Annotated in this window: 90 protein-coding genes, 3 tRNA genes, 2 rRNA genes and 1 other RNA gene (1 of these 96 running past the window's edge); 30 read left to right on the top strand and 66 right to left on the bottom strand. The window is 59.3% G+C overall.

The annotated features are described in order from the left end of the window. Positions 1 to 1,267 carry the 5' end (the start) of a phosphoenolpyruvate--protein phosphotransferase gene (gene ptsP, locus AD666_RS12620; RefSeq protein ID WP_053152166.1) on the bottom strand. It extends 1,598 nt beyond the left edge of the window, so only the first 1,267 of its 2,865 coding nucleotides appear in the window; the start codon lies at positions 1,265 to 1,267; its stop codon lies off the left edge, out of view. A 276-nt stretch (positions 1,268 to 1,543) separates the two neighbouring features. Between ptsP and cra the strand changes: the two genes are divergently transcribed. Beyond that, positions 1,544 to 2,539: a catabolite repressor/activator gene (gene cra / locus AD666_RS12615; RefSeq protein ID WP_053152164.1), complete on the top strand. Its 996-nt coding sequence runs from the start codon at positions 1,544 to 1,546 to the stop codon at positions 2,537 to 2,539. A gap of 2 nt (positions 2,540 to 2,541) precedes the next feature. Then, a complete protein-coding gene (locus tag AD666_RS12610; protein WP_053152161.1) occupies positions 2,542 to 3,318 on the top strand; it encodes a TatD family hydrolase in 777 nt (258 codons plus the stop codon). 504 nt (positions 3,319 to 3,822) lie between these two features. Here AD666_RS12610 and AD666_RS27015 read toward each other — a convergent pair. The 4 genes from AD666_RS27015 to AD666_RS12590 all read right to left on the bottom strand — a co-directional run bounded on the left by AD666_RS27015 (position 3,823) and on the right by AD666_RS12590 (position 9,681). After that, positions 3,823 to 4,527: a methyl-accepting chemotaxis protein gene (locus AD666_RS27015; RefSeq protein WP_371259591.1), complete on the bottom strand. Its 705-nt coding sequence runs from the start codon at positions 4,525 to 4,527 to the stop codon at positions 3,823 to 3,825. A gap of 1,473 nt (positions 4,528 to 6,000) precedes the next feature. Further along, positions 6,001 to 6,837, bottom strand: a complete 837-nt coding sequence (ampE, locus tag AD666_RS12600) for a regulatory signaling modulator protein AmpE (protein WP_053152157.1) — start codon at positions 6,835 to 6,837, stop codon at positions 6,001 to 6,003. Further along, entirely contained in the window at positions 6,834 to 7,406 is a 573-nt protein-coding gene (ampD, locus tag AD666_RS12595; protein WP_053152156.1) for a 1,6-anhydro-N-acetylmuramyl-L-alanine amidase AmpD, read from the bottom strand. Before ampD ends, ampE begins: the two co-directional genes overlap by 4 nt. 64 nt (positions 7,407 to 7,470) lie before the next feature. After that, entirely contained in the window at positions 7,471 to 9,681 is a 2,211-nt protein-coding gene (locus AD666_RS12590) for a DUF1631 domain-containing protein (RefSeq protein ID WP_053152154.1), read from the bottom strand. Positions 9,682 to 9,972: 291 nt separating this feature from the next. On the opposite strand from AD666_RS12590, the gene nadC reads away from it, so the two are divergent. Then, complete coding sequence (nadC, locus tag AD666_RS12585) at positions 9,973 to 10,821, top strand: carboxylating nicotinate-nucleotide diphosphorylase (protein ID WP_053152152.1); 849 nt, start codon at positions 9,973 to 9,975, stop codon at positions 10,819 to 10,821. Between the two features lie 39 nt (positions 10,822 to 10,860). On the opposite strand, the gene AD666_RS12580 is transcribed toward nadC, so the two are convergent. Continuing rightward, a complete protein-coding gene (locus AD666_RS12580) occupies positions 10,861 to 11,166 on the bottom strand; it encodes a DUF6388 family protein (protein WP_053152150.1) in 306 nt (101 codons plus the stop codon). Positions 11,167 to 11,523: 357 nt separating this feature from the next. Here AD666_RS12580 and AD666_RS12575 point away from each other — a divergent pair, with 357 nt between their 5' ends. Next, on the top strand, positions 11,524 to 11,775 hold the full coding sequence (locus AD666_RS12575) for a type II toxin-antitoxin system HicA family toxin (protein ID WP_053152148.1): 252 nt from the start codon (positions 11,524 to 11,526) through the stop codon (positions 11,773 to 11,775). Beyond that, positions 11,772 to 12,113: a type II toxin-antitoxin system HicB family antitoxin gene (locus AD666_RS12570; protein ID WP_053152146.1), complete on the top strand. Its 342-nt coding sequence runs from the start codon at positions 11,772 to 11,774 to the stop codon at positions 12,111 to 12,113. The genes AD666_RS12575 and AD666_RS12570 overlap by 4 nt, the downstream gene beginning before the upstream one ends. A gap of 13 nt (positions 12,114 to 12,126) precedes the next feature. Here the strand turns inward: AD666_RS12570 and AD666_RS12565 are convergent. The 16 genes from AD666_RS12565 to rlmE all read right to left on the bottom strand — a co-directional run bounded on the left by AD666_RS12565 (position 12,127) and on the right by rlmE (position 27,649). Continuing rightward, positions 12,127 to 12,202 (bottom strand) — tRNA-Thr (locus AD666_RS12565). Positions 12,203 to 12,327: 125 nt separating this feature from the next. Beyond that, positions 12,328 to 14,433, bottom strand: coding sequence for a polyribonucleotide nucleotidyltransferase (gene pnp / locus AD666_RS12560; RefSeq protein ID WP_053152145.1), 2,106 nt, complete (start codon positions 14,431 to 14,433; stop codon positions 12,328 to 12,330). A 175-nt stretch (positions 14,434 to 14,608) separates the two neighbouring features. Next, a complete protein-coding gene (gene rpsO / locus AD666_RS12555) occupies positions 14,609 to 14,878 on the bottom strand; it encodes a 30S ribosomal protein S15 (RefSeq protein ID WP_039592311.1) in 270 nt (89 codons plus the stop codon). Positions 14,879 to 15,022: 144 nt separating this feature from the next. Beyond that, a complete protein-coding gene (gene truB / locus AD666_RS12550) occupies positions 15,023 to 15,940 on the bottom strand; it encodes a tRNA pseudouridine(55) synthase TruB (RefSeq protein WP_053152143.1) in 918 nt (305 codons plus the stop codon). 3 nt (positions 15,941 to 15,943) lie between these two features. Continuing rightward, entirely contained in the window at positions 15,944 to 16,339 is a 396-nt protein-coding gene (rbfA, locus tag AD666_RS12545) for a 30S ribosome-binding factor RbfA (RefSeq protein ID WP_053152142.1), read from the bottom strand. Positions 16,340 to 16,499: 160 nt separating this feature from the next. After that, a complete protein-coding gene (infB, locus tag AD666_RS12540; protein WP_053152140.1) occupies positions 16,500 to 19,025 on the bottom strand; it encodes a translation initiation factor IF-2 in 2,526 nt (841 codons plus the stop codon). Between the two features lie 27 nt (positions 19,026 to 19,052). After that, positions 19,053 to 20,534: a transcription termination factor NusA gene (gene nusA, locus AD666_RS12535; RefSeq protein ID WP_053152138.1), complete on the bottom strand. Its 1,482-nt coding sequence runs from the start codon at positions 20,532 to 20,534 to the stop codon at positions 19,053 to 19,055. A 59-nt stretch (positions 20,535 to 20,593) separates the two neighbouring features. Continuing rightward, positions 20,594 to 21,052, bottom strand: coding sequence for a ribosome maturation factor RimP (gene rimP, locus AD666_RS12530; RefSeq protein WP_053153211.1), 459 nt, complete (start codon positions 21,050 to 21,052; stop codon positions 20,594 to 20,596). 137 nt (positions 21,053 to 21,189) lie between these two features. Then, positions 21,190 to 21,266, bottom strand: a tRNA-Met gene (locus tag AD666_RS12525). Between the two features lie 97 nt (positions 21,267 to 21,363). Continuing rightward, a tRNA-Leu gene (locus AD666_RS12520) sits at positions 21,364 to 21,449 on the bottom strand. A 22-nt stretch (positions 21,450 to 21,471) separates the two neighbouring features. Then, positions 21,472 to 21,855: a preprotein translocase subunit SecG gene (gene secG, locus AD666_RS12515; protein ID WP_053152136.1), complete on the bottom strand. Its 384-nt coding sequence runs from the start codon at positions 21,853 to 21,855 to the stop codon at positions 21,472 to 21,474. 4 nt (positions 21,856 to 21,859) lie between these two features. Then, positions 21,860 to 22,615 (bottom strand): triose-phosphate isomerase, encoded by a 756-nt coding sequence (gene tpiA / locus AD666_RS12510; protein ID WP_053152134.1) that lies wholly within the window; start codon positions 22,613 to 22,615, stop codon positions 21,860 to 21,862. 66 nt (positions 22,616 to 22,681) lie between these two features. Further along, the gene (gene glmM, locus AD666_RS12505) at positions 22,682 to 24,019 is read right to left on the bottom strand and encodes a phosphoglucosamine mutase (protein WP_053152132.1); all 1,338 of its coding nucleotides are present in this window, start codon (positions 24,017 to 24,019) and stop codon (positions 22,682 to 22,684) included. A 16-nt stretch (positions 24,020 to 24,035) separates the two neighbouring features. Beyond that, complete coding sequence (gene folP / locus AD666_RS12500) at positions 24,036 to 24,887, bottom strand: dihydropteroate synthase (protein ID WP_053152130.1); 852 nt, start codon at positions 24,885 to 24,887, stop codon at positions 24,036 to 24,038. Positions 24,888 to 24,895: 8 nt separating this feature from the next. After that, complete coding sequence (ftsH, locus tag AD666_RS12495) at positions 24,896 to 26,806, bottom strand: ATP-dependent zinc metalloprotease FtsH (protein WP_053152129.1); 1,911 nt, start codon at positions 26,804 to 26,806, stop codon at positions 24,896 to 24,898. 192 nt (positions 26,807 to 26,998) lie between these two features. Then, the gene (gene rlmE / locus AD666_RS12490; RefSeq protein WP_053152126.1) at positions 26,999 to 27,649 is read right to left on the bottom strand and encodes a 23S rRNA (uridine(2552)-2'-O)-methyltransferase RlmE; all 651 of its coding nucleotides are present in this window, start codon (positions 27,647 to 27,649) and stop codon (positions 26,999 to 27,001) included. A gap of 106 nt (positions 27,650 to 27,755) precedes the next feature. Between rlmE and AD666_RS12485 the strand changes: the two genes are divergently transcribed. Beyond that, entirely contained in the window at positions 27,756 to 28,064 is a 309-nt protein-coding gene (locus tag AD666_RS12485; protein WP_053152124.1) for a YhbY family RNA-binding protein, read from the top strand. A 10-nt stretch (positions 28,065 to 28,074) separates the two neighbouring features. Here the strand turns inward: AD666_RS12485 and AD666_RS12480 are convergent, their stop codons facing one another. The 8 genes from AD666_RS12480 to grpE form a co-directional block, all read right to left on the bottom strand. Next, the gene (locus AD666_RS12480; protein ID WP_053152122.1) at positions 28,075 to 28,479 is read right to left on the bottom strand and encodes a hypothetical protein; all 405 of its coding nucleotides are present in this window, start codon (positions 28,477 to 28,479) and stop codon (positions 28,075 to 28,077) included. Between the two features lie 28 nt (positions 28,480 to 28,507). Then, on the bottom strand, positions 28,508 to 28,984 hold the full coding sequence (greA, locus tag AD666_RS12475; protein WP_053153208.1) for a transcription elongation factor GreA: 477 nt from the start codon (positions 28,982 to 28,984) through the stop codon (positions 28,508 to 28,510). 2 nt (positions 28,985 to 28,986) lie between these two features. Continuing rightward, a complete protein-coding gene (gene carB / locus AD666_RS12470; RefSeq protein WP_053152120.1) occupies positions 28,987 to 32,208 on the bottom strand; it encodes a carbamoyl-phosphate synthase large subunit in 3,222 nt (1,073 codons plus the stop codon). Between the two features lie 103 nt (positions 32,209 to 32,311). Next, positions 32,312 to 33,448, bottom strand: coding sequence for a glutamine-hydrolyzing carbamoyl-phosphate synthase small subunit (gene carA, locus AD666_RS12465; protein WP_053152119.1), 1,137 nt, complete (start codon positions 33,446 to 33,448; stop codon positions 32,312 to 32,314). Positions 33,449 to 33,702: 254 nt separating this feature from the next. Beyond that, positions 33,703 to 34,509, bottom strand: a complete 807-nt coding sequence (dapB, locus tag AD666_RS12460) for a 4-hydroxy-tetrahydrodipicolinate reductase (RefSeq protein ID WP_053152117.1) — start codon at positions 34,507 to 34,509, stop codon at positions 33,703 to 33,705. Between the two features lie 9 nt (positions 34,510 to 34,518). Further along, a complete protein-coding gene (gene dnaJ, locus AD666_RS12455; RefSeq protein WP_053152115.1) occupies positions 34,519 to 35,643 on the bottom strand; it encodes a molecular chaperone DnaJ in 1,125 nt (374 codons plus the stop codon). 320 nt (positions 35,644 to 35,963) lie between these two features. After that, positions 35,964 to 37,880 (bottom strand): molecular chaperone DnaK, encoded by a 1,917-nt coding sequence (dnaK, locus tag AD666_RS12450; RefSeq protein WP_053152113.1) that lies wholly within the window; start codon positions 37,878 to 37,880, stop codon positions 35,964 to 35,966. Positions 37,881 to 37,981: 101 nt separating this feature from the next. Then, positions 37,982 to 38,548: a nucleotide exchange factor GrpE gene (grpE, locus tag AD666_RS12445; protein WP_053152111.1), complete on the bottom strand. Its 567-nt coding sequence runs from the start codon at positions 38,546 to 38,548 to the stop codon at positions 37,982 to 37,984. Between the two features lie 241 nt (positions 38,549 to 38,789). Between grpE and recN the strand changes: the two genes are divergently transcribed. Further along, positions 38,790 to 40,463, top strand: a complete 1,674-nt coding sequence (gene recN, locus AD666_RS12440; protein WP_053152109.1) for a DNA repair protein RecN — start codon at positions 38,790 to 38,792, stop codon at positions 40,461 to 40,463. A 58-nt stretch (positions 40,464 to 40,521) separates the two neighbouring features. Here the strand turns inward: recN and fur are convergent, their stop codons facing one another. Continuing rightward, positions 40,522 to 40,926, bottom strand: coding sequence for a ferric iron uptake transcriptional regulator (fur, locus tag AD666_RS12435; protein WP_042730876.1), 405 nt, complete (start codon positions 40,924 to 40,926; stop codon positions 40,522 to 40,524). Positions 40,927 to 41,023: 97 nt separating this feature from the next. On the opposite strand from fur, the gene AD666_RS12430 reads away from it, so the two are divergent. Continuing rightward, entirely contained in the window at positions 41,024 to 41,560 is a 537-nt protein-coding gene (locus AD666_RS12430; protein ID WP_053152107.1) for an outer membrane protein assembly factor BamE, read from the top strand. Positions 41,561 to 41,623: 63 nt separating this feature from the next. On the opposite strand, the gene AD666_RS12425 is transcribed toward AD666_RS12430, so the two are convergent. The 3 genes from AD666_RS12425 to AD666_RS12415 are packed head-to-tail and all read right to left on the bottom strand — an operon-like array spanning position 41,624 to position 43,774. After that, complete coding sequence (locus AD666_RS12425) at positions 41,624 to 41,923, bottom strand: RnfH family protein (RefSeq protein WP_053152105.1); 300 nt, start codon at positions 41,921 to 41,923, stop codon at positions 41,624 to 41,626. Next, the gene (locus AD666_RS12420; protein WP_041025009.1) at positions 41,920 to 42,363 is read right to left on the bottom strand and encodes a type II toxin-antitoxin system RatA family toxin; all 444 of its coding nucleotides are present in this window, start codon (positions 42,361 to 42,363) and stop codon (positions 41,920 to 41,922) included. Before AD666_RS12420 ends, AD666_RS12425 begins: the two co-directional genes overlap by 4 nt. A gap of 7 nt (positions 42,364 to 42,370) precedes the next feature. Then, a complete protein-coding gene (locus tag AD666_RS12415; protein ID WP_053152103.1) occupies positions 42,371 to 43,774 on the bottom strand; it encodes a sodium-dependent transporter in 1,404 nt (467 codons plus the stop codon). Positions 43,775 to 43,892: 118 nt separating this feature from the next. Here AD666_RS12415 and smpB point away from each other — a divergent pair, with 118 nt between their 5' ends. After that, positions 43,893 to 44,375, top strand: coding sequence for an SsrA-binding protein SmpB (gene smpB / locus AD666_RS12410; RefSeq protein ID WP_053152101.1), 483 nt, complete (start codon positions 43,893 to 43,895; stop codon positions 44,373 to 44,375). Positions 44,376 to 44,490: 115 nt separating this feature from the next. Here the strand turns inward: smpB and AD666_RS12405 are convergent, their stop codons facing one another. Next, the gene (locus AD666_RS12405; protein ID WP_053152099.1) at positions 44,491 to 45,258 is read right to left on the bottom strand and encodes an FCD domain-containing protein; all 768 of its coding nucleotides are present in this window, start codon (positions 45,256 to 45,258) and stop codon (positions 44,491 to 44,493) included. Between the two features lie 263 nt (positions 45,259 to 45,521). On the opposite strand from AD666_RS12405, the gene AD666_RS12400 reads away from it, so the two are divergent. From AD666_RS12400 to ssrA, 7 genes are all read left to right on the top strand, one after another. Continuing rightward, complete coding sequence (locus AD666_RS12400; protein WP_053152097.1) at positions 45,522 to 47,216, top strand: lactate permease LctP family transporter; 1,695 nt, start codon at positions 45,522 to 45,524, stop codon at positions 47,214 to 47,216. Positions 47,217 to 47,380: 164 nt separating this feature from the next. After that, positions 47,381 to 48,205 carry a (Fe-S)-binding protein gene (locus AD666_RS12395; RefSeq protein WP_053152095.1) on the top strand — a complete coding sequence of 275 codons (825 nt, stop codon included), beginning with the start codon at positions 47,381 to 47,383 and terminating at the stop codon, positions 48,203 to 48,205. After that, the gene (locus tag AD666_RS12390) at positions 48,202 to 49,659 is read left to right on the top strand and encodes a LutB/LldF family L-lactate oxidation iron-sulfur protein (protein ID WP_053152093.1); all 1,458 of its coding nucleotides are present in this window, start codon (positions 48,202 to 48,204) and stop codon (positions 49,657 to 49,659) included. Before AD666_RS12395 ends, AD666_RS12390 begins: the two co-directional genes overlap by 4 nt. Then, the gene (locus AD666_RS12385) at positions 49,656 to 50,327 is read left to right on the top strand and encodes a lactate utilization protein (RefSeq protein ID WP_053152091.1); all 672 of its coding nucleotides are present in this window, start codon (positions 49,656 to 49,658) and stop codon (positions 50,325 to 50,327) included. The genes AD666_RS12390 and AD666_RS12385 overlap by 4 nt, the downstream gene beginning before the upstream one ends. Next, complete coding sequence (locus tag AD666_RS12380; RefSeq protein WP_053152089.1) at positions 50,324 to 53,134, top strand: FAD-binding and (Fe-S)-binding domain-containing protein; 2,811 nt, start codon at positions 50,324 to 50,326, stop codon at positions 53,132 to 53,134. Before AD666_RS12385 ends, AD666_RS12380 begins: the two co-directional genes overlap by 4 nt. Positions 53,135 to 53,258: 124 nt before the next feature. Further along, positions 53,259 to 53,546, top strand: a complete 288-nt coding sequence (locus AD666_RS12375) for a hypothetical protein (protein WP_053152087.1) — start codon at positions 53,259 to 53,261, stop codon at positions 53,544 to 53,546. A 94-nt stretch (positions 53,547 to 53,640) separates the two neighbouring features. Next, positions 53,641 to 54,034: a transfer-messenger RNA gene (gene ssrA, locus AD666_RS25995) on the top strand. A gap of 575 nt (positions 54,035 to 54,609) precedes the next feature. Here the strand turns inward: ssrA and AD666_RS12370 are convergent. Together AD666_RS12370 and AD666_RS12365 are read right to left on the bottom strand one after the other, a co-directional pair. Then, on the bottom strand, positions 54,610 to 56,376 hold the full coding sequence (locus tag AD666_RS12370) for an ATP-binding protein (protein WP_053152085.1): 1,767 nt from the start codon (positions 56,374 to 56,376) through the stop codon (positions 54,610 to 54,612). A gap of 242 nt (positions 56,377 to 56,618) precedes the next feature. Further along, on the bottom strand, positions 56,619 to 57,884 hold the full coding sequence (locus tag AD666_RS12365) for a hypothetical protein (protein WP_053152083.1): 1,266 nt from the start codon (positions 57,882 to 57,884) through the stop codon (positions 56,619 to 56,621). 628 nt (positions 57,885 to 58,512) lie between these two features. Between AD666_RS12365 and AD666_RS12360 the strand changes: the two genes are divergently transcribed. The 5 genes from AD666_RS12360 (at position 58,513) to AD666_RS12340 (ending at position 65,128) form a co-directional block, all read left to right on the top strand. Then, positions 58,513 to 61,005, top strand: a complete 2,493-nt coding sequence (locus tag AD666_RS12360; protein ID WP_053152081.1) for a nuclease-related domain-containing DEAD/DEAH box helicase — start codon at positions 58,513 to 58,515, stop codon at positions 61,003 to 61,005. Positions 61,006 to 61,689: 684 nt separating this feature from the next. Next, positions 61,690 to 62,433: an SDR family NAD(P)-dependent oxidoreductase gene (locus AD666_RS12355; RefSeq protein ID WP_053152080.1), complete on the top strand. Its 744-nt coding sequence runs from the start codon at positions 61,690 to 61,692 to the stop codon at positions 62,431 to 62,433. A 237-nt stretch (positions 62,434 to 62,670) separates the two neighbouring features. Then, positions 62,671 to 63,576, top strand: a complete 906-nt coding sequence (locus AD666_RS12350; RefSeq protein ID WP_053152078.1) for a LysR family transcriptional regulator — start codon at positions 62,671 to 62,673, stop codon at positions 63,574 to 63,576. Between the two features lie 138 nt (positions 63,577 to 63,714). Beyond that, on the top strand, positions 63,715 to 64,143 hold the full coding sequence (locus AD666_RS12345; RefSeq protein ID WP_053152076.1) for a DoxX family protein: 429 nt from the start codon (positions 63,715 to 63,717) through the stop codon (positions 64,141 to 64,143). Positions 64,144 to 64,204: 61 nt separating this feature from the next. Beyond that, the gene (locus AD666_RS12340; protein ID WP_053152074.1) at positions 64,205 to 65,128 is read left to right on the top strand and encodes an NADP-dependent oxidoreductase; all 924 of its coding nucleotides are present in this window, start codon (positions 64,205 to 64,207) and stop codon (positions 65,126 to 65,128) included. A 95-nt stretch (positions 65,129 to 65,223) separates the two neighbouring features. Here the strand turns inward: AD666_RS12340 and AD666_RS12335 are convergent, their stop codons facing one another. Then, positions 65,224 to 66,162 carry an AraC family transcriptional regulator gene (locus tag AD666_RS12335; protein WP_053152071.1) on the bottom strand — a complete coding sequence of 313 codons (939 nt, stop codon included), beginning with the start codon at positions 66,160 to 66,162 and terminating at the stop codon, positions 65,224 to 65,226. Between the two features lie 24 nt (positions 66,163 to 66,186). Further along, positions 66,187 to 67,020, bottom strand: a complete 834-nt coding sequence (locus AD666_RS12330) for an oxidoreductase (protein ID WP_053152069.1) — start codon at positions 67,018 to 67,020, stop codon at positions 66,187 to 66,189. A 197-nt stretch (positions 67,021 to 67,217) separates the two neighbouring features. Here AD666_RS12330 and AD666_RS12325 point away from each other — a divergent pair, with 197 nt between their 5' ends. From AD666_RS12325 to AD666_RS12315, 3 genes are all read left to right on the top strand, one after another. Beyond that, positions 67,218 to 67,733: a sigma-70 family RNA polymerase sigma factor gene (locus tag AD666_RS12325; protein WP_053153205.1), complete on the top strand. Its 516-nt coding sequence runs from the start codon at positions 67,218 to 67,220 to the stop codon at positions 67,731 to 67,733. Beyond that, positions 67,720 to 68,703 carry a DUF4880 domain-containing protein gene (locus tag AD666_RS12320; protein WP_053152067.1) on the top strand — a complete coding sequence of 328 codons (984 nt, stop codon included), beginning with the start codon at positions 67,720 to 67,722 and terminating at the stop codon, positions 68,701 to 68,703. Before AD666_RS12325 ends, AD666_RS12320 begins: the two co-directional genes overlap by 14 nt. 120 nt (positions 68,704 to 68,823) lie before the next feature. Beyond that, positions 68,824 to 71,196 carry a TonB-dependent siderophore receptor gene (locus tag AD666_RS12315; RefSeq protein WP_053152065.1) on the top strand — a complete coding sequence of 791 codons (2,373 nt, stop codon included), beginning with the start codon at positions 68,824 to 68,826 and terminating at the stop codon, positions 71,194 to 71,196. A gap of 220 nt (positions 71,197 to 71,416) precedes the next feature. On the opposite strand, the gene AD666_RS12310 is transcribed toward AD666_RS12315, so the two are convergent. From AD666_RS12310 to AD666_RS12285, 7 genes are all read right to left on the bottom strand, one after another. After that, positions 71,417 to 72,901: a hypothetical protein gene (locus AD666_RS12310; protein WP_053153202.1), complete on the bottom strand. Its 1,485-nt coding sequence runs from the start codon at positions 72,899 to 72,901 to the stop codon at positions 71,417 to 71,419. A gap of 91 nt (positions 72,902 to 72,992) precedes the next feature. Further along, positions 72,993 to 73,334, bottom strand: a complete 342-nt coding sequence (locus AD666_RS12305; protein WP_053152063.1) for a DUF6124 family protein — start codon at positions 73,332 to 73,334, stop codon at positions 72,993 to 72,995. A gap of 414 nt (positions 73,335 to 73,748) precedes the next feature. Further along, positions 73,749 to 74,192, bottom strand: a complete 444-nt coding sequence (locus AD666_RS12300; protein WP_053152061.1) for a hypothetical protein — start codon at positions 74,190 to 74,192, stop codon at positions 73,749 to 73,751. A gap of 155 nt (positions 74,193 to 74,347) precedes the next feature. Further along, complete coding sequence (locus AD666_RS12295; RefSeq protein WP_053152059.1) at positions 74,348 to 74,818, bottom strand: hypothetical protein; 471 nt, start codon at positions 74,816 to 74,818, stop codon at positions 74,348 to 74,350. A gap of 191 nt (positions 74,819 to 75,009) precedes the next feature. Next, entirely contained in the window at positions 75,010 to 75,333 is a 324-nt protein-coding gene (locus AD666_RS25985; protein ID WP_082339760.1) for a hypothetical protein, read from the bottom strand. Next, the gene (locus tag AD666_RS12290) at positions 75,326 to 82,741 is read right to left on the bottom strand and encodes a DUF637 domain-containing protein (RefSeq protein ID WP_053152057.1); all 7,416 of its coding nucleotides are present in this window, start codon (positions 82,739 to 82,741) and stop codon (positions 75,326 to 75,328) included. The genes AD666_RS25985 and AD666_RS12290 overlap by 8 nt, the downstream gene beginning before the upstream one ends. A 37-nt stretch (positions 82,742 to 82,778) precedes the next feature. Beyond that, on the bottom strand, positions 82,779 to 84,488 hold the full coding sequence (locus tag AD666_RS12285; protein ID WP_053152055.1) for a ShlB/FhaC/HecB family hemolysin secretion/activation protein: 1,710 nt from the start codon (positions 84,486 to 84,488) through the stop codon (positions 82,779 to 82,781). 469 nt (positions 84,489 to 84,957) lie between these two features. On the opposite strand from AD666_RS12285, the gene AD666_RS12280 reads away from it, so the two are divergent. Further along, the gene (locus tag AD666_RS12280; protein WP_053152053.1) at positions 84,958 to 86,877 is read left to right on the top strand and encodes a methyl-accepting chemotaxis protein; all 1,920 of its coding nucleotides are present in this window, start codon (positions 84,958 to 84,960) and stop codon (positions 86,875 to 86,877) included. A 53-nt stretch (positions 86,878 to 86,930) separates the two neighbouring features. Here AD666_RS12280 and AD666_RS12275 read toward each other — a convergent pair whose 3' ends face one another. The 6 genes from AD666_RS12275 to AD666_RS12250 all read right to left on the bottom strand — a co-directional run bounded on the left by AD666_RS12275 (position 86,931) and on the right by AD666_RS12250 (position 91,867). Next, positions 86,931 to 87,350, bottom strand: a complete 420-nt coding sequence (locus AD666_RS12275) for a type II toxin-antitoxin system VapC family toxin (protein WP_053152051.1) — start codon at positions 87,348 to 87,350, stop codon at positions 86,931 to 86,933. After that, entirely contained in the window at positions 87,347 to 87,592 is a 246-nt protein-coding gene (locus AD666_RS12270) for a plasmid stabilization protein (protein WP_053152049.1), read from the bottom strand. Before AD666_RS12270 ends, AD666_RS12275 begins: the two co-directional genes overlap by 4 nt. A 72-nt stretch (positions 87,593 to 87,664) precedes the next feature. Continuing rightward, positions 87,665 to 88,033: a glyoxalase superfamily protein gene (locus AD666_RS12265; RefSeq protein ID WP_053152047.1), complete on the bottom strand. Its 369-nt coding sequence runs from the start codon at positions 88,031 to 88,033 to the stop codon at positions 87,665 to 87,667. A gap of 116 nt (positions 88,034 to 88,149) precedes the next feature. Beyond that, a complete protein-coding gene (locus tag AD666_RS12260) occupies positions 88,150 to 89,628 on the bottom strand; it encodes an amidohydrolase family protein (protein WP_053152046.1) in 1,479 nt (492 codons plus the stop codon). Between the two features lies 1 nt (position 89,629). After that, positions 89,630 to 90,490 (bottom strand): MurR/RpiR family transcriptional regulator, encoded by an 861-nt coding sequence (locus AD666_RS12255; RefSeq protein WP_053152044.1) that lies wholly within the window; start codon positions 90,488 to 90,490, stop codon positions 89,630 to 89,632. Between the two features lie 27 nt (positions 90,491 to 90,517). Continuing rightward, the gene (locus tag AD666_RS12250; RefSeq protein WP_053152042.1) at positions 90,518 to 91,867 is read right to left on the bottom strand and encodes a gluconate:H+ symporter; all 1,350 of its coding nucleotides are present in this window, start codon (positions 91,865 to 91,867) and stop codon (positions 90,518 to 90,520) included. 349 nt (positions 91,868 to 92,216) lie between these two features. On the opposite strand from AD666_RS12250, the gene AD666_RS12245 reads away from it, so the two are divergent. Then, positions 92,217 to 93,662 carry a SulP family inorganic anion transporter gene (locus tag AD666_RS12245; RefSeq protein WP_053152040.1) on the top strand — a complete coding sequence of 482 codons (1,446 nt, stop codon included), beginning with the start codon at positions 92,217 to 92,219 and terminating at the stop codon, positions 93,660 to 93,662. A 19-nt stretch (positions 93,663 to 93,681) separates the two neighbouring features. Here the strand turns inward: AD666_RS12245 and AD666_RS12240 are convergent, their stop codons facing one another. Together AD666_RS12240 and AD666_RS12235 are read right to left on the bottom strand one after the other, a co-directional pair. Next, positions 93,682 to 94,584, bottom strand: coding sequence for a LysR family transcriptional regulator (locus AD666_RS12240; RefSeq protein ID WP_053153201.1), 903 nt, complete (start codon positions 94,582 to 94,584; stop codon positions 93,682 to 93,684). A gap of 51 nt (positions 94,585 to 94,635) precedes the next feature. Continuing rightward, a complete protein-coding gene (locus tag AD666_RS12235) occupies positions 94,636 to 95,226 on the bottom strand; it encodes an NAD(P)H-dependent oxidoreductase (RefSeq protein WP_053152038.1) in 591 nt (196 codons plus the stop codon). A gap of 194 nt (positions 95,227 to 95,420) precedes the next feature. Here AD666_RS12235 and AD666_RS12230 point away from each other — a divergent pair, with 194 nt between their 5' ends. Then, positions 95,421 to 95,735 (top strand): putative quinol monooxygenase, encoded by a 315-nt coding sequence (locus AD666_RS12230; protein ID WP_053152035.1) that lies wholly within the window; start codon positions 95,421 to 95,423, stop codon positions 95,733 to 95,735. Here the strand turns inward: AD666_RS12230 and AD666_RS12225 are convergent. Then, a complete protein-coding gene (locus AD666_RS12225) occupies positions 95,725 to 96,489 on the bottom strand; it encodes a sulfite exporter TauE/SafE family protein (protein WP_053152034.1) in 765 nt (254 codons plus the stop codon). The genes AD666_RS12230 and AD666_RS12225 overlap by 11 nt on opposite strands. Before the next feature lie 211 nt (positions 96,490 to 96,700). Here AD666_RS12225 and AD666_RS12220 point away from each other — a divergent pair, with 211 nt between their 5' ends. Both AD666_RS12220 and AD666_RS12215 read left to right on the top strand, forming a co-directional pair. Further along, positions 96,701 to 97,585 (top strand): LysR substrate-binding domain-containing protein, encoded by an 885-nt coding sequence (locus AD666_RS12220; RefSeq protein WP_053152032.1) that lies wholly within the window; start codon positions 96,701 to 96,703, stop codon positions 97,583 to 97,585. A 99-nt stretch (positions 97,586 to 97,684) separates the two neighbouring features. Continuing rightward, positions 97,685 to 98,029, top strand: a complete 345-nt coding sequence (locus AD666_RS12215; protein WP_053152030.1) for a cupin domain-containing protein — start codon at positions 97,685 to 97,687, stop codon at positions 98,027 to 98,029. A 75-nt stretch (positions 98,030 to 98,104) separates the two neighbouring features. On the opposite strand, the gene AD666_RS12210 is transcribed toward AD666_RS12215, so the two are convergent. The 3 genes from AD666_RS12210 to AD666_RS12200 all read right to left on the bottom strand — a co-directional run bounded on the left by AD666_RS12210 (position 98,105) and on the right by AD666_RS12200 (position 101,859). Further along, on the bottom strand, positions 98,105 to 99,313 hold the full coding sequence (locus tag AD666_RS12210) for an MFS transporter (protein ID WP_053152028.1): 1,209 nt from the start codon (positions 99,311 to 99,313) through the stop codon (positions 98,105 to 98,107). A 121-nt stretch (positions 99,314 to 99,434) separates the two neighbouring features. Continuing rightward, positions 99,435 to 100,322: a 3-hydroxyisobutyrate dehydrogenase gene (gene mmsB / locus AD666_RS12205; RefSeq protein ID WP_053152027.1), complete on the bottom strand. Its 888-nt coding sequence runs from the start codon at positions 100,320 to 100,322 to the stop codon at positions 99,435 to 99,437. 10 nt (positions 100,323 to 100,332) lie between these two features. Beyond that, positions 100,333 to 101,859, bottom strand: coding sequence for a CoA-acylating methylmalonate-semialdehyde dehydrogenase (locus AD666_RS12200; protein WP_053152024.1), 1,527 nt, complete (start codon positions 101,857 to 101,859; stop codon positions 100,333 to 100,335). A gap of 139 nt (positions 101,860 to 101,998) precedes the next feature. Here AD666_RS12200 and AD666_RS12195 point away from each other — a divergent pair, with 139 nt between their 5' ends. Continuing rightward, positions 101,999 to 102,946 carry a LysR family transcriptional regulator gene (locus AD666_RS12195; protein WP_053152022.1) on the top strand — a complete coding sequence of 316 codons (948 nt, stop codon included), beginning with the start codon at positions 101,999 to 102,001 and terminating at the stop codon, positions 102,944 to 102,946. On the opposite strand, the gene AD666_RS12190 is transcribed toward AD666_RS12195, so the two are convergent. The 8 genes from AD666_RS12190 to AD666_RS12155 form a co-directional block, all read right to left on the bottom strand. Then, positions 102,943 to 103,395: an OmpA family protein gene (locus AD666_RS12190; RefSeq protein ID WP_053153198.1), complete on the bottom strand. Its 453-nt coding sequence runs from the start codon at positions 103,393 to 103,395 to the stop codon at positions 102,943 to 102,945. The genes AD666_RS12195 and AD666_RS12190 overlap by 4 nt on opposite strands. A gap of 72 nt (positions 103,396 to 103,467) precedes the next feature. Then, a complete protein-coding gene (locus AD666_RS12185; RefSeq protein WP_053152020.1) occupies positions 103,468 to 104,718 on the bottom strand; it encodes a diguanylate cyclase domain-containing protein in 1,251 nt (416 codons plus the stop codon). Next, positions 104,715 to 105,290, bottom strand: coding sequence for a YfiR family protein (locus AD666_RS12180; protein ID WP_053152018.1), 576 nt, complete (start codon positions 105,288 to 105,290; stop codon positions 104,715 to 104,717). Before AD666_RS12180 ends, AD666_RS12185 begins: the two co-directional genes overlap by 4 nt. Positions 105,291 to 105,411: 121 nt before the next feature. Further along, positions 105,412 to 107,508 (bottom strand): exodeoxyribonuclease V subunit alpha, encoded by a 2,097-nt coding sequence (recD, locus tag AD666_RS12175; protein WP_053152016.1) that lies wholly within the window; start codon positions 107,506 to 107,508, stop codon positions 105,412 to 105,414. Further along, positions 107,505 to 111,194 (bottom strand): exodeoxyribonuclease V subunit beta, encoded by a 3,690-nt coding sequence (gene recB, locus AD666_RS12170; RefSeq protein WP_053152014.1) that lies wholly within the window; start codon positions 111,192 to 111,194, stop codon positions 107,505 to 107,507. Before recB ends, recD begins: the two co-directional genes overlap by 4 nt. Further along, positions 111,191 to 114,643, bottom strand: coding sequence for an exodeoxyribonuclease V subunit gamma (recC, locus tag AD666_RS12165; RefSeq protein ID WP_053152012.1), 3,453 nt, complete (start codon positions 114,641 to 114,643; stop codon positions 111,191 to 111,193). The genes recB and recC overlap by 4 nt, the downstream gene beginning before the upstream one ends. A gap of 156 nt (positions 114,644 to 114,799) precedes the next feature. Next, a 5S ribosomal RNA gene (rrf, locus tag AD666_RS12160) occupies positions 114,800 to 114,915 on the bottom strand. A gap of 158 nt (positions 114,916 to 115,073) precedes the next feature. Continuing rightward, a 23S ribosomal RNA gene (locus AD666_RS12155) occupies positions 115,074 to 115,343 on the bottom strand; the annotation flags it as partial.

Raw genomic sequence — 115,343 nt, 5'->3', positions numbered from 1 at the left:
GCTGGACCTGGACGTGGGCCGGCCCGATGGCAATGCCGGGAGCGGCAGGCACCGCCTGGATCACGCTGCCGGACTCAGGCGCCAGGACAACGGTCGCCACTTCGGCCAGGGTTGACTCCTGCGGAGCACTGGGCGCAGGCAACGGTTCAACGTCTTCGCCAAGGCCTTCCTCGATGGCGGCCAGCAGGGCCGGCAACGCATCGGCGGCAATGGTCGGTTCAGCGATGAACTCCAGCACCTGACCACGACGGGCCCCCAGGCTCAGCAACTTGCTCAGGCTTTTGGCCGACACCGCGCTGTCCTGGCCGTCGACGATGCGCACACGAATCTCGCCTTCGAAGCTTTTCGCCAGTTGCGCCAGAATCTTCGCCGGACGGGCATGCAGACCATGGGCGTTGGCCAGACCGATGCGGGCGCTGGGCCAGTCGGCGGGCAGTTCACCGCCCAACACTTCCAGCACCTTGCGGCTGCTGGTGGCGCGGCCCAGTTCGTGGCCGCGGCCTTCGATCAGCAAGGCACAGAGCCGTTCCAGCAAGGCCTGGTGAGCCTCGCCAAGGCTGGCGAGACAGAACAGACCGCTCAGGGGCTGGCCCAGATAACGGATGGGCTTGTCCGGCGTCACGAACGCCAGGCCCGGACGCTTGACGGTCTGCTCACTGTGCAGCCACCACAAGCCGTCCCCCAGGGGCAGCGCGTCAACCTGCTGCAAGACGCCGGCGAACCCGTTGCTCACGCAATCGGCCTGACGCAGCAGCCGGGCGCCACGCCAGACCAGCTCTTCGAAATCGTCGGCCGATACGCCCAGACCGATCATCTGCGCGTCCAGGGCCAACTCCTGTGGTGCGCCTTGCAGCAATTTCAACAACGCCTCGGCGGAACTGGCACGCCGCAGGGCCTGGCCCAGATCGGTCTCGCCAAGGGCACGGGTCAACAGTTGCAGAAGACGCAGATGCTCGTCGGATTTGGCCGCGATACCGATCGCCAGGTAAACGATTTGACCATCGCCCCAATCCACGCCGTCGGGGAACTGCAACAAGCGCACGCCAGTCGCATGAACCAGGTCGCGGGTTTCAGGAGTACCGTGGGGAATGGCGATACCTTGGCCAAGAAAGGTCGAGCCCTGCGCTTCGCGGGCCTGCAAGCCGGCGAGATACCCCTCGGCCACCAGGCCATCGGCAACCAGTTTGTCAGCGAGCAATTGCAGCGCGGCGGCTTTATCCACAGCCGTCTGGGCCATGGAAATCTGCTCTGGATTGAGCTCGAGCATGCTTTCTCCTTTTTGGCGTCGGAGGGCGCCAGGTATTGTTTTGAATGACAGCTTAGCGTTACAGGATGGCTTTTGGCGGTATCGCGGCAGAACGGCCAAAAAAGCCTGCTAAGCTAGAAAATACGCTTGCTGAAACGTTTAATCTAGAAAGAATGGCACGTTACTCGATAATCTTTCATCCTTGAAGTGCAACTTGTCGAAAGCGTCTGTCACGCTGAATCGGGTAGGATGGCTGCTCATTGTCGCGGCAACCTCGAAAACACAAGGAAAACCGGGTTGAAACTCAGTGATATCGCCCAGTTGGCCGGTGTGTCCGTCACCACCGCCAGCTACGTCATCAACGGCAAGGCCGAACAGCAACGCATCAGCAACGCGACTGTCGAACGGGTCCGTGCGGTGGTCGAGGAACATGGCTTCACGCCCAACCCCCAGGCCGCCGGGCTGCGCAGTCGGCACACCCGTACGCTGGGCTTCATCCTGCCGGATCTGGAGAACCCCAGTTACGCACGCATCGCCAAGTTGCTGGAACAGGGCGCCCGGGCGCAGGGCTATCAGTTGCTGATCGCCAGCTCCGACGACGCGCCCGACAGCGAGCGGCAGCTCTTGCAACTGTTCCGCGCCCGCCGCTGCGACGCGCTGATCGTTGCCAGTTGCCTGCCGGCAGGCGATGACAGTTATCACCAGTTGCAGGCCAAGGGTATTCCGATTATCGCCATTGACCGGGTGATGGAACCCGCCCGCTTCTGCTCGGTGATCAGCGACGATCGCCAGGCCAGTCTGCAACTGACCCGCAGCCTGCTGGAGACCCAACCCCGGCAAATCGCCCTGATCGGCGCCCGCCCCGAATTGAGCATCAGCCAGGAACGGGCCGCGGGTTTCCGGGAAGCCTTGACGGGGTTCGACGGCCAGGTGTTGATCGAGCAAGGCGAATCGTTCAGCCGCGAATGCGGTCGCCAATTGATGGAAGAGATGCTCGAGCGCCTGGGTCACCTGCCCGATGCGCTGATCACCACCTCTTATGTACTGCTGCAAGGGGTGTTCGACGCCCTGCACGACTTTCCGCTCAAATCCCGCCCCTTACGCCTGGGCACGTTTGGCGACACGCAACTGTTGGACTTCCTGCCGTTGCCGGTCAACGCCATGTCCCAGCAGCACCAACTGATCGCCGACAAAGCGCTGGAGCTGGCCCTGGCGGCTATCGAGAACGATCAGTACCAACCCGGCGTGCAGGCCATCGCGCGGACATTCAAGCAGCGCATCCATCCAGGCTGACCATGGAACTGATCGACACCCACACCCACCTGGACTTTCCCGACTTCGACGCGGACCGCCCGGCACTGCTGGCCGAAAGCCGTGCCCTGGGGGTTCGCCAGATGGTGGTGCTGGGGGTGTATCGAGACAACTGGCAGCGTGTCTGGGACCTGGTGCAGAGCGACCCGGATCTGCATGCCGCGCTGGGCCTGCATCCGGTGTACCTCGATCAGCATCGCGCCGACGATCCCACGCAATTGCGGGACTGGCTGAACCGCCTGGCCGGGCATCGGCAACTGTGTGCGGTGGGGGAAATCGGCCTGGATTACTACATCCAAACCCTGGACCGCGAGCGCCAGCAAACGCTGTTCGAAGCGCAACTGCACCTGGCGGCAGAGTTCGAGCTGCCGGCGCTGATCCACGTACGCCGCAGCCATGCGGCGGTGATCGCGACCCTCAAACGCATCGAACTCAAACGCGCCGGGATCATCCATGCCTTCGCCGGCAGTTTTGAAGAAGCCCGCGAATACATCAAGCTCGGCTTCAAGCTCGGCTTGGGAGGCGCCGCGACCTGGCCCCAGGCCCTGCGCATGCACCGGGTATTGGCGAAGCTGCCCCTCGACGCCGTGGTGCTGGAAACCGACTCACCGGACATGGCTCCGGCGATGTTTGCGGGCCAGCGCAACAGCCCAGCGCATCTGCCGGCCATTTGCGAGGCATTGGCGCGGATTATGTCAGTGGGTCCTGAGCGGCTGGCCGAGGCCAGCACAGCCAACGCCCGCCAATTATTCGGTTGGTAAAAAATCGGTGGGAGCGAGCCTGCTCGCGATTGCGGTCTGTCATTCAACATTTGCATCGACTGACTCACCGCCTTCGCGAGCAAGCCCGCTCCCACAATGGGCCGGTGTATGCCTTCAAGAGCCGTGTCGAGCCATAGGCCGCGCCGCGGCTTTTGATCCACCCGCCCCTTCGGAAGGCTGAGCGCAGGCGTTCATCAGGGGGATGGCGCGCAGCGCCGTTCGACGCCGTCGAACCCATCGAGTGGAGGTCAAGCGCAGCGGACCGGAGCCGATGCCCCCTGATGAATGCCGGAGCGAAGGAACCCCGAGCCTTGGCGAGGGGCCGTACGCTGGGGCGGAGCGTTCTTTGCTTATTTTCTTTCTGGGCCGGCATTCCGGGCGTCTGAAAGAAAGTAAGTCGCCGTAAGGGCGAAACCATAGGTGGCCGTCACCGAAGCAATGGATATACCCCCGGTCAATCATCAGTCCGCTATCGCGAGCCTGCTCGCTCCCACACTGGAACAGCTACACCCGAAACGCATTGATCAACTGCTTGAGCCGCACCACCTGGGCGGACAGTTCCCGGCTGGCGTCTTCCGTCTGGTGCGCGCCTTCGGCGGTGCGTTCGCCGGCGCGGTTGATTTCGACGATGTTCTGGTCGATGTCGTGGGCCACGGCTGTCTGCTGCTCTACGGCGGCAGCGATCTGCTGGTTCTGGTCGACAATCATTCCGACGGCACCGAGGATATTTTCCAGCGCCTGTTGGACCTTTTCCGACTGCCCCACCGTGCCGCTGGCCATTTCATGACTGGTCCCCATCGCCCTGACGGCAGCGCCTACACCGCCGTGTAGCCGACTGATCATCGCTTCGATTTCTTCGGTCGATTGCTGGGTCCGCTTGGCCAGTGTCCGCACCTCATCCGCCACCACGGCAAAGCCACGGCCCTGTTCGCCCGCCCGAGCTGCTTCGATGGCGGCGTTGAGGGCCAACAGGTTGGTCTGTTCGGCGATGCTCTTGATCACGTCCAGCACGCGGCTGATGGACTGACTGTCGGTCGCCAATTGATTGATCACCTGAACCGACTGGTCGATCTCACTGGCCAGCCGGGCGATGCTGCCTTGCTGGGATTCCACCAGCCCACGGCCACTGAGGGTTTCGTCGTTCACGCTGTGGGCGCTGCTGACTGCGGCGGCCGCGCTGCGAGCCACTTCCTGGGCGGTAGCGGACATCTGGTTCATCGCCGTGGCCACCAGCTCAATCTGGCTGCGTTGGCCGGCAACCGCCTGGTTGCTCTGCGCCGATACCGTTTCCACTTGTCCGGCCTGACGCTCAACCTCAGCGACGGTGCGACCAACCTGCTCGATCAAGTCATGAATCTTCGCGACCGTACCGTTGAACACCTCGCCCAACTCACCCAATTCATCCTTGCTGCGGGCCACGAAATTGACCGTCATGTCCCCCGCCGCCACTTTGTCCATCATTTGCCCCAAGTGTTGCAAGGTAGTGCGGGTCGAGGCATAGAAGCCGGCATACAAATAGAAAATCAGCAAAAACACCGCCGCCAGCGCCACGGCTTGCATCACCATGTGGCTGCGGTTCTGTTCCAGGCGGTGTTGCAACTGGACGCCAAGGAACCCCTGAGTCGCCTCGTTCAACCGGTAAGTCTGCTCCATCAATCCGCTGACCTGATCGTAGAAGGCCGGCCAGGGTGCATCGAGGGTATCAGCCATCACCACCTGCTCTTCGATCAGCTCCGCCGCCTTCTTGAGGGTGTTCTTGCTGGCCCCTGCAGGCTCGGCCAGCGCTTGTCCCGCCGCCCGACTCGAGCCCAGGGCGTCCTGTAACTTCAGGTCGTATTCGCCCTGGAGCTTTTCGATCTGCACCAGCAATTCGTCGAACCGGGTGCTGGACGCCGAATTAAGGAACCCAAGCCCCAACGACGAAGCACCCAGCGCGCGACCTTCGCCCAGGACTTGGGTCACGTTAGGGGTCACGGCGGTGATCAACTCGCTGAGCTGGCGGATATCGCCCTGACCGTCACGACTCAGGCCTGCCTGGCTGGCGATGATCTGGCTGAACATCTGCGCGCTGTTGAGCAGCTTGCCGATCAGGGCACTTTTACTCTGCAGGGAGCTTTCGGCCTGCTGGGCTTTGAATGCAGCGATCAGTTCGTCGCGCTTGGCATCGAAGGCCGCCACGTGCTCGGGCTCCACGGCCATGGCAGTCATGCCTTGCAGGCGAGCGAGGACTTGTTGCTCGAGCGTGCCGATCTTTGCTTCCACATCGCCGGCCTTGCCGGACTGGCCCAGGCTGGCATTGATTTGCACCAGGTTATTCAGGGTTTCCAGATCGCGGCGCAGGGCCAGGCTGCTGCCCAGCAGGTCGAGGCTCTGCAATTCCACTTGGGTGCCCTGGAATTCACGGTAGGAGTCACGCACCAGAAAAAAGTTGGTCACCAGCATCGGCAGCAGGAACAGCACACTGATCAGGCTGAACTTCATGCCAAAGCTCAGGCGGTTCATCAGGGCGACGGCGGGCCAGAGCAAACTCTTCACAAGGAAGCCTCCCGGTAGTGTTTTTATTCTTATGGTCGCGCGCACAGAGACAGCAGAAAGCCACTACTCGTGGCGCTGTCCCTGTATAGCCTAAATCGAAGGGGAGATTTGTAACTTAAGGTTAACGAGGCCGACCTGAGCCATCGTTCAGGCCAGCACGGTCCACAACGCGAACCCGGCGTACCAAAGCACTGCCGCACGCAACAGCAGCTCCCAGAGTCGATCCAGGCTGTTGATGCCGTCCGGCCCGGCCACGGGTTGGGAAATCTCTCCTGCGGCGAGACCCACCTTATCGATCAGCTGGGCGGCACTGATGTTCCAGTTCAGCAATTCATGCAGCATGATCCGGCTGACCGCCACAAAGTTGCCCACCAGGGCGAAACTGGCCGCCAACAGCCGCACCGGTACCCAGTCGAATGCATGGCGCAGTTGTGCCGCCCGCTCGGCTACGCCGGGGTTCTGGCTGTGTCCGGCGGCCAGCGCCAGCAGGCGATAGCTCAGGGCCGCCACCGGACCCAGCAGGAAGTACCAGAAAATCACCGCGAAGAAGCTCTGGTAGGCTTGCCACAACAGATGCCCCTGGACGCGATCCAGCAGTTGCTCGCCCGTGTCCGCCTCGATAGCCAGATCACGCTTGGCCACATGGGTCGCTGCTTGCAGGTCTTCACGCCGCCAGGCATCGCGAAACGGCCCCAGGTCGGTCAGCAGATCCCCCCGCCCCAGACTGTAGATCACCACCAGCAAGTGTACCGGTAGGGCCAGCAGACCATAGGCCACCGGTTCCAGCACCCACAACAATAACGCCAGCACTGCGACGGGGAGCACGACCATCACGCCCAACACCAGCCAAGGCCGATTGACCCAACGCGGGCTCGCCTCGAGCCTGTTCAACTCCCGCAGCCACCCGCCGTCGCGCTGGATACGCTGGCGCAAGGCCGAGAACTTCTCGATCCAGATGGCCAGCAGCAATACCAGAAAACTCATTGTCCTTTTCCTTCTGTCAGCACCCCTGTCAGAGCCCCGCGATAGCGCGTCCAGTCGAATGCCGGACCCGGATCGGTCTTGCGCCCCGGAGCGATGTCGCTGTGCCCGCAAATGCGCTCCACGGTGATCGAGCTGAACGCGAACTGCAACTGCCGCGTCAGGTCTACCAGGGCGGCATATTGCGCGTCGGTGTAGGGCAGATCGTCGGTACCTTCCAACTCGATGCCAATGGAAAAATCGTTACAGGTCTTCCGGCCTTCGAAGCATGAAACCCCGGCGTGCCATGCCCGCTCCAGGCAGGAGACAAATTGGGTGACGACGCCGTCCCGCTCGATCAGGAAATGCGCGGACACGCGCAGCTCGGCGATACCTTCAAAGTAGGGGTGTTCCGTGACATCCAGACGGTTCTGGAAGAATTCCTGGACCTTGCCCGTGGCGAACTGGGCCGGTGGAAGGCTGATGTTATGGATCACCAGCAGGGAGATCTCGCCCTCGGGGCGCGCATTGAAGTTGGGCGAGGGGCAATGACGCACGCCTTCGCACCACCCGCTCACGGGGTCCAGCTGCATACAGGTTCCTTCGATGACGACGATGAATACCGTCAGTATGCCGTGATCGGTCCGGACTTTGCGATCACTTGCCGCGATTGAGTTGCCGCAGATTACCCAGCACCGACTCCAGGGCCCGGTCGAACAACAGGGTGTCGTCCAATACCCGCGCCGCGCCACGGCGGAACTCCAGCGCCAGGCTGGTACGGCTGTGCTCCTGTACCTTGAGGCCGGTGCGGTTGACGAACACGTATTTGCCGGTGCTTTCGATAATCGCCGCCAGCTTGCAGCGCAAGCTGTTTTCCTCATCTTCCTGGAACTCGACCCAGCTTCCCAGGCGCAACTGGTCGACCTGAAGCAGGCCCACGTCATCGGCCGGCAAGCGCACCGCCATGTTGTCGGCAGGTGCCTTGTGCGCGGGACGCAGGACAATTTTCTCCGAAACCTCGACCATGACTGGCGAGTCGGACGACCGGGCTTGTTCCGTCGCCTGGCCCATACGCTGCAGGGCCTGCACATGCAGGACTTCCAGCTCACTGAAAAATTCGCTGGTAGCGAACGGGTCGAAAGCCGAACGGCTCAACCCTTCGCGCAACGCCTTGAGCAACTCCGGCACCATGGCCAACAGCCGCAGGCCTGCGTCGGGTTCATCGTGACTCTGAACGCTCCAGATCAACTGTTCCAGGGTCAGAACGTCGGCCCGCCACTCCTGCGAATCCTCGCCATGCTTGAAACCTGTCAGCAACAGCACCTGGCTCCAGGCTTGTTGCACAAACTCCACCACCGCCTGAGGCAGCGTCTTGCCGAGCATCACCTGGTTCAACGCGCCCTCGACCCGTTGACGCGCCAGTTCGGCCTTGGCCCGCCCTTCTTCCGCGTCTCGGATGCGCTGTTCGAGCAGCTCGCAGCGGCGTCGCTCATCGCTGGTGAAGGCCAGAAAATCCGCCAGCACTTCGGAGAAAATCGCCGGATCATCGACGAAATCATTCAACAGACGCTGCACAACCTGTTCGATGCGCAAGTAAAGGCTGTCACGCTGATGATCGTCGCAGGCGCCCCAGCCCATGGCCGCGGCGGCGATTTCATTGAGCAGACGCCGGGCCGGATGGTTGCCTCGGCTGAAGAAACTCTTGTCCTGCACCGCCACCTTGAGCATCGGGATTTGCAGGCGACCGATCAGCGCCTTGAGGGAGTCCGGCAGATTATGGTCATCGAGGATGAATTCGAACATCATCGCGATCAGGTTGATCACGTCTTCATCGGCACCTTCGACGACCCGCGATTTGCCGCTCTTGACACTGACGCGGGTCAGCAGTTGTTCAAGCTGGCTGCGCAGATCGAATTCGTCCTGCTGGGTGGGCGCCGGCACGTACTGCTGCAAATGAGAGAGCAGCCGCAGCAGGTCACGGGTCGAAATCGGCTGGGCGGGCGCGCTGGGCTCCAGGGTCGGCGCGACGCTGCCGCGCACCTGCATCAGCAGTTTCTGCAACGCAGCGAATACTTCCTGCACACTGTCATCGACGTCGGCGGCGGTCGGCCTGGCCGTTCTCTCTGGCACGGCTTGGGGAGTATCGTCGATGCGATCCGAGGCACGTCGAGACGGCGAAATCTTGAGGTCCGGCAAGATGCCTGTGGCAGCCAGCAATTGATTGGCCTCGGCATAGAACCGGTCGCACTCGCTGAGCACATAACGCTCGAACAGCTTGAGCAGGATCAGCTTGACCTTGATCTCCACTCCCAGGTTGCGGCCGGCCTGCAGGAAATTTTCGCACAACAGTGCCGGGCTCAAGGGATTCTGGGCGTTGGTCATCGGCCGAGCCAGCAACGCGCTGAGCCGGGCCGTCAGCTGATCGAGCGACGCCCCATCGCGGCCAAGCACGCGGGTGACCATGGCCTCCACTGCCAGATGGCGCTCCAGGTCGTCGTGGCTCGACTGGATCTGAGGGCCGGCCACAGCGGGAGCCAGCGTTGCCTGGGTCACGTCGTACTGGGCGAGCCTGACGAACGCTTCGAAAAACTGATCAATGAACTCGCGCTCGATGCTCTTGCGTTTGAGCCGCACGTCCCGCATGGCTTCGAAGAACAGGTTCTGCTCGACATCGTTACGCGCCCGGTCGGCCATTTCGAACAGGGTGTCGTCGGCGTTATCGAACAGTTCCTGCAGACCCAGGCGCAACTGCTGGGCAGCCTTGTCGCGAACCTGAAGCAGAATGACAGGCAAACGGGCGAGCGGCGAACGGTTCGCCTGATCGGTAGAAACCTTGTGCAAGGGCACTACATTCCCGTCGTTGTGCATCCTGGCCTCCTGAAACGGTGTTCTTCGGTTGGCAACGTCAAAGCCATGACGTCAATCGAAAGGCGGATTATCTGGTAAAAGAACCCCGTCGCACCAGAGGACTCTGTGACCCAGCTCGAAATACATCGCAATAAGTGACCGGGAAATCGGGAAAATGTTGCGTGGAGCCGACCAAATGCAGGCCAACCGGCTCGGACGACATGACGGGCACATCCGCCGTCGGGAAGGAACAATGCTTGTGGGACAGGGCGCTGGCCCTATAATCGGGCCACTTTGTTTGTGGAGCCCGCTATGCCGAACCTACGTCTCGCCGACCTGACCGCTGAAATCGAAGCCAATGTGCGCCGTGCGTTACTCGAAGACATCGGCGGCGGCGATATCACCGCGCAATTGATCCCCGCCGAACGCCTGGCCAAGGCCACCATCATTACCCGCGAGTCGGCGATCATCAGCGGCACCGCCTGGGTCGATGCAGTCTTCCGGCAACTGGACCCACGCGTCGCGGTACATTGGCAAGTGCGCGACGGCGACCGGGTCAGCCCCGATCAAGCGCTCTTCCATCTCGAAGGCCCGGCCCGCTCATTGCTGACCGGCGAACGCAGTGCGCTGAACTTCCTGCAAATGCTCTCGGGCGTCGCCACCCGTGCTCGCTACCTGGCCGATTTCGTCGCCGATACCCAAGTCAAGCTTCTGGACACCCGCAAGACCCTGCCTGGGTTGCGCCTGGCCCAGAAGTACGCCGTGACCTGCGGTGGCTGCCATAACCACCGCATCGGCCTCTACGACGCCTTCCTGATCAAGGAAAACCACATCGCAGCCTGTGGCGGCATCGCCCAGGCCATTGCCGCCGCCCACAGGATCGCGCCGGGCAAACCGGTGGAAGTCGAAGTGGAGAGCCTGGAAGAGCTGAAAGAAGCACTGGCGGCCGATGCCGACATCATCATGCTCGACGAACTGAGCCTGGACGACATGCGCGAAGCCGTACGCCTGAACGGCGGCAAGGCCAAACTGGAAGCCAGCGGCGGGATCAACGAAAGCACCTTGCGCCCGATTGCCGAAACTGGCGTGGATTACATTTCGATCGGGGCGATGACCAAGGATGTGAAGGCGGTGGATCTATCGATGCGACTGAGCCTTTGATACGAAAAAACGCCAGCCCCGAAGAGGCTGGCGTTTTTCTCAGACCACCAGATTATTCATCTCGCAGTACTCTTCCCACTCCACACCCAGCACCTCGGCCGCCTCCTTGTGCAAGGCCAGGCGCTGCGCCTCGAACTCTTCAGGCGTGCTGGTGTACTTGAGCGTCAGCTCCCAAGGCTGCAACCCCTGGGCCTCGGCCTCGTCTTCGAACGCCCACTGGATCTGGTCTTTCTGGTCCTCGGCGCTCAGGTCCTTGATTTCTTCCAGTAACTGAGGCGTGTCCAGGGCGTACTTGCGCAGGGCTTCTTCGTGTCTGGCTTCTTGCGTCAGTTCTTTAGCCGTCATGTCGTTCTCGCTGATCGGAGGAATGGGGATGGATCTGGATCATTCAAGGATCTCTCTGACACAGGACACCGTGACTTGCCCGGTTTTACCTGGCCTTCAGAACCATTCGGAGGATCATCTGAAAACAGAGCAATGTTTCGTTGAGGCAAGGAATCCTAGCAGAGACGCAAGCCAGTGCAACAACCGGAGTCGAAGAGAAAGGTTAGAAGGGACGCGTCCGGTTACAGTTTCTTGTTACCCATTCATGATGCCTAGCCCTTATAAATTTCGCTGCCCAACACTCCGGCTTCAGTGGCCATGCATGCCCATTGACCAGTCAAATTCATGCAACTATATTCAGTCGCAATCAAGACATGTATGTCCAGAAATGAAAAGCTTTTCGTAAAACTTCTCAATGAACATGGCACTTTCACCTGGCAAGAGCTTGTCACACTACTACGCCGCTTGGGCTACTCCCAACTGGAAGGTTCCGGCAGCAGGGTCAAATTCGATAACGGGAATCCAAGCGCGATGATCAGTCTGCACAGACCCCATCCGGGTAACGAGCTCAAGACGTATATAAGGCGTCAGATTATTGAGCAGCTAAAAACGGGAGGTTTGATTCCATGAGCGCTCAGCTACAGTACAAAGGCTATGTCGGCTCAATTGAAGCAAGCACCGAGGACAAATGTCTGTTCGGGAAGCTATTGTTCATACGGGCGCTGGTGAGCTATGAGGGACAAACCGTGGCCGAACTTGAAACGGCCTTCCGCGAAGCGGTGGACGATTATCTGCAAACCTGCCAACGACTGGGACAGAAGCCAGAACTCCCATGTAAAGGCTCGTTCAATGTGCGCATCGGTCATGACCTGCACCTAGCAGCAGCTCTGGCTGCGACCCGTCAAAACGTATCGCTGAACGACCTGACGCGCCAGGCGCTGAACGAATATCTACAGCACCACGCGTAGACGAAGGAAGCGTTGGTGCCCGAGACAGGAATCGAACCTGCGACCTTCGCGTTACGAGTGCGCTGCTCTACCGACTGAGCTACACGGGCGGTAGCTAAACCTAGCATCGTCACCTGTGGCCAGGCAACCGGCGGCGCAAGGATTTTCGCCACACAGCAAAACGCCCCGAACCAGTCGGGGCGTTTTGTTGTTCAGCGGTCAGGCAAAGGGCTGATTAAACGCCCGATGCCTTGGCTGCTGCGACGTCCTTGATGGACAGCTTGATACGGCCGCGGTTGTCCACGTCCAGTACCAGCACTTCCACTTCCTGGCCTTCCTTCAGGATGTCGGTCACTTTTTCCACACGAGCGTCGCTCAGCATGGAGATGTGAACCAGACCGTCCTTGCCAGGCAGGATGTTGACGAAGGCGCCGAAGTCAACGATACGCTCGACCTTGCCGACGTAGATCTTGCCGATCTCGGCCTCGGCGGTAATACCCAGGACGCGCTGGCGTGCTGCCTCTGCCGCTTCCTTGGTTTCGCCGAAGATCTTGATCGAGCCGTCGTCTTCGATGTCGATCGAAGCCTTGGTTTCTTCACAGATCGCACGGATGGTCGCGCCGCCCTTACCGATGACATCACGGATCTTGTCGGTGTCGATCTTCATCGAGATCATGGTCGGAGCGTTTTCCGACAGCTCGGTACGGGACTGACCGATGACCTGGTTCATCTGGCCGAGGATATTCAGGCGCGCTTCCAGGGCCTGGCCCAGGGCGATTTCCATGATCTCTTCGGTGATGCCCTTGATCTTGATGTCCATCTGCAGTGCGGTCACGCCCTTGGCGGTACCGGCCACTTTGAAGTCCATGTCGCCCAGGTGGTCTTCGTCGCCCAGGATGTCGGTCAGGACGGCGAACTTCTCACCTTCCTTCACCAGGCCCATGGCGATACCGGCAACCGGTGCCTTCATCGGCACGCCCGCATCCATCAGCGCCAGGGAAGCGCCGCAGACCGAAGCCATGGAGCTCGAACCGTTGGACTCGGTGATTTCCGAAACCACGCGGATGGTGTACGGGAACGAATCGGTTTCCGGCAGCATGGCCTGGACCGAACGACGGGCCAGGCGGCCGTGACCGATTTCGCGGCGACCGGCACCACCCATGCGGCCACACTCGCCCACCGAGAACGGAGGGAAGTTGTAGTGCAGCATGAACGGGTCTTTCTTCTCGCCTTCCAGGGTGTCCAGCAGTTGCGCGTCACGGGCGGTGCCCAGCGTTGCAACGACCAGAGCCTGGGTTTCGCCACGGGTGAACAGCGCCGAACCGTGGGTCTTCGGCAGAACGCCGACTTCGATGTTCAGCGGACGTACAGTGCGGGTATCGCGACCGTCGATACGTGGCTTGCCGTTAACGATGTTCTCGCGAACGGTGCGGTATTCGATCTCGCCGAAAGCGGCTTTGACGTCGCTGGCCGAAGGCTGGCCTTCTTCGCCGGAGAACTTGGCAACCACCTGGTCACGCAGCTCGCCCAGACGCGCGTAACGGTCGGCCTTGATGGTGATGGTGTAGGCCTGGGAGATCGCTTCGCCGAACTCGGCACGGATCGCGCCCAGCAGTTCGGTGGCTTCTGGCTGGGGAGCCCAGGTCCAGGTTGGCTTGGCGGCTTCGGCGGCCAGCTCCTTGACGGCGTTGATCACGACCTGGAACTCGTCGTGGGCGAACAGTACGGCGCCCAGCATCTGGTCTTCGGTCAGTTCCTTGGCTTCGGACTCAACCATCAGCACGGCTTCGGAAGTACCGGCCACGACCATGTCCAGGCTCGACGCCTTCAGTTGCTCGTAGGTCGGGTTCAGCAGGTAGCCGGTGCTTTCGTGGAACGCAACGCGGGCAGCGCCGATAGGACCGTCGAAAGGGATGCCGGAGATGGCCAGCGCAGCCGAGGTACCGATCATTGCAGCGATGTCCGGATCGGTCTTCTTGCTGGTGGACACGACGGTGCAGACAACCTGCACTTCGTTCATGAAACCTTCAGGGAACAGCGGACGGATCGGACGGTCGATCAGTCGGGAAGTCAGGGTTTCCTTCTCGGAAGGACGACCTTCGCGCTTGAAGAAACCGCCAGGGATCTTACCGGCAGCGTAAGTCTTTTCCTGGTAGTGGACAGACAGAGGGAAAAAGCCCTTGCCTGGATCAGCCTGCTTGGCACCGACGACGGTCACCAACACGCTGACGTCATCGTCAACGGTGACCAGCACTGCGCCGGAGGCCTGACGGGCGATACGGCCAGTCTCGAGGGTGACGGTCGACTGACCGAACTGGAATTTCTTGATTACCGGGTTCACGGTGTCCTACCTTCTTTGTGGCTCTTGGGGAAACTTGTCTTCTTGCGAAATTCTTGGGCAGTGCGGGGAATCGGCCCAACGACTGTCCAGATAAAACTTGAGGCTGGGAGCCTGCCGGCCACCGACGCGAACGCGGGCAACTGGCAGACCACCAACCTCATAGCGCAATCGCTGATTAGCGACGCAGGCCCAGGCGGCCGATCAAGGTGCTGTAACGATTAACGTCCTTGCCCTTGAGGTAGTCCAGCAGCTTGCGACGCTGGTTTACCATGCGGATCAGACCACGACGGGAGTGGTGATCCTTACCGTTGGCCTTGAAGTGACCTTGCAGTTTGTTGATGTTGGCGGTCAGCAGTGCAACTTGCACTTCTGGCGAACCAGTGTCACCAACAGCTTGCTGGTAGTCGGTCACGATCTGAGCTTTTTCTTCAACGCTGAGTGCCATGTGGCTTTCCTCTTGTTCAAGGTACCGTTTCCGAGGAAACCGTACCAACAGGCCAGGGACAGATCCCTGTATCTATAAAAGAGTGATGACCGTGCCTGTTGACAGCCACACTCGCCCGCCTGCTGTTACACAGTCGGGTTCCGGTCATTCCGACCGAATCAGTCGACGCGGCGCAATACGCCCGTCCTCGCTCACTTCGCCAATACCGATGAAGCGACCGGTGTGATCCTGTACCCGGACCATGCCGAACTTCGGCGCATCCGGGGCACGTACCGGCTGGCCGTTGAGCCAGTAGAACGCGCTGTGTTCCGAGAACTGCAGCAGCGGCCAGTCCAGCAGCCCGCTGTCCGACGGCATCAGGAAACGATCCACCGCTTCGTTGCCGCCTTCGGCATGTGCCGCTTCCAGTTCTTCCAGCGTGACCGTCTGGGCCAACGTGAAAGGTCCCGCCTGGGTCCGTCGTAATTGCGCCACGTACGCACCACAGCCGAGCTGTTCACCAATATCTTCCACCAGGGTCCGGATATAGGTGCCTTTGCTGCAATCCACGGCAAGCCGGACAGTATTACCGTCAAAGGCCAGCAATTCCAAGCGCGCAATAGTAACAGAACGCGGTTCACGCTCCACTACTTCGCCTGCACGGGCCAGCTTGTACAGCGGCTGCCCGTCACGCTTGAGCGCGGAGTACATCGGCGGTATCTGGTTGATTTGCCCGCGAAATCCCGGCAACACAGCTTCGATATCAGCCTGACCAACGGTCACCGGACGCTCGCGCAAAACCTCACCTTCGGCATCCGCCGTGGTGGTGGTCTTGCCCAGTTGTGCCACGGTCTCGTAACCCTTGTCGGAATCGAGCAGGTACTGGGAAAACTTTGTCGCCTCGCCAAAGCACAACGGCAGCACACCGGTGGCCAGCGGATCGAGGCTGCCGGTATGCCCTGCCTTCTCGGCGTTGAGCAACCAGCGAACCTTTTGCAAGGCCGCGTTGGAGGTGAACCCCAACGGCTTGTCGAGCAGGATGATACCGCTCACGTTACGACGTATACGCTTGACCTGAGCCACCGGTTACTCCTTGGTGTCTTCGGGTTCGGCGGCGTGCTGGCTGTCTTCAGCCACGGCGCGCTCGATCAGCGCCGACAAATGGGCACCCCGTGCGACGCTTTCGTCGTAGTGGAAATGCAGCTGTGGAACACTGCGCAGCTTCATTTCCCGGGCCAACTGCATGCGCAGGAAGCCGGCGGCCGAGTTGAGCACCTTGATGCTCTGGCCGATGTCATCGGCGCTGTCCTGGCCCATCACGGTGATGAAAATCTTCGCATGACCGACGTCACGACTGACTTCCACCGCAGTGATGGTGACCAGGCCTACACGTGGATCCTTGACTTCGCGGCGGATCAACTGGGCCAGCTCGCGCTGCATCTGATCGCCGATGCGTTGGGTACGGCTATATTCTTTTGCCATGTCTTGTTACCTGTTACTGCCCCGCGGTGAAACCCGCAAGGTCTGAAAGCGGCAAACGCCCGGCCTGGCGAAAAGCCGGACCGGGCGTTGCGTTTAGAGTCCGCCGGCGAGACCGCGCATGTTCATGCGACGACCCACCGTGGCTCTTGAAGTACGCGAGTCAGAGGCTGCGAGCAACCTGGACCTTCTCGAAGACTTCGATTTTGTCGCCGACCTTGACGTCGTTGTAGCTCTTGACGCCAATACCGCATTCCATGCCGGCACGCACTTCGGAAGCGTCATCCTTGAAGCGACGCAGGGACTCCAGCTCGCCTTCGAAGATCACGATGTCTTCACGCAGTACACGGATCGGACGGTTACGGTGAACGACACCCTCGACCACCATGCAACCGGCGATGGCGCCGAACTTCGGCGAACGGAACACGTCGCGTACTTCGGCCACGCCCAGGATGTTCTCCCGGACATCGCTGCCCAACATACCGGTCAGCGCTTTCTTGACGTCTTCGATGATGTCGTAGATCACGTTGTAGTAACGCATATCCAGACCTTCCTGCTCGACGATCTTGCGAGCACCGGCATCGGCACGCACGTTGAAGCCGAACAGTACAGCGTTGGAAGCCAGCGCCAGGTTGGCGTCGCTTTCGGTGATACCACCGACACCACCGCCGACTACGCGCACTTGCACTTCGTCGTTGCCCAGGCCGTTCAGAGCGCCCTGCAAGGCTTCCAGCGAACCACGGACGTCGGATTTGAGGACGATGTTGAGCGTCTTCTTCTCTTCCTGGCCCATGCTTTCGAAGATGTTTTCCAGCTTGCCGGCGTGAGCGCGAGCCAGTTTGACTTCGCGGAACTTGCCTTGACGGAACAGAGCCACTTCACGGGCTTTCTTCTCGTCAGCCACAACGCTCATCTCGTCGCCAGCATCTGGCGTGCCGTCCAGGCCGAGGATCTCGACCGGAATGGCCGGACCGGCTTCCTTGATAGGCTTGCCGTTCTCGTCGAGCATGGCGCGAACGCGGCCATAGTTCGAACCGACCAGCACCATGTCGCCCTGACGCAGCGTACCGTCCTGAACCAGGACAGTGGCCACCGGACCGCGGCCCTTGTCCAGGCGCGATTCAACCACGACACCACGACCTGGGGCCGATGGGGTGGCGGTCAGCTCGAGCACTTCTGCCTGCAGCAATACCGCCTCGAGCAATTCGTCGACGCCGGTACCCATCTTCGCGGAAACCGGAACGAACGGAGTATCGCCACCCCAATCTTCGGAAGTCACGCCATGAACCGAGAGCTCGCTGCGGATGCGATCGAGGTCGGCACCCGGCTTGTCGATCTTGTTCACGGCAACCACCAGCGGCACGCCAGCAGCCTGGGCATGCTGGACGGCTTCGACGGTCTGAGGCATCACGCCGTCGTCCGCCGCAACCACCAGGATCACGATGTCGGTCGCCTTGGCACCACGGGCACGCATGGCGGTAAACGCGGCGTGACCCGGGGTATCGAGGAAGGTGACCATGCCGCGTTCGGTTTCAACGTGGTACGCACCGATGTGCTGGGTGATACCGCCGGCTTCGCCAGCCGCAACCTTGGCACGACGAATGTAGTCGAGCAGCGAGGTCTTACCGTGGTCGACGTGGCCCATGACGGTCACGACCGGCGCACGAGGCACCGCTTCACCTTCGAACTTCAGGGACTCGGCCAGGGAATCTTCCAGGGCGGTGTCGCTGATCAGGGTCACTTTGTGGCCCAGCTCTTCGGCAACCAGCTGGGCAGTTTCCTGGTCCAGCACCTGGTTGATGGTGGCCGGCGTACCCAGCTTGAACATGAACTTGATGATTTCAGCAGCCTTGACCGACATCTGCTGGGCCAGGTCGCCCACGGTGATGGTCTCGCCGATCTTCACTTCGCGCACGACAGGGCCGGTAGGGCTCTGGAAACCGTGGGCGTTGCGCTTCTTCAGTTTGGCCTTGCCGCGACCGCCACGACGGAAGCCATCGCTTTCTTCGTCGGTAGTGCGCGGAGCAACACGCGGCGCCGGAGCCTTTTCCTTGACGGAAGCACGATGCGGAGCGTTCTTGCGCTCGCCATCGCCACCGCCACGACGGTTTTCGTCGGAACGCGACTTGTCAGGACGACGCTGCTGGTCGTCACGCTTGCGGGTATCAGCCGCAGGCGCTGGAGCAGGCTCCAGGACCGGCACGCTTTCGCGCACAGGTTCAGCGACCGGCGCAGGTGCCGCAACAGCTTCCACCGGAGCGGATTGCACAACGGGAGGCTGGCGACGCGCTTCTTCTTCGGCGCGACGCTTGGCTTCTTCTTCAGCCTTCTGACGCGCAGCATTTTCCGCCGCGCGACGTTCTTCCAGCTCACGCTTGCGCTCGGCTTCGATTTCTTCCGGGCTGCGCTGCACGAAAACTTTCTTCTTGCGCACTTCTACGCTGATGCTCTTGCTACCGGCAACACGCAGTGTGCTGGTGGTTTTACGCTGCAGCGTGATCTTGCGCGGTTCTTCCGCTTTTGCCTTGTGACTGCTCTTTAAGTGGGTCAGCAGGGATTGCTTCTCACTGTCGGTCACATGTTCCTCGGCGGCGGTGTGCGGCAGACCTGCCTCACGCATCTGCTGCAACAGGCGCTCTACCGGTGTTTTGACCTCATCGGCCAGTTGTTTCACCGTGACTTGCGTCATGCACTTCTCTCCTCAGGCCGCGCCTAATTACTCGAACCAGTGGGCTCGGGCGGCCATGATCAACTTGCCGGCACGATCATCGTCAATGCCGTCGATGTCGAGCAGATCGTCAATAGACTGCTCGGCCAGGTCTTCGCGGGTAATTACGCCGCGCACCGCCAGTTCCATCGCCAAATCCTTGTCCATGCCCTCAAGCGAGAGCAGGTCTTCGGCCGGATGGGCGTCTGCCAGCTTTTCCTCAGTAGCGATGGCTTTGGTCAACAAACGATCCTTGGCCCGAGCGCGAAGCTCGTTGACGATATCTTCGTCAAAGCCGTCGATGTTGAGCATTTCCTCCACCGGCACGTAGGCAATCTCTTCCAGGCTGGTAAAGCCTTCATCCACCAGCACCTGGGCCAGCTCTTCATCGACTTCGAGTTCTTCGATGAAGTTGCGCAGGATGTCGCCGGTTTCAGCTTGCTGTTTGGCCTGGATGTCCGATTCGGTCATCACGTTCAAGGTCCAGCCAGTCAGTTGGCTGGCCAGACGTACGTTCTGACCACCGCGACCGATAGCCTGGGCCAGATTGTCTGCGCCAACGGCGATGTCCATGGCATGGGCATCTTCGTCGACGATAATGGCCGCCACTTCGGCAGGCGACATGGCATTAATGACGAACTGAGCCGGGTTATCATCCCACAGGACGATGTCCACGCGCTCGCCGCCCAACTCGCCGGATACGGCCTGGACACGCGAGCCCCGCATGCCGATACAGGCACCTTGCGGATCGATGCGTTTGTCCTTGGAACGGACGGCAATCTTGGCACGCGAGCCTGGGTCACGGGAGGCACCCATGACTTCAATCAGGCCCTCGGCAATTTCCGGCACTTCGATGCGGAACAGCTCGATCAGCATTTCAGGCGCGGTACGCGACAGGATCAGCTGCGGGCCGCGGTTTTCGGTGCGGATTTCCTTGAGCAGCGCACGCAGCCGCACACCCACCCGGAAAGTTTCGCGGGAAATGATGTCTTCACGAGCCAACAGCGCTTCGGCGTTGTTGCCCAGGTCGACGATCACGTTGTCGCGGGTCACTTTCTTCACGGTACCGGAAATGATCTCTCCGAGTTTCTCGCGATAGGCGTCAACGACTTGTGCACGTTCGGCTTCGCGAACTTTCTGCACGATGACCTGCTTGGCAGTCTGTGCAGCGATGCGACCAAACTCGATGGACTCGATCTTTTCTTCGACCACGTCACCTACCTTGGCGCCCGGATGCGTTTGCGCAACCTTGCTCGGCCAGGTTTCGATCGCCGGATCATCCAGGTCGGCCTCTTCGACTACCGTCCAGCGACGGAAAGTCTCATAGGAACCGGTGTGGCGGTTGATCTCCACACGCAAATCAACTTCATCTTCAAACCGCTTTTTGGTCGCAGTGGCCAGAGCCAACTCCAGCGCTTCAAAAATAACGCCAGCCGGTACGCCCTTTTCATTGGACACCGATTCAACAACCAGCAGTACTTCTTTGCTCATCGTACGCCTCGCCTTTCGCAAGCCATTGGATCCGCGGGATCCGCAGTATCTGGCACGTATCAGTCAAAACTGGGAATAATGTTGGCCTTGTCGATCATATCGATCGGCAACAGGAACTCATGGTCATCTACCTGCACCACGACGTCCTGCTCTTCTACACCGCGCAGAAGGCCTTGAAAGTTGCGTCGCCCCTCAAAAGGCGAGCGCAGCTTGATCTTTACTTGCTCTCCGGCAAACGAAGCAAACTGTTCGAGTGTGAACAGCGGGCGTTCCATGCCGGGCGAGGAAACTTCAAGGGTGTATTCGGTGCTGATTGGATCTTCAACATCCAGGACACCGCTGATCTGACGGCTGACGATGGCACAGTCGTCCACCAGCACACCGCCTTCCTTATCGATATAAACGCGCAACAGTGAGTGGCGGCCTTGAGCCGAAAACTCAATACCCCAGCATTCATAGCCAAGGGCCACGACCACCGGGGCCAACAAGGCCTGCAACTGTTCTAGCTTGCTCGACACCTGAACCCCCTCGTGCATGTTTGTGCATGCTGCAAATAAAAAAAAATGGGCGAATCGCCCATCCCTGAAACGCCGTTGAACAGCGGCGTTGTAAAGTGTCCAGCTAACAAAAAGCCCCTTGGAAGGGGCCCTGAAACTGGTTGCGGGAGCCGGATTTGAACCGACGACCTTCGGGTTATGAGCCCGACGAGCTACCAGGCTGCTCCATCCCGCGACAAAGCTGGGGCGCAAGTATACGGCTGATCCCCTATAGGGTCAATGTAACCTTCCACCTACAAGAAAGCCCGCGATTGCGGGCTCCCCTGTTCAATTGGTACCGAGAAGGGGACTCGAACCCCTACACCCTATGGGCACAACCACCTCAAGGTTGCGTGTCTACCAATTCCACCACCTCGGCAAATACAGCGTTTGAAACCTTCTTACTTCTGCTCTTGAGCTGGAGGCACGTCAGTCGCCGGGTTGGCCGACTTTTGCTCTTGAAGCACCGGGACATCATCAGAAGCCGGTTGTTGCTTTGGTACTTCCAATACCGCCGGGTTTGGCAAACCTACTTGAGTCAGCTCTTGAGCTTTCTCTTTAGCAAAGTAACCTAACCCCAAGCTGGTCAAGAAGAAACCGGCGGCGAGTATAGCAGTAAACTTACTAAGAAAGGTAGAGGAACCTTGGCTTCCGAATACAGTATTTGAAGCACCTGCACCGAAAGACGCACCAGCATCCGCACCTTTACCCTGCTGCAGCAATACGAGAGCGACTACACCCAGCGCGCCCAGCAGATGAAAAACGACTACGACTGTTTCCAGCATTTTTTCAGTTTCCCGCGGCGCGACAGATCGCACCGAACTCATCTGCATTCAGGGAAGCTCCACCAATGAGCCCCCCATCGATATCCGGCATGCCGAACAGTTCGGCCGCATTGGCCGCCTTCACGCTGCCGCCGTATAGAAGCCGCACACCTCGTGCCACTTCAGCATTCTCTGCCGCCAACTGCGCGCGGATGGCGGCGTGCACATCCTGCGCCTGTTGCGGCGAAGCAGTCAGCCCGGTGCCAATGGCCCAGACTGGCTCGTAAGCGATGACCGCCTTGGCGAAAGCGCCAACGCCCAGGTCTTCGATGATGCTGCCCAGCTGACGCCCGACAACCTCGAGAGTCTTTCCGGCTTCGCGCTGCTCCAGGGTCTCCCCTACACACAGCACCGGAACCAGACCACAAGCCTGAGCCGCGGCAAACTTGCGGATCAGCATTTTGTCTTGCTCGCCCATGATCTGACGCCGCTCGGAATGCCCGATCAACACCAGGGAGCAACCTGCATCCACCAGCTGACTCGGCGCAATCTCACCGGTCAATGCGCCTTGCATGGATTCCACCGCAGAATTCTGCGCGCCGACCGAAATCGACTTGCCTTTCAAGCCATCAACCACTTGGTTGATATACAAGCAAGGCGGGAATACCGCGACATCAACACCGCTTGGCAAGGCCAGATGACGAAGGCCGTTGATCAGCTCAGCGACGCTGGCGCGGGTACCGTGCATCTTCCAGTTACCAGCTACCATAGGGCGACGCATGCTGTACCTCGTCGGTCAAAGTGGGCGCAGATGTTACCCAACCGATTCATGACTGGCAAGCCGAATTCAGGCAGAAACTTCAGTAACGAGTTTTGCCAGCTCTTCGGCATAACCACGGACCTGCGCTTCATCCTCACCTTCGACCATGACACGCACCAAGGGCTCGGTACCGGACTTGCGCAGCAACACCCGCCCACGCCCAGCCATCGCCTGGGTCACACGCTCGCTGGCCTGCTTGACCGTGGCATGCTCGAGAGGGTTCGCACCGCCACCAAAACGCACATTGATCAACACCTGAGGGCATTTGCGTAATGCCTGACGCGACTGAGCCAGGCTCTCGTTACGCGCCTTGAGTGCCATCAGCACCTGAAGCGCGGCAATGATTGCATCGCCGGTGGTGGTGTGGTCGAAACATACGATGTGACCGGAGTTCTCTCCCCCGATCACCCAGCCACGCTCCAACAGCTCCGAGATGACATAACGGTCACCGACGTTAGCGCGCACGAAGGGAATGTCCATATCCGCCAGGGCCAGCTCGAGCCCGAGGTTGCTCATCAATGTGCCGACCACACCGCCCTGCAATTTGCCACGCTCATGCAGATCGCGGGCAATGATGAACAGTAACTCATCCCCATCGACGACCGTGCCAGTGTGATCCACCATCAGGACCCGATCACCGTCGCCATCGAAAGCGATCCCGAGATCGGCATGCTCGGCCAGGACAGCGGCCTGCAACGAATCGGTATGGGTGGAACCGCAGTTATGATTGATGTTCAACCCGTTAGGCTGGGCGGAAAGCACCACCACCTCGGCACCCAACTCACGAAACACGCTAGGTGCAACCTTGTAGGTAGCGCCATGGGCACAATCGACGACGATTTTCAGCCCCTCGAAGCTGGTGCCGGTCGGCACGCTGCCCTTGCAGAACTCGATGTAACGACCCGAGGCGTCGTTGATCCGCGACACTTTGCCGATCTTGCTCGACTCGACCACAGTCATCGGCGTATCCAGCAGTTCTTCGATCATCAGCTCGACTTCATCCGGCAGCTTGGTGCCCTTGCCGGAGAAAAACTTGATGCCGTTATCATCATGAGGGTTATGCGAGGCACTGATCACGATGCCGGCCTGCGCATGGAAGGTACGCGTCAGGTAGGCAATGGCCGGCGTCGGCATTGGCCCCAGCAACATCACATCGGCACCCGCCGAGGTCAGACCGGCCTCGAGCGCCGATTCGAACATGTAGCCGGAAATTCGTGTGTCCTTGCCAACCAGCACCTTGCAGGCGCCCATCTTGCGGAATGCCATGCCGGCGGCCCAGCCGAGCTTGAGCATGAAATCGGGGGTAATAGGGTATACACCGACCCGACCACGAATACCGTCGGTGCCAAAATATTTCTTGCTCATAAGTGCTCCGTCATTCTTATTCGGCTGATTGCACCGCTGCGATCATCCGCACGATATCCATCGTTTCGGCTACATCATGCACCCGCAGCAGGCGCGCGCCTTTTGTTATCGCCAGAGCCGCAAGTGCAAGACCGCCATACAGACGCTCCCCCACCGGGCGACCCAGGGCATTGCCTATCATGCTCTTGCGCGAGACGCCGACCAATAACGGCCGCCCCAGAGCATGCAAGGCTTCCATATGCTTGAACAGGCTCAGGTTATGAGCCAGCGTCTTGGCGAAGCCGAATCCGGGATCAAGCACCACCTTCTCGGCCGGGATACCCGCCGCGACGCACATACTCAAACGCTCCGCCAGAAATTCGCCGACCTCTCGAGTCACGTCACCATAGCGAGGATCGTCCTGCATGGTTCCGGGCTCACCGAGCATATGCATCAGGCAAACCGGCAACCCGGTGGCCGCCGCGGCATCCAGAGCACCATCGCGTCGCAAGGCACGAACGTCGTTGATCAGCCCCGCCCCGAGTCGCGCACTTTCGCGCATGACCGCAGGCGTGGACGTATCGACCGAAATTATGACATCAAGTTCGCGATGTATGCGCTCGACAATCGGCGCCACTCGCTCCAGCTCTTCGAGAGGTGAAACCGGCCTCGCGCCCGGCCGGGTCGATTCGCCGCCGACATCGATCAGCGCCGCCCCAGCCGCCACCATGGCTTCGGCATGCCGCAGCGCAGCGTCGAGCTGGCTGAATCGGCCGCCGTCGGAAAAGGAATCGGGAGTGACATTGAGGATACCCATGACATGTACATGGGCCAAATCAAGAACCCGGTTGCCGCAAGGCAACCGGGTCGAGGACTGAGCAGAAGTCATTTCAAACCTTAGACGTCAGCAGCCGGACCACCGATCGGTGTTTCCGGGCGTTCGCCCTGCACCGCTGGAGGGGTACCCGAAGTCCCCGTACCACCCGACCAGTCGCGGGGTTCACGAGGCGGACGCCCCGCCATGATGTCGTCGATCTGCTCGGCGTCGATGGTTTCATACTTCATCAGGGCATCGGCCATGGCGTCGAGCTTGTCACGGTTGTCCGTGAGGATCTGCTTGGCGGTACCGTAGCACTGGTCAATGATGCTGCGTACTTCGGAGTCGATCAGCTTGGCGGTCTCACCGGAAAAGCTGGCATGTTGGCCGGTGCCGCCACGCCCCAGGAACACCTCGCCCTCTTCCTCCGCATACATGAGAGGACCAAGCTTTTCTGACAACCCCCACTTGGTGACCATGTTCCGGGCAATCTGACTGGCACGCATGATGTCGTTGGATGCGCCAGTGGTCACGCCATCGAAGCCCAGGGTCATTTCTTCAGCGATACGACCGCCGTACAGAGAACAGATCTGACTGATCAAGGCGCGCTTGGACAAGCTGTAACGATCCTCTTCCGGCAGGAACATCGTTACCCCCAGCGCACGACCACGCGGAATAATCGAAACCTTATAGACCGGATCGTGCTCAGGCACCATGCGACCGACGATCGCGTGACCCGCTTCATGGTAGGCCGTGTTCTGCTTTTCCTTCTCCGACATGACCATGGTCTTGCGCTCGGCACCCATCATGATCTTGTCTTTGGCCAGCTCGAACTCTTTCATCTCCACGATGCGCTTGCCGGAACGGGCAGCGAACAGCGACGCCTCATTCACCAGGTTAGCCAGGTCCGCACCGGAGAAGCCCGGCGTACCACGGGCAATGACCGCAGGAGCGACGTCGTCGCCCATCGGCACCTTGCGCATGTGGACCTTGAGGATCTGCTCCCGGCCACGGATATCCGGCAGCCCCACCACCACCTGGCGGTCGAAGCGGCCTGGACGCAGCAACGCAGGGTCGAGCACATCCGGACGGTTGGTCGCGGCAATCACGATGATGCCGTCATTCATCTCGAAGCCATCCATCTCGACCAGCAACTGGTTGAGGGTCTGCTCGCGCTCATCGTGCCCACCGCCCATGCCGGCGCCACGGTGGCGACCGACGGCGTCGATTTCATCGATGAAGATGATGCATGGCGCGTGCTTCTTGGCCTGCTCGAACATGTCGCGCACACGACTGGCGCCGACACCCACGAACATTTCGACGAAATCGGAACCGGAAATCGTGAAGAAAGGCACCTTGGCTTCGCCGGCAATCGCCTTCGCCAGCAGGGTTTTACCGGTACCGGGCGGGCCGACCATCAGCACGCCGCGAGGGATGCGGCCACCCAGGCGCTGGAACTTGCCCGGATCACGGAGAAACTCCACCAGCTCGCCGACTTCTTCCTTGGCTTCGTCACAACCGGCGACGTCAGCCAGCGTGGTCTTGACCTGATCTTCGGAGAGCAGCCGGGCCTTGCTCTTGCCAAAGCTCATCGGCCCGCCCTTGCCACCGGCGCCCCCCTGCATCTGGCGCATGAAGAACATGAACACCGCGATGATCACGAGGATCGGGAAGCTGGCTACCAGGAGCTGAGTCCAGATGCTTTGCTGCTCAGGCTGCTTGCCTTCGATTACGACATGGTTGTCGACCAGGTCGCCGATCAGGCCATTGTCCTGGATGGCCGGACGAATGGTCTTGAAGCTGTCGCCATCGGTACGTTTGCCGGTAATCACATAGCCATCGACGGCAACGCGCTCGACCTTGCCATCCTTGACCTGCTGAATGAAGTCGGAATAGTTGAGGGTCTGCGGCTCGTTAGGGCTGGAGAAGTTGTTCATCACCGTCACAAGGACAGCGGCGATGATCAACCACAGGATCAGATTCTTTGCCATGTCGTTCAATTAACTACCCTCTGAAGCTGGCTCCGCTGACGGCGCGCGCCTCGCATGATATTCACCGGCCTAACTTACTACATTACCTACGACCCTGGCAGGCGCCGTCTGTAACCCTTTGTGAAACTTTCGACCGCTCAATTTTCGTTACGCGGCTTTTGCAATGCGAAATAAAAAAAACTATCGGCCCTGTCAAAGGCGCTCATCGCTGGCCGAACCCTCGATTCCACGGAAGCCTCGGGCCAACAGGTACTGCTCGCGAGAGCGGTCACGGGACGACAATGGCTTGCGCATCTGCACCTTGTCGAACAATTTGCGGATGCCCTTGTGGTATTCGTCGAAGCCCTCCCCCTGGAAGACCTTGATCAGAAAATCACCGCCTGGACGCAGAACCCGCCCTGCAAGATCCAGGGCCAGCTCGCTGAGAAACATCGCACGGGGCATGTCGACAGCCGCCAATCCACTCATATTGGGGGCCATATCAGAAATCACAAGGTCTACCTGCGTATTTCCGACGGCCTCCAGGATTTTCGCCAGCACGGCATCTTCCGTGAAATCGCCCTGAATAAAGGTCACATCGGGGATGCTGTCCATTTCCAGGATGTCGGAGGCAATCAAACGTCCTTGACCGCCAATCAGACGACTGGTCACCTGGGACCATCCACCCGGCGCAGCGCCGAGGTCGATCACGGTCATCCCTGGACGGATGAGCCGATCCTTTTCCTGGATCTCCAGCAGTTTGTAGCTGGCACGCGAGCGATAGCCATCCTTCTGCGCCATTTTGACGTACGGATCGTTGAAATGCTCTTTGAGCCAGTTCTGGCTAGTCTTGGAACGGGCCACAGGCCACCTCTGAATAAAACGGGTCGTGATTAAGTGGGCGGTCCCGGACTCGCTCGGGTAAACTGGCCGCCGCTTTTTTTACAAGATCAGACGCAGGGGTCAGATTATGCCGCTCACTCAAGAGCAGAAGAAACAATACAAATCCATTGGCCACCATCTGAAACCGGTTTTGACTGTGGCTGACAACGGTTTGACTGAAGGTGTACTGGCCGAGCTGGAACGCGCCCTGAGCGATCATGAGCTGATCAAGATCAAGCTCAACATCCTCGACCGCGAAGCCCGCCTGGCCACCATTGCTGAACTGTGCAAGACCGGCAAAGCCGACCTGGTGCAAGTCATCGGCAAGATGGCGTTGATTTATCGCAAGAATTTCAGCGTCAACAAGCAACTGTCGAACGTTCACCGCTTCAAGTGATGCCAAAAGCTCAAGGGTGTGCTTCGCGCACCCTGCCGCTCCATCCTGGCACCGGCTGCAACACCAGCACCAACCCGGAAAAACCCAGCACCAGGTAACTGAATACCTGCCACTGGCTCGCATCCGGCCAGCCGAGACGCACCGCAAAGTACATCCCGCACGCGTACAACGACATGAGCAACAATTGCCCACGCATGTCGCGCCACAGGCTGCCCAGGCCTTCGACCTGAACCAGCACCAACGCCTGAAACACCACACACACTGCCGAAAAAATGACCAGCAGAACCGTCAGCATGCCGGCGATTTCATCGATCAGCAGCGGTGCCAGGCCAATTCGCCCCAGCACCGGCAACATACCGATGTGCAGCAGCCAGAGGCCACCCACCCACAGCATCTGGGTGAGTTGCCAGAGCATGGCGCCAGCCCGCAGGAGGCGCCTTCGGTCAGATGTGACGGACTTCGACAATCTCATACTCGATGACGCCACCCGGCGTCTTCACCGACACCACATCCCCCTCTTCCTTGGCGATCAAGGCGCGAGCGATAGGCGAGCCGACGGATATCTTGCCAAGCTTGATGTCCGCTTCGTCTTCGCCAACGATCTGGTAAGTCACGCTTTCATCCGTCTCGACGTTGGCGATTTCAACTGTTGTGCCGAAAATCACCTTGCCGGTATGAGGAATCGTCGTGACATCGATGATCACGGCATTCTGCATGCGGCCTTCGATATCCCGGATGCGCGCCTCGACCATGCCCTGCTCTTCACGGGCGGCATGGTACTCGGCGTTTTCCTTGAGATCGCCCAATTCGCGGGCTTCACCGATCGCCTGGCTCAAGCGCGGACGCTCAACCTTGGTCAGGTGCGCCAGCTCTTCTTCCAGGGCGCGAGCGCCCTGAACAGTCATGGGGTACTTGGTTATGCTCATGCCTTCAATCCTGCGTGTAAATCCTGCAAGCGACGCACGGTCTTCTCGGGACCGAACTTGAGCGCTTCGCAGATCGCTTCGCCGGCAGCAATGGTCGTGGTGCAGTAGATCTTGTGCTGCAGCGCGTTGCGACGAATGGAGTAGGAATCAGCGATCGACTGGCGACCCTCGGTGGTATTGATGATCAGCGTGACTTCGTCATTCTTGATCATGTCGACCACATGTGGACGCCCCTCGGTCACCTTGTTCACGCGGCGCACCTTCAGGCCTGCCGCTTCGATCAGCCTGGCGGTCCCGGCGGTAGCAACCACTTCGAAGCCCAAGTTGATCAGATCACGGGCCACGCCTGCAACCAGAGGTTTGTCGTCATCACGCACGCTGATGAAGGCCGTGCCGCCGGTCGGCAGGACTTCGCTGGCGCCCATCTGGGCTTTGGCGAAGGCTTCGCCGAAGGTGTCGCCCACACCCATCACTTCGCCGGTGGACTTCATTTCCGGGCCGAGGATCGGGTCGACACCCGGGAACTTGGCGAACGGGAACACCGCTTCTTTCACGCTGTAGAAGTTCGGAATGATTTCCTTGGTAAAGCCCAGCTCTTTAAGGGTCTTGCCCGCCATGACCCGCGCAGCAATCATCGCCAGGGAGACGCCGATGCACTTGGACACGAACGGCACGGTCCGGGAAGCGCGCGGGTTGACCTCGATGACGTAGATGTCCTCGCCCTGCAGGGCCAGCTGTACGTTCATCAGACCGACCACGCCCAGTTCCAGGGCCATTTTCTTGACCTGCTCGCGCATTTCGTCCTGCAGGTGAGCCGGCAACGAATATGGCGGCAGCGAACAGGCCGAGTCACCGGAGTGAACGCCCGCCTGCTCGATGTGCTGCATGATCGCGCCGATCACCACGTCGGTGCCATCGCTGACCGCATCCACGTCCATTTCAATGGCACAGTTGAGGAAGTGATCCAGCAGCACAGGACTGTCGTTGGACACCTGGACCGCTTCGCGCAGGTAGCGCTTGAGTTCTTCTTCCTTGTAGACGATTTCCATCGCCCGGCCGCCCAATACATAGGATGGGCGCACCACCAGTGGATAACCGATCCTGGCCGCAGCCTTGACCGCTTCGTCTTCGCTGCGCACGGTGGCGTTAGGCGGCTGACGCAGGTTCAGGCGCTCGACCATTTGCTGGAAGCGCTCACGGTCTTCGGCGCGGTCGATCGCATCCGGGCTGGTACCGATGATCGGTACGCCAGCGGCTTCCAGGGCGCGAGCCAGTTTCAGAGGTGTCTGGCCGCCGTACTGGACGATCACGCCCTTGGGCTTCTCGACACGGACGATTTCCAGCACGTCTTCCAGGGTGACCGGTTCGAAGTACAGGCGGTCGGACGTGTCATAGTCGGTGGACACGGTTTCCGGGTTGCAGTTGACCATGATGGTCTCGTACCCGTCGTCACGCAGGGCCAGCGCGGCGTGTACACAGCAGTAGTCGAACTCGATGCCCTGGCCGATCCGGTTAGGACCGCCACCCAGGATCATGATCTTGTCACGGGTCGATGGCGCGGCTTCGCACTCTTGCTCATACGTGGAGTACAGGTAGGCGGTGTCGGTGGCGAATTCGGCGGCGCAAGTGTCGACGCGCTTGTAGACCGGGAACACTTCCAGCTTGTGGCGATGGGCTCGCAGGCTCTTCTCGGTCACACCCAGCAGCTTGGCCAGGCGCTGGTCGGAGAAGCCCTTGCGCTTGAGGCGGAACATGGTGTCGCGGTCGATGCTGGACATGCCCAGGGTCTTGACCTTCTCTTCTTCCTTGACCAGATCTTCGATCTGCACCAGGAACCAAGGGTCGATCATGTTCATGCCGAAGATCTGCTCGACGGTCATGCCGGCACGGAACGCATCCGCCACGTACCAGATACGCTCGGCACCCGGCACGGTCAGCTCGCGCTTGAGCTCGCTCATGCTTTCCGGGCTGCTCAGGTCCAGTTTCGGATCGAGGCCGCAAACGCCCACTTCCAGGCCGCGGAGGGCCTTCTGCAGGGACTCCTGGAAGGTCCGGCCGATGGCCATGACTTCACCGACCGACTTCATCTGAGTGGTCAGACGAGCGTCGGCCTTGGCGAATTTTTCGAAGGCAAAACGCGGCAACTTGGTGACGACGTAGTCGATGGACGGTTCGAAGGACGCCGGGGTCTTGCCGCCGGTGATGTCGTTCGACAGCTCGTCCAGGGTGTAGCCCACGGCCAGCTTGGCGGCGACCTTGGCAATCGGGAAGCCGGTGGCCTTCGAGGCCAGAGCCGAGGAACGGGACACCCGCGGGTTCATCTCGATGACCACCATGCGACCGGTGTTCGGGCAGATGCCGAACTGGACGTTGGAGCCGCCGGTTTCAACACCGATCTCACGCAGCACCGCCAGGGAAGCGTTGCGCAGGATCTGGTATTCCTTGTCGGTCAGGGTCTGGGCCGGCGCGACGGTGATCGAGTCGCCGGTGTGCACGCCCATCGGGTCGAAGTTTTCGATGGAGCAGACGATGATGCAGTTGTCCTTTTTGTCGCGGACAACTTCCATTTCATACTCTTTCCAGCCGATCAGGGATTCGTCGATCAGCAGTTCCTTGGTCGGCGACAGGTCCAGACCACGGGAGCAGATTTCTTCGAACTCTTCACGGTTGTAGGCGATGCCGCCACCGGTGCCGCCCATGGTGAAGGACGGTCGGATGATGCATGGGAAGCCCAGCTTCTCGAGGACCGCGTTGGCCTCTTCCATGCTGTGGGCGATACCGGAACGCGGGCATTCAAGGCCGATGGCCTTCATGGCCTTGTCGAAACGGGAACGGTCTTCAGCCTTGTCGATGGTGTCGGCGTTGGCACCGATCATCTCGACACCGAACTTCTCCAGAACGCCTTCGCGCTCCAGGTCCAGTGCGCAGTTCAGCGCAGTCTGGCCACCCATGGTTGGCAGCAGAGCGTCCGGACGTTCCTTTTCGATGATCTTGGCAACGGTCTGCCACTTGATCGGCTCGATGTAGGTGGCGTCGGCCATGGCCGGGTCGGTCATGATCGTGGCCGGGTTGGAGTTCACCAGGATGACGCGATAACCCTCTTCGCGCAGGGCCTTACAGGCCTGGGCGCCGGAGTAGTCGAACTCGCAGGCCTGGCCGATCACGATCGGGCCAGCGCCGAGAATCAGGATGCTTTTTATGTCTGTACGTTTTGGCATGGGTTTGTCACTCAAATCCGCAGGTCAGTCGGCTAGGCCGTCGAACAATCTTTGCAGCGCCTGAGGGGGCCGCCGTACTGGGGCCGCCCTCGGGCTTACGCGGTCAGCGTCGCTTGGCCATCTCATTGATGAAGCGATCGAACAGCGGAGCCACGTCGTTCGGGCCCGGGCTCGCTTCAGGGTGGCCCTGGAAGCTGAACGCGCTCTTGTCGGTGCGCTCGATGCCTTGCAGCGTGCCGTCGAACAGCGATTTGTGAATCGCCCGCACGTTGGCCGGCAGGGTCGCTTCATCCACTGCGAAACCGTGGTTCTGGCTGGTGATCATCACGACGCCGGTGTCCAGATCCTGGACCGGGTGGTTGGCGCCATGGTGGCCGTGGCCCATCTTCAGCGTCTTGGCGCCCGAGGCCAGGGCCAGCAACTGGTGCCCGAGGCAGATGCCGAATACCGGTATCTCGGTTTCCAGCACGTCCTTGATCGCCTGGATCGCGTAGTCGCAAGGCTCCGGGTCACCCGGGCCGTTGGACAGGAACACGCCATCCGGGTTGAGAGCCAGCACATCGGCGGCCGGGGTTTGCGCCGGCACCACGGTCACGCGGCAGCCACGCTCCACCAGCATGCGCAGGATGTTCAGCTTGACGCCGTAGTCGTATGCAACCACGTGGTACGGCAGCTCGGACGCTTCGATCGTCGGATGGCTGTCGGTCTTCAGGTTCCAGACCGAGGAACGCCACTCGTACTGTTTCTTGGTGCTGACGACTTTCGCCAGGTCCATGCCTTTCAGGCCAGGGAAACCCTGGGCAGCAGCGATCGCAGCTTCTTCGGAAATGTTGTCGCCAGCCATGATGCAGCCGTTCTGCGCGCCTTTTTCCCGCAGGATACGGGTCAGGCGACGCGTGTCGATGCCAGCGATCGCCACGACATTGTTGGCTTTCAGGTAATCGGACAGGGACATCGTGTTACGCCAGTTGCTCGCTACCAGCGGCAGGTCACGGATGACCAGGCCAGCGGACCAGACGCGATCGGATTCGGCATCTTCCGGCGTGGTACCGGTGTTGCCGATGTGCGGGTAGGTCAGGGTAACGATTTGCTGGGCGTAGGAAGGATCGGTAAGAATTTCCTGATAGCCGGTCATTGCGGTGTTAAACACCACCTCACCAACGGTCTGACCGTCGGCTCCAATGGCTTCGCCGCGAAAAATGCTGCCATCAGCAAGGGCGAGTATGGCTGGCTTAGTCAAGAAGACCTCCCGTAAATAAAGCCTGAAAGGGCGATCGCAGGTTGTAAAAAAGCGGAGTGACGTATGGACACGTCACCCCGCTTCTTTCACTGAATTATTCTGCGCGCTTTTAGTGGACACACTAAAGCTGTAGCTTACAGAAAAAGGCTTTTTTGGTCCACCGCTAATGAGCCTAAAAGGCTGAGGAATGCGACAGGCCGTCGCGAGGCGGTGTAAAACGGGGCGCAGTATAACCCGAACCCCGTATTCAATGATCAACGCAGGTCGAGAACGTCCTGCATGTCGTACAGCCCCGGCTCGCGACCGTCCAGCCACAGCGCGGCGCGCACGGCGCCCTTGGCGAAGGTCATGCGGCTGGACGCCTTGTGGGTGATCTCCAGTCGCTCGCCTTCGGTGGCGAACAGCACGGTATGATCCCCCACCACATCACCGCCCCGCACGGTAGCGAAACCGATGGTATCCCGCTCACGGGCACCTGTATGCCCCTGACGCCCATACACCGCCACCTCTTGCAGATCACGTCCCAGCGCATCGGCAATCACTTCACCCATGCGCAAGGCAGTGCCTGAAGGCGCGTCGATCTTATGGCGGTGATGCGCCTCGATGATTTCGATGTCCGCGTCATCCCCCAGGACCCGGGCCGTCAGATCCAGCAATTTCAGCGACAGGTTCACACCCACGCTGAAGTTCGCCGCGAACACGATCGGAATGTCCTTGCCGGCGTCGGCCAGCAATTGCTTCTGCGCAGCATCCAGACCTGTCGTGCCGATGACCATGGCCTTGCCGTTCTTGCGGCAGATGGCGAGGTTTTTCAGCATCACCTCCGGCAGGGTGAAATCGATGAGCACATCGAATTCGTCCAACACCTTTTCCAGCCCACCGGACATCGGAACACCGATACGCCCCAGCGAAGCCAGCTCACCAGCATCGGCGCCGACCAGGGTGCTGTCGGGCCGCACGATGGCCGCGGTCAGCCCCGAGAGCGGCGAACGTTGCTGCACCGCCTCGACCAACGCCTTGCCCATGCGCCCTGCAGCGCCCATCACAGCTATACGTCGCATGCGACCTCCTTACAGATCGCCGAAGAAGCGCTTCACGCCTTCGAACCAACCGGTGGTTTTCGGGGAGTGGCTGTTATCACCCTCCAGCGAACTGCGAAACTCTTCCAGCAACTCACGCTGGCGCCGACTCAGGTTGACCGGCGTCTCTACCGCAACGCGGCACATCAGGTCACCGGCACCGCCGCCACGAACCGGCGCAACGCCTTTGCCGCGAATGCGGAACTGCTTGCCGGTCTGCGTGCCCTCAGGAATCTTCAGCTTGACGCGACCATCGAGGGTCGGGATCTCAAGCTCGCCACCCAAGGCCGCATCGACAAAGCTGATCGGCACTTCGCAAAACAGATGCTTGCCGTCGCGCTGGAAGATCGCGTGCTCACGCACGTTGATCACCACATAAAGATCGCCGGTCGGACCGCCCTGCGCACCCGCCTCACCCTCGCCGGACAGGCGAATACGGTCACCGGTATCGACACCGGCCGGCACCTTGACCGACAACGTCTTGTACTCTTCGACGCGCCCTTCACCGTGGCAGGAATCGCACGGATCGGAAATGATCTTGCCCTGGCCATGGCAACGCGGGCAGGTCTGCTGCACCGAAAAGAAGCCCTGCTGCATGCGAACCTGGCCAATACCACCGCAAGTCGGGCAGGTGACCGGGGAAGACCCCTTCTTGGCACCCGAACCGTCGCAGGGTTTGCAGTTGACCAATGTCGGAACACGGATATTGACGGTGGTACCGCGCACCGCTTCTTCCAGGTTCAGCTCCAGCGTGTAGCGCAAGTCGCTGCCACGCTGCGCGCCGCCCCGGGCGCCACCGCGACCGCCGCCGAAGAAATCGCTGAACACATCACCGAAGATATCGGAGAAGTTCTGGCCGCCGAAACCAGCACCGCCACCCCCCATGCTCGGGTCGACGCCCGCATGACCGTACTGGTCGTAAGCCGCGCGCTTGCTGGAGTCCGACAATACCTCGTAAGCCTCATTGGCTTCCTTGAACAGCTCTTCCGACGCTTTATCGCCAGGGTTACGGTCCGGGTGGTGCTTCATCGCCAGACGGCGATAGGCCTTTTTCAGCTCTGCCTCGCTGGCCCCCCGCTCAACACCCAATACTTCGTAGAAATCACGCTTTGCCATTAGTCTTCGCACTCTTATAGGACGTCCGGCGCAACTCTCCTGAGCTTCGCCAAACTCGCTGAGCCCCCATGCAGGCCCGGACCCAGCTCACGTCGAAACGATCCTGGTCTTAAATCTTTCAGCCAGGGATCCGGCCAAAATGCGGCCTTTCGCCGACCGGAAAGCAGGAGCATTCCCGATCAGGCCGCCAGCACCCGAACGCTGTCGCATGCTGTAAAAATTCATTGTCTCCAGACACGCCAACGCGGGAGCAAGCTCCCGCGCGGCGACATCCTACCAGCCACCGCACAAATGCAGTCAACCGGCCGACCAACAAGCGATTACTTGTTTTCTTTCACTTCTTCGAACTCAGCGTCGACGACGTCGTCAGCCTTGCCTGCCGACTCGCCTTGCTGTGCAGCGCCTTCAGCCGGCTGAGCCTGCTCGGCGTACATCTTCTGGGCCACTGGCGCGGAGACTTTGGACAGCTCTTCGATCTTCGCTTCGATGGCAGCCTTGTCGTCGCCCTTGACGGCGGCTTCCAGGGCAACCACGGCTGCTTCGATCGCAGTCTTCTCTTCGGCAGTCACTTTCTCGCCAGCATCGGCAATCATCTTACGAGTCGAGTGCACCAGGGCATCACCCTGGTTGCGGGCGCTGGCCAGCTCTTCGAACTTGCGGTCTTCCTCGGCGTTGACTTCAGCATCGCGAACCATCTGCTGAATTTCTTCCTCGGACAGACCGGAGTTGGCCTTGATCACGATCGACTGGGTCTTGCCAGTGGCCTTGTCTTTCGCGCCGACGTGCAGGATGCCGTTGGCGTCGATGTCGAAGGTCACTTCGATTTGCGGCACGCCACGTGGAGCCGGTGGAATCTCGGCCAGGTCGAACTTGCCCAGGGACTTGTTCTGCGCGGCCTGCTTGCGCTCGCCCTGCAGCACGTGAATGGTCACGGCGCTCTGGTTGTCATCGGCAGTCGAGAACACTTGGGATTTCTTGGTAGGAATCGTGGTGTTTTTCTCGATCAGCGCGGTCATCACGCCGCCCATGGTTTCGATACCCAGGGTCAGCGGGCTGACGTCAAGCAGCAGAACGTCTTTCACGTCACCGGCCAGTACGGCGCCCTGGATGGCAGCACCCATGGCCACGGCTTCGTCCGGGTTCACGTCCTTGCGCGGCTCCTTGCCGAAGAAATCGGTCACCAGCTTCTGAACCAGCGGCATACGCGTCTGGCCACCGACCAGGATCACGTCGTTGATCGCGCCAACGTCGATACCGGCGTCCTTCATAGCGATGCGGCAAGGCTCGATGGTGCGTTGAACCAGGTCTTCCACCAGCGCTTCGAGTTTGGCGCGAGAGATCTTCACGTTCAGGTGCTTAGGACCGGTAGCATCTGCAGTGATGTACGGCAGGTTCACGTCGGTCGACTGGCTCGAAGACAGCTCGATCTTGGCTTTCTCAGCGGCTTCTTTCAGGCGCTGCATCGCCAGCGGGTCGCCCTTGAGGTTCATGCCGGTTTCTTTCTTGAACTCGTCGACGAGGTAGTCGATCAAGCGGATGTCGAAGTCTTCACCGCCGAGGAAGGTGTCGCCGTTGGTGGCCAACACTTCGAACTGGTGCTCGCCATCGACTTCAGCGATCTCGATAACGGAAACGTCGAAGGTACCGCCACCCAGGTCATAAACGATCACGGTATGATCGCCCTTGGCCTTGTCCATACCGTAGGCCAGAGCCGCAGCGGTCGGTTCGTTGATGATACGTTTTACGTCCAGGCCCGCGATGCGACCGGCGTCCTTGGTGGCCTGACGCTGGCTGTCGTTGAAGTAGGCAGGAACGGTGATGACCGCTTCGGTCACGGACTCGCCGAGGTAGTCTTCGGCGGTTTTCTTCATTTTCTTCAGGATTTCGGCCGAGATCTGAGGCGGAGCCATCTTCTGGCTGTTCACTTCAACCCAGGCGTCGCCGTTATCAGCCTTGGCGATCTTGTAAGGCACCATCTTGATGTCTTTCTGAACGACTTCTTCGTCGAACTTGCGACCGATCAGACGCTTCACCGCGTACAGGGTGTTATGCGGATTGGTCACTGCCTGACGCTTGGCCGACTGGCCGACCAGGATTTCGCCATCGTTGGCGTACGCAATGATCGACGGCGTGGTGCGCGCGCCTTCAGCGTTTTCAATCACTTTGGCCTTGCCGTTTTCCAGCACGGAGACGCACGAGTTGGTGGTCCCCAGGTCGATACCGATAATCTTGCCCATGTTAACTCTCCCGGAACTTGGATTTTGTTGCCGCAGCAGTGGTGGCTAACTGCGGTAGCACTTAAACGCTTGACTTCTAGATGGGGCCGCTGCGCCCGATTTCAAGCCTGCTCGTCGATAGAAGGTGAAACCGGTGCCGGCGCCTTGCTGACCACAACCATGGCCGGGCGCAGCAGGCGGCCGTTGAGCAGGTACCCTTTCTGGAAAACCTTCAGAACACTGTTTGGCTCGACGTCGGCGCTTTCCTGCATCGCCATGGCCTGATGATGCTCGGCGTTGAAGGGTTCGCCATGGGGATCGATGGCTTCGAGTTGATAACGCTTGAGGGTGTCCTGGAACATCTTCAGGGTCAGTTCGATGCCTTCGCGCATCGGACGAATGTTCTCGTCGTCCGGGCTGGACAGTTCCAGACCGCGCTCCAGGCTATCGATGATCGGCAGCAGGTCGCCGGCAAAACGCTCCAGGGCAAATTTGTGGGCCTTTTCTACATCCTGCTCGGCGCGGCGGCGGACGTTCTGCAGGTCGGCCGCGACACGCAACGCCTGATCCTGCGCACCCGCCAGTTGCTCCTCGAGCACTTGCACACGAGCCGCCAGGCCTTCGCTCGAATCCTGGGAAGCCTGATCGGTGTCTAGATTTTGCGTATCCGGTGTCTGTTCGTCAGCCATAGATTTCTCCTTTCAATTTCGTCCGCGAGCTCGACTCGCGCTTCTGCCCCGTATATGGGGTCGGGTTTTTCAGCTTCAAGGGCCGCCAAACGAATTAACCCTACAAAAAACATTTGCTTATTTATTACTCAAAAGCATCAAAAAACCTCGTGCTCCAAGCGAATCGAGCTAAGGCAAGGCATTGTCAGCTCAAAACAAAACACTGTATAAATAACCAGACCTGAAACCTGGGAGCGGCCTTATGCTGGTTCACCTGTCCGTACACAATTACGCCATCGTGGAACACCTCGACCTTGAACTCGATCGAGGCATGAGCGTGATCACCGGTGAAACCGGTGCCGGCAAGTCGATCATGCTCGACGCCCTGGGCCTGACGCTGGGCGATCGCGCCGACAGTGGCGTCGTGCGCCCCGGCGCGGACAAGGCCGACATCCTGGCGACCTTCGACCTGGGCGATATTCCCGAAGCCAGCGCCTGGCTGGCCGAGCGCGATCTGGATACCGACGGCCTGTGCATCCTGCGCCGGGTCATCACGGCAGAAGGTCGCTCCCGTGGCTACATCAATGGCACCCCCTGCCCGCTGGGCGATCTCAAGGCCCTTGGCGAGTTGCTGATCGACATCCACAGCCAGCATGAACATCAGTCCCTGCTCAAGACCGATACCCATCGCCGCCTGCTCGATGAATATGCCGGCGCCACCGACCTGGCGCGCCAGGTCCAACTGGCCGCCCAGCGCTGGCGCCAGACCCGGCAGGAACTGGACCGGCTCTCCAACTCCGGTGATGAACAACGGGCTCGCCATCAATTGTTGAGCTATCAGCTCGAGGAACTGGAAAACCTCGCGCTGGGTGAGAACGAGCTGGAGGAACTGGAGCAGGAGCACAAGAACCTGACCAACGCCGAAACCCTCCTGGGTATCTGCCGGCAAGTGGTCGAGCAATGCAGCGAGAGCGACTCAGGCAACGTGCTAAGCGCGCTGACCGCAAGCCTTAACCGGCTTACCAGCGTGAACAACTCCGTCGGCTCCCTGAGCGAGGCGACCAATTTGCTGACCAGTGCGCAGATCCAGGTCGAAGAAGCCGTCGGGGAATTGAACCGGTTCATCGATCACTTCGATGCTGACCCGGCGCGCCTGCAATATCTGGAAGAACGCCTGGACACTATTTATACGCTGGCTCGCAAACATCGCGTCCAGCCAACCGACGTTATCGAGCTGCAGCAACGCCTCCTGGAAGAACTGGAAACCCTGAACGCCAACGATGAGTCCATCGAGCGTCTGGGCGACGAACTGGCCTCCTATGCCCGTCATTACCAGGAAAAGGCCAGCGAACTCAGCGCACTACGCCGTCAAGCCGCGACAGGGCTGGCCAGTGCCGTGGAACAGGAAATCCAGCGTCTGGGCATGCCGGGCGGTCGCTTTACCATCGAACTACGCCCGAACACTGGCGACGAACTGCAGCCCAACGGATTGGAACAGGTCGAGCTGCTGGTCAGCGCCAACCCCGGGCAACCACTCAAGGCGCTGGCAAAAGTCGCGTCCGGTGGTGAGTTGTCGCGGATCAGCCTGGCCATCCAGGTCATTACGGCGCAAACCTCACGGGTGCCGACCCTGGTATTCGACGAAGTGGATGTGGGCATTGGTGGGCCAACGGCAGAAATCGTCGGCCAACTGCTGCGTCGGCTCGGAGAGCGCGGGCAAGTCCTGACGGTCACGCACCTGCCCCAGGTCGCGGCACAGGGACACCAGCACCTGTTTGTGCACAAGGTACGGGGCGAGAAAGACACCCGCACGGCGGTATCCAGGCTCGACAAGACAGAACGCGTGGAAGAGGTAGCACGGATGCTGGGGGGGATCGACCTCACCAAGGAATCCCTGGCCCATGCGAAGAAAATGGTGGTCGCGGCAAAATCCTGAGAAACAGCGATAAAAAGAAGGCGACCTCTAGGTCGCCTTCTTTATTTACGTCGCAAACTTACTTTTTCTTGCGCACATGCAGGACAAGATGGTGATCGATCAGCTCGAAACCATATTCCTCGGCAATTGCTTTTTGCAGCTTCTCAATTTCAGGACTGACGAATTCGATGACTTCACGGGTTTCCACGTTCACCATGTGATCGTGATGTTCCCCGTCCGCCAGCTCAAACACCGCATGACCGCCATCGAAATTATGACGAGCCACCAGCCCGGCAGCTTCGAATTGAGTCAATACACGGTAAACCGTGGCCAGACCGACGTCCTCACCCGCTTCCATAAGGGCCTTGTAGACGTCTTCGGCACTCATGTGCCGCTGCTCTGCGGAATCGAGCATTTGCAGAATCTTGACCCGTGGCAGTGTCACCTTGAGGCCGGCTTTGCGTAGTTCGCTATTTTCAACCATGGTCAGCTTTCTCGCGATGCTGCTTCGCAGCTTCTCTTAATGCGGGTATGATCGGGGTTTACGTTGTCCCAGCCAAGATAGTGGAAGTCGCCCACCGATGCAAAACACCAAGCTCTTGCTAACCAGTTTCACCTTCGTGGGACTGCTCGCACTCGCCGGTTGTTCATTCCCCGGGGTTTACAAAATCGACATCCAGCAGGGCAATGTCGTCACGCAGGACATGATAGACCAGTTACGCCCGGGAATGACCCGTCGGCAAGTACGGTTTATCATGGGCAACCCTTTGCTGACCGACACGTTCCACGCCGATCGCTGGGATTATCTCTATAGCTTGCAGCCAGGTGGCGGCGAGCGCCAACAGGAACGCATCAGCGTTATCTTCAACGCCAATGACCAACTTGTCAGCCTGTCGGGCGATTTCATGCCTGGCGTGAGCCGCGACGAAGCCATCATGGGCCAGGACAGCGGCACCACCATCACCGATCCGACCAAGAACGCCGAACAGCCGAAACCGGAAAAACCGGAAAAACCGGCCAAGCCTGGGTCGTTGCTGGATCAGATCCAGAAGGACGTGGACAGCGTCGAGACCGTACCTGTCCCGACACCCGAGCCTCTGGATACCTCGCCGCAATAAGCTGCATCCAATAAAAAACCCGGCGCGCCGGGTTTTTTATTACCTGCGAAACAGGCTTGACGCTTACTTGGACTGACGCGCCTGGGCAGCCTTGGCAGCCCGCAGACGACGGATCTCTTTAGGGTCCGCCAGCAGCGGCCGATAGATTTCAAGCCTATCCCCTGCCTGCACCACCTGGCGCTCCGGATCGGCAACCACTTTGCCGAAAATCCCTACCGGACAAGTCGCCAAGTCCAACCCGGCCACCACCTGCGCAAGGCCGGATACGCCCAGCGCGGCGCGAACCGTCGTTCCTTCCTGCACGGCAAACGCCCGCAGGATCTGCCGTTCAGCAGTGGCATACACCACTTCTATCTCGATCAACGCTTGAGCTCTGCGTTCTGCTTGGCACGCTGGCAGAACGCGTCGACCAGGGTGTTGGCCGCCTGATTGAACAACGGCCCCAGCGTGGCCCGCACCAGGGGCCCCGCATAGTCGAACGAGAGATCCAGGCTGATCTTGCAGGCCTTCTCACCCAACGGCTTGAACACCCAGATCCCATGAAGCTGATTGAAAGGCCCTTCTTCCAGGTTCATTTCAATGGACTGCCCCGGCACCAGGGTATTGCGTGTGACGAAATGCTGGCTCAGCCCACCCTTGGCGACATTGAGGCTGGCGCGCATATGGGTTTCGGAGCTCTCAAGCACCTCGGCCGATGAGCACCAGGGCAGGAACTGCGGGTAGCTCGCCACATCATTGACCAAGTCGTACAGCGCCTGCGCCGGGTAGGGCAACAAGGCCGAGCGTTGAATATGTGTCGTCATGTAAGCGTCACTTCCACAGCTGGGCGGCAAACACTACGAGGATGCCGATGGGGGCCACGTAGCGCATCAGGAACAGACTCAAGGCGAACAGCATCGGGCTGCGCAGCGACAGCTCATCGCGCACGGCATCACGCCCCATGATCCACCCTGCAAACACCACGAAACACAAACCGCCCAGTGGCAGCATGATCCGTGATGTGAAGAAATCAATCACGCCGAAGAAGTCCAGCCCTCCGGTTGCTCCCCATTGGTAGAGATGGAACAGCCCGTCTTCGTTCACGAAAAACTTCGCCTGCTTCCATATATTGAAGGAAAACACCGTGCCCAGGCCAACGAACCAGCAGGTGAAGGCCAGCCAGAATGTCACCCAGGCGCGACTGATCCGGGTTCGCTCGACCAGGTAAGCCACCATGGGTTCCAGCAGGGAAATCGCCGAACTCCAGGCTGCGATGGCGACCAGGACGAAAAATATCACCCCCATCACTTGGCCGAACGCCATGCTGCCGAAGGCAAAGGGCAAGCTGACGAACATCAGCCCCGGCCCCTCGCTGGGGTTCAGGCCTGCCGCGAACACAATCGGAAACAATGCCACGCCCGCCATCAACGACACGAAGGTATCCAGCAGCGCGACACCGAACACCGTCCGGGTAAGGGAGGCGTTCTTCGGCATGTAGGCACCGTAGATCATGATCGAGCCAACACCGACGCTTAGGGAGAAAAACGCATGCCCCATGGCGGGCAGCAAGCCGTCCAGAACTTTTTCCGGCTTGAAATCAAACATGAAGTGCAGGCCTTCCATGAAATGCCCGGTGGTCATGCTGTAGCCCAGCAGCACCAGGATCATCACGAACAGCAGCGGCATCATGATCCGCAGGCTGCGCTCGAGCCCCGCGACCACGCCCTTGGAAATCACGACGGCGGACAGCACCATGAAAATCGTATGCCAGAGCGTCAGCCGCCAGGGATCGGAAATCACCTTGCCAAAATAGGCACCCACCTGATCGGGCGGCACGCCCTGGAAGTCGCCGCGCCCCATATCGATGATGTAATCCAGCGACCAACCGCCGACCACGCTATAGAAAGACAGGATCAGCAGCGCCGTTATCATCCCGGCGAACGCGCCCCACGACCATTTGGTCGAGTGCCCCGCCTCCACCGCCAGCACTTTCAGGGCGTTGGCCGGGCTTTGCCGGGCGCGACGACCGATCAGGGTCTCGGCCAACATCACCGGCGCGCCGATGAGCACGATACACGCCAAAAACATCAGTACGAAGGCACCGCCACCGTAGACGCCGACCATGTAGGGGAATTTCCAGATACTACCCAGCCCCACGGCCGAACCGGTGGCAGCGAGTATGAAGACCCAGCGGCTAGCCCAACTGCCGTGGACAGAGACCTTGTCTGTCGACATCGTTATCACGCCCAAGCGTTCAAAAAAGAGGCCGCATTGTCCGGGATTCACTCAAGGTGCTCAAGCACGCTGCATCACCGTAGCCGACACGCACGCAACTGCCTATAATGCCGCCCCTATGGCTAAACAGAAGAAACACCCCACAGGGACCATCGCGCAAAATAAAAAGGCGCGACACGATTACTTCATCGAACAACGTTTCGAGGCCGGCATGGTCCTGGCCGGTTGGGAAGTAAAGAGCCTGCGCGCGGGCAAGGCACAACTGGTCGACAGCTACGTGCTGCTCAAGGACGGCGAGGCCTGGCTGCTGGGCAGTCACATCACGCCACTGACCACCGCCAGCACCCACGTGATTGCCGACCCGGTGCGCACCCGCAAGCTGCTGCTCAACAAACGCGAGCTGGAAAAGCTTTTCGCCGGCGTCCAGCAGAAGGGCTACACCTGCGTTTGCACGTCACTGTACTGGAGCAAGCACTTGATCAAGTGCGAGATTGCGCTGGGCAAGGGCAAGAAGGAATACGACAAGCGCGACACCGAGCGCGAGCGCGATGCCGGTCGTGAGTTGCAGCGTGCCGTGCGCAACAAGGGCAAGGAAGACTAGCCTTCGCGAGATTGCCTGTGGGAGCGAGCCTGCTCGCGATTGCCGTGGATCAGTAAACATTGATTTGACTGACACACCGCAATCGCGAGCAGGCTCGCTCCCACAGGTTTCATCGCTATATTCCCTTGCGCCGCTCCGCCCGCGCCACACGCTGCACTTCCTGGCGCACTTCCTCCAATACTTCCTGCACATACAGGATGTGTCGGCTGGACACTTCCCTCGCCTGTTCGGCATGCCCATCCATGATCGCCTGGTACAACTCCCGATGTTGGCTGATCAACATGTCACGGGTTTCGCTGCGCTGCTTGTACATGCCGCCGATGTTAGTCACCACGTTGCGCTTGAGCAGGTCGAACAGACCACGAATGGTATGCAGCAGCACCGCGTTATGACTGGCCTCGGCGATGGCCAGGTGGAACCGCGCATCCGCCGCGCCCTCCTCCGCCCGACTCACTTCTTCGTGGCGGGAATAACAATCCTGCAACTCTTCGAACGCTGCCGTCAGCCGCTCGCGATCCACATCGGTGGCGCGCAATGCTGCGTAATAGGCGCAGGACGCTTCCAGAGTATGACGAAATTCCAGCAAGTCCCGCTGAGCCTCGGGATTGCTTTCCAATAGTTGCAGCAAAGGATCACTGAACGTCGAACCCAGTGACTCCACGACATAATTGCCACCGCCCTGACGGCTGACGAGCAGCCCCTTGGCCGTCAGCTTCTGGATCGCCTCGCGCAACGAAGGGCGTGACACGCCGAACTGATCGGCCAGGGTGCGCTCAGCCGGCAGCCGTTCGCCGGCCTTCAGCGTGCCTTCGAGGATCATGCCTTCCAGCCGCTCGACAATATCGTCAGACAAACGGCGCTGACGAATCTGATCAAACCCCATCACTCGACTCTCCACCATCCCGACGGCTCGTCGGGCTCTCTATTCTGGCCTATCCGGGCCCTGACCACACCCATCAAAAGCCATTGGCATCACCGGAGCAGATGCGATCTGCACCGCTTATTCGACGAAAGTTTTGCGGGCGGCAAATTGACACACCACAACCAAGGCTTTTACCCTAGCCAACAGCGCTTGTAAATTGGTCTTACCAATTACCCAAATCCGCTGACCAGTGCCTGACCAACAACAATTAGGGGCCCACCCACATGCAAACCTGGCAACAGCTTTACAGCCCGCTCGGCAGTCTCGGCTTGTCCGCTCTCGTGGCCGTTATTCCCATCATTTTCTTCTTCCTGGCCCTGGCGGTGTTTCGCCTCAAAGGACATGTGGCCGGTAGCATCACCCTGGCCCTGGCGATCGCCGTGGCAATCTTCGGCTTCAACATGCCTGCCGACATGGCCTTCGCTGCCGCTGGCTATGGCTTCGCCTACGGCTTGTGGCCCATCGCCTGGATCATTGTCGCCGCTGTGTTCCTCTACAAACTGACGGTCAAGAGCGGCCAGTTCGAGGTGATCCGCAGCTCGGTACTGTCCATTACCGACGACCAACGCCTGCAAGTGCTGCTGATCGGCTTTTGCTTCGGTGCATTCCTGGAGGGCGCCGCCGGCTTCGGTGCGCCGGTGGCGATCACTGCCGCCCTGCTGGTCGGCCTGGGCTTCAACCCACTGTATGCCGCCGGCCTGTGCCTGATCGCCAACACCGCCCCGGTCGCGTTCGGCGCCCTGGGCATCCCCATCATCGTGGCCGGCCAGGTCACTGGGATCGACGCGTTCAAGATCGGCGCCATGACTGGCCGCCAACTGCCGCTGCTGTCGCTGTTCGTGCCGTTCTGGCTGGTATTCATGATGGATGGCCTACGCGGCGTACGGGAAACCTGGCCGGCGGCGCTGGTGGCGGGCCTGAGCTTTGCCATCACCCAATACTTCACATCCAACTTCATCGGCCCGGAACTGCCGGACATCACCTCGGCCCTGGCCAGCCTGATTTCCCTGACCTTGTTCCTGAAAGTCTGGCAGCCCAAGCGCGCCGCCGGCGCCCAGATTGCCGGCGCCACTTCGAGCGCGACGCTCACCGCCAGCGCCGGCGGTTTCGGCCAGCCACGCAGCACCCAGGCTTCGCCCTACAGCCTGGGTGAAATCATCAAGGCCTGGTCCCCTTTCCTGATCCTCACCGTGCTGGTCACGATCTGGACCCTGAAACCGTTCAAAGCGATGTTCGCCGCGGGCGGTTCGATGTATGGCTGGGTGTTCAACTTTGCCATCCCGCACCTGGACCAGCTGGTGATCAAGGTTGCGCCCATCGTGGTCAACCCCACTGCCATCCCGGCCGTGTACAAGCTTGACCCGATTTCCGCCACGGGCACGGCGATTTTCTTCTCTGCGCTGATCTCGATGCTGGTGCTGAAAATCAACCTCAAAACTGGTCTTACCACTTTCAAAGAGACCTTTGTCGAGCTGCGTTGGCCGATCCTGTCCATCGGCATGGTGCTGGCATTCGCCTTCGTCACCAACTACTCGGGCATGTCCTCGACCATGGCTCTGGTGCTGGCCGGCACCGGCGCAGCGTTCCCGTTCTTCTCGCCGTTCCTGGGTTGGCTGGGGGTGTTCCTGACGGGTTCCGATACGTCGTCCAACGCCCTGTTCAGCTCGCTGCAAGCCACCACCGCGCACCAGATCGGCGTCAACGACACCCTGCTCGTCGCGGCGAATACCAGCGGCGGAGTGACCGGCAAGATGATTTCGCCACAGTCGATCGCCGTGGCCTGCGCCGCGACCGGGCTGGTGGGCAAGGAATCGGATCTGTTCCGTTTCACCCTGAAACACAGCCTATTCTTTGCAACGATCGTCGGCCTGATCACGCTGGCCCAGGCCTATTGGTTCACCGGCATGCTGGTGCACTGAGTCCTATGCACTGAGTCCTATAGGAAACACCGAAAGAACCGACGCCGATCCCCGAATCGGCGTCCGCATTCGATAACCGGGTCTGCAAGGCTGCTGAAAGATTGGCTCTCTATATTCAGCAGCCTCAGCGGACGGATAACCGGGACCACCCGGAGACACGCCTGATGAGCGAGCTTTTTTACAACGCCGTGCCGAACGCGACCCGTGTCGCCCCGCCATTGCCTGAACCCCGGCAGTACCCCAGCGAGAAACCGCAACGGGTCTACCTGTTCGGCACTTGCGTGGTGGACCTGTTCTACCCCGAAGCCGGGATGGACGCGATTCATCTGCTGGAGCGCGAAGGGATCCGGGTGGAGTATCCCCAAGGACAGACCTGTTGCGGACAGCCGGCGTACACCTCCGGCTACACGGAGCAGGCCCGGACGGTGGCGCGGGCGCAGTTGGCCCTGTTCGCGCAAGACTATCCGGTGGTGGTGCCCTCGGGCTCCTGTGCCGGCATGATCCGCGAGCATTACGCCGACTTGTTCAAGGACGAGCCCGAGACACTCAAGCAGATCCAGGCCCTGGCGGCACGGACCTATGAGCTGGCCGAGTTCCTGCTGTTTGTCTGCAAGGTGCAGCTTGAGGACAACGGTGAGCCGGTGAAAATTGCGCTGCATACGTCCTGCTCGGCACGACGGGAAATGAACACCCACCTGCATGGCCGCGCCCTGTTGGCGCAGCTGGGTAACGTGGAACGGGTCGAGCACAGCCACGAAAGCGAATGCTGTGGTTTCGGTGGGACATTCAGCGTGCGCATGCCGGACATTTCCGGCGCGATGGTGGCCGACAAGACTCGGGCGTTGAAGGAGTCCGGCGCGCACAAGGTCGTCAGTGCCGACTGCGGCTGCCTGATGAACATCAACGGTGCGTTGGAGAAACAGCAGGAGGCGTTGCGCGGCCAACACCTGGCGAGCTTCCTCTGGCAGCGTACCGGAGGTGTGGCATGAGCACGCCGACGCTGATCCCGACCATCGAGGTGCGGGACGATTTTCGCGCCCGGGCCCACAAGGCTTTGGACGACACGCAACTGCGAAACAACTTTCGCAGTGCGATGGATTCACTGATGACCAAGCGGGCGACGTCCTTCAGCGACGCCCACGAAAGAGAACACTTGCGGGTGCTGGGCAATGCCGTCCGCGCCCGTGCGTTATCCAAGCTGCCCGACCTGCTCGAGCAGCTTGAAAGCAACCTGACCCGCAACGGTGTGAAAGTACACTGGGCGGAAACGGTGGACGAAGCCAATGGCATCGTCCTTTCGATCATCCGTGCTCACGAGGCGCGGCAAGTGATCAAGGGTAAATCGATGGTCAGCGAAGAGATGGAAATGAACCATGTCCTCGCGGCTCAAGGCATTGAATGCCTGGAATCGGACATGGGCGAGTTCATCGTCCAGCTCGATCACGAGAAGCCTTCACACATCATTATGCCGGCGATCCACAAGAACGCCGGTCAGGTCGCGTCCTTGTTCCACGACAAACTCGGCGTGGAGTACACCAAGGACGTCGACCAACTCATTCAGATCGGACGCAGAGTACTGCGGCAGAAATTCTTCGAGGCCGACATCGGCGTCTCGGGCGTCAACTTCGCCGTCGCCGAAACCGGCACACTGTTGCTGGTGGAAAACGAAGGCAATGGCCGGATGTCCACCACCGTGCCACCGGTGCACATTGCCGTGACCGGCATCGAAAAAGTGGTGGAAAACCTGCGCGATGTGGTGCCGCTGCTCTCGCTGCTGACCCGCTCGGCCCTTGGCCAGCCGATCACCACCTACGTCAACATGATCTCCGGCCCGCGCAAGGCCGACGAGCTGGACGGCCCCCAGGAAGTGCACCTGGTGTTGCTGGACAATGGACGCAGTCAGGCGTTTGCCGACAGCGAACTGCGTCAGACCCTGAACTGCATCCGCTGCGGCGCCTGTATGAATCATTGCCCGGTCTATACCCGAATCGGCGGCCACGCCTATGGCGAGGTTTACCCTGGGCCTATCGGAAAAATCATCACGCCGCACATGGTCGGCCTCGCCAAAGTACCGGATCACCCGAGCGCATCTTCGCTGTGCGGCGCTTGCGGTGAAGTGTGCCCGGTGAAGATCCCGATCCCGGCCTTGCTGCGACGGCTGCGGGAAGAAAACGTCAAGGCCCCGGACAGCCCCCACCAGGTGATGCGCGGCCAGGGCAGCAAGTATTCGCCCAAGGAACGCTTCATCTGGAATGCCTGGGCACGGCTCAACAGCTCGCCGCGGCTGTACCGGCTGTTCGGCTTCCTCGCCACGCGCCTGCGCGCCCTGACGCCCCGTAACGTCGGCCCGTGGACGCAAAACCACAGCGCCCCCAAACCCGCCGCCCGCTCATTGCATGATCTGGCCCGCGAACACCTGGACCGACAAGGAGACCGTCGATGAGCGCCAAGGAAAATATCCTCGCCAAGCTGCGCAAAAGCCTGACAGGCACCACGCCCGTTGCTGACAACTTCAATGTCGAGCTGGTGACGCAAACCTATCGCTACGCGCCCGAGGAACGCATCGCGCAACTGCGCAAACTGATGGAGGCGGTGCACACCGAAATCCACCTGACCTCCGGCGAAGACTGGCCGGCGCTGCTGGCGCAGCTGCTGCGCGACCGACAACTGCCGAGCCTGCTGATCGCCCCGACCACATCCCATGGGCAAAAAATCACACAGTTCTGGGCGAACAATCCGGACCTGCCGGTGCTCAAGGCCTACGACCGCCCGGTGGAGGAATGGAAAGCCGAACTGTTCAACGACACCCCCGCCAGCCTGACCGGAACCCTCGGCGCTATCGCCGCCACCGGTAGCCTGATTCTCTGGCCAACGCGGGAAGAACCGCGGCTGATGAGCCTGGTGCCGCCGGTGCATTTCGCCCTGCTCAAGGCCAGCGAGATCCGCGACAACTTCTACGAAGTGCAGCAGGAATTCGAATGGGCCCAAGGCATGCCCACCAACGCCCTGCTGGTCTCGGGCCCGTCGAAAACCGCCGACATCGAACAAGTCCTGGCCTACGGCGCCCACGGACCGAAAGACCTGGTGGTACTGATTCTGGAGGACCAATGACGCTTCCGGTCCCTTTCCTGCGTGACGTACGCCAACTGATCCCACAGAAACGACTGTTCGACGATCCTCTGTCGACCCTGGCCTTCGGCACCGACGCCAGTTTCTATCGGCTGATTCCGAAACTGGTGGTGCGGGTCGAGAACGAAGACGAAGTGGTGGCGCTGCTGCAACTGGCCCAGCGCGACCGGGTGCCCGTCACCTTCCGCGCCGCCGGCACCAGCCTGTCCGGGCAGGCCATCAGCGACTCGGTGCTGATCGTGCTGGGAGACAACTGGAATGGTCGGCAGATTCGCGAGCAAGGCACGCAGATTCGCCTGCAACCCGGCGTCATCGGCGCCCAGGCCAACGCCTGGCTGGCACCGTTCGGCCGCAAGATCGGCCCGGACCCCGCCTCGATCAATGCCTGCAAAATCGGCGGCATCGTCGCCAACAACGCCAGCGGCATGTGCTGCGGCACGGCGCAGAACACCTATCACACCCTGGCCGGTATCCGGCTGGTATTGGCCGATGGCACCCGCCTCGACACCGAAGACGACGCCAGCGTGGCCGCCTTCCGCGCCAGCCACGGCGAGCTGCTCGAACGCCTGACCACCCTCGGTCGCGAGACCCGCGCCAATACGGAACTGGCCGCACGAATCCGCCACAAATACCGTCTGAAAAATACCACCGGCCTGTCACTCAATGCCCTGGTGGATTTCGACAACCCTGTGGATATCTTGAGCCACCTGCTGGTGGGCTCCGAAGGTACCCTCGGCTTCATCAGTGCCGTGACCTACAACACGGTGGTCGACCATCCGAACAAAGCGTCGGCACTGATCGTGTTTCCGGACGTGGAAACTTGCTGTAATGCAGTCACCGTGCTCAAAAGCCAGCCGGTATCGGCCGTGGAACTGCTCGACCGGCGCAGCCTGCGTTCGGTGCAGGACAAACCCGGCATGCCAGATTTCGTACGGCATCTGTCGATCAATGCCTGCGCCCTGCTGATCGAATCCCGCGCCGCTTCCTCCTCTCTCCTACAAGAACAACTGGCCCTGATCATGGCCTCCCTGGCCGGTTTCCCGGTGGAAAAGCAGATCGACTTCACTGAAGACCCCAAAGAAAACGCCCGACTCTGGGCCATCCGCAAAGACACCTTTCCAGCGGTGGGCGCAGTACGCAAAACCGGCACCACGGTTATCATCGAAGACGTGACCTTCCCCGTGGAGCAACTCGCCATCGGCGTGAACCGCCTGATCGAGTTGTTCGAGAAACATCACTACGACGAAGCGATCCTTTTCGGACATGCGCTGGAAGGCAATCTGCACTTTGTCTTCACCCAAGGCTTCAACAGCGCTGAAGAAGTCGCACGCTACCAGGCGTTCATGGACGACGTGGCGCAGTTGGTCGCGGTGGAATTCGGCGGCTCGCTGAAGGCCGAGCACGGCACCGGACGCAACATGGCGCCGTTCGTCGAGCTGGAATGGGGCAGCGATGCCTATCAGCTGATGTGGCAACTCAAGCGCCTGCTCGACCCCAACGGCATTCTCAATCCGGACGTAGTCCTCAGCGAAGATCCACAGATCCATCTCAAGCACCTCAAACCGTTGCCGGCCGCCGACGAGATCGTCGACAAATGTATCGAGTGCGGGTTCTGCGAGCCGGTGTGCCCGTCCAAGGACCTGACGCTAAGCCCGCGCCAGCGCATCGTGATCTGGCGCGACATCCAGGCGAAAAAACGCACGGGCGTCGACACGGCGGAACTTGAAACGGCGTATCAGTACCAGGGCATCGACACCTGCGCCGCCACCGGACTCTGCGCGCAGCGTTGCCCGGTAGGCATCAACACCGGCGAGCTGGTGAAAAAACTCCGCGGCGGTACCGCAACACGTAAGAAAACCGCCGATTGGCTTGCGGGCAATTTCGCCACTGCGTTGCAAGGCGCACGCTTCACCCTGCACGTCGCCAACGGTGCGCGCATGCTGCTTGGAGCACCACGGCTGGCTCGCTTGTCCGCCGGGCTGAACCGCTTGTCCAAGGGCCAAATGCCACAATGGACCCACGCCATGCCGCAACCGGAGCGCGCCATCCGCTTCAGCCCTGCCGTGGCGGACGAGCGTCCGAGAGTGGTGTACCTGGCGGCTTGTGTGTCGCGAGTCATGGGCCCCGCCGCCGGAGACACGGAACAGGCTTCACTGCATGAAAAAACCCAGCGACTGCTGGAAAAGGCCGGTTACCAAGTGGTCTTTCCAGACAAGCTGGACAGCCTCTGCTGCGGCCAGCCTTTCGCCTCCAAAGGCTATGCCGAACAAGCCGAAGACAAACGCCAGGAACTGATCGGCGCGTTGCTGCATGCCAGCCGCGGCGGGCTCGATCCGATCTACTGCGACACCAGCCCCTGCACCTTGCGGCTGGTCCAGGACCTCGACGACGCACGACTGGATGTGTACGACCCGGTGCGTTTCATCCGCACCCACCTGATGGACCGCCTCGACTTCACGCCCCAAGAAGCGCCTATCGCCGTGCACGTCACTTGCAGCACCCAACACCTGGGCGAAAGTCAGGCGTTGATCGATCTGGCGCGCAAATGCAGCAAGAATGTGATCATCCCGGAAGGTATTCACTGCTGCGGTTTCGCTGGAGACAAAGGCTTCACCACCCCAGAGTTGAATGCCCATTCGCTGCGTAGCCTAAAGGATGCGGTACAGCATTGCAGCGAAGGAATATCCACCAGCCGTACCTGTGAGATCGGTCTGACGCAACACGGCGCCATCGACTACCACGGACTGGTCTACCTGGTGGATCGGGTGACCCAGGCCAGGGCGAGGTAAAGAAAAATAGAACCCTGACGAACGCCGACAGTCCACTGTTCAAGTCCCGCAAACGCGGGACCTCCCTCAAATTGGTAGTACTGATGGCCAGCGACGCCTGAGCCCTCGGTTCAAGGAGAGACACATGAAACGCTCTGTACTGCTCGGTTTGTTCGTTACTGCCTCCATGCTGGCGTCGTCCTCGTTTGCAGCTGGCACGGACGATCTGTGTGATACCAATATCAAGGCCATTGAGAACTCCAAGACCCAAATCCAAGGCACGGACCTGGAGACGCGCGCCGCCACCAGCGTCCAACAGGCCAAGGCCTTCCAGGCCCAGAATACTGAGGAAGGCACCAAAAAATGCATCTCCGAAACCACTCAAACCCTTCAGGAAATCCAGAAGGTGAACAAGGACGGTAAGAACTCCTAAACGCCAAGGGCCAACCTGCGGGTTGGCCTGCGCCGCAGATTGGCGTACACTGCGATTGCCTGTCGCTCCAGCAGATTCCCGAAGCGACAGGTTCGGGGCCGTTCAGGATTCGACGCCGGTTGCGAAACTTTAGGTGCATGCCGAGTTGGTAACAGAACTCGTAAATCCACTGTTGCAACTTCCTATAGTTGCCAATGACGAAACCTACGGGGATTACGCTCTCGCTGCGTAAGCAGCCTTAGCTCTTCCCTTCTGGTACCTTCGGGTCCAGCAATCATCAGGGGATGTCTGTAAACCCAAAATGATTGTCATATAGAACAGAATCGCCGTGCAGTACGTTGTGGACGAAGCGGCTAAAACTTACACAACTCGCCCAAAGCACCCTGCCCGTCGGGTCGCTGAGGGTTAACTCAATAGACACGGCTAAGCATGTAGTACCGACAGCGGAGTACTGGCGGACGGGGGTTCAAATCCCCCCGGCTCCACCATTTCATCATCTAAAGACGTCCATGGACGTCTTTTTTTGTGCCTGAAAGCCAGTAAATACGGGGCCTCCAGCGCTTTTTCGGTCTTTTGAGAGTTTTTGAGTTCCAGCCATTCGGGTATTCCAGACGGTATTCCAGCTCACCCAGTGCTAATCTTTGGAATACCGAATCAGTGCTTGAGGACAATCTCATGCCTGCTCAAAACCTCCGCCTGTCCGATCGACAGCTCAAGGAAGTCGAGCTCATGATGGAAATCGCGAATGCCAGTATCAAGCGAGTCACGCGCTGTCTGATCGAATGGCTCACACATAAGCTGACTACCTCAACCGTGGCATGCATTCACGCGCCATTGAGTTGCACACCGAAAAGCAGCAAGCGGGCTGGGACTACTTGAATCAGTAGCGTGGACATTGCAGGCCCTCGATAATACAGTCTGTCCAGGGCCTGTTGCAGCATCAGGTATTCCGATCTCAGAGCCCTTTTATCAGCTGACACAAGCCATAATGGCGAGTAGTCCCGCGGCCACTGAATTCCGAGGGCTAGAGTCAGGAATCTGTCCAAAACCCACTAGAGACGGCCTAGACCAGCAGCGCGCCAGGAAAACCCGGTGCACGTTGAAGCTGCCATTCAATTTGTCGGCGTGCGTTGGAGATAATATCTGTAAACAATAGGCAACTGACTCCAGGCTCAAGCTCTCGCGTCGGAAAGCCATCAATACGCCCGCCTATTACTAGAACTTTTATTGGCTTAGCGCTATACCCGGTAAGCTCATGCCGATACCTAGTTGCTTGCTGGTAATCCGCAAAACTCAAAGGATGCGAGGGACGCTTAAACTCGATCAGCAAGAACTCCCCCAGCAAGCATTCATTCAACAGCAAGTCTGGACGGGTTGTGCCTTGCGCTCCGGAGTACTTCTGTTTCAGCAGTTCCTCAATCTGCCGTTTCAAAGTGATATTGGAGCTGAAGATGGTGAATGCAGCACCCAAAATCCAAAGATTCACTTCTATAGCTTTGTGTACCGTTGACTCAAGGCAGCCTTCATTTCGGACTAGGCGCTCCAAGTCATCCAAGAACTGCAATCTGGCTCTAGCTTGATCGACCAGAACGGCCATGTCGGCAAGGCCAAAGCTCTCCAGTGCGTCAGCAAGGTTAACGATATCGCCTCGATTTGCTTCAGCGAGATGCTCGACGATAGAGCGGTATTCGGTGCGTTCTACGGCCTCAAGAACGACAAACGCGAGAGCCTGTACCTTGTGGGCAGGTTCGTCGTAATACTTTTTCAAGACCTTTTTGATTGCTCGATCTGCGAACTCGCGCTTGTGCTGGGGCAGTTTTTCCACCCGACCGGCGACCGCTTTTTGCAAGCGAGCATGCGCCATCCGCATCTCCATACCGTGCGTAGAGCGGAAAGCCTCAACCAAATTTTCCTGCACGAAGGTGACGATCTGTAGGTAGGCCTCGCTGTTTTCGATTACCGAGTCCCAACCGGCTGTCACATAGTCCATCAGCCCGTCAGCTTCGACCTCGCCATACAGCTTTCTCAGCAGACGAGCAGGAATCTCATCACCGTTCTCCAACCCAAAAAAACCAGGCTTGCCGACCGCCTTTCCCTCCACCATCAAAGTAATGCCGGGGCGTCTCAGACCACTTTTCTTTTTGCTAATCGCAAAACGAAGAGTCGCATCTCCCGCATCAGGAAACGTACCCCGCACCTCAGTGAATTCGCCCTCAAGATCATCAATGCCCAGCGGTTTACCATTGATGATAATTTTGAAATCCTTCTGCCGACCGTACTCCATGATGAGTTCTTGGCGTAGTCGATCAGCACTTGGGTAACGTAGCCCTTGGCGAAGATGCGTTAGTGTCACGCAGGTTCCATGATCTTCGGAGCTGCATTCGCTCACCCCTAACGGTAGCGTCAAGTGTTCGATATCAGACGCCGACTCAAGGTCCTGAATACCGAGCGTGAACGAAATCTGTTGGCCTCGGGCTATTGTTGTGAGGCACATCACCGAAGCGGACATCAGCCCAGCAAATTTTCCGATCCCTTTCTTACCTTTGATCGGGCGCTGCTTTTTTGATGTACGCCCATCAGTCCGCATCCGTCGATCAGATGCAATTTTCAGATAATGAGACTCAAGCTCCTGGCGAGTCATCCCGTTGCCATCGTCACGCACAACAATAGGGCCATCGGTCAATGGCTCAGGTAGCTCTATTACCACTTCGTCTGCATCTGCATCCCATGCGTTATCAACTAACTCTTTAAGAGCTTTTTCTGTCGTTGAGTAATCTTGGCTGAGCAACGTTGCCAGTCGGGAGTCAACCTGAAAATTTGCTTGCTGCATCTCTCATTCCATCATGGAAGGTTGTCGGCCCCGAGCATGTCAACGACATGCACGAAAGGCTGTTTTCAGCCCATTCTACACGGATGGCCCAATAATGGCTCGTTGCACACGGAAGCACAGCTTGCATCGAACTGATAAACAGGTTTCGTCGCTCTTACCCGTAGCGCGCAGCCCATTGCTGCCTGTCGTCATAGGCTGCAATGAGCCAATAAAAAGTGCGTTTCGTACTTCGCAGGACGACATTAGATCTCCTTCTTCAGAATCAATACGCAATAAAAAAGCGCTGCCTTCATGATGTGATTAATGCCATGCACCTCCCTAAACAACAGGAGCGACTTTCTGATAAATCCCATGAAAGAAATTTCGTAATACTTCTCCCGACTCATACCTTCTTTGCCGGGGTAATACGTTACTGTCTGCGTCGACTCTTTATATTCATATTTATAATGAGCGATACCATTTCTGAGCTTGTTATCAATGGCATTCATATCAATCTGATAGAAGCAGTCGTCTATAAATGCTAATTTATTTCCCAGATCTACGTTCGCAAACGAATTCAGACTCTCAAGCTCAGGCCTGACCTTCTGCGCTTTCGTCATTTTCAGCGACGGCTCAAAAAGATCACTACCTCCACGCTTTATAAGATTATTCAAACCTGCTAAGAAAGTCAGTTGGCGCGAGAAAACTTCTGCTAAGTCCTTATAATAGTTACTGCAAACATCGAAGTCTGCTGTAGATATTCGAGCGGGAATTTTGCCAAAATCTTCAGCGTTCGCATAATCATAGAAAAATGCTGGGCGAAACGGCAAATCCATTGCGACCAACTTTGGATATAAAGATAAGCAATCATTGTGCAGATTTTTTAGAAATCCATTACCTAATATTTCGTCAACAAATGCAATTATCTTTTCATTGTGACATTGGTGAAGCCACATGAATAGCTCAGATGCCTTTGTGCTTATTTCAGAATTGTGCTCGTGGATTGTAAATGGCGAAGACATCACAGATGTAGCGGTATATAGCGCGGCTAGCACATCCTCTTTTTTACGCGACTTCAGACTGACACCGGGTATTTTTACACATGTTTTCTCAAAATTGTCCATATCCCCACGCTTGTACTGGGTAATCACGCTTCTCAAGTCATTTTGCATCGGGCATAGCATATTCAGCATGTCCAAGCGTAGATTCAAGTGTTGGTACGATTGATACCCGATTTCTTGCGTGACTCTGAGAAAGGTCGTCCTGCCCATTACGTAAATGCCGAAATAAGCTGGGAAATCCAAATGCAAATCAACAAAAGGGTTAGCTCCATTAAAAGCGCCCTCAAAATCCTCCACTTCCGTGCCCCCCAGCAATTCACCATCTACCTGACCAAAAACAAATGAAATGCGCTCTTCACATTTTGGACAAGCGAATTGGAATGGTTGAATGTCTCTGTTAGACATGCCAATTCTGCAATCGATTTTTGTGCCACATGTGTTGCATTGAAAACACTTGCAGATATTCATGATTATCCTTTTTCACTTGGTTATCAGCATTTAGGTTCAAAACACGTTAGTGGTCAAACCTGACCGATTAGCATTTTACCCCAAGATAGTATGCCAAAACGTCAAAAGAATGCTAATCAACATAGTCGGCTTTCATACAACAGGAGTTAGGTAGCAACCCCTTCATCGAGCAAGATGACTCTGCAAAAAAAACAACGAGCGATTTGATACAACTGGCGGCCTTGGCTATGCGTTAAATGATTTCATTGATTGCATGAAACCCATAGAGGCTAGATCTAACTACCCGATCTGGCCTTGTTAACGAGCCTAGTCTATACGTATAGAATAGGGCAATCAGGGTCGTACGATACCAGGAACATCTATGAGCTGTTTCTGGTAACTCTATTTAGGCTAAAGAGTGGTGGATTTCACTAAACTCGTAGGCAGTACAATCGGAATAACAGCACGCGCCACTCCCCAGAGCCCATTTTCCCGGAAGGGGAGTCGGAGTTGGCCGTCGAAGGGCTATCGGCACTGTCCGGGCGATATGGTCGATTCCATTGGAGGCCCTACTGGAGCGTGCCCAACGTCAAAGTGCTATCATCGCGACGTCCAAGTATCATAGATTAGGAAAAAGCGAGCATTGTTGATGGCAAGGATGATTCCGGAACATGGACCACACCACACTGAAAGCTACGGTGAGCGTCACCTGTACTCAACCCTCAAATCCCAGCTACCTGACGAATACACCGTAATCCATAGCCTGCCATGGTTGTGCTCCGCAGTAAGCAAGCTTGACAAACGAGCGAGGCCGACAGGAGAGATCGATTTTTTGATAGTCCATCCAGAAGATGGGGTCTTAGCCCTTGAGGTTAAGAGTGGTGTTTATAGAGTCGAGAATTCTTTCTTTGTTCATGTCCGCAATGGCTACAAGATAGACCCGCTCAGACAAACCAAAAAAAATGTGCATGGATTCGCGTCGTGGCTTGGTGCTGACCCGGCACTACACCTGAGAATCGGATACGGGTTTATTTTTCCTGATTCGGATTTTGATCGGTCTAATATTCCAGGAATGTACGATACCCAATCCAATCCGCCTCAGTCGCTCTATATAGATTTTGAAGCTTACCCTGACGTCGCTCAGAAAATCATAGACCTCATGAAGTATTGGAAGAAGGCACTTCGAAATTCTGATTTGGGTCCTACCAGAACCCAAGAGCTGATCGACTACCTTGCGCCAAAGATTGATGGTCAGCCTCGGTGGGCGAGTCGAATTCGCTATGACAACAAAGTATGGCTTCAGTTGACAAGCGAGCAAAGTTTGGTCGTCCGTTCTGTGCTGAGGAACAAGAACTCTCTGATCACGGGCTGGCCAGGTACTGGGAAAACCTTGATAGCTATCGAGGCTGCTAGGAAACTCTCGGTGGAAGGCAAACAGGTATTGGTCCTTTCATTCAATGCTCGGCTCACTGAGCATATTCGTGCGCAGCTTGAAGGGTATCGAGCCTGCACTGTGATGACTTGGCACGGGCTCTGCCGTCAAGCAGCAAATGCGCTGAATCATTTGTCGGTGGGGGAGGAATGGTATAAGGTCAAATGCTTAGAAGATCTAGATATCGCTATTAATAAGGAATTGGTAGGAGAGTATGACGCCCTTGTCGTAGACGAATCGCAAGCCTTGGCAGAATCTTGGTGCAAGACGCTTGTAAGCTGGTTTGATGGGAAGCCAAAAGCATTTTTCTGCGACGAAACGCAAGTATTCAAATTCGAACGCAACTGCGTGACCTTAGACGGCTTGAGGGAGATTTTAGGAGTAGCTGCTTTTCCGCTTTCAATCATCTTACGTATGCCGAAAGCAGTTACCGAAATTCTTTCAGAGGTTGTTCCTCCCAAGATCCAGCTATCCTCGCCACGAGTAGCTGAACCGGATACTGCGCTTGAAATCATCACGATGACCCCCTGTGAGGAGCTTCTACGTATTAAGTCTGAACTGATCGCGGGTGGTGTTGGTTCAGAGGATATTGTCATTTTGACAGGGTCGATAATTGATAGGCAGTATTTTGATTTTTTGAAGACTGAGAAGCTAGCTACTGATAATATAGCGAAATTTCGTGGACTAGAAGCTCCCGTTATTATTGTTTTTGGCGCTGAAGCATTAGATACAGCCGAGCTTTTTAGTGCCTATTCCCGCGCAACGACGAAGTTTGTAGCTATTTACAATGCTCATAATCGTCAGTGGAAAGACCGTCTGGATTTTCAATCGCGGCTCCAGGGAAAACCCGAAAATGCAGCAATTTTGAAAAAAGCCCAAACTCCTCTTCGCATCAGAAATATGGTGGCGCGCTGCACTTCTATCCGATCCTTGGGTATGAAGAGCTTGGATGTAATGTGGGCAGAGGATTGGGGAGCGATGTTGGTTGAGTTTAAAGCACACGAAACTCAACTCGTTCTATGGATTAATTATCTGTCCCGAACCATTTCTCATCCTATATTTATATGGTATGGAGATACTCTCACTAAATTTTACATGGTCGTGCCCGAGTTTAATGATGAGATTGAATCGTGTGGTCATTACTCTCTGACTATGGAGGAGTGCAAGGCATGCGGCTCGATTACTCCGCATAGTGACACTGCGAAAATCAAGTGTGCACTTTGCTATACGATGGAGAGCAGATTGTTGCCGCCCGATCAGGATATCATCGATCAAATTTCTTTGTATGATGCAGTGATCACCTCGCGGCTGCCGACACATCAGGCTCTACAATTACGGGCCCATCTTCCCTTAGAGGTGGCAGCAGTAGCAGCACTGATGCGCGCGAACAAAAATCAAGTTCGAAGCAATATCCTCTTGGTCCAATTACCTTCCGGACGAAACCTGTATACGACCGCATTCGTTTTTGCACAATCCAGGATTGCAGTCTGCCCGCCTAAAACAACTATGTCGGTAGACGTGCTCGCGGATGAAATTTACCATCGCTACAGGGAATTTGAGCAAATTTCGTCAGCAGAGTGGCGTTCAATTGTTGCGAGCGCCTTCGCCACTTTCAAGCAGAAAGGTTATGTGGTTAGAGTTGGCAAAAAGCTATATCAGCCCGTGGAAGATGTAGATGCTCCAGTACCTAAGCGGTATACCAATGATTGATGAAGATATGCGTAGAGGGCATTTCCTGAGGCCTCAGTGAGGCGGGTAGGAAATTTCAATACTGCTCCCAGGGTCAGGTGAGGTGCGTTATGGTCGTTCGGAGTCAAGGTAAGAGGTCCTAGACCGCAAGCGAATGTACCTAGCGACTCCAGTGTTGGGTCGCCCTGTTATCTCAGCTGTGGGCTGAGGTTTGATCGTAGAGAGTGATATGACAGAGGATGAGCTGCGGCATGTCATCGCCAAGCTGCTGTCGTCACCGGCAGCTATGCGCAGTTAACCGCCAACCATGGTTACGAAGTGTGCTGGTCTGATAATACAAACGGGTGGCCAATATCACATGGCATTCCAATTGGTATTCCAGCCAAAAACCAAAACCGATATTAATGTCCTACATCAATAATTTAATCAACAGATTCAAATTACCCCGGCCCACCAAGTCACTCATCTAAAGACGTCCACGCACGTCTTTTTTTGTGTCCGAAACCCAGTAGCTGACATCCGCCACACTCCCAGCCTACGCTTCACGCCAAAGAGTCATAACGACCACATCGCTGTCAATACGACCAAACCCGCAGATAGTCATAACAACCACACAGACCTGTAACCCCATGATTCTATTGCCCCCTCCAACAGGTTCACTTTTTGCACCCACCCCTACTCCACAAACCGTAGGGACAACACTTCATGAAAGACGATTTCAAAGACCGCATCGCAGTAGTCACCGGCGCCAGCTCCGGCATCGGCTTGGCAGTCACTGATCGCCTGATTGCCAAAGGCGCCACAGTGGTAGCAATGTCACGAAAACCAGGCGGTCTGGAGAAGCTGATGCAGAAACATCCAGACAAAATACGTTGGGTTCCCGGAGACGTCACAAAACCCGAGGACCTTGCCCGCTTGGCCGAGCAGGCATCGAGCGTAGGCCCAATTGATTATCTAGTTCCCAACGCCGGTATCGCAGAACTCGCCGACGGGCTCGACGTTCAAGCCTTTGAACGGCAATGGGCGGTTAACGGTGCAGGCGCTTTAAACACACTTACCCACCTCTATAAGCACCTCGCAACCCCAGCATCGGTTGTATTTATCGGGACCTTTCTGGAGAACATCACCTTCGCGGGACTCGCCGCCTATATCGCGTCGAAAGCGGCCTTGAAAGCGCACGCGCGCACGCTGGCGGTGGAGCTGGCGCCCAAAGGTGTGCGGATCAATATGGTTTCACCTGGGCCCACCGCAACACCTATCTGGTCGACTTTGGGTCTTGCTGAGCATGATCTGACGAGCGTTGCCAATGAAGTCAACAAACGTCTGCTGGGGGGTGCATTTCTAGAACCGGCTGCGGTTGCAGATGTCGTGTTGTTCCAGCTCAGTAACGGGGCGAAAAGCGTTTACGGTCAAGACTGGGTAGTGGATAGCGGTTATAGCATCCGGTAAGAAATCGCCCTTCCCTGTTCACCCAATCGCACTGTTACCTTGACGTTCGATCATTTCGCGCATCGTCTTCGGGTGACTTCGCATTTGGGTGTTTATGGGAGGGGCGCGCTCGCTTTTGATGCCTCCCTTCTCGAAACGACGGACGCTCAAGGACGATGAGGCATTCGTACAATCGATGGACACACCACTGTCCTCGAAATTAGGATCATTTCACTCCAAACGTTCGAGAAAATAGAAATGATCGCCGATCCCGGAACCCCCACGCTGGATCAATTGAAGGTGTTCCTCACCGTTGTCGAGGTCGGAAGTTTTGCCGGTGCGGCGCGCAAGCTTCACCGCGCCACTTCAGTGGTGAGTTATACGATCGCCAATCTGGAAATGCAGCTCGGGGTTGCGTTGTTCGATCGCAAGACCACGCGAAAACCTCAGCTGACCGATGCGGGTCGAACGGTGCTTGCCGAAGCGCGCTCGATCACTAACGGCGTTAATGGGCTTCGGGCGAAGGTCTCCGGGCTGTTGCATGGGCTTGAAGCGGAAGTCCATCTCGCGTTGGACGTGATGCTTCCGGCAGACCGTGTCGTGGATGCGCTGAAGACCTTCAGGGAGCAATTCCCGACGGTCACGCTGCATCTTCATATGGAGGCGTTGGGGGCCGTGACGGAACTTGTGATCAACAAGAAGGCGGTCGTCGGCGTCAGCGGGCCGTTGGATATGGGCCTCGATGGTCTCGAACGCATCAGGGTCGGCAGCGTCCAGTTGATACCGGTGGCCGCGCCAACGCATCCGCTTGCGGCCGAGTGTCCCCAATTGCCGGGGATAGCCAGGGAGTTCGTTCAACTGGTCCTGTCCGACCGTTCGACGCTGACTGGCGACAAGGACTTTGCCGTGGTCAGCACCAGGACATGGCGCCTGGCGGATCTGGGCGCAAAACACATGTTGCTCAAGGAAGGCATCGGTTGGGGCAACATGCCCATCCCCATGGTTCAGGCGGACCTCGAAGCCGGTCGTCTCGTTGTGCTCGATTTGCCGGACTTCAAGGGCGGCACCTATACGTTCGATGCCGTTTATCGAACGGACTCGCCACCCGGCCCGGCTGGCAGATGGCTGATCGAGCGGTTCGGCCAGCAGGTCGCCAAAGCCTGAATTCAGAATCGATCTTTTCTATTTCATAGAACGTAATCATCGAAATTAGGCGTCTATTGCGAAAAGCTGGACGGTGACACTATCTCTTCCACACCGGCGCTTCATGTTGGAGCGCTGAACCAAAAGGGATCGACCATCATGTCTCAAGCCGCAAGCATTCGCGCCACCGTCGCAACCTCGAACAACCTGACCAGCACCGCTTCCTTGGCTGGTCGCATCTTCCTCAGTGCCATTTTCATTCTGTCCGGTATCTCCAAGATCGGCGCTCCGGCCATGATGATTGGCTACATCGGCTCTGTTGGCTTGCCATTCCCGTCATTGGCCCTGGGCATCGCTATCGCTGTGGAAATCCTGGGCGGCGCCGCCTTGATCGCCGGTTATCGTACCCGCACCACCGCGGCCATCCTGGCCATCTTCAGCGTGTTCACCGCACTGATTTTCCACAGTGCTCTGGCTGACCAGAATCAGTTCATCCACTTCTTCAAGAACATCGCCATGGCCGGCGGGCTTCTGCAGATCGTCGCGTTCGGCGCGGGTCGCTTCAGCCTCGACGCTCGTCGCCAGTAACCGCATGGCCGGTACGCCGAGGGTGGCCGGCTGATCTGACTCCTCCTATCGAGAGACTCTTATGAAAGCTATTCAAGTCGCACAGTACGGCCAGGCAGAAGCCCTTCAGCTCAAAGACGTTCCAGACCTGAAACCCAACGAAGACCAAGTACTGATCAACGTCGCCGGCAGCGGGATCAATCCCATCGATTGGAAAATCCTGTCCGGCGCCATGAAGCAATTCATCCCACTGCCCTTGCCTTACACCCCCGGCGTGGAGGTGTCCGGCACCGTCGCGGCGGTGGGCAAGAATGTCAGCGAGTTCGTGGTCGGCGATGAGGTCTTCGGGTTTATCGGGATTGTGGGCGGGTATGCGACCCAAGCACTTTCCACGGCGGATCGCCTCGCTCGCACGCCAAAAACGCTGTCGCTTCAAAAAGCCGCCGGCGTCCCGGCTGCGGCCCTGACGGCCTGGCAAGCGTTGCACGAACACGCCACGATCCAGGCTGGCCAAACGGTCCTGATCCATGGCGGCTCCGGCGGTGTGGGCAGCTTCGCAGTCCAGTTGGCGAAACTGGCCGGCGCTCATGTGATCGCCACCAGCTCGGCCAAGAACCACGACTACCTGCGCTCGCTCGGTGCCGACCAGGTCATTGACTACACCTCGGCCAGGTTCGAAGACACCGTTGCAGATGTGGACGCCGTTATCGATCTGGTCGGCGGAGAAACACAGGCACGTTCCTGGAGCGTGATCAAACGGGGCGGCGTTCTGGTATCTCCCGTCAGCCCACCCGACGCCGAGAAGGCTCGTGAACAGGGCGTCAACGGCAAAAACTTCGCCACCCGCTCGGATGGTCGTCAGTTGGCGGAAATCGCTGCGCTCTTCACGGCCGGCAAGCTCCGTCTGGAAGCAGAGGTCGTACCGCTCAGCGAAGTGGTCGACGCGGTGAAACAGAGTTGGAGTGGGCACACCCGCGGAAAAATCGTGCTCGATGTGAACCGTTGAAAACCGGTCGAAGGCGGTCCTGTATGGGGCCGTCTCGCGTTTCTGATAGTTACCCAGCTAGAAATGGGCTGCATCCCTCCCTTGTCTCAACCACCCTAATGCGACGACACATAAATGGACTGCGAAGCGGGCGCAGGCAACGCATACGTCGCCTTCATCCATTCAATCTCGGCCTGTGGAGTGCGACCAAAGAGACGTTTGAACTCACGGCTGAATTGCGAGGCGCTTTCATAGCCGACATTGAACGCTGCCGTCGAGGCGCTCATGGCATTGCGCAGCATCAGCAGCCGCGCCTGATGCAAGCGCGTCGACTTCACGTACTGCATGGGGGATGAGTCGGTCACGCTGCGAAAATGCAGGTGAAAGTTGGGCACGCTCATGTTGGCTTCGCGAGCGAGCGATTCGACGTCCAGACGTTCCTGGTAACAACTGTGGATCTTGCGGATCGCACGGGTGATCTGACCAAAGTGTCCCTGACGCCTGAGCGCAGCACGCATCGAACCGCCCTGCTCGCCGGTAAGGATGTGGTAGTAGATTTCCCGAATCAGTGCCGGCCCGAGGATCTGCGCTTCGCCCGGACGGCTCATCGCTTCTAGAAAGCGCAGTACCGAACCGCAGAGCAAATCATCCATGGGTGAGGCATACATTCCCTTGGGTTGGGCATCGCTCGGCCCCTGGGTTTCATCCACTTGCAGCAGCAAATCGCTGGCCAACCGAAAGTCCAGGCGCATGTACACCGCCAGCATGGGTTCTGCCTCACTGGCGTCGGTCTCCATCGTAAACGGAACAGGAACCGAGACCACCAGGTAGTGCCGGGCGTCATAGACGTACACGTCGTCCCCCAGGTAGCCCCGCTTCCGACCCTGGCACAGGATGACAATACCGGGTTCGTACAACACCGGCGTTCGGGTCAGGGGCCGGTTGGAACGTAAAAAGCGAATGTCTTCCAGGACGCTGAGGTTATAGCCCTCGACCGGCGCAAGCTGTTCCATCAGTTGCACCATGCGCGAAGTAGGTGAGTCGGCCTGCGTCATCGGTATCTCTCACTTGCCTGTCGTTCAGCCGTCGGTCGAACGTGTCAGCGCTTCCCACTGATCAATCTCGCTGGCTGCACGGCTCAGCTTGTCGCGCACCAGATTCAGCGCATCGCTACCCAACAACAGGTGCGCAGGGGGCGTCGGGCTGGCGATCACTTGCAACATGGCCTGGGCCGCCTTCTGTGGGTCGCCCGGTTGCTTGCCGCTTCTGGCTTCGCGAGCCGTGCGGATCGGGTCGAAGAGCGCATCATAATCGTCGATGCTGCGCTGGGTACGCCGCATCGAACGCCCCGCCCAATCGGTGCGGAACGAACCAGGCGCGACGGCCGTCACGAAGATATTGAACGGTTGCAGTTCTTTGCTCAGCGTATCGGAAATCCCTTCGAGCGCGAACTTGCTGCCGCAGTAATAGGCGATACCCGGCATCGTGATCGTGCCGCCCATGGACGTGATATTGAGGATATGCCCGGCACGGCGTTGACGAAAATAGGGCAGGAAGGCCTTGATCATCGCCACCGCGCCGAACACGTTGACGTCGAACTGGCGGCGCATTTCCTCCAGTGGCGATTCTTCGACGATGCCCTCATGCCCATAGCCCGCATTGTTGACCAACACATCGACCGGGCCGTGAGCGATCTCTATGGCGGCAACCACGCTGTCGATCCGGGCGAAGTCAGTGACATCGAGGAGGACGCCGTAAGCACGGTCGGCAGACAATTGCTCGAAGGCTTGCAAGTCCGTCTCGCTACGTACGGTGCCGATGACCCGGTGACCGGTAGCCAGTGCCTGCTGGGCCAGGGCGTGGCCGAAGCCACTGCTGACGCCAGTGATGAACAGGGTTTTTATGCGTTGCATGACGATCTCCCATCGGTAGATGGGTGCCATGGTAGCCAGCGCTATCCGGGCGACCTATGCCGGTTTGCCTTGGAGCCTTGCCTATTCCTATCAAGGCAAGTACCCAGGCGAGCATCAGCTCCGGCAAAGTTGCCCTGGCCTCCTCGGCCTGAATATAATGCGATTCATTATCAATTATGTACGTTTCCGGGATGCTGATGCGCAGCAACGACACACTGGGCAATGCCGAGCTCGCGCTGCTCTATAGCAGCCACCATTCCTGGTTACACAGCTGGCTGAGCCGGCGCATCGGCTGTCGCGAAAGCGCGGCGGATCTGGCGCAGGATACGTTTGTACGCCTGCTCAAATCGCGCCAGGCAAGTCCGTTGCGCGAACCCCGGGCTTATCTGAGCAGCATCGCCCGCGGGTTGATGATCGATCGGTATCGCCGTCGCGAACTTGAACGCGCCTACTTGGAAAGCCTCGCGCTAATCCCTTCCCATGATGTTCCCTCTGAAGAAGAGCGATTGCTGATTCTCGATAGCCTAGAGCGGATCGACCGCCTGCTAGACCTGCTCAAGCCGAGGGTCCGCGAGGCGTTTTTACTGGCCCAGCTTGACGGTCTAACCTGCCAGCAGATCGCCGACAAACTCGGTGTTTCCCGCTCTACCGTGGAACGCGACCTGGCCAAGGCCCTGCAGCACTGCTATCGCCTGCGCTATGCCGAACAGTAAAGCTCAAGCACTGGATCCGGCCGTGGTCGACCAGGCGATCCACTGGCTGGTGCGCCTGCGCTTCAATCCCGTCGATGAGCAAACCCAGCGCACTTTCGAACACTGGTTGCAGCGGTGTCCGGAGCATTTGCTCGCGTGGCAGCGTGTGGAAGCACTTGGCGACGATTTTGCAGGCATTCCGTCCGATCTGGCCCGGCATGCCCTCAAGGGCACCCGCTCGGGTATGCATCGGCGCAAAGCCCTGAAAGTGCTGGGTACATTGGCCACCGTGGGTGGAGCGACCTGGCTGGGCCGCGACTACACGCCGCTACCGGCCATGCTTGCCCAGCAACACAGCAAAACCGGGGAGCGCAAGCGCTTCCAGCTCGATGATGGCAGCCTTGTCCAGCTCAACAGCGACAGCGCGGTCGACAGCTATTTCACCCCACAGCGGCGCCTGCTCGTGCTGCGGCGCGGCGAAATCATCGTGAACACCGGCGCGGATTCCGGCTCGGCTCAACCGCGTCCGTTCTGGGTTCAGACACGTGACGGGCTCATACGCACCCAGAATGCCCGCTTCCTGACGTACGAGCGTGACGACGGAACGCTCATCTCGGTGCAGAGCGGCGCGGTCACCGTGTTTCCTGGGGCCAGCCAGCCCCTGGCGGTCAACGCCACTGTCCAGGCCGGTAACCAGCGGCTGTTTACCTCGGATGGCATGCGTGAGTTCAAGGATAACGGGCTGGATCTGTGGAGCTGGAGCGACGGTGTGATCAGCGCGCGCAATATGCGCCTGGTTGATTTCATCGGGGCTCTGTCGCGTTATCGCCCCGGCCTGTTGCGCTGCGCCGAAGAGGTCGCGGGCCTGCGCGTCTCCGGCACCTTTCAGCTTGCCGACACCGATCAGGTACTGGCCTTGGTTGCGCAGTCACTGCACTTACAAATTGAGTATCGAACCCAATACTGGGTGACGTTGAGCGCCCTCAGTTAAGTGTTTTTTTGTCGCACAAAAATATCAAATAAAAATGAGGTGATTTCTCATTCTCGTTCGACATGTAAGAAAGGCCGAATTACAGGCCTGTCTGCCGATTCCCTTTTACGGAGCGAGTAAATGAGTTCGTCCCCGGTTCCACAGCGTCATTTATTGAATCGTGCCTTACAGGGTGCGGTCCTTGGCGTCGTCGTCAGCAGCTATGCGCTACCGTCCCTGGCGCAAACCTCGACCGTCGATCAGACCCAACAGGTTCATCAGTGGAACATTCCTGCCGGCCCACTGGCACCGGCGCTTGACCGCTTTGCGCGTGAGGCGGGCATCAGCCTTTCCTTCGACGCGTCAAGCGTGGCGAACCGCAATACCCAGGGCGTGAGCGGCATGCTCGATACATCCACAGCCTTATCGTCGTTGTTGCAGGGGAGCGACATCGAGATACAGCAGCAAGGCCCGAACGCTTACTTGCTGACGCCACAAGCCAAGGTGGACGGCGATCTTGAGGCCTTCCGCCTGGCGCCCATCCTCGTCAACGCCAAGGCCAGGGTCGATGCCACCGAAGACACCCACTCAGTGGTCGCCCAGGAACTCTGGGTCGGCGGCAAGGTGGCCACCAGCATCCTCAACACGCCCGCCTCGGTGTCCGTGGTGACCGACAAGGAAATGAAGCAACGCAGCGTCAGCACCACGGAAGAACTCCTGCAATACACACCAGGGGTCATTACCGACTATTACGGCACCGACGACCGCAACGATTACTTTCAGATCCGCGGCTTCCAAGCCACGACCTATCGGGATGGTCTGACCCTGGGCTCGATGCGCGGAGTACGCGAGGAGCCTTTCGCCTATGAGCGCGTCGAGGTGATACGCGGGGCCAACTCCACACTGTTCGGCCCGGCCGACCCGGGCGGCTCGGTGAACTTTGTCAGCAAGAAGCCACGCTTCGACAAGTTCGGCCAAGGCTATGTCACCTACGGTTCTTTCGACCATGTCGAATCCGGCATCGATGTCGGGGACTCGCTGAACGAAGAACAAACCCTGGCCGGTCGCTTCACCGCAAAGATGCAAGACAGTGATCGCGAGTACGACCATTCGCAGGACGACAACAAGTTCCTGATGGGTGGCCTGACCTGGGCCCCTACGGAGTTCACCTCAGCCTCCGTGATCGTGGACTACCTCAAGACCCAAAGCTCGCCCAACAGCGGCGGTTACCCGCTGGACAAGGAATACGACCGCGACAAGTTCTACGGCGAGCCCAGCTACAACTTCCACGATGTGGAACGTACCAATATCAGCGGCACCTTCAGCCATGACTTCGACAATGGCTTCGTGTTGCGCAGCAACCTGCGCTACAGCGAACTGACGGATGATTTCGGCTATGTGTTTCTCAGTGACTCCCCTACCCGCACGGGAACCACGGTCCCGCGTTATATCTTTGGCACTGACAGCGAAGCCGAGCAACTCAACGGCAACTTGATGCTGCAATACGATGCCCGCTTCGAAAACATCGACAGCAGTACATTGGTGGGCGTGGAGTATGGCGACTCTTCGACCGAGGAACGTTCGGTCTATTCGCCGATCGGCTCCATCGACCTTGCCAACCCGGTGTTCACGGGTGTGCCAAGCGGCGTAGCGCCCTACAGCAACGACAAGCTCGACACCAAGACCAAAGCTGTGTTTCTGCAGCAGAACCTGTCCTTCTACGAGCGTTTTATCGTCACCGCAGGCGTGCGCAACGACTCGCTGGACCTGTCCAGTACCGATATCAATCACGTAAAAGAATCGGATAACTTCTCGGAAACCTCCTATCGCGGCGCGTTGACCTATATCGTCAACGACGAAGTTTCCACTTACGTCAGCATGGTTGAATCGGTCTCGCCGCCAACGGTTGGCGTCATTCCGAAGACGGGCAGGCAATATGAACTGGGCGTGAAATATGCGCCCATGGGTATGGACGCATTGTTCTCGGCGGCTGTTTACGACCTGACCCAGGAGAATGTCAGCATCGCCGTCGTCCTGCCCAGTGGCGTCATCGAACAGCAAACCGTTGGCGAGTCACGTGTGCGCGGGCTGGACTTGGAAGCCAAGGCAGAGCTGACCGACAACCTGAGCCTGGTGGGTGGCTACTCTTACATGGAATCCGAAGTCATTCGCGGGACCTTGTACGACGGAAGTTCGCTCAAAGGGAATGAGTTCGCCACGGCACCGAAACACTCCGCATCGCTGTGGACCTATTACAACGTCCCCAATACCGATGTCAGCGTGGGCCTGGGTGCACGGTATGTCGGCTCCTACTACTTCGACGCGGCCAACACCGGAACCAGCGATGGCACGACACTCTTCGATGCGGCCTTCAACTACAACCTCTTCAAGGGCACTGACCTGGCGATCAACGTCAGCAACCTGCTGGATGAGCAACACGTCGTCGGTTCAGGCACCGCGAACTACTACAACCCGGGCCGCGAGGTCACCGCAAAGCTGAGCTACAACTGGTAAGCCGGCCGTTCAGGACAGCCTTCGACCAGTGGGAGCAAAGCTTGCTTCCACTGGGGACGGCGGTCCTTCAGCTACACCACGAACCACTGTGGGAGCGAGCCTGCTCGCGATGACGGCAGCCCATCCGACATCACAGGTGCAGACAAACCGCTATCGCGAGCAAGCTCAGCTCCTACAGACTTGAAGCGACTTCCATCAGCAGATACATCCCCGGCAAGCGTCAAATACCCGGACCACTGACTTGGGCCGGCAGCCTGGCCAGGCGATCCCATCCATCCGCGCTGATCTGCGAGCCATTGCGCAACGACAACCTCTCCAGTGGCAAACCCTCCAGCACCGACACCATGGCTGACGTGAGCCGCGACTCCCCCGGCCCCGCCTCAAGCGTCAAGTCCCGCAGTGGCAGCCCGGCAAGGAGGGCGACGCCGGCATCGGTCAGCCAAGGGCTTTCGTACAAGCCGAGGCGTTTCAGCGGCAAGTTGCGCAGGCAGGCCAGGTCGGCATCGCGCAGGTCCAGGCCGCTGATCTCCAGTTGCTCCAACGGCAGGCCCATTTCGCAGAGCTTGCGCAACGTCTTGCCATCAACCCCTTGGCAGAAACTGAGATCCAGCCGCTTCAGCGGCAGGCCCTTCAACTGCTTCAGCTCCTTCCAGGAAATGTCATTCAACGAGAGGTCCAGCGCTTCCAGATCCAGCCCATCCAGGTCCCGCAAAGTTTGCTTGTCGACGCCTCGCACGTCACTGAGCCCCAACCGCTTCAGGGGGAACGCATGCAGCATGTCGAGCCGCTCGATGATCTGTCGGGAGGACTTGAGGTCCAGGTCCGCCAAGGGCATCCCTTCCAGGACCTCAAGATCGTCCTCGCACAGATAGGAAGACTGCAGCGATAGCCGCTCGATCGGCAGATCCCGAATGGCGTTGAGCGTGGCATCGGACGCATAACAATCATCCAGGCGCAGGGAACGCAACGCGGTTAAACCCGAGAGCCAGGCAGGATCCTCCAGGATCTTGCTATTCCAGCCAAGCGACAGGTGTTCGAGGGGATGACTGCACAGATACGCCGCCCCACGGGCGGTCAGTTGCCCGACACGCTCCAACGTGAGTGAGCGCAACTGGAGTGGCGAAAGCCCCAGCAGGCCGTCGTCGGTCACTTCATCGCAATGGTTCAACGACAAGACTTGCAGCCTGCTGTTGCTGCCCAGGTGCCTGAGGAAACGGTCGTCGAAATCCTCGCCATAGGTGTCCAGTTTCAATCGGCGCAAGCGCTCAAGAGAAGGGAGACTGGTGAGATCATCGTCGCGGGAAAAATTGCTGATCTCCAAAGCCTCGAGGGCGACATCCGGCATACGCCGCCAAAGCGCCTGGTCGCAACTGAACCTCGGGCTGCCAAGCACCAGCGTACGCAGCGGCAACCCGGCCAAGGCGTCGAGCCACTGTGGCTCGGCGTTCTCCAGTTCCAGATGATCGACCGGCAACCCGCGAAGCTGCGGCAACAACGATGCCGGTCGATTCCTGTGTACCTTGACGTCCAACTCGGCAACCACGGCCATGGCGGCTGGATCGTACAGACCGGCGGCGACCCGCACGCCGTCCAGCGAAGCTTCGCCGCTGTCGAGCAGGTCGCGGTAAAGCGAAATCCGTGTGGTGATGTCATCCGGTGCGGCAGCGAGTCGGGCCATCAGGGCGTTGCGGTTGGAAGTCGGCACGGTCCAGGAATCCGAAGGGAACATGCGGCGTATGCTGCCGCAAAAAACGGGTTTGATCGACACCCATCGACCAAACCCGAACACCTTCGTTTTACCTGGGATCGACCACGTCCAGCGCCCGGTTCGCCAGGAGCTGGCCCAGTTCAATCAACTGTTGCAGGCCCAACGCAAAGTGCCGTCGGGAACCGTCCAGCTCGAATGCCAGGTCGCCGGCCATGACATTGGCGGAGGCCAGGGTTTCGCTGAGGTTGGCCAACAGGCTCTCTGCATCCACGCCTTGGACGATGGTGAATAGTGGGTCAGGGGCGGGTAGCTTGTCGGATGGATTGGGTTTGGGGTTCAGGTAGGAATCGATGACGCGTTCGGCGTTGGCATCGGCGGCGATGTCCAGGTGCAGCGGTGGGACGGGTGGGTCTGGGATGAGTTTGTCCATGGGTACTCCTAACGTAGGTGGGAGCCGCCACGTTCGCTGCTAAACGAGGGGGTGGCAGCCGCGCGCAGGTTAGCAGACCGGTACGTTAGGAAACCGGCGCACCCGAGGATGCCCTGCGCACAGCCGCCATAAGCATTCAGGCAATAGCGATGCCTGCACTCATGGGATTGCCATGCGCCTAACGTGACTTCCGAGCTGCTAAACCCGACCGCTGATGGGCAGCGGCAAACACAGGCTAGACACCGAAATCAGCAGGCGCAAGAGGTTGGGATTTTCTAGGAAATGTCCTGCAAGTCAATGGGAAAGGTCCCTATACAAAGTGTTTCGCTTTGTACGCGTTGCCCATTTTTATACGATACTTTCCGCGTTTTGCACTGCCCCGGCCGAGAGCGGCCGCATCAAGGTATAGGAAAATCAATAGGCCTCCTGCCCGGTCGATTCAGCTGGCGTGGACATGACGGCCGGCTCGATTACCTTGGCGGAACGCCCTGTATCAATGTCTCGTATCTCGTAATACCACCACTTCATCGAAGAGGTACCATAAAGGCCATAGGTGTGACCTCCGACCAGGTCAACGGTCATTTCAACGGGTTGCGAGTATTCGGTTCCAATCGCACGGTGAACGGAAATTTTATGCCTTCCCGCTCCGAGTCGATACTCGGTTTGGCGGGCTAACCAATAGAGCGACGTATCGTCATCGATCTTGGCTATCGACAGGGCCTTGTCGAACTGCCGAATTGTCGCGACCTCGTCCCAAGGCTTTCCTTCGGCGCTTTTATGGTCGTAATGAATGCATCCCGCCAGCGAGAAGCAGGACAGAGTCATTGCTATAAAACGTAAAATGACAGCGTATTTCATTAACGCCCCTCCATGATTCGAATCAAAGGTTGCGAGCTCTCGCACCTCACGAGATCAGTAAAAATAGTAAGGAAAAAGGGGACGGAAAAAGGGGACGGATTTATTTAACGGCACGACAAATAAATCCGCCCCCTTCTCTAAGCCTCTTAGCACCATTAACCTATCTGATAAAAAGTAACTACCGGACCATAATCTTGATCCGAACTTGAAACATCCACATTAAATCTTCTGTCAGGAAATTTATCATTCAGAACCAGCCGCCACGATAACGCAAGCACATCCGCCAACTGTTTAAATACTCTATCGTCGATATCCTCCATGCATCCATCGAAGACATCATACAAATGAGTATGGTTGATCATTTTTTCAGCTGCTTGCAAGTCGCCGCCGAACTGCTTAAACCAAGAATCAAAAATATCGCCATCATATTTACTTTCTAAAAACACACCTTCCCCAACAACAACGAAATCAGGAAAAAACAGCTTGCACGACAACAACACATCTTCAGGATTACACACATCACTTATATAAGAGTACTCATCAACATTTTCTTTCTCCATCCAACCCGATTTCCAAGACTCATAACGAGCTAAGCCGACCAAGGGATTAATTGTGTTTATTTTCATTATGGAATCTCGTCCGGCACAGCCGGTCTTGAAAAAGGGGACGGATTTATTTAACGGCACGACAAATAAATCTGCCCCTTTTCAAATGGTAATGACTACATACGCCATCTTAATCAAGGTAAAAAAGAGGATAGATTTAGCAGAACAACTTAACCCGTCCCTTTCCTCTCGCTCGCCCCCCCTTGGACCTTCTAATCAACAGAAAATGACGAGAAGCAAAATGACAACTTATCATCCTCAAGATCGGTCAATTGATAACGCATCCTATCAAAACCAGAATCCAGTTTATTCACGCTCATATGCATTATTTGAGTCAACCCGCCGCCAAAATCACGGAACATAAATTGGCTGATATCAATGAACCTGACATGTGCGACATCAGTTCCAGCCTTTTCAGAGGCCGAAATCGATAGAGTCAAATCATAGGCCATCCCATCGTCATTCAACTGAATGCTAATGGCATGCAAGCAGTTGTTAGCAACAAGCAACTCATTCAATTCCAGAACACTAATCATTGTTTATCCTCGTCTCCTTCCCTTTGGGGCCATAGCCAGGACCATATTCGTAGGTATGCGTGTGCGGATCGGAGTGATATTCCGCAGGTTTTCCTTTGTCCCCATACCCGTGATTCGTGTAATCCGTTCTCTTAACCTGCCGGCCATACTCGTCGTACTCGAGCACAGATTTTTCAAGCTTCCCAGTCGCCGGGTTATACCTCTCTTGTGTCGTACTTTTTGTGCCAGGCGTCGTCTGATGCGGTTTCTTCCCGGTAAACACCTCGTCTGGAAACGTTCCGTCATTTGCAACACCCTTCGTCCCGGCCGTCGTAGCGGTACCTGTTACCTCTTTTGTACCATTGGTTCCTACAACCCCAACCTTAACCCCGGTTGTACCACCCTTCCCCCCAGCCGTCGACGCGAACAACCCCCGATCCGGACTCAATCCATTCGACGCAAGCTCGGCCAGTAATGCAGCACCATCGCCATTTTCGGTGCGTGTATTCTCGATAATGCCGGTGTTGATGGCCCGCTCGTTACTCCGCGTGATTTCCCATAGTGCTGCCGAGCGATCGAGCCCGGCGCGTCTACCGTCATGCAGCAATTTTTCATTGGCCGGAATCTCATCCGCCAGTTGCTTGGTCACTTGCAAACAAGCCGCCGGATTCTGCTGGCAGTACTGCCCAAACTCTCGGTTCCGGGCTGTGTCGAGGTTGTTGTAAAAATCCCGGATGGATTGGCAATCAGCTGGCGTTGTGCAGGTGTTGAGCTTCTGCTCTCTCTCCACCAGTTCCGCATGGAACAGGTAGTTGAACGTGGTCGCTTTCTCGGCAATCTTCGAACCGGTATCCAAATCGCCGTTGACCGCGGCCGCAGCCAATAGGCCCGTCAGTTGCGACAACATCAGCTGCAGGTGTTCGTTTTTATCCGCCACTTTGGCCATGCCGGGAATCAACGCTTCATTCAAACCGGCGGCTACCGCGCCGGTCTTGAAGTCGCTGCCCGTCAGTTCAGCCAACAGGCCACCCATGATCGCGTGGGCAACAATTTTCTCAGGGCCGCCATCCGGGAACTTGATGGTATCGCCCACCCAGTTGAATCCGGTCGCCATCGCCACATTGCCGGCTTCTCCCAGCAGGGCAGCATTGAAGTTGCTGCCAAAGCTGCCACCGCCAATCGCGGTGGAGATGCCGCTGGAGATTACCGCTCGCCCCGTCGTGCGGATGGCCGTGTCAGTCGCGTTACTCCAGCGGAAGATGTCCTTGGAGGAGTTATTGGCGCTCGATGCCGAGCCTGCCGAACCCGCTGAGCCGGTCGACGGCTCGACGCCTTGAGTGGTAGTGCTGGCACTGTCGGCACTGGTAAACCAGTTCTCGTCTGCGTATCTGAGTGCACCAGCGGTGAACCCGGCAATGGCTGCGTTCTTCAGGCTGTCGGCACTGGCGGTTTCCTTCAGCGCAAGACCCAGGTTGCCTTTGTTATCGATGGTGCTGGTGACTGCCGTGGTGCTCAGGCTGGCCGCGACAGCCAGGTTGCCGCCCGAAAGCCCGAAGCCGGCAGGCCCCATGATGAACGACATCAGGATCGCAATGGCAATCTTGGCGCCCGCGCCCAAGCCCGAGTTCTGGTATTTGAAGCTGTCGTGGATTTCCTTCACCTGGCGCCAGTCAATGTCGCCCCGCGCCTCGGCCTGTTTCATCCAGGCCAGGCCCGGTTCAGCCTTCACCATCGCGTCGATGGTCTGGCTGACACTCTGTTTATCGACTTGCTTGACGTCGATACGCAGGCCGTCAACGGCCTTGATGACCAACTGCCCTTGGGCGACGAGCTCGCTCTGGCGCAAGGTTTCGTCGGTGCGTCCCTCGCCTTTCATCTTGTACCAGGCCAGGTCACCTTTGCTCTTGGTGTGGCTTTCGTCGTGGTAGTCCTTGACCCCCTCGAAGATGATCCGCCCACCACTGTCGAGGGTCAGATCATTGCCACTTTGCAGCTTCGCCACTTGGTAGGTCTGATCCCCACCGCTGATCAATTTCAGGTTGCTCCCGGCCTTGATCTCGCTGCCGATATGAGTGATCTGCGTCACCTCATCCCGCCTTGCGGCGTTACTGCCCCAGCTCCCCTTCTTCTTCATGTCATACAGCGAATAATCCCGGTTCTGCTCAGCCAGCAGACTTATCTGCTTGGCCGCAACCAGGTACGCCTCGTCACCCGCCGTAATCTTGCTCGCCACCACCGACAGGTTGTTGCGCGCAGCAATCGCTACATCACCGCCCGCATTGAGGGTGGTCGCCTGCTGCTGGACATGGTCTTCTTCCTTGTTGATCTTCTTGCCACTGCGCTTGTAACGGTATTCGCTGGAGGTCTCGTTGGCGGCGGCAATCAGGGATACGTCGTTGCCGATGAGGTTGATATCGCCCTTGGCTTCCAGATGGCTGGCGACGACGGTCAGGTTGTTGCCTGCTTCGGCATTCAGGTTGCCGCCGGCCTTGATTTCGCTGGCATGCTGGACGGTCTGGCGCTGTTCCCAGAAGTGGCGCTTGTCCTTGCGCATCGAGCCGCTTTCTTCGCGAGCCGCGGAGATGACGATGTCTTTTCCGGCGCTCAGTTCGATGTCGTTGCCCGCCGTCATCGCGCCGCCCACGTTGAGCAAATCCCCCGCTGCCCGCACGGTGAGGTTGTTGCCGGCCTCGATGCGAGCGGCATTGTCGACGACCGAGGTTTTCGAACTGAAGCCCGTGCCGCTGTTCTCAACAGTGGTGATGGTGCGGTCGTTGCGAATATCCCCGCTCAACGTCGACAGTTCGACGTCCTTGCCCTTGAGAATGCCGCCCTGGATGTTGGCGAGGTCTTTGCCGGCGACCAGCTTGAGGCGCTCGCCGGCTTCGGCCAGGCGCGTGTTGACCAGGTTGTTCCCGGCCGCTGCCGAGAGGTTTTCACTGGCCCGCAGCGTGCCGAGGTTCTTCAGGTCGGTGCCTGCGATCAGCGTGAGGTTCTTGCCCTGGATCAGCGCGCCGTCCGCCGTCAGCCGGTTATTGGCCTGGGCCAGGTAAAGCACCGGCACCAGCACGTGCTCACCCCTGACCACCTGGTCTTCCATCCAGACGATGTCATGGGTCAGTGCGGCGACTTGTTGTGAGGTGAGGGTCACGCCAACGGCCAGGTTCAACTGATCCTTGCTGGCGATGGCATTGTTCATCAGGTACTTGAACATGCCTTCGTCGCTGGTCTGCCCGGCGATGAAGCGCTGGCCGGTGCGGGCAAGCACCGCTTGTTGAATCAGGCGTTGCTCGTACAGGCCATCGCCCAGGCGTTTCCAGCTGGTGTCGGGGTCATAACCCAGGTTGCGCAACAGGTAATCCGAACTCATGAACCGCTTGAGGTCAGTGAGCGCAGGATTGGTCTCGATCAAGTACTTGGGACCGACGATGACCCGGCTCGCATCCGATCCCTGGACGGTCGCACGGCTCTGGTCATGGCCGTTTTGCGCCGCAGCGCCGCTATCAACGACACGGAACAGGCCGTTATCGCCCGTCGGCAGGGAGAACCCAGGCATGCTGGTCGGGTTGACCTGTTGCTGCGCGAGGTCCGGCGGTAACTGCGGATTGAGCACCACCACCGCAGGCTGCGTGGAGGTGGCGACGTCCGTCGCCGCTGTTCTGGCCGCCCCCGCCGATGGTGCCTGGAACTGCACGAGACTGCTGTTTTCCAGTTTCTGGGTGGCCTGGATGTCGATGTTGCCCCCCGATTGAACGACCGCCGGCGCCATCGGCGCACCTGGTGTCACGGTGGTGATATCACTCACCTGACGGAACCTGTTGAGTGCATCGACAGGGACTTCCTTCGGGTTGGCTTGGGCGTTATACGGGAAGATGTATCTCGCCCGGAAACGCTCGTCGGTTCCGTCGGTCACCCTGCCGGTGTTCCAGGTACGCGTCCTGACGCTGGTGCCGGCGGCAGCGCCGACGTTGGCAAAGTTATCCGCCTTGATCAGCAGGTCGGCACCCGAGGCCATCACGCTGTGGTTGTTGGAGACCGAGGAGCCGTCAATGGTCAGCTTGCCGCCACTCATCAGCGTGGCGCTGGCCGAATCCTGAACCACTACGCTCTTATAGGTTTCAGTGGCGACATAATCGACGTTGTGGTGATCGCCACCACAGTCATAACACGTGACGCTGATGGAGCCCGACACCAGCTCATCGGTGGTGGTGAAGACGTCCTTGCGATTGATCAGGACGTTGCTGCGCAGCGACATGTCCTTTGCCGATTCCAGAGTGCCGGAGATGTTCTCGAGCAACTCACTGCGAGCGACGCCATCTCGCGCCGCGACGTTCAGTGCTCCAAGGCTGTAGACGTCGCCAAAAGAGTTGGTGAAGGTGTTGAAGCGCAGCGCCATGTCCGCGCCGCTGAAGATCAAGCCGCGATCGTTGCGCGCCTCGTTGGCGCTCAACTCGACAGCTTCGGCACCTCCGAGCGTGCCGGTGTTGGTCAGGCGGGTCGCGGCCAGGGAGAATTTGCCGCCCCCGGTGATTCGTCCGCCATTGTTCACCGCCCCCAGGCTGGTGATGCGGGTGTCGCCACCTCCGGCCAGGCGCGAGCCGCTGGACAGATCGACGCTGGCCGCGCTCAGGTCAAACCGACCGAAGCCACTGGCCTGACTGTTTCCGGTACCGACATAGGCCCCGCTCAGTCGTAGATCCAAATCACCGTCGCTGCTGATGATGCCCGCGTTGTTCCAGGTGCCGCCCGTGGCGAGCAGGCTTTTGACGGCGAGCAAGCTACCGCTGTCGGATTGATTGAGCTGACCGACCTTAAGGTCCAGCACATCGGCCTGGATATCCGAACTGTTGTCCCAGCGCGCCGCGTCGACGGTCAGGGTGCCCGAGGTCGTCAGGCTGCCGCCGACGTTACTGAACCTGGCGATGTCCACGTCCAAAGCGCCGGTGCCCACATGACGGACATTGCCGCCAGTGTTCTGGAATGCCGCCATCTGCAAGGACAGATCCTGGGTGGCGGCCTCGATGGTGCCGCGCTGGTTGTTCAGCAATTGAGTAACCGTCAGAGTCGCGGAACCCTGGGGGCCGACCGAACGCAGCTTGCCGCCCTGGTTGTCGATTGACGCAGCGCCGATCAGCAGGCCATTGGCACCCTCCACCAGGCCGCGCTGATTGATCAGTGCACCGGTCAGGCCGAAATCAATGGTGTCTCCCGCCGCTCGTCCATCGCTGTTGTCCAGGTCACCGGCCCGTACCGTCAGTGCCTGCTTGGCAAGCAGGTCACCGTTGCGGTTTTCGAGTGTGAGGGTGGTGACGTCAGCGGTCCCGGACAGAGCCGCCACTTGCCCGCCATTGTTGAGCAGCGTCTGCTTTGCATTGAGCTCGACAGACTGTGCCTGGATCAATCCGGCATCGCCGCCTGCGCTGGGCGATTCGCCATTGTCCAACACCTTGTCGAGCGTGGCTTTCAACCAGCCCTCGACACTGGCCAGCACGCCGCCACGGTTATCGAGATTGAGTGCCTCGACGTCCACGTTCCCGGCCTGGGTGATGGCGCTGCCGTCCCGGTTGACGAAGTCGCCGGAGATATCGATCTTCAAGTCACCCTGGCTGAGCAGGCTGCCGTTGCTGTTATCGACACTACCACCGCGGATCGTCAGCCCCTGTTCGGTGCTGATGATCGCCTTGCCGGTGTTGAGCAATTGCTGGTTGGCCGTCAGGCTCATGGCCTTGACCGAGGCGATATAACCGTCGTTCGTGTTGCTGATGCTGTCGGCGGTCAGGGTGAGTTTTCCCTGACTGATCAACGTGCCGTTCTGCTGGTTGAAGTTTTTCAGCGTGGCGACAAGGTCGCCCTGGCTGGTGACCTGTCCGCCGCTGTTTTCAAGCTCGTTGCCTTCAAGGGTCAGCCCGGCGTCGGAGGCCATTTTGCCGCGGCTGTTATCGAGTTTTTTCGCGTCGATCTTCAGCGTGCTCTTGCCACTGATGACACCTTCACTGTTCTTTAGCGCCCCGGCGATCAGGGTCTGTTCGCCGTCGCTGGCGATGATGCCTTTGCCACGGTTATCGAGCGTTCCGGTCGCTGTCGCTTTCAGTTGGCCCTGGCTGACCAGGGTGCCGGCGCGGTTGTCGATGTTTTTGCCGTTGACGGTCAGGGTTCTTCCCGCAGAGAGCGTGCCGCCGCGGTTGTCGAGGGTCTGCGTGGTCGTGGCTTTCAAGTCACGACTGGCGACCACGCTTTGCCCACGGTTGTCGATGCTGGCCGCCGTGAGAACGACGTCGCCAATCTGGTTGCGGGTGTTGTCCGCATTGACCCCGGCTTCGATGACACCCAGATTGTTGAGCTGGCCGTCGGTCGTCAGCGTGACGCTGTCACGCGCGGCAATGGCGCGTCGGTTGTTGATGTCGCCCTGGGTGGTTGCCTCGACATGGCGGCCCGCATAGATGGTGTCCTGAGCGTCCAGGTTCTTGGCGTTGATCTTGATGGCGTCCGCTGCCGTGGTCTGCGCCAGGCTCAAATGCCCATTGGCATCGAGCTGAATATCCCCACCGCTGGCGATCATCTTGCCGTCCAGCTTCACGCCAACCCCGGCCTCGGTCCCCACCAGCTTGATGGCGCCTGCGTACATGCCGCCCAGGGCGGAGGAATCGATCGCCAGTTGCGGCTTGGCGCTGCCGTCATCGGCGCGGGCGGTGGCGTTGAGGGTGTTGGCGTTGACGTCGTTGCGCCCGGCGACGACGGTCAGGTTTTTCGCCTGGATCTCGGCGTTGATTTTGGCGCTGCGAGTGATGATCTCGAAGCTGTCGATATTGTTGGCGTTGAGACCCGCGCCTTCGATGGCAACGCTGCCCTGATCGACCTGATAGCGACCCACTTGGCCATTTTCAATGATTGGCTTGCCGGTGGTGAGGGTCGCCTTGGGCGTGTTGATGAAGCCACAACCGTTACAGGTAATGCCGTAGGGGTTGGCGACGATGACGTGGGCCGACTGCCCCGCCACTTCGGTATAGCCGCGCAGTTGGCTGGGATTGCCGCCGTTGACTTCGTTGAGGATGATCCGGGCGGCCGTCCCCTTGAGGTTCGGGTTGCCGAGGATGATCCCGCCCAGTTGGGTGGATTGGGCGGGGTTGGTGGCGTTGTTGAGGATCACGCCGTTGGTGCCGACGTTGTAGTCCTTGAACTGGTTGTGGGACAGACCGTTGCCGTTGGGCTTGGCGATGTTGACGATAGGCACGCCATTGCCCGCCTGGCCGACGCTGGTACCCGGCTTGCTGACCACGATGCCATCGGCCTGGGCCCACAGCGGTTGCCAGAACATGACGTTGGCCAACAGGAATGCCAGGCCGCGCTTGGGCATGCCCCAGAACAGGTTACGGTTTTGCAGGCCAGCGGAAGGCTGGCGGGCCAGGAAGGCGTGTTGGCGGTCGTCCATGATCAGGTCTCGTTGCAGCAGAATTTATAGAGGCGAATCAGAAAAGGGCTTCTACGCGGAAGTAGATCGGCGCCTCACGCTCGGTCAGGGCATCCGGGCGTTCCAGGGAATGGGCAAAGGTCACGCTGGCGCTCAGGTGCTCGCCGCGGGCGAACAGTTCGAGCGAGTTGCTCGACATCCGCCCATGCTCGTCGCCGTTGTAGCGGGTCCCGGTGATGACACCCTGGTCGTAACCCAGACTGGCGCCGTACTCGGCGAACACCGGGCGCAGCCATTGCAACGTGATCGGCCGGCTCCAGCGCAGGTCGTTGCGCCAGTAGCCGCCGCTGTCGCCGGACAGGGTCTGGTCCTTGTAGCCTCGGATGGACGACTGCCCGCCCAGGCTCATGCGTTGTGGGCTGAACAGCGCGTCTTCGCTGCGCTGGCCGGTCATCAGGCTGCTGAAGCTGAAGGACTCTCCCCACAGCTGGAACGGTTGCAGGTAACTCAGGGTCGCGGTGTATTTGCGATAGCGCGCATCCGGCACCCCTGGACGCGGTTCATGATCGCCCTGGGCGTCGAAGGCGCCGATGCCTTGCTGCATGCCCAGGTCAAGGTTGACGAAGGCATTGCCGACCCGCCGGCCATGGTTGATGCCGAACTGCGCCTCGCTGAGGCGATTGCTGCTCTCGCGAAGCTTGCTGTCTTCGATGAAGTTGTTGGTGCGCAGGTAGGCCAGGCCCGTATTGAGGGAGGTCTTGCTGAAAGCGTCGCGATGAATCACCCGTTCCAGACGCACCTGATGGCTCTGGTTGTCACCGTTTTGCTTGAAGTTGAAGCCGTTGGCCTGACCCAGCGAGCGGTACTCGCTCTGGATGTAGGTGTAGCTGACGTTCCACCAGCCAAAAGGCAGGTTGTAATAGAGCATCGCGTTGCGCGAGGTTTTCTGATGATCGCTGAGTGCATCATGGCCTCCACGCAAGGCCAGTTGATCGGCCAGGCCCAAGGGGCTGTCCCAATCGAAGGAGGCGCCCCACTGCTGCTCGCCAGTTTCCTTTTGCCCGTCGTTATGCCGCGACAGGCCGACGCGCCAGGGTTTTTGCCGGGTGTTCTGAACCCGCACCTCACTGCCGCCGACCTTCTGGCCGGGGGTCAGCTCCATTTGCGCCTGGTTCGATGGCAAGCGATTGAGTTGATCGACCATCTGCTCGATCTCTCGCAGGTTGAGCAGGTCGCCGGTCTTACCGGGAAAGGCCATCGCCAATTCGCGGTCCGACAACTGGCTGTTCTCGGCACCCTTCAAGCCTTCCAGCCGTCCCTCGACCACCAGCACTTGCAGATGGCCGCCCGACAGGTCCTGTTGCGGCAGGTACGCACGACTGGTGACCAGGCCCTTTTCGATGTAGTGGTCGGTGATGGCTTTGAGCAATTCATTGAGCTGCGGCACGCCCAGGCATTGGCCGATGTAGGGCTTGAGCAGCTGCTCGCGCTCACGGGCCGAAAGACTGTCGGCGCCCTTGAGCTCGATGGTCTTGATGGGGAAGCAACGGGTATCGACAGGGGCCGTCGGCTGGGTCGGCGTCGCCTCTTGGCCGGGCAGGTCCTTGAGTTCCTCAAGACGGCGGCGCTGTTCTTCGAGCAAACGATTCTGGCGCTCGCGGATCAGGTCCGTGTCACCGGGGGACAGTGTGGCGGCGACGGCAGTGTGCATCGCTAGAAAACACAGCGACGCAAAGACGAGCCTCGTCCTTAAGGCGAATACGGACATGTTCGATCCCTCGAAACAGAAGTGATAGCAATCTGGCGCGCATACCAGACCGTGCTAATCGCTTTCGGTTCAAAGATGAGGGAAATACATGCGAAAAAAGGAGACACATCTCACAAGACGTATCGAAAACAACCGAGAAGGCCTGAACCAGAGGGCTGCGGCAGGATGCGCCGGCTCATGAACTATTCTTCACCCCACGCCTGCGCGTGATTCGGTAAAGTCCTCTCGCTCATTCAAGAAACTAAGGTTTTAGCCCGCTCTCCCGCGGGCTTTTTTTTGTCTGGATTTCCGCTCTTCGCCTGCCTCCGTCGTCACACCGGGACGAGCGGCGAAATGCCGACGCCAAAAAAAATTTTCAGATCCCGGGCCAGCAGCCGATACAGCCCTGTTCACTTTTTTTGCTGGCTTAACAACAACAATCTTCCAGCCAACCGACGATCAAGCAGCACAACGTTCCTGGAGGAATTTGATGAATAGCTGGTTTGGCAACATTAGCGTCAACATGAAACTGGGCCTGGGCTTCGGCCTGGTGCTGATCCTGACCTGCGTCCTGGCCCTGACCAGTTGGACCAGCCTGGGCGGGTTGATCCAACGCAGCAACTGGATGAGCGACATTACCCAGCTCAACGCCGGCCTGACCAAACTTCGCGTCACACGCCTGCAATACATGTTGACCAACGGCGACGAGACCGCCGCACAGAACGTACAGACCACCCTGGACGCTTTCGTGGCGCAACAGAACGCCCTGCTTGGCAGCTTCAAGAGCCCGGAAAACGTCAGGCTGCTCAAAGAGCAGAACGCGGTCATCAGTGCCTATCAGGTTTCCCTGAACAAGATGCGCGGTGCCTACCGCACCGGCAATACGGCTCGCGATGCCATGGCAGCGAACGCCGAGATCGCCTACAAACTCATCGAGACGATCTACAGCGACGTGAAACAAATGCCGCTGAGCGACCAGCGCTTCGAACAGTTCCAGGCCATCACCCAGGCCAAGCAGGAATTCATGCTGGCCCGCTACGAAGTGCGCGGCTACACCGCCAACAGCAACGCCGACACCGAACGCAAGGCCGTCGCCCAACTGGACGCCGCCATCGCTTCACTCAAGCCGCTGAACGAGCATTTCACCAGCACCCACTCGGATGAATTGCGTCAGTTGGAAAACGCCCTGACCCAATATCGCAGCGCCTTGCAAGCCTTCAAGCTGGCCACGGCCGATGTGGTGCAAGCGCGCAAGGAAATGACTGACCAGGGCACGACCATCGTCAGCCTGAGCGAGCAGCTGTACCAGATCCAACTCGACCGCCGCGACGCCGAAAGCGCCCAGGCCCGCACCCTGCAGCTGTTCAGCACGTTGCTCGCCTTGCTGGTAGGCATCATTGCCGCCGTGATCATCACTCGGCAGATTACCCGCCCGCTGAGCGAAACCCTGACCGTGGTCGAGCGCATCGCCAATGGCGACCTGTCGCACAACATCATCGTGACCCGTCGCGATGAGCTGGGCGTGCTGCAACAAGGCATCGCCCGCATGGGCGTGACATTGCGCGACCTCATCGGCGGTATCCGCGATGGCGTGACCCAGATCGCCAGCGCTGCCGAAGAGCTGTCCGCCGTTACCGAGCAGACCAGCGCCGGGGTCAACAGCCAGAAAGTCGAGACCGATCAGGTGGCGACCGCGATGCACGAAATGACTGCAACGGTGCAGGAAGTGGCGCGCAACGCCGAAGAAGCTTCCCAGGCAGCCGCTGCCGCCGACGGCGAAGCGCGTGCCGGCGATCAGGTGGTCAACGAGGCCATCGCCCAGATCGAACGCCTGGCCAGCGAAGTGGTACGTTCCACCGACGCCATGACCATGCTGCAACAGGAAAGCGACAAGATCGGCAGCGTCATGGATGTGATCAAGTCGGTGGCCGAACAGACCAACCTGCTGGCCCTCAACGCCGCGATCGAAGCGGCACGCGCCGGTGAAGCCGGTCGGGGCTTTGCGGTCGTTGCCGATGAGGTCCGTGGCCTGGCCCAGCGCACGCAGAAATCCACCGAGGAAATCGAAGGCCTGGTGGCCGGCCTGCAAAACGGCACCCAGCAAGTGGCCGCCGTGATGAACAACAGCCGCAGCCTCACCGACAGCAGCGTGGCCTTGACCCGCAAGGCTGGCGCATCACTGGAGAACATCACCCGCACGGTGTCGAACATCCAGTCCATGAACCAGCAGATCGCCGCAGCCGCCGAACAGCAAAGCGCCGTGGCCGAGGAAATCAGCCGCAGCATCATCAACGTGCGCGACGTCTCCGAACAGACCGCCGCCGCCAGCGAGGAAACCGCCGCCTCCAGTGTTGAACTGGCCCGGTTGGGGAATCAGTTGCAGATGATGGTGAGTCATTTCCGGGTTTGATCATGACAAGCGCCCATTTCCCGAGGGAGAGGCGCTTTACCCGAACTCGCGTCTCATGGTTTCCAGGGATTGATTATTTCAATTCCTGGAAACTCAAAGTCCTTGGTATTACGTGTCGCAATGGGAGCTCCATGAACTCGGCAAATGGCGGCAATTTGCGCATCTGCCATACCCGCTGCCCTCCCCTTAGCCTCACATAATGCAACAATGGCTGCGTATTCAACTGCGGCATGGGCGTCGAAAGGCAGAATTCTGTCGGCAAAATCTTCTTCGAACATTGCCATCGCGTGAGATTCAAGCTTCTGCTTACGCTTGCCGAAAGGCAATCGAGCAATGCCATGCAGAATCTCCGCCACAGTGATAGCGCTGATTACCAGATCTATCGCAGGCTGCGAATCGATCCAGGCGAGCACATTCCCATCCGGCTCCGCACGCATGAACTCCGAGATAACATTCGTATCGAGCACTATCATTCAGACAGATCCACCGCACGGGCTTTTTCGCCACGCGAAGGCAGCTCCAACTCGACGCCCCCCAACTTACCGAACCTGTTTCGGATACGGCTTCCCAGCCCACCCGCTGGGCTTATTGGCGCTAAAGCACGTCCTAAAATCAGGCGCGCCTCCTCCTCCATGGAGCGTCCATTGTGAGCCGCAGCAATGCGTAGCTGCTCTTTGACTTGGTCATCAAGGTTACGAATAGTGATGCTGGCCATATTTGCCTCCCGCAATCAATGAAATCATTGATTTCAAGCTAAGGCATGACCGGTTAGCTTGTCCAGCTCTCTTTACACACAAATCCCATTGGTAAACACCAACCGATTCCCAAAGGGATCGACCACCGTCATGTCCTGGCTGCCCCATGGCATTGCCTGGATCTGCGGGCGGGCGAAGGGGTATTGGCGGGTGAGCAGTTGCGCCTGGAAGGCTTCCAGTTCGTCGGTTTCGATGCGCAGCGCCGAGCCCGGTGTGCAATCGCCGTGGTGCTCGCTCAGGTGGAGCACGCATTCGCCGCGGGAGACTTGCAGGTACAGCGGGAAGTTGTCCCCGAAGCGGTGTTGCCAGTCGACGGTAAAGCCCAGGAAGTCGACATAGAACGCCAGTGCCTTGGCTTCATCGAAGATCCGCAGGATCGGGGTGGTTTTACCAAAGCTCATGGGGTGCTCCCTGGCTGAATAGGCCCAGTCTAGGTGGGTTGACCCCAATGCTTCGGCCTTGGCTCCGGCTTCTTTAGTGTCTTAGTGCCATTATTGTGACGTCAATCAAAACGATATCAGCCACTTACGCCACCCGATGGGCTGAATCCCAAGCGCAGATCGCCCTCGCGCGCCAGGAACCGCCCTTCTCGACGTCCGTTTGCCTGCCCTTCGAGATAACTCAGGACACCATTGACCCACACCCTGTCGATACCTTCGGCAGCCCGTTGCGGTTCGATGAAATCGGCGACGTCGCGAACGGTCTGTGGATCGAACAACACCAGGTCCGCCCAATGTCCTTCACGGATTTCGCCGCGTGCCTTCAGGCCGAAACGCGCCGCTGAAAGACCGGTCATCTTGTGCACGGCGGTGTGCAACGGAAAAAGCCCGACGTCGCGACTGAAATGTCCCAACACCCGTGGGAAGGCGCCCCACAAGCGCGGGTGCGGAAACGGATCTTCGGGCAACCCGTCGGACCCCACCATGGACAGCGGATGAGCCAGGATCCGGCGTACATCACCTTCGTTCATGCCGTAATACACCGCACCGGCCGGTTGCAGGCGACGGGCCGCCTCCAGCAGCGACACGTCCCATTCCACAGCGATCTCTGCCAGGTCGCGCCCGCCCATGCGTGGATGAGGTGTCGACCAGGTGATGGTGATGGGATGGGCGTCGGTCACCTGCTTGAGATCGAGCGTCGAAGAGCTGGCAGCGTAGGGATAACAGTCACAACCAACGGGATGGGTACTGGCGGCATTTTCCAGGGCGGCGAGCACCTGTGGGCTACGCCCCCAATTACCGGCGCCGGCGCATTTGAGGTGGGAAATGATCACTGGGCTCTTCGCCTGACGGCCAATCTGGAAGGCTTCGTCCATGGCTTCGAGCACCGGTTCGAATTCGCTGCGCAGGTGAGTGGTGTAGACCCCGCCGAATGCGCTCAACTCCTCGGCCAACTGCATGACTTCGTCGGTGGAGGCCGAGAAGGCGTTGGCGTAAGCCAGGCCGGTGGACAAGCCCAGCGCACCGGCCTCCAGACTTTCGCGCAGTTGCCGACGCATGGCAGCGATTTCTTCCACGCTGGCCGTACGCAACAGATCGTCCATGTGGTTACTGCGCAGCGCGGTATGCCCCACCAGTGCCGCCACATTAACCGCTGGCGTGGCGGCCTCTACCGCCGAACGATAATGGCCGAAGCTCGGGTAGGCGAACGCCTCGGCCGGGCCGAGCAGGTTCATCGGATCCGGCGGCTCGCCCCGCAAGGTGACCGGTGATGCACTGATGCCACAGTTGCCAACGATGACGGTGGTCACGCCTTGACTCAGTTTGGGCAGCATCTGCGGTTGGCGGATCACCACCGTGTCGTCGTGGGTATGGACATCGATGAAGCCCGGCGCCAGCACGCGGCCGGCGGCGTCCACCTCCTCGATGGCCTGCGCATCATGCAAGGCGCCAATGCGCTCGATACGGCCGGCGCGAATCGCCACGTCGGCGACGTAACCAGGGGTGTCACTGCCGTCGATCACCAGGGCATTGCGAATCAGCGTGTCGTACAACATCTCAGTCTCCCAGCGGCAGATCGTCGTCGCCGCCTCGGTAATCGTCGAGGGCGAGCTTGACCCGCCGCAGACGCTCTTGATTGTCTTCGGGATGAGCCAGGGCAAGCTCGGTGGCGAGCACATCGATCGCCAACAGCATGCCGTAGCGGGCCGCCGTGGGTTTGTAGATGAACGAGGTTTCGGCGCCTTGCAGGGGCAGCACCACATCCGCCAGCCCGGCCAGGGGCGAGTCGGCACGGGTAATGGCCAGGATCGCCGCACCGTAGCTGCGCGCCACCTCGACGGCCGCCAGCAATTCCGGGGTAATGCCGGTGAGCGAACAGGCGATGACCAGGTGTTCCTCACTCAGCGAAGTCGCCGTGATGCGCATCATCACCGGGTCGCGACACGCGGCAATCGGATAGCCAAAACGCACCAGCCGCACCTGGAGTTCCTCACTGCACAAGGCCGACCAGCCACCCAGCCCGAATGCATGGATCATCCGCGCTTTGCCGAGCAGCCGCACAGCATCGCTGAATCGCGACTCTTCGAATGCCGACAGGTGTTGGCGCAGGGTCGACTCGATGTCGCCGACGATCTGCCCATAGAACGCCGACTGCTCCGGCGCGCCGGCCGGGTCGAGAAACCGGCTGCCGACGCCGCTGGCCTGGGCCAGTTGCAGGCGCAAGTCCCGCAGGTCCCGGCAGCCGACCGTACGGGCAAAACGCGACAGCGTGGCGCTGCTGACTTCGGCGCGCTGGGCCAGTTCTTCGAGGCTGGCGGACGCGGCGAAGCCTACGTCATCGAGCATCAGGCGGGCGATCCGTCCTTCGCCGGCGCTGAAGAAATCCTGGCGCGAGCGGATCTGGTAGAGGATGTCCATGACGACTCCTGTGTAATGGCGCGGCGATCAGAGCACGTATGCAAGGCCCAGAGTCAGACCGAACGCCACCAGGGAGATCAGCGTTTCCAGCACGGTCCAGGTCTTGAAGGTTTGTGCGACGGTCATATTGAAGTATTCCTTGATCAGCCAGAAGCCACCGTCATTGACGTGGGAAAAGATCACCGAGCCGGCCCCGGTGGCCAGTACCAACAGTTCAGGATGAGGATACCCCAGGCCTATCGCCACGGGCGCCACGATGCCCGATGCGGTGGTCATCGCCACCGTGGCCGAACCGGTGGCGACGCGCATCAACGCAGCGAACAACCAGCCCATGACCAGTGGAGACAGCTGGAATTCCTGGGCCAGCCCAACGATCTGCTGGGTGACGCCAGCATCCACCAGGATCCGGTTCAACCCGCCACCGGCGCCCACCAACAGGGTGATGCTGGCAGTCGGGGCCAGGCATTCGTTGGTGAACTTGAGGATCGAGTCCCGGTTGAAGCCTTGCGCCAGGCCGAGGGTCCAGAAGCTGAGGATGGTTGCCAGCAGCAAAGCGATCACCGAGTTGCCGATGAACTGCAGAAACTGGTTGAAACCGCTCCCTGGCGTGGAGATCAGGTTGGCCCAACCGCCGATGAGCATCAGGACCACCGGCAGCAAAATGGTCCCCAGGGTGATACCGAACCCTGGCAACCGGGCCCGAGGCTCGCGGTCGAGAAACTGCCGCTCCAGCGGATTCTCGGCTGGCAGTTGGATGTGGGGCACGATGAACATGGCGTAGAGCGGACCGGCGATGATCGCACTGGGAATGCCGATCAGGATTGCGTACAGCAACGTCTGCCCCACCGAGGCCTGGAACGCCTGCACCGCCAGCATCGCCGCCGGATGCGGCGGCACCAGGGCATGGACCACCGACAGTCCCGCGACCATGGGCAGCCCCACCATCAGGATCGATACGCCGACACGTCGGGCCACGGTGAACGCGATGGGCACCAGCAACACGAAACCCACTTCGAAAAACAACGGCAGCCCCACCAGGAAGGCGATGCAGACCATTGCCCAGTGGGCGTTGCGCTCGCCGAAACGCTCGATCAGCGTCTGCGCCATGCGCTCCGCCCCGCCGGACTCGGCCATCATCTTGCCGAGCATCGTACCCAGGGCCACCACCAACGCGATGTGCCCCAGCGTCTTGCCAACGCCCGCCTCATAAGCCCCGACAACCCCCGCCGGCGGCATTCCGGCCAGCAGCGCAAGGCCGATGGACACCAGCGTGATCACGATGAACGGGTTAAGGCGATAACGGGCGATCAATACAATCAACGCAATGATGGCGATGGCTGCGTAGACCAAGAGCCAATAACCGAAAGCAGGTGCCATGCGGTACTCCTCGAGCGGGTCACGTCTATGAGTTGTGAAACTCATAAATCATCTCGGCGAGCGTTTTTCAAACATACTGAAACTAATTTTCGTGCCTGGGTAAGGGATGTCGCTGACGGCAATGGCAACACGGCATCCATGAAAATCCGCCAAGAAACTTTCATATTCGGTGGCGAGGGGATTTATCCCCGCGGGTCTGCGAAGCAGCCCCATGAACCGACCGTTCGCCAATCATCGAAACAACCGCCCAACCGCTGGCCGCCTCACCTTCAAATCCGTACCATCGCCCCCCTGTTTTTGCACACTTCTCCGGCAGCCGTTCTTCAACCGGCGCCCAATCAGGTCATTCATGAAACCAGCACGTCTTCGCGCCGACGCCCTCGCCGGCCTCACCACGTCCTTCGCCTTGCTCCCCGAGTGCATTGCCTTCGCCCTGGTGGCGCACCTCAACCCGTTGATGGGGTTGTATGGCGCTTTCATTCTCTGCACGCTGACGGCGCTGTTCGGCGGACGGCCGGGCATGGTGTCCGGCGCGGCGGGATCGATGGCGGTGGTGATCGTCGCGCTGGTGGTGCAACACGGCGTGCAGTACCTGTTGGCCACCGTGCTGTTGAGCGGCTTGATCATGCTGGCGTTCGGGCTGTTGCGGCTGGGCAAGCTGGTACGCATGGTGCCGCACCCGGTGATGCTCGGCTTCGTCAACGGCCTGGCAATCGTCATTGCGTTGGCCCAACTGGAACATTTCAAAAACGCCGACGCCTGGCTGAGCGGCGCTCCGCTGTACTGGATGGCGGGCCTGGTGGCCGTGACCATGGCCATCGTCTATCTGCTGCCGCGCCTGACCCGCACCGTGCCGCCGGCCCTGGTGGCGATCCTGGGTGTCGGTGTGGCGGTCTACCTGCTGGGCCTGCCTACTCGGACGCTGGGCGACATGGCACACATCGCCGGCGGCCTGCCGGTCTTTGCCTTGCCGGACCTTTCCTGGAACCTGGACACCCTGCGAATCGTGGCGCCTTACGCTGTGATCATGGCGATGGTCGGCTTGCTGGAAACCCTGCTGACCTTGAACCTCACCGATGAAATCACCGAAAGCCGCGGTTATCCGGACCGCGAGTGTGTCGCCCTCGGCGCGGCGAATATCGCGTCCGGTCTGTTCGGCGGCATGGGCGGCTGCGCCATGATCGGCCAGACGGTGATCAACCTCAGCTCTGGCGGTCGTGGCCGCCTCTCCGGCGTGGTGGCCGGGGTGATGGTGCTGCTGTTCATCCTGTTCCTGTCGCCCTTGATCGAACGCATCCCCCTCGCCGCACTGGTGGGGGTGATGTTTGTCGTAGCGCAGCAGACTTTTGCCTGGGCCTCGCTGCGGGTGATCAACAAGGTGCCCAAGAACGATGTGCTGGTGATCGTCGCGGTGACCATCATCACCGTGTTCACCGACCTCGCCGTCGCCGTGTTGTGCGGGATCATCATCGCGGCGCTCAACTTCGCCTGGCAGCAGGCCCGCGAGTTATACGCCGACACCTATCTGGAAGCGGACGGCAGCAAACTGTATCGCTTGCATGGCACGCTGTTCTTCGCCTCCACAACGCCGTTCCTCAACCAGTTCGACCCGGCCAACGATCCGTCCCTGGTCACGCTGGATTGCCGTCACTTGCGCTTCGTCGATTACTCGGCCATCGCCGCGCTGAAAACCCTGCGCGAGCGCTATGGCAAGGCCGGCAAGCACCTGCGGGTGTTCCACTTGTCCGAGCGTTGCAAGCAAATGCTCAAGCGCGCAGGCGTGCACCACGACTGAAGCCCCCCACAGTGACGGGCTATGGCCGCGAGGCGTAGTCCGCAAGCTTGCCCTGGATGAAGTCGAGGAAGCACTGGATTCGCAACGCCAGTTGAGAGTTGCGGTAGTAGACGGCGTTGATCGGCTGGCGATAGCCACTGTTGGCCTCGGCCAGCAGCACCTTCAGCCGGCCGGCCCGAATGTCTTCGCGGGTCATGAAATCCGACAGGCAGGCGATCCCCTGCCCCGCCAGTGCCAACTGGCGCACCGTCTCGCCGCTGGAAGCGCTGATGGCCGGCTGGATCGGCCAGCGATCGCCGTGAAGATGGCGTAGAGGCCATTGATTGAGGCCATCGTTTTGGGCGAACCCCAGCAGGGCATGCTCCGTCAGCTCGGCGACGCTTGACGGCGTGCCGTGCCGCTTCAAGTAGGCGGGGCTGGCCAGAATGTGCAACGGGCTGCAACCCAGGGGACGGGCATGTAACGTCGAGTCGGTGAGGGTGCCGATGCGAATGGCGATGTCCGTGCTTTGTTCCAGCAGGTCGATGATCAGGTCGTTGCTGTTGAGTTCGAGCTGGATGTCCGGGTAGAGCGCCCGGAACTCCTCGACGTGCGGAACGATGGCATGCAGCATGAACGGCGACGCGGCGTTGATCCGTAACCGCCCGGCCGGCTTTTGCTGGCGGGACGACAGGCGCTCTTCCAGCGCCTCCATCTGGTCGAGAATCCCTTTGGCCTGCTCGAAGAAGTACTTGCCCTCCTCCGTCAGGTCCATGCGCCGCGTGGTGCGGTTGATCAGGGTAGTATCGAGCTTGGCCTCCAGGCGCGACAGGGTGCGGCTGACCGCAGACGGCGTCTGCCCGACCTGTTCTGCGGCAGCGGAAATCGAACCGCACTCGATCACACAGACGAAAATCTGCAACTCATCGGATCTGGCCTTCACCAGTGTCCCCTTATCAAACGCATATGCCATGGCGTCCCGATAGTAGCCCGGTTATCGCGAAAGACCGAACACCTCGATCAAATGCTGCTCATACCGCGCCACATCGGCCTCGATGTTCGGGCGCTTCATGACGTCCACACACAGGAAGGTCGGCAAGCCAGTCATGCCCAGGAACTGGTTGGCCTTGTGGAACGGAAAGTACACCGCGTCCACACCCTTGGCCTCGAAGAAGTCGGTCGGGTCGTCGAAGGCCTGCTGCGGGGCATTCCAGGTCAGCGACAACATGTAGTGCTTGCCCTGGATCAGACCACCGCTGCCGTACTTCTGCGATGCATCGGAGCGGGTGCGGCCGTCGCTGGCGTAGAGGCTGCCATGGCCTTCGGTGAAGACTTCGTCGATGTATTTTTTCACGGTCCACGGCGCGCCCATCCACCAGCCCGGCATCTGGTAAATGATCACGTCGGCCCAGAGGAACTTGGCAACCTCTTCCTTAATGTCGTAGCCGCCATCGATGAAGGTGGTTTTGACGTCCAGCCCGCCACGGTCCAGCACACTGAGCGCCGTCTCGTGGAGTGTGGCGTTATAGCGACCGTCGGAATGAGCGAACTGTTTACCACCGTTGAGCAGCAGGACTTTTTTCATGGGGAGCCTCATCGGATTCCATGGCGCAGTGAGGAAGCGCCGCATGGAAAGGTTGAAAATGATGGCGGCAGAGTACCGATGAGTTTCGCGCGGAATAAGCACCGCAACGGCAAAACTGATTTGATCCATACGCACGAATCAACGCCTGATTGTTGCCGTAGAATCCGGTTCACCTTTCATTCAGGAGTCCCCCGATGAGCCAACCGTACGGTTTCATCCTGCACGCCAAGACCCGCCCGGAAAAAGCCGAAGCCTTCGAAGCTCTGTTTCGCGCCTACGTCGAACCGAGTCGCGCCGAGCCCGGTTGCATCGAATACCACATGCTACGGGACCAGGAAGACCCGACGCTGTTTATCTTCTATGAGATCTGGCAATCCCAGGCCCACCTCGACGTGCATTCGAACCTGCCGCACATGAAGCAGTTTTTCGAGCACCGCATGGATTACCTGGAGCGCGACTTCGAGATCCGCCGCGTCGAGATGCTCAGCCCGTCCTCGGCTAGCCGCTGATCAACAGATGGGCACCGAGCGCGCCCAGGCCGATAAAAAATACCCGCCGGAACAACACGGCGCTGATCCGCTGGCGCAACCATTGTCCCAGCCACATCCCCAACAACGCCGGCGCCAGCGCCAGCAACGACGCGCTCAACTCCCCCCCACCCAAGGCGCCGCGCCACAGCAGGCCGGCCGCCAGGGCCAGTGTCGAGACCGTGAACGACAGGCCCAGGGCCTGCACCAACGCGTCCTTGCTCAAGCCCAGCGCTTGCAGGTAAGGCACCGCCGGGATCACAAACACCCCCGTGGCAGAAGTAATGATCCCGGTGAGCAAACCACAGAGCGGGCCGAGCCATGGCTCGACGTCAGCACCCACCCGCAGCGCCGGCAGCGCCAGCCCACTCAGTGCATACAGCAACAACGCCCCGCCCAGAGCCCGCACCGCCCAGGGGCCGCCTGCCATGCCGACCCATAAGATGCCAAGGCCAGTGCCGATGAAAATCGCCAGCAGCAACGGCCACAGACGCCGGATCAAGGCCCTGAGATGACCGCCGAAAGCCAGTTGCCAGACATTGGTCAGCGTGGCCGGAATGATGAGCAACGCAGCAGCCTGAACCGGCGCCATAGCCAGCCCGAGCAACCCCATGGAAATGGTCGGCAGGCCGAGGCCGATCACGCCCTTGATGGTGCCGGCCACCAGGAAAGTGGCGAAGACCAGCAGGGACAGCGCCAGGCCGAGGTTCTGGTAGAAAGTGATGAATGTGTTCATGGGGCCATGGTGGACTGGGGCAGGCGGATTGGAAATCTGCTATATGCTGAGGCTGCCTCTTTCCTGGCAAGAGGCTGAAATTTTGTCGATGCGTCTGGCGTCTTCGCGAGCAAGCCCGCTCCTACAGGTAAACGCGGCCCTCTGTGGGAGCGAGCCTGCTCGCGATAACGATGCACGCGTCACCACAAAACCGGCACAGGAACCGCCCTCCATGCACTTCGACCTCACCGACCTGCGCCTCTACCTCAACATCCTCGACACCGGCAACATCACCGCCGGCGCGTCCCGCAGCCACCTGTCCCTGGCGGCGGCCAGTGCGCGGGTCCGGGCCATGGAGGCATCCCTGGGCATCGAGTTGCTTGAACGGGGTCGGCGCGGCGTCACGCCCACACCGGCCGGCAAGGCCTTGGCGCAACATGCGCGGGGCCTGTTGCAACACGCCGAACACCTGCAACAAGACCTTGCCGAGTACGCCCGAGGTGTGAAGGGACAGGTACGCCTGCTGTGCAACACCAGCGCCATGAGCGAATACCTGCCCGAGCTGCTGGCGACGTTCCTCAAGGCCCATCCCCATCTCGACATCGACTTGCAGGAACTGCCCAGCTCAAGGATCACCCATGCCTTGCGCCAGGGTGCGGCGGACCTGGGTATCGTATCCGACGCAGTCGAAACCGATGACCTTCAGACCCGCCCCTTTCGACACGATCCCCTGGTACTGATCCTGCCGTCCGGACATCCCCTGGGTGACGGTCGCACGGTCAGTTTCAGCGAAACCCTCTGCCACGATTACGTCGGCCTGAATGCTTCCAGCGCCTTGGCGGTATATCTCGAAGAACAAGCCCTGCACGCTGGGCTGCGCATGCAGATCCGCATCCGCGCCGACAGTTTCGATGGGGTGATCCGCATGGTGACCCACGGCGCCGGTATCGCCATCGTGCCACGCGCCGCCATCGAACGACGCCCGCCAGAGCCGGCGTACCGCTGCGTGCCGTTGCACGAAGCCTGGGCACAGCGGGCCTTGTTGCTGGCGGCTCGTGATTTCGAGGCGTTGCCTGCCTATGCCAAGGCCCTCGCCCTACACCTGACCGAGGGTTGATTAGCGCTTCTGGGCAACCCGATGTCGAACCTGGACAACTGAGCGGGCGTGCGGGCCTATAGGGTGCCTCTTCAGCTTATCCCTCTGCCCGGAGTCCACATGACCGCACCTATCACCGTTCTGCGCGATACCCATCCATTGCCCGTACTCGATGCTTGCAAATGGGAAAAGCTCGAAGGCGACCCGCACACCGTCAACCTCAACGCCTACACCAGCGAAGATGGCAGCAAGATCATGGGGACCTGGATCTGCACGCCGGGCAAATGGCGCGTGGACTACGTGAAGTGGGAGTACTGCCACTTCCAGGAAGGCTACTGCATCATCACCCCGGATGGACATGCGCCCATCCACCTGAAAGCCGGCGATATCTTTGTCGTGGAGCCAGGCATGAAAGGCACCTGGGAAGTGGTCGAAACGGTGCGCAAGTACTTCGTGTTTGCTTGAGGGCTTTGAGGTCGATGCGCTGCGCTCACAGAGGTTGAGCACAGCGCATCAGGACTGCCAGACGTTAACCAGCGATCACCCCGTGCGCCTCGATCCGAGGAAATAGAAGACCCCGGCCACGACGACGCACAGCGACAAAACATAGAACACCGATTGTGGCGCATACGAGGACAGTACGACACCACACAAGACCGGCCCCAGCGCCGCTCCCAGGTTGGACAGGTTTTGCGCGCCGTAGTACACGCCCCGCATGTCTTCCGGCGCGATGTAGTCGATGAACAGGTACTCCGCCGGGATCACGATGATTTCGCCCACGGTGAAAATGATCATGGCGACTACCCAGGCCAGCCAGGCCTGCGAATGAGCGAAGCCAATCAGCCCGACGATGAAAAACAGCATGCCCAGCATCAACATGCGGAACAGGTTGTTCTGATTGATCCTGGCACCGATCAGGTATTGCAGGCCAATGACCATGCAAGCGTTGGTGGTGACCAGATAGTTGATGATCCGGTAGGTGTTTTCCGGGGTACTGGTCACGATCAGGTATTGCGACAGATAAGCGGTGAACTGTCCGAATACGATCGCACTGAGAACGCCGCCGATCGTAAAGCAGACCAGCCTGTAGTGACGCACCAGATGCCCCAGTACTTGGATGAAATCCTTGTTTGGCTGCTCTGGGAGCGCGGTGCGTGGAAGCCGTTCGCCCAACCCGCCGTACAGCACCACAAAAGCCACCGCGACCAGGCCGGCGACCGCGAATGGAAGGCCGGGGCTGATCTTCGCGACCAACACGCCCATGAATGGGCCGATGGCGTAACCGACGTTGGTCAGCGTGTATTTCATTGAGAACACGCCGGCCCGCTTGTCCGGTGTCACCAGGAAACCTATCCCTGATTTCACCGCGATATCGACTACCGCATAAGACAAGTTCACCACGACGATGGCGATGATGAACGGAATCAGGCTGGCAACCTGATAGGCCACGGCAAAGGCCAGGGCGAACAGACTCGCCGCGCCGAGCAGGATCCGGTAATTGGAAAACCTGTCCACCAGGAAACCGCCGTAGACGCCCAGAATGGAACTGGCAATCAACGCCCCGCCCACCACCAGACCGATGTCTTTCACCCCCAAGCCAAAAGCCTGGGAGCAATAGACCACCAGATAGGGCAAGGCGAGGGCCCGGGCAACGGTCAGCACAAACGTCGCCGACAACAGTAACACCACGGGCCGGGTATACACCCTGCTCTTTTCCGGCACGGCGAGCTCTTCCAACACTCCCTTCATATCAACGCTTCCCTGTCATCACGTTGTTCTTCTGATAGCGGCACGGCCACAGTCAGAGATAAGAACATGACCAGGGCAGTTTTCCAAGGGAGCGGTCACCTCACCACGACGCCCCTCACAGTCATTGAGGCTTGCGATAACTGTTCACGATGGCCGAAAAATCCTTGCCGCCCTCGCCTCTCTGGCTCATCGCCTGGTAAAGCTGCTGCGCCACCGCCCCGAGCACAACCGGTTGGTGAGCCTGGCGCGCGGCCTCGGTGGCCAGGCCAAGGTCCTTGAGCATGAGGTCGGCGCCGAAACCGCCGGTGTAGCCTCGCGAAGCCGGCGCCGTTTCGATCACCCCCGGCCAGGGATTGTAGGTATCCGAACTCCAGCAACGGCCCGTGGAACTGTTGATGATGCCGGCCAGCACCTGAGTATCGATGCCCAGCGCGTCACCCAGGGCCATGGCCTCGCTGACGCCCACCATCGAGATTCCCAACAACAGGTTGTTGCAGATCTTGGCGATCTGTCCGGTACCGACCTCACCGCAATGCACGATGTTACGGCCCATTTGCGCCAATACCGGTTGCAGGGTGGCGAACAATTCGGCGGTGGCGCCGACCATGAAAGTCAACGTGCCGGCCGCCGCACCGCCGGTACCGCCCGAGACGGGCGCATCAGCCATCGGCACGCCTTGCCTGGCCGCTGCGGCGGCCACGTCACGGGCAGTCTGCGGATCGATAGTGCTGCAATCCACTGCTGGGATGCCGGCGGCAATTCCAGCCAACACGCCCTCTTCCCCCAGCCACACGCTGCGCACATGGGCAGCGGCCGGTAACATGGTAATCACCAACTCCGCGCCCTGGGCCGCATCGCGAGGTGAACGGCTGATCGTGCCTCCCAGCGTCGCCAGCTCAGCCAGCACCGTCTGGTTCAGGTCGAACAGGTTCAGCGAATGGCCAGCCTTGAGCAGGTTGCGCGCCATCGGGGCGCCCATGTTGCCCAGGCCGATAAATGCGATGTTCATGTCCGGCTCCTTAACGCAGGTTGATGGTGGTGTTCACACCGTCATTGACGCTGTCATCGTCGAACCAGCGCGCGGTGACGGTCTTGGTCTGAGTGTAGAACTGCACCACCTGTTTGCCGTACGGACCCAGGTCGCCAAGCTTCGAGCCTCGGGAGCCGGTGAAGCTGAAGAATGGCACCGGCACCGGGATCGGAATGTTGATGCCCACCTGGCCGACGTCGATCTCGCTCTGGAATTTACGCGCCGCCGCGCCGCTCTGGGTGAACAGACCCGTGCCGTTGCCGAACGGATTCGCGTTGACCACGGCAATGGCCTCGTCGAGGGTGTCGACTTCCAACACCACCAGCACCGGACCGAAGATCTCTTCGGTGTAGATGCGCATGTCGGTGGTCACACCGGAGAACAGGGTCGGGCCGACAAAGTTGCCTTGCTCGTAGCCCGGCACACTGACGTCACGGCCATCGAGCTCCAGCTTCGCCCCCGCCTGCACGCCGCTTTCGATCAACTCAAGAATCCTTGCCTTGGCCCGCTTGGAAATCACCGGGCCGACATCGGTGCCCGGCTCGCAGCCCGCATTGACCTTGAGCTTCTGCGCCAGGGCCTTGAGCTCCGGCAGCCATTGTCTGGCCGCGCCCACCATGACCACCACGGAGGTCGCCATGCAACGCTGGCCCGCCGCGCCGAAACCGGCACCGACCAAGGCATTGAGGGTTTGTTCGCGGTTGGCGTCCGGCAGCACCACGGCATGGTTCTTGGCGCCCATCATCGATTGCACGCGCTTGCCATGGCGACCCGCCAGGTCATACACGTGGGTACCGACCGCCGTCGAACCGACGAAGGACACCGCCTTAATGTCTTTATGGGTGCATAGCGCATCCACCACGTCCTTGCCACCGTGTACCACGTTGAGCACACCCGCCGGCACACCGGCTTCGATCGCCAGCTCCACCAGCAACATGGTCGACAGCGGATCCTGTTCCGACGGCTTGAGGACGAAGGTATTGCCGCAGGCAATGGCCATCGGGAACATCCACAGCGGGATCATCGCCGGGAAGTTGAAGGGGGTAATGCCGGCACACACGCCGATGGGCTGGCGCAAGGTGTAGGTATCGACGCCGCCGGCGACGTTCTCGGCGAACTCGCCCATCTGCAGGGTGCCGATGGAACAGGCATGCTCGACCACTTCCAGGCCTCGGAAAATATCGCCCTCGGCATCCGCCAGGGTCTTGCCCTGCTCGGCGCTGAGCACCGCGGCAATGCGTTTCGAATGCTCGCGAATCAATGCCTGGAGCTTGAGCATGATGCGCATCCGCGCACCGATGGGCGTCAGCTTCCAGGTCTGGAAGGCACGTTGGGCGGCGGCGATGGCCGCGTCGACTTCCGTTGCGGTGGCGAAGGGGACTTTCGCCAGCACCTGTTGGGTGGCGGGGTTGACGATGTCGTGCCACTCGCTGGAGCGGGATTCAACCCACTCGCCGTCGATCAACAGCTTGACGGTCTGCAGAGCGGTGTCGCTGGGCGTGAGTGAAACGTTCATGCTGGCCTCCGGGATTGTTCTTGTAGGGGAGCGCTGCTTGAGCACAGACCAAGGCGTTCAGAGACCTTGGTGATGAGACGGTTTTTGGAGTATAGATGTGCAAACTTCTAATAAGAACGCACATAAAAACCGGTCCATCATGCAAAAAAACATTACCTCATTGGGGTCGCTGAATTGGGACGACCTCAAGTTTTTCCTGGAAGTGGCCCGCACCCGCAAGGCCAGCACCGCGGCCAAGCGCCTCGCTGTCGACTACACCACGGTGTCTCGCCGCATCAGCTCGCTGGAAACTTCACTGGGCACACTGCTGTTCGAAAAATCCCGGACCAACGGCTTCGTGCTGACCGCTGAGGGCCAACGCCTGCTGAGCTATGCCGAATCGATCGAAAGCACCCTGCACATGGCCTGCGAACAGGTGTCCGGATCCGGCGTCGCGTTGTCCGGCCACGTGCGCATGGGCTGCACCGAAGGCTTCGGCAGTTTCTTTATCACGCCGCAACTGAGCCACTTCGTCGATGCCTACCCGGCCATTTCAGTGGATATCCTTCCGCTGCCCCACTTCATCAGTCTCTCCAAGCGAGAGGCCGATATCGTCATCGCACTCGAGCGTCCTGAACATGGCCCGTATGTGTGCTGCAAGTTGTGCGACTACCGCCTGCAGCTCTATGCCACCCGGCAATACCTCGACAACCATCCACCCATTCACCGCCCGGCGGACCTGAACAAGCATTCGTTCATCAGTTACGTCGACGATCTGGCGTTCAGTTCCGAGCTGCTCTACCTGGCGAACGTCCTGCCTGGCGCCAATGCTCACCTGCGCAGCACCAGCGTGATCGCGCAGTACGTAGCGGCGCTGCAAGGACGCTCATTGGCCATCCTGCCGTGCTTCCTCGCCGCTCAGGATGCTCAACTGCTGCCCGTGCTACCGGAGGAAATCAGCGTTACCCGACAGTTCTGGATGTACTGCCGGGAGGATCTGCGCAAGTTGAAACGGATCACCCTGTTGTGGGATTACATCCGCGAGGTGACCGAACAGAACCGCCCGCTGCTGATGGGCGACAGCCGGGAAATGGTATTCGCCGACTAATCAGCGATGACCACAATGGCAACCCGACGGTTCTCGGTACGCCCACTGGCGGTGTCGTTGGAAGCGACCGGCATGGTGCTGCCCAGGCCGCGCAGTTGGATATTCTCTTCGCGCATGCCGACACTCTTCAAAACCGTGCCGACGCTGTTGGCACGACGCATCGACAATTGTTCGTTATACGCCTGGGAGCCTGACGCGTCGGTGTGGCCATCGACGCGTACCCGCTCGATTCCAGCTCCCAACAGCGCCTTGCCAATCCGCTCGACAATTTCGGTACTGGCCGGGTTGAGACTTTCCACATCGCTACCGAACAGCACCTTACCCGACAAGCCAAACGCCCAGCCTTCATCGGTCAGTTTGAATCCTTGCTCCTTCAACACAGCGATTTGCGCCGGGGTCAGCCCTTTCGGTGGGGTGGTCTGGCAACCAGCCAGCGCCAGGAGGGTCATGAAAAGGAATGCGATGGTTCGTTGCAGGCTGGGTTGGAAGAATGAACGCACGAATTGGCTCCTGATTGTGGATTATGCAACGGGGTGCTCCGCCCCCGAGGAATGTCGCCCGCCCCGGGCGAGACGCTTGGCCTGGTACATCGCGGCATCGGCAGCGTGCAACAAGGCGCCCGGAGTGGCGCCATGATCGGGATAGACCGCGATGCCAATGCTCAGAGAGGTCAGCACCGAAGCATTGCCGGGCAACTGGATCGGCATTTCCATGCTGGCGATGATTTTCTCTGCGATCATTTCGGCATCTTCCAGCTTGTGCAGCGGCGAGAGCAGTACGGCAAACTCATCCCCGCCCAGACGCGCCACCAGATCATCCTCACGCAACTGCGCCCGGACACGGGTCGCCACCGCCGTCAGCACCGCATCCCCCGCGGCGTGACCAAAATTGTCGTTGATACCCTTGAACCGATCGCTGTCCAGATACAGCACCGCCACTTGCTCATCGAGTTTGCTGGCGTTGCGCAAGGCGCGAATCAGCCGGCCTTCGAAATACGCTCGGTTTGGCAATCCGGTCAGGCTGTCGTGGCTGGCCTGGTGGGCAAGGCTTTCGTTCTCGCTTTGCAGATGGGTTTGCCAGGATTCGAGCTCGGCGAGCAGCGCGTTGAAGTCATTGCCCAGATTATCCAGTTCGGCGATGGCGGCCGGAGGTACGCGCCGGTCCAGCGCCCGTTCGCTGCGCGCCGCGTGGGCCACTTCCGCCAGGTAGCGCAACGGGCCGGTAATCGCCCGCAACTGGCGTCGGGCCAGATACAACGCCATCCAGGCACTCACCGCCGTACACAGAATGATCCCCGCCAGACCGCTGAGCAAAAAGCGCAACAGGCTGCCTCCGTGACCCGCCAACAGAATGCTGCCAATGGCCCGGCCCTGGTGAATGATCGGCAGGCTGATGGGCTTTTCCAGGAAGGCCTTGGCGATGTGCATTTCCAGATCCGACAACAAGCCAGTCTCCGGACGCTGCCAACGCGCCAACAAGCGACCATGTTCATTGAATACCTGGGCCTCGGCGACTTCTTCGGTGTTGGCAATCAAGGCCAATGCTTCGGTGGCAGCAGCCGAATCGCCGAACACCACGGCCGCTTCCACTGTGTAATTGATCGAGCGTGCGATCAGGTGCAGATTGTGGTCGGCATACACCCGCAGCGCCAGGACACCGAGCAGTGTCAGTGAAACGCTGGCCATGGCGATTGCCACCAGCGCGACGATCAAGTGACCGCGCCCGATGACCGAGCCCAGAGTAGGACGAATCCGTGGTGTAGGCAGGCTCATGGTGCCGTTGACCTGCGTCGGGATAGCTGCAACACACTGGGGTGGATGCGTACGCCGCTGCGCGCCACGGAATCCAGATTGACCTCGAACGACACCTGCTCATCACCCACTCGCAGGCAGAACAGACTGCCCACAGTGCAAGGATCGCCCCCTTCGCTGATGCTCAACACGGGCTTGCCGATCAAGGAGGCATACAGGCGGGTGCGCTCTTCGCTGGTCAGCCTTCCGACATAGACCGCGTTACAGTCGGTCTCGATGCCGGGATGATCCGCCAACAGACGCTGGACGGTGACCGGCCGCCCCGTGGCCTGGGCAGTGCCCTTGACCAGGTCATCGGTATATTGGGTCGGCCCGACGATGCACAGCTGCAGTTGCGTGGGCTCCACCGGCCAACGGGCATAGCTGAGGATCCCCAACACCACTTGGGTCACCGACTCGGCCCGCTGTTCTGCCCGAGTAGCGGATGCCTGTTCCTGAGCAGCGATCACAGGCGGCAGCAGCCCCAGAAAACCGGCCAGCAAACAATGCCTCCAGCCCTTGCTGCGCGCTGCCTCTCGACCAGCCACATCCATGAAGAGTCTCTTGTCGGTACGATAAATGCCGGAACGATAGCACAGTGCCAAAAACCCGGCGAGACAGCGTCCTACGACGCTTCCGACAGAAGCAGGCAGAATCGCGCCTCGACGAATCGATTCAATTGTCCCGTTCCAGATCCAGCATCAAACCGCTCAAACGCTTGACCTTGCGCCGAACCGCCTCCTCGAACACGCCCGCTCGCGGTTCGATCAAACTGAACCACTGCCTGGCCCGGGTAATCGCGGTGTACACCAGCTCTTTGGTCAATACGGGGTTCAGCGCATCCGGAAGAATCAGGGCCGTGTGGGTGAATTCGGAGCCCTGGGATTTGTGCACCGTCATGGCGTACACCGTTTCCACGTCATTGAGGCGGCTTGGCAGGACGAAACGCACACCGCCTCGCCCATCGTTACGAGGGAACGCGACCCGCAAAACCTGCTTGCCCGCATCCGGCCCCTCACGCTCGGGCAGCCTGAGGGCAATGCCAATATCGCCATTCATCAGGCCCAGCCCGTAATCGTTACGGGTCATCAACACCGGACGCCCCTCGTACCAGTGGTGATCACTGTCAATGAGACGGGCCTTGAGCAATGCGGCGGTGACTCGCTGGTTCAAGCCTTCGACACCCCAGGGTCCCTTGCGCACTGCGCACAGCAGCTGGAAAGCGTCGAATGCCGACAGCACCTCCCGGGCCCAGTCAGCCCAGCAGCTGTCTTCCAGTGGGCGGGAAATGGCTGGGCGCCGCTGTTGCAATACATTCAGGTAGTGCCGGTACCCTTGAGGGCCTTCGGTATGCCCCTCGAGCAATAAACGCTCCAGCGCGCCGTCGTGCTCCCCCCGCAGCGCCAGGGAAAACAGATCCGCATATTGCTTGCCCTGCAGCACCTGCCGGGCCTTTTCCGGTTGTTGCTGATTGACCCAGCGAGCCAGTTGCCCGATGCCACTGCCCTCGCCGAAGCGTCGTGAATGCCTGAGCATGACCACCTGCTGGGCCAGCGGATGGCTACCGTCGAGGTCTTGCTGCAGTTCACTGGTCGTCAGGCGTTCGCCGCTGACTGACTCAAGCCAGGCCCGGGTCTGGGGGGTGTACCACCCTTCCTCGGCGTCTCGGCACAAGTCCCCCAGCACCGCACCAGCCTCCACCGAGGCCAGTTGATCCTTGTCCCCCAACAGAATCAGTCGCGCATGGACTGGCAACGCATCCAGCAGATTGGCCATCATTTCCAGGTCGATCATGGAGGCTTCATCGACTACCAGCACATCCAATGGCAACCGGTTGCCCGCATGATGGCGGAAATGTCGGGTTCCGGGCCGGCTGCCGAGCAACCGGTGGACAGTGGTCACGTCACAGGGAATGCGCTCACGTACGGCGGCGCTCACGTCCAGGCTCAGGACCTGCTGACTGATGGACTCAGTCAGGCGCGCCGCTGCCTTGCCAGTGGGCGCGGCCAGGCGAATGCGCAACGGCTTGCCTGTTTCGACGGCAGGAGCCTGGAGTAACGCCAGCAAGCGCACGACGGTGGTGGTCTTGCCGGTGCCCGGCCCTCCGGTCACGATGCTGAAGGCTCCCCGGGTGGCCAACGCACAGGCGAGTTTCTGCCAATCGATCGGCCCCGCGCCGGCAGCCGCCCCGAACAGGCCGTTCAGGCGCTCGCGCAGATCGTTGGGGGCAGCGTCCTGTTTGGCAAGCCGCTGCCGCAACGCCTCATCGATCCGTCGCTCGTAGGTCCAGTAACGACGCAGGTAGAGGCGTTTACCCGACAGCACCATCGGACGTTGCCGAGCCTCTTCCCCCACGTCCTCGGCCAAGGCCACCAAGCGACTGGAGGCCAGGATCCTGCACCATCGCGCGCCGTCCAGTGTCTGCAGTATCTGTGAAGGCAACAGCATCACACCGGCCTGCAGATCTCCCTCGGGGGGCAATGACAAGGCGAAATCCGGCTCCTTGAGGGTTTCGAACAGGTCCAGGCAGACATGCCCATGTCCCAGCTGATGGCTGGTGAGCGCCGCGGCGAGCAGCACCAGCGGATCATCGTCAGGCGCCAGTTCCTGGAGAAACGCAACGAAAGCCTTGTCCAGGGCTCGCAACCACCCACGCTCGACCCAACGTGTCAGGAGCAGGAGCAGATCGTCCGAACGGCTCAAGGGCGACAGGTCGATCAAGCTGTCGTCTTCGGACGACTTCGGCAGCAGATCGGCGAAAGAACGACTCATAGCAACTCTCCCTGTACCCATGCCGGCTCGGCCTTGGGTTCGGGCAAGCCCTGGAACAGACGATCCAGCTGTTCGATCAAGGCTCGTGGGGGCTTGGTGAAATAGACACCCCGACTGGCTGCACGAGTGCCGCGAAGGAACAGGTACAGCGCGCCGCCCACATGGCGGTCATAGTCATATCCGGGCAAGCGTGCCTTGAGCTGGCGGTGCAGCGCCAGCAGGTACAGGACGTACTGCAGATCGTAGCGATTATCCAGAATCGATTGCTCCATTGCCTGGGAGGTATAGGCCGTATCATCGACTCCCAACCAGTTGGATTTGTAATCCGCCACGTAATAGCGGCCGTCGTGCTCGAACGTCAGGTCGATGAACCCCTTGAACATGCCGTTGAGCAGCACCGGTTCGGCGGCGACGCGGGCCACGCCACCGTGGGTGAACTGGCAGACCAGTTGGTCCAGCTTGAGCACATCGACCTTATGACTGGCGAACCAGAACTCCATCTCGACCTGGAACTGGCTCAGGTGTGCAAGCACCACGGGCGCCTGGTTGTTGCCGATCTGCAAAGGCAGGGTCATGAGGTGTTGCAGCCAGTCATTGAGCGTCGTGATCCAGCCTTTCCAGCCCCGACGATTGCAACGTCGGGCAACGACGTCTTCGATGGCCGCTGGCGCAGCCATAAACCCTTCGCCGGCAATCCACTCCAGAAGCCCATGAAGGAACGTGCCTGGGTTGGGGCCGCGGGGGAAGCGATGGATATCGCCGCCCATCGCGGCAACGCCCCTTGGAGCGTCCGGATCGAGACGCTCATCGTCGAACAGCTTCTGGGCTTGTGGATCTTCCGGCGCCGCATCGCTGCCAGCACTCAGGTTTTCGCCGATACGCAGCGCACTATAGGAGGCAATCCACCAGTTTTCGCTGGCTTTACGGGTAGGCTTGAGCGGATCGAGCAACACCGCCTCATTGCGAGGAGGTTGGTAATGTTCGTCGGTTGCCTGGGGCATTTCCTGACAGCTAACGGCCGAGCTGCCTTGCTGCAACTCTTCAAGCCAGCGTTCCAACGCCGCCGAGTCGGCCAACGGCGTCCCGCCCCCCAGCAGATAGCCCAGCGCGGACAAGTGCAGGACCGAGTTGTTGTGACTGCCCCGCTTGAGATCGGCGACACCCAGCCAGCAGGCATGCTGGGCACGGGTAAGCGCCACGTAGAGAAGACGCAGGTCCTCGGCCAGGCGCTCGTCATCAGCCCTGGCAATCAACTCGGCGGTGGGCGTGAGGCTGACCTGCGCCTTACCTTTCTCATCGTGATAATGCAAAGGCAAACGTGTACCGTCCACCGGTTTGGTCGAGCAGATGAACGGCAGGAAAACCAACGGATACTCAAGTCCCTTGGACTTGTGGATCGTAACCACCTTGACCAATTGCTCATCGCTTTCCAGGCGCAGGATCTGCTCCTCCCCTGCCTGCCCGGACAAGACCAGGTGCTCCGACAGATGTCGAATCAGGGCTTGCTCGCCATCCAGCTCACCCGCGGCCTGCTGCAGCAGCTCGCTCAGGTGCAGCAAGTTGGTCAGCACCCGCTCACCATCGCTGCGCGCCATCAAGGCCCGGGGCAACTCGAAATCATGCAGCAGCCGTCGCAACATGGGCAGTACGCCCTGGGTGCGCCAAACGGTGCGATAGCCGCGAAATTGCATGACCCGCGCTTCCCATACCAGCTCGTCCTGGTTGAGTCGTTCCAGCTCCGTCAATGGCAGATTCAAGGTAATGCTGGCCAACGCTGCTCGCAGCGGCCGCTCGGCATCCGGCTCGGCGCAGGCCCTGAGCCAGATCAACAGGTCGCGTGCCTCCTGCGAACCAAAGACTGAATCCTTGTCAGATAGATAAACGCTGCGCACGCCCCGTGCAGATAATTGATCGCGCACGGCCTGCGCTTCCTTGCCATCTCGCACCAGAATGGCAATATCGGCCGGCAACAGTTCACGCAGTACGTTTTCATGATTCATGAAGCCGTTGCGACCGGCTTGGCCACCATTGAGCAACGCCGTGATTTCACTGGCGCAGGCCGCCGCCATCTGCTGCCGATACACCGCACCGGAGAGCGGTTGTTCCGATGGCAGGTACCAGATGTTCATCGCCGTGATGGCTTGTCCCGCAATCTGCAAGGACTCCTTGCGCCCCTGTGACTCGACAGGCAGGAAGGGCACCGGGTTCACCCCCGAAGCGTCACGAAACAGAAACGCCCCGCGCCCCTTCGGACGAGTTTCGGCGTACTGGAAAACATGATTTACCGCACCCACCATGGCATGGCTGGAACGGAAGTTCGTCCCCAGTGTGTGCAACCTGCCAACCGTAGCCTCACGGGCCCGAAGGTAAGTGTGGATATCGGCACCGCGAAAGGCATAAATGGCCTGTTTCGGATCCCCGATCAAAAACAGGCCGGTTTCAGGGTTGTTGTCTTCGATGCGGTAGATGCTCTCGAAGATCCGGTATTGAACCGGGTCGGTGTCCTGGAATTCATCGATCAGCGCGACCGGAAACTGCTCGCGGATCAGGCTCGCCAGCCGCTCGCCGCCCTCGGCTTGCAACGCCGCATCCAGACGCAGCAGCATGTCGTCGAATCCCATCTCCGCGCGTCGACGCTTCTCGGCCTCGAAGCGTGCGCCGACCCATTGCGCGGCATGCTGCAACACCGCGGCATCTGGAGTGGGCAAGGCGTCCAGGCTGGACTTGAGACTGACCATAGCGTCCAGTCCCGGATGGCTGGGCACCTCCCCTTTCCAGGCCTGCGCCATGCCCTCGGGCGTCAGTCGGGTGAAGCCCGTACCGATGTCCAACAATTCGAGGCTTTCATCCTCCACCCAGGCAGAAATTTTCTGGAACCACGGCTCGAAGTACCGGGCCTGCATCTTGCGTGCATCGACACTCTTGCTGGCAACGCCTTGCTGACAGATTTCCAGCAGTTCCACGGCCCACTGCCGCCAGGGCGCCTTGAGGTCGAGCAAGGCAGCACTGCGTTCGCGCAGCGATGCCGCGATGAGTTCGGCCGGTTCAGTTTCCCGGCCATCATCTTGCGCACTGGCGAAGAGCCCTCTGACTCGCGGCAGCAGGGAGGCAGGCCCTCCCCAATGGGTGCGCACCCAGTTCAACGCCTCACCCTGCATCGAGTAGCAGAACATCCGCCAGTAATCGCGCAGCACCTCTGCGAGCAATTCGCTGTGGTCGGTTTCCAGGGTCTGGGTAAACAGGCTGCCGCTGTCGAAAGCGTGTTCACGCAGCATGCGCTGGCACCAGCTGTGAATGGTCGAGACCGCCGCTTCGTCCATCCATTGCGCGGCGACATCCAGCCGGTTGGCGCAGCCAGGCCAATGTTCCTCGGCAAACTCATCACGCAATTGGACAATCAGTGAGTCCGGGGCAGGAATCTCATCTCGAAAGAAACGCGCCGCTTCGGCCAGGCGTGTACGGATACGTTCGCGCAGTTCCTTGGTGGCGGCGTCAGTGAAGGTCACCACCAGGATCTGCGGCGGAAGCAGCTCGCGACCAAATCCGGTCGCCTGACCACCATGCCCCAATACCAGGCGCAGGTATAACGCCGAGATGGTAAAGGTCTTGCCAGTACCGGCACTGGCCTCGATCAATTGGCTCCCGTGCAGGGGGAAAGCCAGGGCCAATGGCGTATGCCGACTCATGACGGTGTCTCCTCTCCAGCCGTCGAACGCCACGGGGCCTCGAACAGTGGCCGATAAAGTGCATCGCACCAGTCCACAAATGTCTCGTCAGCCATCAGGGCTTGGAAGTCGGCAAATTGCCGGGCCAGGGCCGGGCTCTCTCGTCGTTCGCCTTCAGAGGTCTGACCATCGCCTTCGTAGGCTTTTCGAGCAGCCGCCATGGCCTTGGCCGGCTCGGATTGGCCGAGCCAGGCAAAGGCAGTCTTCACCGCGACCGGAAGCGGCTGGCGCATACCAGCCTGCCAGGCCTGCAACAGATCGCCGAGCAGCCTTCGCGCCATGGGTTCCTCGAAAGGAGGCAACAGCAGGCTGTCATCGCTGGCCACCAGCGCGCTAGTCATCGACAGACCATTGGCGCAAGCCACCAGGTGGTTCACCCAGAGGCGAATGAGGCGATGCCACTTGCGGGTTTTGGCAGAGCCGATGCTATTGGGTATTGCCGTGATGGCAAGGACTGCGCCATCGGAACGCTGGTGCAGGCCACTTAGCCACCCTTCGAGACTCACCCCCTGCAATCGAAGACTGACCGGGATCGCGGTGGTCAGCGGCGTCGGCCATAGAGTCAGAAGCTGCTGATAACGCTGAAGCAGATCCGGCAGGGGCTCGATCAACTCCCGTTGCAGACATTCACCAAAACCGGCCATTGGTAACAGGCCGCTGTTCTGCAGTCTTCGGGCGTGGGCCGTAAGGGCAAGGTCCGGCTGGTCGAGTCGAACCAGGGCAGCCTCCAGCAGACTGTCGCTCAGGCTGTAGCGTTGGAGCGCATCGAGAACGAAGGGTTCGTCATCGGCCAGCGGCACTTCAGCGGCCTCGAAGAACACTTTCAGTCGCTGGTTGAAAAAATGGCGGATGGGGTTGCGCATGAAATCCTGCAACTGACCGATGCTCAAGGGTTCTTCCTGGACATATGGCGCCAGTAAATGTGGACTGACCGCAACATTGCGGTCGTCATGCAATAGCCGCCATTCGTTGGCATAACTGAACAACTCATCGCCCTGAATGAAATAACGGGCGTTGAAGGGCTGCAAGGGATGCTCTTGGGTCAGCGCCTCGAGAAGGTTGCTGCCTGCGTCCGTCAGTCTCCATCCGCTGGCGATATGATCACGCAACTGGCCGATCAGCACCGATGCCGGTCGTTCGCTGTTATCGCGGATACTGCGTCCCACCCAACTGATATAGAGCTTTTCACGAGCCGAAAGCAATGCCTCCAATAACAGATAGCGATCATCCTCACGCCGGGAACGGTCCCCCGGTCGATAGTCGCTCCCCATCAGGTCGAAATCCAATGGCGGTTGAGCCCGCGGATAATCGCCGTCGTTCATCCCCAACAGGCAGACCAGCTTGAAGGGAATCGCCCGCATCGGCATCAGGGTACAGAAGTTCACCGCTCCAGCGAGGAAACGCTGGGACAGCCGCCCCTGATCGAGCCCTGCCAGCCAGGCTTCACGCACGACCGTCAGCGGCAGCTCATCGTGCAAACCGACCGACTCACAGGTTTCCAGCCAGGTTTCACGCAGGTCTTCGAGCTGGGCCAGCAGATAGTCGTCATGCTCGTTACCTGCCAGGAAAAACAACTGCATCAGATCGCGTAGACGCGCTCCCCAGATTTGCGGCGCTGCCGGCTGGGCGAACTCCTGATGGGCCACTTGCAGCGCGTCCAGCAGAGCGACCAATGGACCAATCAACGCCGCATCGAGACCGCCTATTTCATCGTAGGGTTCGATACCTTCATAAGCGTCCGAACGGCCGACGGCGTATCCCAGCAGCATGCGACGCAACCCAAAACGCCAGCTGTTCTGCTCAAGCTCCGCAGGCAGCCCCAACGCTGCTCGATGATCTGCGTCCATGCCCCAACGGATACCCGCGCCCTCAATCCATCTATGCAAGGTTGGCAGGTCAGCCTCGTCAATGCCGAAACGTCCACGCAACGCCGGGACATCCAGCAGATCGAGAATTTCACTTACCGGGAAGCGACTATCGGGCAGCTTCAGCAAATGTTCGATAGCAATCAGCAACGGATCTCTTCCACGCTGCCCCTGGTCGGTCAGGGTGAAAGGAATGAAACGTGGGTCCGTTCTGTCGATCTGTCCAAATACGGCGCGAATATGCGGCGCATAACTGTCGATGTCCGGCACCATAACGATGATATCCCGGGGACGCAGCGTGGGATCCGCACTGAAGTGGGCCAGCAACTGGTCATGGAGAATCTCCACCTCGCGCTGGGCGCTATGGGCAACATGGAACCGGATCGACTCATCTCGTCCTTCATCCACCGCAGGCCACTTGGTCCGGGTCTCTTCCAAGGGGCGCAGCTCAAGAATGTCATCCTGCAACTGACCGAGGAGAGTCGTGGGATGGCTATCACTGAACAGGTCGATTCGCCCCTCTCGAAAAACCGAGCGATAACTGCTGGGATCGTCATAGCTGTCGAGCAGGTTGATATAGTCACGCCCTTGCTTGCCCCAGGCTGCCAACAAAGGATGTGCATGCTGGTGCAGGGTTTGTGGATCGAGGACGGCGGGCATACCTGCCTTGCGAGCCTGGCGTTTGTATTGATGTCGCAGCAGGTCCTTGTCGGCCACGATGTCCGCCCAATGATGGCGGCATGGATTATGGACACATAACAGCACCTGGCTGAACCGAGAGAGACCGGCGAGCGCTTCGAGGACCTGGGCGGGTAGCGAAGAGATGCCGAACACGATGACCCGGCCGGGAAGGCCTTTCGGAGCGCTGTCCAGGCTGTTGATACGCTCGATGTATCGTTGGTGGACGCCTGCACGGCTTTGCGCCATACCTTGCTCCCCCACATCCAGCAGCAGGGCTCGCCACAGTTCGGCTTGCCAGCAATTGGCCGGCGCAAGTGCCTTGACTTCGCCACGGACATTTCTTGTTTGATGCCGTCCTTCAGCCCAATCTTCAAGCCAATCGGCCCGGTACACCTGGTATTGATCGAAGAGGTCGGCAAGGCGCTCGGACAATTGGTAGCGCTTGCGCAGATCGATGTCATGGGTCAGGAACCGGCGCAGAGGCTCGAAATGAGGCTGTTCGATCAACTGCGGCAGGAGACGCATCAGACGCCAGGTTAGCGGGGCCTTGTCGAGCAGGGACTTGGCGGGAATTTCATCACGCCCCAAAACCGTACGATAGAGTTGCCACATGAAGCTGCCGGGCAGCTGTACATCAATGGCCGCTGCAATACCACAGCCACCGCTGTCATCGTCTTCCGGGTCCTCGGCCAGCGCGAGCTTAAGCCACTGGGCAATGCCATTGCTTTGTACGAGTGCGATTTCGTTTTCGAGAGGGGCCAGCGGATACCGCCGCATCAAGCTGATGACCAGACTGCGCAACTCATCCAGGCGATTACCGTGAACCACCATGAAAGCAGGGCTGAGGGACGTTGCGTCCGGCATAAAGGCATCCTTGAAAAAGGGCAAAAGCTAGGGCCGAACCTTAGCACTGTCGGCCAGCTGTGGCAGCCGGGAACGCTCCGTGCTTATCGTAAGAACTTTCCTACGGGCAAAACAAAACCCCTACCTGCGTCAGCAGATAGGGGTTTCGGAATTTAATCTTGACGATGACCTACTCTCACATGGGGAAACCCCACACTACCATCGGCGATGCATCGTTTCACTTCTGAGTTCGGGATGGGATCAGGTGGTTCCAACGCTCTATGGTCGTCAAGAAATTCGGTAGCCGGCGCGTGCCATACGGTCACGTTCCAGCAAATGGGCATGCGATAGTTTGTGTGTGCCTTGCGAACAAGTCCGAACTTTCGGTTCGTTTCGTCTTCACAACACCGCAATCTGGTCTCTATCGAGCCCCAAATTGCTTGGGTGTTATATGGTCAAGCCTCACGGGCAATTAGTACAGGTTAGCTCAACGCCTCACAGCGCTTACACACCCTGCCTATCAACGTCGTAGTCTTCGACGGCCCTTCAGGGAGCTCAAGGCTCCAGTGAGATCTCATCTTGAGGCAAGTTTCCCGCTTAGATGCTTTCAGCGGTTATCTTTTCCGAACATAGCTACCCGGCAATGCCACTGGCGTGACAACCGGAACACCAGAGGTTCGTCCACTCCGGTCCTCTCGTACTAGGAGCAGCCCCTCTCAAA

Source organism: Pseudomonas sp. Pf153 (genome assembly GCF_001269775.1).
GTDB classification, from domain to species: domain Bacteria; phylum Pseudomonadota; class Gammaproteobacteria; order Pseudomonadales; family Pseudomonadaceae; genus Aquipseudomonas; species Aquipseudomonas uvaldensis.
The sequence above is the reverse complement of the archived record's forward strand: the minus strand, read 5'-3'. Positions and strand labels throughout refer to the sequence as shown.

Excerpts from the sequence above, each read along its gene's own strand:
- AD666_RS12610 (WP_053152161.1), top strand. The coding sequence starts at position 2,542 with ATGGAACTGATCGACACCCACACCCACCTGGACTTTCCCGACTTCGAC.
- AD666_RS27015 (WP_371259591.1), bottom strand. The coding sequence starts at position 4,527 with ATGTCCGCTACCGCCCAGGAAGTGGCTCGCAGCGCGGCCGCCGCAGTC.
- ampE (WP_053152157.1), bottom strand. The coding sequence starts at position 6,837 with ATGAGTTTTCTGGTATTGCTGCTGGCCATCTGGATCGAGAAGTTCTCG.
- ampD (WP_053152156.1), bottom strand. The coding sequence starts at position 7,406 with ATGCAGCTGGACCCCGTGAGCGGGTGGTGCGAAGGCGTGCGTCATTGC.
- AD666_RS12590 (WP_053152154.1), bottom strand. The coding sequence starts at position 9,681 with ATGCACAACGACGGGAATGTAGTGCCCTTGCACAAGGTTTCTACCGAT.
- nadC (WP_053152152.1), top strand. The coding sequence starts at position 9,973 with ATGCCGAACCTACGTCTCGCCGACCTGACCGCTGAAATCGAAGCCAAT.
- AD666_RS12580 (WP_053152150.1), bottom strand. The coding sequence starts at position 11,166 with ATGACGGCTAAAGAACTGACGCAAGAAGCCAGACACGAAGAAGCCCTG.
- AD666_RS12575 (WP_053152148.1), top strand. The coding sequence starts at position 11,524 with ATGTCCAGAAATGAAAAGCTTTTCGTAAAACTTCTCAATGAACATGGC.
- AD666_RS12570 (WP_053152146.1), top strand. The coding sequence starts at position 11,772 with ATGAGCGCTCAGCTACAGTACAAAGGCTATGTCGGCTCAATTGAAGCA.
- rpsO (WP_039592311.1), bottom strand. The coding sequence starts at position 14,878 with ATGGCACTCAGCGTTGAAGAAAAAGCTCAGATCGTGACCGACTACCAG.
- rbfA (WP_053152142.1), bottom strand. The coding sequence starts at position 16,339 with ATGGCAAAAGAATATAGCCGTACCCAACGCATCGGCGATCAGATGCAG.
- infB (WP_053152140.1), bottom strand. The coding sequence starts at position 19,025 with ATGACGCAAGTCACGGTGAAACAACTGGCCGATGAGGTCAAAACACCG.
- nusA (WP_053152138.1), bottom strand. The coding sequence starts at position 20,534 with ATGAGCAAAGAAGTACTGCTGGTTGTTGAATCGGTGTCCAATGAAAAG.
- secG (WP_053152136.1), bottom strand. The coding sequence starts at position 21,855 with ATGCTGGAAACAGTCGTAGTCGTTTTTCATCTGCTGGGCGCGCTGGGT.
- tpiA (WP_053152134.1), bottom strand. The coding sequence starts at position 22,615 with ATGCGTCGCCCTATGGTAGCTGGTAACTGGAAGATGCACGGTACCCGC.
- glmM (WP_053152132.1), bottom strand. The coding sequence starts at position 24,019 with ATGAGCAAGAAATATTTTGGCACCGACGGTATTCGTGGTCGGGTCGGT.
- folP (WP_053152130.1), bottom strand. The coding sequence starts at position 24,887 with ATGACTTCTGCTCAGTCCTCGACCCGGTTGCCTTGCGGCAACCGGGTT.
- ftsH (WP_053152129.1), bottom strand. The coding sequence starts at position 26,806 with ATGGCAAAGAATCTGATCCTGTGGTTGATCATCGCCGCTGTCCTTGTG.
- AD666_RS12485 (WP_053152124.1), top strand. The coding sequence starts at position 27,756 with ATGCCGCTCACTCAAGAGCAGAAGAAACAATACAAATCCATTGGCCAC.
- AD666_RS12480 (WP_053152122.1), bottom strand. The coding sequence starts at position 28,479 with ATGCTCTGGCAACTCACCCAGATGCTGTGGGTGGGTGGCCTCTGGCTG.
- carB (WP_053152120.1), bottom strand. The coding sequence starts at position 32,208 with ATGCCAAAACGTACAGACATAAAAAGCATCCTGATTCTCGGCGCTGGC.
- dapB (WP_053152117.1), bottom strand. The coding sequence starts at position 34,509 with ATGCGACGTATAGCTGTGATGGGCGCTGCAGGGCGCATGGGCAAGGCG.
- dnaJ (WP_053152115.1), bottom strand. The coding sequence starts at position 35,643 with ATGGCAAAGCGTGATTTCTACGAAGTATTGGGTGTTGAGCGGGGGGCC.
- dnaK (WP_053152113.1), bottom strand. The coding sequence starts at position 37,880 with ATGGGCAAGATTATCGGTATCGACCTGGGGACCACCAACTCGTGCGTC.
- grpE (WP_053152111.1), bottom strand. The coding sequence starts at position 38,548 with ATGGCTGACGAACAGACACCGGATACGCAAAATCTAGACACCGATCAG.
- recN (WP_053152109.1), top strand. The coding sequence starts at position 38,790 with ATGCTGGTTCACCTGTCCGTACACAATTACGCCATCGTGGAACACCTC.
- fur (WP_042730876.1), bottom strand. The coding sequence starts at position 40,926 with ATGGTTGAAAATAGCGAACTACGCAAAGCCGGCCTCAAGGTGACACTG.
- AD666_RS12430 (WP_053152107.1), top strand. The coding sequence starts at position 41,024 with ATGCAAAACACCAAGCTCTTGCTAACCAGTTTCACCTTCGTGGGACTG.
- AD666_RS12420 (WP_041025009.1), bottom strand. The coding sequence starts at position 42,363 with ATGACGACACATATTCAACGCTCGGCCTTGTTGCCCTACCCGGCGCAG.
- AD666_RS12415 (WP_053152103.1), bottom strand. The coding sequence starts at position 43,774 with ATGTCGACAGACAAGGTCTCTGTCCACGGCAGTTGGGCTAGCCGCTGG.
- smpB (WP_053152101.1), top strand. The coding sequence starts at position 43,893 with ATGGCTAAACAGAAGAAACACCCCACAGGGACCATCGCGCAAAATAAA.
- AD666_RS12405 (WP_053152099.1), bottom strand. The coding sequence starts at position 45,258 with ATGGGGTTTGATCAGATTCGTCAGCGCCGTTTGTCTGACGATATTGTC.
- AD666_RS12400 (WP_053152097.1), top strand. The coding sequence starts at position 45,522 with ATGCAAACCTGGCAACAGCTTTACAGCCCGCTCGGCAGTCTCGGCTTG.
- AD666_RS12395 (WP_053152095.1), top strand. The coding sequence starts at position 47,381 with ATGAGCGAGCTTTTTTACAACGCCGTGCCGAACGCGACCCGTGTCGCC.
- AD666_RS12390 (WP_053152093.1), top strand. The coding sequence starts at position 48,202 with ATGAGCACGCCGACGCTGATCCCGACCATCGAGGTGCGGGACGATTTT.
- AD666_RS12385 (WP_053152091.1), top strand. The coding sequence starts at position 49,656 with ATGAGCGCCAAGGAAAATATCCTCGCCAAGCTGCGCAAAAGCCTGACA.
- AD666_RS12380 (WP_053152089.1), top strand. The coding sequence starts at position 50,324 with ATGACGCTTCCGGTCCCTTTCCTGCGTGACGTACGCCAACTGATCCCA.
- AD666_RS12375 (WP_053152087.1), top strand. The coding sequence starts at position 53,259 with ATGAAACGCTCTGTACTGCTCGGTTTGTTCGTTACTGCCTCCATGCTG.
- AD666_RS12370 (WP_053152085.1), bottom strand. The coding sequence starts at position 56,376 with ATGCAGCAAGCAAATTTTCAGGTTGACTCCCGACTGGCAACGTTGCTC.
- AD666_RS12365 (WP_053152083.1), bottom strand. The coding sequence starts at position 57,884 with ATGAATATCTGCAAGTGTTTTCAATGCAACACATGTGGCACAAAAATC.
- AD666_RS12360 (WP_053152081.1), top strand. The coding sequence starts at position 58,513 with ATGGCAAGGATGATTCCGGAACATGGACCACACCACACTGAAAGCTAC.
- AD666_RS12355 (WP_053152080.1), top strand. The coding sequence starts at position 61,690 with ATGAAAGACGATTTCAAAGACCGCATCGCAGTAGTCACCGGCGCCAGC.
- AD666_RS12350 (WP_053152078.1), top strand. The coding sequence starts at position 62,671 with ATGATCGCCGATCCCGGAACCCCCACGCTGGATCAATTGAAGGTGTTC.
- AD666_RS12345 (WP_053152076.1), top strand. The coding sequence starts at position 63,715 with ATGTCTCAAGCCGCAAGCATTCGCGCCACCGTCGCAACCTCGAACAAC.
- AD666_RS12340 (WP_053152074.1), top strand. The coding sequence starts at position 64,205 with ATGAAAGCTATTCAAGTCGCACAGTACGGCCAGGCAGAAGCCCTTCAG.
- AD666_RS12335 (WP_053152071.1), bottom strand. The coding sequence starts at position 66,162 with ATGACGCAGGCCGACTCACCTACTTCGCGCATGGTGCAACTGATGGAA.
- AD666_RS12330 (WP_053152069.1), bottom strand. The coding sequence starts at position 67,020 with ATGCAACGCATAAAAACCCTGTTCATCACTGGCGTCAGCAGTGGCTTC.
- AD666_RS12325 (WP_053153205.1), top strand. The coding sequence starts at position 67,218 with ATGCGCAGCAACGACACACTGGGCAATGCCGAGCTCGCGCTGCTCTAT.
- AD666_RS12320 (WP_053152067.1), top strand. The coding sequence starts at position 67,720 with ATGCCGAACAGTAAAGCTCAAGCACTGGATCCGGCCGTGGTCGACCAG.
- AD666_RS12315 (WP_053152065.1), top strand. The coding sequence starts at position 68,824 with ATGAGTTCGTCCCCGGTTCCACAGCGTCATTTATTGAATCGTGCCTTA.
- AD666_RS12305 (WP_053152063.1), bottom strand. The coding sequence starts at position 73,334 with ATGGACAAACTCATCCCAGACCCACCCGTCCCACCGCTGCACCTGGAC.
- AD666_RS12300 (WP_053152061.1), bottom strand. The coding sequence starts at position 74,192 with ATGAAATACGCTGTCATTTTACGTTTTATAGCAATGACTCTGTCCTGC.
- AD666_RS12295 (WP_053152059.1), bottom strand. The coding sequence starts at position 74,818 with ATGAAAATAAACACAATTAATCCCTTGGTCGGCTTAGCTCGTTATGAG.
- AD666_RS25985 (WP_082339760.1), bottom strand. The coding sequence starts at position 75,333 with ATGATTAGTGTTCTGGAATTGAATGAGTTGCTTGTTGCTAACAACTGC.
- AD666_RS12290 (WP_053152057.1), bottom strand. The coding sequence starts at position 82,741 with ATGGACGACCGCCAACACGCCTTCCTGGCCCGCCAGCCTTCCGCTGGC.
- AD666_RS12285 (WP_053152055.1), bottom strand. The coding sequence starts at position 84,488 with ATGTCCGTATTCGCCTTAAGGACGAGGCTCGTCTTTGCGTCGCTGTGT.
- AD666_RS12280 (WP_053152053.1), top strand. The coding sequence starts at position 84,958 with ATGAATAGCTGGTTTGGCAACATTAGCGTCAACATGAAACTGGGCCTG.
- AD666_RS12275 (WP_053152051.1), bottom strand. The coding sequence starts at position 87,350 with ATGATAGTGCTCGATACGAATGTTATCTCGGAGTTCATGCGTGCGGAG.
- AD666_RS12270 (WP_053152049.1), bottom strand. The coding sequence starts at position 87,592 with ATGGCCAGCATCACTATTCGTAACCTTGATGACCAAGTCAAAGAGCAG.
- AD666_RS12265 (WP_053152047.1), bottom strand. The coding sequence starts at position 88,033 with ATGAGCTTTGGTAAAACCACCCCGATCCTGCGGATCTTCGATGAAGCC.
- AD666_RS12260 (WP_053152046.1), bottom strand. The coding sequence starts at position 89,628 with ATGTTGTACGACACGCTGATTCGCAATGCCCTGGTGATCGACGGCAGT.
- AD666_RS12255 (WP_053152044.1), bottom strand. The coding sequence starts at position 90,490 with ATGGACATCCTCTACCAGATCCGCTCGCGCCAGGATTTCTTCAGCGCC.
- AD666_RS12250 (WP_053152042.1), bottom strand. The coding sequence starts at position 91,867 with ATGGCACCTGCTTTCGGTTATTGGCTCTTGGTCTACGCAGCCATCGCC.
- AD666_RS12245 (WP_053152040.1), top strand. The coding sequence starts at position 92,217 with ATGAAACCAGCACGTCTTCGCGCCGACGCCCTCGCCGGCCTCACCACG.
- AD666_RS12235 (WP_053152038.1), bottom strand. The coding sequence starts at position 95,226 with ATGAAAAAAGTCCTGCTGCTCAACGGTGGTAAACAGTTCGCTCATTCC.
- AD666_RS12230 (WP_053152035.1), top strand. The coding sequence starts at position 95,421 with ATGAGCCAACCGTACGGTTTCATCCTGCACGCCAAGACCCGCCCGGAA.
- AD666_RS12225 (WP_053152034.1), bottom strand. The coding sequence starts at position 96,489 with ATGAACACATTCATCACTTTCTACCAGAACCTCGGCCTGGCGCTGTCC.
- AD666_RS12220 (WP_053152032.1), top strand. The coding sequence starts at position 96,701 with ATGCACTTCGACCTCACCGACCTGCGCCTCTACCTCAACATCCTCGAC.
- AD666_RS12215 (WP_053152030.1), top strand. The coding sequence starts at position 97,685 with ATGACCGCACCTATCACCGTTCTGCGCGATACCCATCCATTGCCCGTA.
- AD666_RS12210 (WP_053152028.1), bottom strand. The coding sequence starts at position 99,313 with ATGAAGGGAGTGTTGGAAGAGCTCGCCGTGCCGGAAAAGAGCAGGGTG.
- mmsB (WP_053152027.1), bottom strand. The coding sequence starts at position 100,322 with ATGAACATCGCATTTATCGGCCTGGGCAACATGGGCGCCCCGATGGCG.
- AD666_RS12200 (WP_053152024.1), bottom strand. The coding sequence starts at position 101,859 with ATGAACGTTTCACTCACGCCCAGCGACACCGCTCTGCAGACCGTCAAG.
- AD666_RS12195 (WP_053152022.1), top strand. The coding sequence starts at position 101,999 with ATGCAAAAAAACATTACCTCATTGGGGTCGCTGAATTGGGACGACCTC.
- AD666_RS12190 (WP_053153198.1), bottom strand. The coding sequence starts at position 103,395 with ATGACCCTCCTGGCGCTGGCTGGTTGCCAGACCACCCCACCGAAAGGG.
- AD666_RS12185 (WP_053152020.1), bottom strand. The coding sequence starts at position 104,718 with ATGAGCCTGCCTACACCACGGATTCGTCCTACTCTGGGCTCGGTCATC.
- AD666_RS12180 (WP_053152018.1), bottom strand. The coding sequence starts at position 105,290 with ATGGATGTGGCTGGTCGAGAGGCAGCGCGCAGCAAGGGCTGGAGGCAT.
- recD (WP_053152016.1), bottom strand. The coding sequence starts at position 107,508 with ATGAGTCGTTCTTTCGCCGATCTGCTGCCGAAGTCGTCCGAAGACGAC.
- recB (WP_053152014.1), bottom strand. The coding sequence starts at position 111,194 with ATGAGTCGGCATACGCCATTGGCCCTGGCTTTCCCCCTGCACGGGAGC.
- recC (WP_053152012.1), bottom strand. The coding sequence starts at position 114,643 with ATGCCGGACGCAACGTCCCTCAGCCCTGCTTTCATGGTGGTTCACGGT.